Origin of the sequence: Affinundibacterium baiyunense, assembly GCF_018139645.1 — a bacterium.
Classification (GTDB): Bacteria; Pseudomonadota; Gammaproteobacteria; order Burkholderiales; family Burkholderiaceae_D; genus Undibacterium; species Undibacterium baiyunense.
Window position 1 is genome coordinate 57,672 of the sequence record NZ_JAGSPM010000006.1, and the last position, 115,343, is coordinate 173,014.

The window sequence follows — 115,343 nt, forward strand, 5'->3', positions numbered from 1 at the left end:
TGGTTGCACCGCGCTTTATTGCAGGCGTTATTGCTTTGCCGATTTTGACTTTAATTTTTAATGCGATGGGCATCATCGGCGGTTACTTAGTTGGCGTGTCGCTGATTGGTGTCGATAGCGGTTCCTTCTGGTCGCAGATGCAAGCTGGTGTCGATATCTGGGGGGATCTTGGTAACGGCATTATTAAGAGTATCGTGTTCGGATTTGCAGTCACTTTTGTCGCCTTGTATCAAGGTTACGAAGCGACGCCAACACCTGAAGGTGTGGCACGTGCGACTACGCGGACGGTAGTCATTTCTTCTTTGCTGGTACTGTGGTTGGATTTCTTGCTAACCGCATGGATGTTCCAATAAAGCGCATTCTGAGTTTGGCTTTGAGTTTGAATTTGAATTTATACAATCGCACTGATGGCGACAATGTCACGGTGGATTTTGGTAAGAGGTAAAAATAATGCAAAAAAAATCAATCGACTTTTGGGTAGGCATTTTCGTCCTGCTAGGTGCGGTATCTTTATTATTTTTGGCTTTGAAGGCGGGCAATATGAGCAGCCTGTCTTTCGAACAAACGTATGAGGTTACTACCAAGTTCGACAATATTGGTGGATTAAAACCAAACGCTGCCGTGAAGAGTGCAGGGGTTGTAGTCGGGCGTGTTAGCTCGATTAATTTTGACGACAAGACTTTTCAAGCAACAGTGACGCTAAAAATGGAAAAGCGTTATAGCTTTCCCAAAGACACTTCTGCAAAAATTTTAACGGCTGGCTTGTTAGGCGAACAGTATATTGGATTGGAAGCGGGTGGCGATGTGAAGAATTTAGCAGCAGGCGACAAAATTACGATGACGCAGTCAGCAGTAGTTTTGGAAAACTTGATTAGCCAGTTCTTGTTCAGCAAAGCCGCTGAAGGCAAGGAAGAACAAAAATGAGTTTCCAGTTTTTAAATCGTATACAACTAAGTAGTTTTGCTTTACGCGTGCTTATTTTGTGCGCAATTGGTTTAAGTATGACTGCTTGCTCAACGGTGACAAAAGTCAAATCGAAAGCATTGGTGACCTTAGAAAAAGTGAGCGAAACCACAGGTATCGGAAATAATCCGGATGATCCTTTGGAAGGCTTTAATCGCTCTATGTTTAATTTCAATGAGAGCCTAGATGCCTCTGTTTTGAAACCAACTGCGCAAGCATACCAATCCGTTACGCCTGATTTTGTGCAAACAGGGATTGGCAACTTCTTTAGTAATATTGGCGACGTTTGGACCGCGGTAAATAATGTTTTGCAAGGTAATATCGGTGACGGCGTGAATGATATTTTACGTTTTGGCGTCAACACGACCTTTGGATTGGCAGGCTTGATTGATATTGCAAGTGCAGCGGGTATGCCTAAACATCGTGCTGACTTTGGGCAAACGTTAGGCGTGTGGGGTGTTCCTTCTGGGCCGTTTGTGATGTTGCCTGTGTTAGGTGCATCAACCTTGCGAGATACGATAGCGACGCCAATTGACTTCAAAGGCGATATTTTGTATTCGAAAACATCAACCGCAGTGAAAAATTCGACTTCGGTATTGAAAGTGATCGACAAGCGCGCTGCCGCTTTAGATGCAGTTAGTTTGATTGAAGAGGCTGCTCTTGATAAGTATGTATTCATTCGCGGTGCTTACTTGCAAAGAAGAGAGAGTCAAATTAGTGCAGGTAAAAAAGAAGAGCAGGAATAAGCCGAGATTAATCAACTTGGTGAACTTGCTGAATCTGCATTAATTGTTTAAAGGTGTAAGGGGAGATTGGAAAAGCGTCAACCAAATGTCCGTAGCCGTAGTTAAGGTAAAAGTAAGGTAAAAGTAAGGTTCAAGTAAGGCTAAAGTAAAGTCAAAGCAACCTCAAACTGCAGTCTATGGATTTATTCCACAAGTAATCTCACAAATCAGGAAAATATGATGAAGAAAATTAGTCGTTTTTTAGTTAGTCTTTTTATCGGTGTTAGTTTGATCGGTGCTGTCCAAGCGCAAGAAGCACCGGATGTTTTGATTAAACGCTTGAGTACCGAGATCATCGATGCAGCGAAGACCGATAAAGATATTCAGTCTGGTAATCGTCAACGTATTAATGATCTGGTCGAAACTAAAGTTTTGCCACATATTAATTTCGAACGGATGACATCGTTAGCCGTGAGCAAAAGCTGGCGTACCGCTACGCCAGAGCAACAGAAACAATTGGTGACGGAATTTCGCACTTTGTTGATTCACACCTATTCAGGTGCGATTACACAAATTCGTGATCAACGTGTTGAATTTAAGCCTTTCCGCAGTGCTCCAGATGATACTGAAGTGGAAGTGAAAAGCTTGGTGATTCAAACACGTGGCGAGCCTTTGCAATTGAGCTACCGTTTGGAAAAAACAGCGTCTGGCTGGAAAATTTTTGACATCAATGTTTTAGGTGCATGGTTGGTCGAAACCTACAAAGGTAGCTTCTCAGCAGAAGTGAACAAGAGTGGTGTCGATGGTTTGATCAAAACTTTGATCGAGAAAAACAAGAAGTTGGCAGCAGCGCCTGCTAAGAAATAATTATTTATTTAACGTCGGAGTCCAGCATGGTCTTGCAAGATCAAGAATTAAGTTTGCGTAACGCAGTATCCGTGTCAGAGGCGGGTTTGCAAGCGATTCATGCTGGCTCAAATCAAATCGATATGTCGCCATTGAAGGCGGTAGATTCGAGCGCGGTTGCAGTAATGCTTGCGTGGCAACGCCAGGCGCAATCCTCCAATCAACAATTGCAATTTGTTGGTGTCCCTGCAAGCTTGATGAGCTTAATTTCTCTTTATGGTTTGACTGAGTTCTTTGACTTGGTCGAGGCCACTTCATTTGAGCGACATTGATCCTCATATCTTTTATACCGATTGTCTATACAAGTGCTGCAATAAAGCGCAACCCATAATCGGACAAAATCCCCTATAATCTCGTGTTTTCACGGCAATTGTCGTGAACTTGTTAGATATTTTCTTGAGCTGCTTGAACAGTAAAATCGGATGAAGCATCCATGTTTTGACTGCTTGAGAGTTCGTAATCAATGCGCTGAAGCGCGAATGCCACATGGCTGCCATACAAATTAGTAATGTACAAAAATCCTATCAGTCTGCAGGCAAAAAGCTACAGGCTCTAGGTGGTGTTTCACTTGCGATTGAAGAAGGCGAGTTTTTTGGTTTACTTGGTCCAAATGGCGCAGGTAAGACAACCTTAATTTCGATTATTGCCGGTTTGAATCGTGCTGACTCTGGCCAAGTTTTGGTGCAAGGACATGATGTCGTGCGCGACTACCGTGCTGCGCGCAGCAAGCTCGGTGTGGTGCCGCAAGAATTGGTGTTTGATCCATTCTTCACGGTGCGTGAAACCCTGCGTTTGCAATCTGGTTATTTCGGCATTAAAAATAATGATGCGTGGATCGACGAGGTCATGGAAAACCTTGATCTAACGAATAAAGCCGATGCAAATATGCGGGCTTTATCGGGTGGTATGAAGCGCCGTGTTTTAGTCGCACAAGCATTGGTGCATAAACCACCAGTGATTATTTTGGACGAGCCGACTGCGGGTGTGGATGTGGAGTTGCGTCAAACTTTGTGGAAGTTCATTTCGCGCCTAAATCGTGAAGGACATACCATTGTTTTGACTACGCACTATTTGGAAGAAGCACAAGCTTTGTGTAATCGGGTCGCAATGTTGAAAGCCGGTAAAGTTGTCGCTCTCGATACCATGTCTGCGCTGATTAAGCGTATTTCCGGTTCACAAATGAAAGTGCAACTGGCGCAAAGCGCATTGTCAGCACCCTTGCCATCTTCATTGCACAATCTGATTATCCCTGCAGATACGCAAGCCGAGGCGAATAGCTTTGCTTTACGGATTACGAATTACGCTGAGGTTGAGCCGATATTGGCGAATCTGCGTCAAGCGGGTTGCGTGATTGAGGATCTGCAATTGCAACAAGCCGATCTGGAAGATGTGTTCTTACAAATTATGGGTGGAGGAAATCCGCAATGATAGGCTTCCGCACCTTATTGTATAAAGAAGTTTTGCGCTTCTGGAAAGTCGCAACGCAGACCATCACCGCACCGATTATGACGGCGATGATGTATCTGTTGATTTTCGGTCAGGCGCTCGAAGGCCACGTCAAAGTGCATGGCGTCACTTACATGGCATTTTTGATTCCAGGATTGGTGATGATGAGCGTTTTGCAGAACGCGTTTGCGAATGCATCTTCATCGTTGATTCAATCCAAAATTACCGGTAATTTGGTATTTATCATGTTGCCACCGTTGTCGCATTGGGAAATGTTTTTTGCCTATGTGTTGGCGGCGGTCGTGCGCGGACTTGCCGTTGGTTTAGGTGTGTTTGTAGTGACCGCATGGTTTGCACACTTGAGTTTTAGTGCGCCTTTATGGATCGCCTTATTTGCTTTGATGAGTGCCTTCGTGCTCGGTACGATGGGATTAATCGTTGGTATTTGGGCAGAGAAATTCGATCAGCTCGCTGGTTTTCAGAATTTTGTAATCGTGCCAGCAACTTTTTTGTCGGGCGTGTTTTATTCGATCAATTCACTGCCGCCGATTTGGCAAACCATTTCGCATTTCAATCCCTTCTTCTATATGATTGATGGCTTCCGTTATGGCTTTACTGGCCAGTCAGATGTCGATCCTGTACGTAGTCTTGTGATTGTGACGATTTTCTTGTTGGCATTGACGGCGGTTGCGATGCAGATGCTGCGTAGTGGTTATAAACTACGCCACTAATTAGAAGATGAAATAAGCTTGTTTCGCACTTAAGAATTCATTTTAAAAAATATTTTAGAAAGACCTATCGTGTTTCCTACACCAGAACAAATTAAAAATTACATCGCTGCCGGTTTGGAATGTACACATCTTGAAGTGAAAGGTGACGGTCAGCACTTCACTGCGGTGATCGTTTCTCCTGCGTTTGCTGGTAAGCGATTGATTCAACGTCATCAAATTGTGTATGCGGCTTTGGGCGATCGCATGCGTGAAGAAATTCATGCTTTGTCGATGAAAACTTTAACTCCGGAAGAATTTCAATAAGCATGGATAAGTTACTGATCACAGGCGGCAATCGCCTGAATGGCGATGTCATTATTTCTGGCGCTAAGAATGCGGCTTTGCCGATTTTGTGTGCTGGGTTGTTGAGTGCTGGAGATGTGGTTTTGCACAATGTGCCGCATTTGCAAGACGTTGCTACGATGTTGAAATTACTCAAGCAAATGGGTTTGCGCGTCACTGAAGAAAACGGTGTCGTCACCTTAAATGGCGCAGCGATTGATAAGTTAGAAGCGCCTTACGATATGGTGAAAACCATGCGCGCGTCAATCTTGGTGCTAGGCCCCTTGTTGGCACGATTTGGCGAGGCGAAAGTCTCTTTGCCAGGTGGTTGCGCAATTGGCTCTCGTCCAGTTGATCAGCACATCAAAGGCTTGCAAGCGATGGGCGCGGAGATCACGATTGAGGCTGGTTATATCCACGCTAAAGCGAAACGCTTGCGCGGTGCGCGTATCGTCACCGATATGATCACCGTCACGGGTACAGAAAACCTGTTGATGGCAGCGACTTTAGCTGACGGCGAAACTGTTTTAGAAAACGCAGCGCGTGAGCCTGAGGTAACTGATCTTGCCAATTTGTTAGTGGCGATGGGCGCTAAGATTTCTGGCATAGGCACAGATCGTTTGGTGATTCAGGGTGTTGATGCCTTACACAGCGCAACGCATACCGTGATTGCAGACCGCATCGAAACCGCCACTTTTTTGTGTGCGGTCGCTGCGACAGGCGGCGATTTGACGGTGAAAAATACGCGCAGCGACATTCTGGACGTGGCATTAGATAAATTGCGTGAAGCTGGCGTGATCATTACTACTGGCACTGATTGGATACGCGCGCAAATGAGTGGTCGTCCGAAAGCCGTGAGTTTCCGTACTACTGAATATCCAGGCTTTCCAACCGATATGCAAGCGCAATTTATGGCGCTCGACTGTTTGGCGAACGGCACTGCACGCGTCACCGAAACAATTTTTGAAAATCGTTTTATGCATGTGCAAGAAATGAATCGCCTCGGTGCCCATATTGAAATCGATGGCCATACAGCAATTGTAAATGGTGTAGAAAAACTGGTGGGTGCGCCAGTAATGGCAACCGACTTGCGCGCTTCCGCATCATTGGTCATTGCAGGTTTGGCGGCACAAGGTGAGACTTTGATCGATCGCATTTATCACCTTGATCGTGGCTACGACCGAATGGAAGTAAAGTTGTCTGCGGTGGGTGCCCAAATTCAACGTGTGAAGTAAGCAAGTTCAAATAAGTTCGAGTGAATACAAATAAGTGAAGCAATCGATATGAGTTCTCAGCAACTAACTTTGGCCTTGTCCAAAGGGCGCATTTTTGAAGAAACCTTACCGCTGTTGGAAGCGGCGGGTATCCACGTGACTGAAGATCCCGAAAAATCGCGTAAGTTGATTTTGGCGACCAACGATCCTGATGTGCGCGTGATTATTGTGCGCGCTTCTGATGTGCCAACTTATGTGCAATACGGCGCGGCAGATTTTGGCGTGGCAGGTAAAGATGTGTTATTCGAGCATGGTGGTGCGGGCTTGTATCAACCTATTGATTTAGGCATCGCAAAATGCCGCATGTCAGTCGCAGTGTCGGTAGGCTTTGATTATGCGAACGCGGTGCGTCAAGGCGCGCGTCTACGTGTCGCAACCAAATACACAGAAACGGCGCGTCAGCATTTCGCTAGCAAAGGTGTGCATATTGATTTGATTAAGTTGTATGGCTCGATGGAATTAGCGCCGCTAGTTGGTTTGTCCGATGTAATCGTCGATTTGGTCAGTACGGGCAATACCTTGCGCGCGAATAATTTGGTCGAAGTCGAGGAGATCATGGATATCTCTTCACGCTTAGTCGTGAATCAAGCGGCGTTAAAATTGAAACGCGAACGCTTACAGCCAATCTTGCAAGCGTTCGAACGCGCGTCGGAGGGCAAGTAATGAGCTTCACAACAGCACTGACTCACTTAGATTCTACGCAGTCAGGTTTCGCGCAAACCTTACGCCAATTGCTAGCATTTGAAGCGAGTGAAGATGCCGCAATTGATCAGAGTGTAGTGCAGATTTTGCAGGCAGTTAAAACGCGCGGTGATGCCGCGGTGCTTGAGTATACTCAGCGTTTTGATCGTTTGTCTGCCGTCAGTTCTATGCACTCTTTGGAAATTCCACAAGCTGATTTGCATGCGGCGTTGGCGAGTATTTCTAATGAACGTCGTATTGCATTAGAGGCAGCAGCGCAGCGTGTGCGCGCCTACCACGAAGTGCAAAAGCGTGAATGTGGTTCGGCAGGATTTTCCTATACTGAAGCAGACGGCACGGTGCTAGGACAAAAAGTCACGCCTTTAGATCGCGTCGGCATTTACGTGCCGGGCGGTAAAGCGGCATATCCATCTTCTGTATTGATGAACGCGATTCCAGCAAAGGTCGCTGGTGTGCGTGAAATTATTATGGTGGTGCCAACGCCTGATGGCGTGCGTAATCCTATGGTATTAGCTGCTGCTGCCATCGCGGGTGTTGATCGCGTGTTCACCATCGGTGGCGCGCAGGCAGTCGCCGCTTTGGCGTATGGCACCGAAAGCATTCCGCAAGTTGATAAAATTGTGGGACCAGGTAATGCCTATGTCGCGAACGCTAAGCGTCGTGTATTTGGCACAGTGGGTATTGACATGATTGCCGGGCCTTCTGAGATTTTAGTTTTATGCGATGGCACCACCGATCCCGATTGGGTTGCGATGGATTTGTTCTCGCAAGCGGAACATGATGAACTCGCGCAATCGATTCTGTTATGCCCAGATGCGGCGTACATTGATGCAGTACATGCCAGCATTGATAAGTTGATTGAAACAATGCCACGCGCGGAGATTATTCGAACTTCATTGAGAGATCGTGGCGCTTTGATCAAAGTGCGTGACATGCAAGAAGCGTGTGATATCGCGAATGAGATCGCGGCAGAGCATTTAGAAATTTCGGCAGAAAACCCACAGCAATGGGCGGATCAAATTCGTCATGCCGGTGCGATGTTCCTTGGACGTTTTTCTTCCGAATCATTGGGTGATTATTGCGCTGGGCCGAATCATGTTTTGCCGACTTCACGTACCGCGCGTTTCTCTTCGCCTTTAGGTGTGTATGATTTCCAGAAGCGTTCATCGATGATACAAGTCAGTGAGCAGGGCGCACAAACCTTGGGTAAGATCGCAGCTGAACTCGCGTATGGTGAAGGATTGCCGGCGCATGCGCGTAGTGCTGAATTGCGTTTGAAATAGAAAAAGCAATGACAGTCAAAATCTATAACCGCAGAGGCGCAGAGTACGCGGAGGAAAGCATGACTAATATCTCTGCGTTCTTTGCGCCTCTGCGGCTAGGTTTTTCTATTCGTTCAATCATATGAACAGCTTCCTCAATCAAATTTTTAACGAAGATGCCATCACCGGTTTGCATCGCATACCCGATGGCAGTATCGATTTGATTTTGACCGATCCGCCTTATGGTTTGGGTAAGGATTACGGCAATGATTCTGATAAACAGGAAGCAGCTGATTACTTAGCATGGACTGAGCGTTGGATAGACGCCGCTTTGCCAAAACTCAAGCCAACTGGCTCGCTGTACATCTTTTTGACTTGGCGCTATTCGCCAGAAATTTTCGTGATGCTCAAGCAACGCATGACGATGATCAATGAAATTATTTGGGATAGACGCGTCCCGTCTATGGGCGGGAGCACACGTAGCTTTTCTTCAGTGCATGACACGATAGGTTTATTCGTGAAATCGAAAAATTATTATTTCGATTTAGATGCTGTGCGCATTCCCTATGATGCGGCGACCAAAAAAGCCCGTTCGCGCTCTATCTTTGTTGGTGCCAAGTGGTTGGAACTCGGTTACAACCCAAAAGATTTGTGGAGTGTGTCACGTCTGCACAAAGAAGATGTGGAACGTGTTGAACACCCAACCCAAAAACCTTTAGAAATTATTCAACGTATGGTGCTAGCATCTTGTCCAGAGAATGGCGTGGTACTTGATCCGTTTATGGGCAGTGGCACCACTGCGATCGCGGCACGACGTTGTGGTCGACAATTTGTCGGCTTTGAACTCAATCCAGATTACTGCGCCATCATTGAGGCGCGTCTACAATCGGCAGAGGCAGAATTACAAGTTCTGAATAATCAACCGACCGAACCAGTGCGGGCTAAACCTGTGCTTGCTAAAGTAAGTAAACGAATCAGTAAAGCGAAAACGGTGGTTACCAAGGCAAAAGCTGAACGTACGAAATCAACAGTTCGAAAAAAGAGTGCAGCGTCACTTGAAACTTGATTCTTAAGAATTATTCATTGAATTTAAAACGAGCAACAGTCTCATGTCTATAGTAGAGAATATTATTCGCGCTGATGTGCGCGCTTTGTCGGCGTATCACGTGCCGGACGCAACGGGTCTTTTGAAACTCGATGCGATGGAAAATCCATACACCTTGACGCCAGCTTTGCAGCAAGCATTGGCGAAACGTTTATCAGAAACAGCCTTAAATCGTTATCCTGTGCCGAATTATTTGGCCATGAAAGAGGCGTTGAAAACCAACTTCGGTGTGCCTGATGGTTATGACTTGGTGTTGGGTAATGGTTCCGATGAATTGATCGCGATGATCAGTATTGCTTGTGCCAAACCGGGCGCGAAAGTATTGGCGCCAATGCCGGGATTTGTGATGTATGCGATGTCTGCACAATTTGCGGGCATGGAGTTTGTTGGCGTACCGCTGAACGCAGATTTCACACTCGACAAAGCGGCGATGTTGGCAGCGATTGCTGAGCATCGTCCGGCGATCACGTATTTGGCCTATCCGAATAATCCAACTGGTACTTTGTTTGATGTCGCTGATATGGAAGAAATTATTTCGGCAGTGGGTGATAGCGGTGTGGTGATTGTCGATGAGGCATACCAACCATTTGCGCAAACAAGTTTTATGTCGCGTTTGCCAGAATTTTCGAATCTGGTTGTGATGCGCACGGTATCCAAATTAGGCTTGGCAGGAATACGCCTAGGATACATGTCGGCGTCTGCCGCTTTACTGCAAGAATTTGATAAAGTTCGCCCACCTTATAACGTAAATGTGTTGACCGAAGCGGCGATACTTTGCTTGCTAGAACACGCCGATGTGTTTGAGCAGCAAGCGGCACAATTGCGCGCGCAACGCAGTCAGTTGTCTAGTCAACTTACCAGCTTGCCAGGCGTGGAAGTATTTCCCTCTGCGGCAAACTTTTTGCTAATTCGCCTGTCAAATCCCGAGAAAAGTGAGACATATGGCAATGAAGTCTTCACAAAATTGTTGGAACAAAAAATTTTGGTGAAAAATGTGGGTAAAATGCATGCACTTTTGCAGAACTGTTTGCGCATCACCGTCAGTACGCCAGAAGAAAACGCCCAATTTCTAAATGCGTTTAGACTGGCTTTGGTATAAGTTTTTTTTGAAATTTTTATTAAAATTTTTCTGTCGAATTTCACTCAACAACATAATAGCTAACCAGCTAACCACAATTAGCTAATCTCATCATGCAACGTACAGCGCAAGTTACACGCAATACCAATGAAACCAAGATTCGCGTCGCGATTAATCTCGATGGTACAGGCAAACAATCTTTAAAGACGGGTGTGCCGTTTTTGGATCATATGCTCGATCAAATTGCACGTCATGGATTGATCGATTTAGATATCGAAGCCGATGGTGATTTGCATATTGATGCGCATCACACGGTGGAAGATGTTGGTATCACTTTGGGACAAGCATTTGCACAAGCGATCGGTGATAAAAAAGGCATACGTCGCTATGGTCATGCCTATGTGCCACTCGATGAAGCTTTGTCACGTGTCGTGATTGATTTTTCTGGACGTCCTGGTCTTGAATATCATGTGGATTTCAAACGAGCGATGATCGGTTCATTTGATGTTGACTTGACCCATGAATTTTTCCAAGGCTTTGTGAATCATGCTTTGGTCTCTCTACATATTGATAATCTGCGTGGTGAAAATGCACATCATCAATGTGAAACCATTTTCAAAGCCTTTGGTCGTGCGCTGCGTATGGCAGCCGAGTTAGATGAACGCGCCTTGGGCACCATTCCATCCACAAAAGGTAGTCTATAAAAAAGCGATAGCGATGGCATAAAGCTTGCATGTTTATGCTATTCGCGAATACTTCACTATGCCTACTCCCTCATTGTTATGAATAAGATAGTTGTCGTTGATTACGGCATGGGTAATGTGCGCTCTGTTGCGCAAGCATTGCGCGCGGTTGCCCCTGAAGCCGAGGTACTAATTTCAGGTTCGATTGCGGATATTCAATCGGCTGATCGTTTGGTCTTGCCAGGTCAAGGTGCGATGCCCGATTGCATGCGTAGTTTGCAAGAATCCGGTGTGCAAGAGGCCTTGCTACAAGCAGCACGAGTAAAGCCTCTATTTGGCGTTTGTGTTGGTGAACAGATGTTGTTTGACATCAGCGCAGAAGGTAATACGCCATGCTTAGGCTTACTGCCAGGTAAGGTTGTACGCTTTGATTTAAGCGGACAATTGCAAGAAGATGGTTCCCGTTATAAAGTGCCACAAATGGGATGGAATCGCGTGCATCAAACGCAAGCGCATCCGCTTTGGAATGGCATTGCTGACGATAGTTACTTTTACTTCGTGCATAGTTATTTTGTGCAAGCTGAAGATGAGCAAGATGTGGTTGGCACCACTGAATATGGTCAAGTATTTACTTCGGCCGTTGCACGAGAAAATATTTTTGCGACACAGTTTCATCCAGAGAAAAGTGCGGCTGCTGGATTGCAACTATATAAAAATTTTGTACACTGGAATCCTTAATAAAAGGATAGAAGTGATTCAAATGATTGATGTTTCTATCGTTTGATTGTTGGTCTTTGTTGTTTAATACGTTTTCGTTCGATTCTATTTTTACATATTATATAAACTCATCATGCTGCTCATTCCTGCTATCGACCTGAAAGATGGTCACTGCGTACGTCTTAAACAAGGCGATATGGATCAAGCCACAGTATTTTCCGAAGAACCTGCTGATATGGCACGTCACTGGCTAGAGCAAGGCGCACGTCGTTTACATCTGGTGGATTTAAACGGCGCCTTCGCTGGAAAACCAAAAAATGAGGCGGCGATCAAGGCAATTATCAAAACCGTGCGTGAATATGCAGAAGAAACAGAAACCGAAGAAGTGCCGGTGCAGTTAGGTGGAGGCATTCGCGACCTTGATACCATCGAGCGTTATTTAAACGCCGGTATTTCTTACATCATTATCGGCACCGCGGCGGTGAAGAGTCCAGGGTTTTTGGCGGATGCATGCAGTGCTTTTCCAGGTCAAATTATTGTCGGTATTGACGCCAAAGACGGCAAAGTAGCGACTGATGGCTGGAGCAAAATGTCGGGTCATGACGTGATTGATTTGGCGAAAAAATTTGAAGGCTATGGCGTCGAAGCGATTATCTATACCGACATCGGCCGCGATGGCATGATGGGTGGCGTGAATATTGAAGCTACCGTGAAGTTGGCACAGGCAGTTTCGATTCCGGTTATCGCATCTGGCGGTGTGCATGTGCTTGCCGATGTTGAAGCCTTGTGCGAGGTTCAAGACGAAGGTATCGAAGGTGTGATCTGTGGCCGTTCCATTTATGAAGGCACCTTAGATTTGGCCAGCGCACAAGATCGTGCTGATGAACTCAGTGGTGATTTGATTTACGAAGAAGACGAAGAATGACTTTAGCCAAAAGGATTATTCCTTGTCTGGATGTGAACGCTGGACGAGTGGTAAAAGGCGTCAATTTTCTCGAATTGCGTGACGCAGGTGATCCTGTGGAGGTGGCGCGTCGTTACGACTTACAAGGTGCTGACGAAATTACCTTTTTGGATATCACCGCATCTTCGGACGACCGAGATTTAATCTTGCCTGTGATTGAAGCCGTTGCGTCCCAAGTATTTATTCCTTTGACTGTCGGTGGTGGCGTTAGAACAGTCGCTGATGTACGTCGACTACTCAATGCTGGTGCGGATAAAGTTGGAATGAACACTTCAGCCGTGACAAATCCGCAGTTAGTTGCGGACGCGGCGCATAAATATGGCTCTCAATGTATCGTGGTTGCGATCGATGCGAAAGCGACCGCGCCTGGTCGGTGGGAAGTGTATACCCACGGCGGGCGCAATGCGACTGGCCTCGATGCTGTTGAATGGGCTCGCAAGATGGCTGCCTTAGGTGCAGGTGAGATTTTATTAACGAGTATGGATAAAGATGGCACGCGTTCTGGCTTTGACCTCGCTTTAACCAGAGCAGTCTCGGATGCGATTGACATTCCAGTGATTGCCTCGGGTGGTGTTGGCGGCTTACAAGACCTAACCGATGGTATTAAACTTGGTGGCGCAGATGCCGTTTTGGCAGCAAGTATTTTTCATTTTGGACAGCACACAGTGCAGGAAGCAAAACAATTTATGGCAGCACAACATATACCAATGAGGTTAGCATGAGTTTTCGTTGGTTAAATAAAGTGAAATGGGATGAAGTTGGTCTCGTCCCCGTCATTGCGCAAGAAGTTGGTAGCAATGATGTGGTGATGTTCGCTTGGATGAATCGTGAAGCTTTGAGCCGCACCGTTGAAACCGGCGAGGCAGTTTATTGGAGCCGTTCACGTAAAAAACTCTGGCACAAAGGCGAAGAGTCTGGTCACGTTCAAAAGGTGAAAGAAATCCGCCTTGATTGCGACGAGGATGTGATTCTTCTAAAGATTGAGCAAGTCGAAGGAATCGCATGTCATACCGGACGACATTCTTGTTTCTTCCAAAAATTTGAGGGAAATGTTGATGCAGGTGAATGGGTCACAGTCGATCCTGTGTTAAAAGACCCTGAGGCAATTTATAAATAATTGCGCTACTAATCGATATGTCTTTGCTGCTTATTTAGTCATGCTAATAAGCAAGTAAATAAATAACTAAGTAAATTTCGTTACGCAATGACTCAAGAATCTATATTGCATCAACTCGCCGCAGTGATTGAAAGCCGTAAAGCGGTCAATGGCGGCAATCCAGATACCTCATATGTCGCTAAGTTGTTCCATAAAGGCGATGATGCGATATTGAAGAAAATAGGTGAAGAGGCGACCGAAACGGTGATGGCGGCAAAAGATGCGCGCGTTTCTGGCGATACATCGGATTTATTGTATGAGTGCGCGGACCTCTGGTTTCATTCGCTTGTCATGTTAGCCCAGTATAATTTGCATCCGCAACAAGTACTGGATGAGTTGGCACGGCGTGAAGGGATTTCTGGAATCGAAGAGAAAGCTGCTCGTCCCCAAAATTGATAGGCTTCAATTTTGGTTTTTTGTAACAATCTTTGAGTGGACAGTATGGATAACTGCATTTTTTGTAAAATCGTTGAGAAGCAAATTCCTGCAACTATTTTGTATGAAGATGATGATTTAATGGCATTTAATGACATAAATCCTGCAGCACCTGTCCATTTCTTGATTATTCCCAAGAAGCATTTGTCAAGTTTGGCCGATGCGAGTGCCGAAGATGCAGTATTGTTAGGTAAAATGTTGGAATTGGCTCCTAAGCTAGCAGCCCAACAAGCTTGTGCATATATTGAGCATGCAGATGGATCAAAGTCGGGTGGTTTTAAAACGGTGATCAACACCGGACCGAACGGCGGTCAAGTTGTTTATCATTTACACATGCATGTGATTGGTGGCGCGAAGTTAGCGTGATTTACGGTATTTTAATTGATTGATTTTTGGCTCCGGCCTTGAAGGAAGCATGATGGGTTCATTTAGTATTTGGCATTGGCTAATCGTATTGGTTGTAGTCGTTTTAGTATTTGGCACTAAAAAACTCGGCAACGTTGGTAGTGATTTGGGTAAAGCCGTTAAAGGTTTTAAAGATGGTGTGAAAGGTGAAGATGAGAAATCACCAAAAGCCGATGAACAAAAAACGATCGATGTCGATGCAAAGGATAAATCTACACACTAATCTTCGGATGGTGTTAGAGCAGATTTATGATAGATCTCGGATTGACCAAGCTCGCCTTGATTGGGGCTGTAGCTTTGATAGTAATTGGCCCCAAAGAATTGCCTAAAGTGGCGCGCATGGCGGGTACCTTATTTGGTCGTGCGCAACGCTATATCAGTCAGGTCAAATCCGAAGTGAGTCGTGAAATCGAAATGGAAGAGTTGCGCAAAATGCAGAAAGAAGTTGAATCTGCGGCGCAAAATTTCGAGCAAGATATTCATAAGGAATTTTCTGAAGCCCAGCAAGAGTTGAATGAATTAGTGCAGCCATCTGCAAATTCTATTTACGCTGGTGATGATACTTATGCGTCTCCCTCAGATGAAGCGATGATTGAAAAGGCGAAGAATTTTCGTCGCCGAAAAGTCGCTAAGACTTCTAACATTCCTCACTGGTATAAGAGCCGACATGGCCATCGTAGTCAGGTCATTTCGGGTGCGGCGCGGATGGCAAAGCATCGTGTCAATCGCAGCCCTTCATCGAGTTTTTTCTAAATGCTCTCAATTAATTATTTAAGGGCATGTCATGAGTGATAATAATTTCTTAGGTATGCAAGATACCTTTATATCGCATCTGGTCGAATTAAGAGATCGATTAGTGAAGGCGTGTGCGGGTGTCGCCATTATTTGTGCAGCCTTGTTTGCTTGGCCGGGCCCTTCAGCGATTTATGATTTTCTGGCGCAGCCGATGATCGCAGCCTTACCAGCAGGTTCGAAGATGATCGCGACCGGCGTGATTTCGCCATTCTTGGTGCCGATGAAAGTGACTTTGTTATTGGCATTCTTGCTTGCTTTGCCTTGGGTGTTGTATCAAGCTTGGGCCTTTATCGCACCGGGCTTATACGCGCATGAAAAGCGTTTAATCGCACCATTGGTGATTTCTTCATCCGTGTTGTTTGCTGCTGGGGTGGCGTTTTGCTATTTCTTTGTTTTTGGTCGCGTATTTAAGTTTATTGCCGAATTTGCGCCGACCTCGATTACCGTTTCTCCCGATATCGAAAACTATCTCGATTTCATTATGTCGATGTGTTTGGCCTTTGGCTTGACCTTCGAAGTGCCGATCGTGGTGATCGTTTTGGTACGCACAGGGCTTCTGACAGTAGAGAAACTAAAAGCGATACGCTCGTATGTGATTGTCGGTGCATTTATCATTGCAGCAATCGTGACACCACCAGACGTTGTTAGCCAACTGGCGTTGGCAATTCCTATGTGGATGCTGTTTGAATTAGGCTTATTTGTTGCGCCGATTTTTGTGAAAGCGACGCAAGCACCCGAATCTTCATCTGATAGTTAAGTTGCACTAGCTAAATTTTGCAGCCCTTAACCAAGTGACTAGTGGGAGTGCTGTTTTAAATCCGCTTAATAATTTTTTGTGTACGTCTTCGTACAGCATGCCCTCTAAAGGAATTTCGGTCCATACCATCATGCTCTTGAGTTTTAGATACTCGATTAAAGCATGCTCAGGATCGAAACCTTTAGGTGGTCGTATCAATTTCCCTTCTTCTTGCAACTCACCAAAGCAGTCTTTCATCGCTTTATTTTTGATCAGTTTTTTGAATCCAGTCTCATCTTCGAGGATATGTTGACGAATATTCTTTAAGCGATCTGACGGTGGCATATATTCGCCTACTGCAAACAACAAACGATTGTCTTGGCTGATCTGAAAATAGTAGGCGGGACCGCCACCTTCACTGGGTTTCTTGCGACCACTCGGTAAAATCGACGCGGAGAAATAAGTTTTATACGGTGATTTATCTTTGCCAAAGCGCACATCGCGATTGATCCGAAATAGGGCTTTCTTAGGATCACATTGCGCGATCGCGGGATCGAATTTGCTTAGCTCTTGGATTAGTCGTGTCACCATTTGTAAAAATTCCGCACGCAAAATATCGTAGCGCGGTTTATTCATAACAAACCAAGCACGGTTGTTATTCTCTGATAATTCAAACAGAAATCGACTGAGTTCGGCGACGTGCATGGTGATTAATCTTCCGGTTTAAATGGTGGACGTTTGCCGACCACGATATCTAATTGCATTTCGTTTGATTGTCGTACCAGCGTCAACTTGGCTTTAGAATTTGGCTTAAGTTGTGCGATTTGATTCATCATTTCACGACTATTGGAGAACGCTTTGCCGTCAATCGCAATACAAATATCACCAGGTTTAACGCCAGCTTGGTCTGCCGGGCCACCTCGCACCACTGCGGCAACAATAGAGCCTTTGGTTTGTTTGATGTTGAAGCTCTCCGCCATCTCTTCTGTAATATCTTCAGGGCTAATGCCGAGATAGCCACGAACAACTTGACCATCTGTAATGATCGCTTCCATCACCATTTTGATGGTTGAAACTGGAATAGCAAAACCGATTCCTAACGAACCACCGTTTTGTGAGTAAATCGCGGAATTGATGCCGAGTAAATTGCCGTTCGCATCCACCAAAGCACCGCCTGAGTTACCGGGATTGACCGCCGCATCAGTTTGAATAAAATTTTCATAGGTGTTGATGCCAACGCTATTGCGGCCAAGTGCAGAAATAATTCCCATCGTAACCGTTTGACCAACGCCAAATGGATTGCCGATTGCGAGGACCACATCGCCAACGTTTGCTTCTTCTGAATGACCAAGCGTGATAGTTGGCAAATCCTTTAAGTCAATCTGCAAAACCGCTAGATCGGTGTCTGGATCAGTGCCAATCACTTTAGCAGTAGCTTGTCGGCCATCCGCTAAGGCAACTTCGATCGCGCCTGCACCTTGGATGACATGATTATTCGTCAGAATATGACCTTGTGGACTCATGATGACGCCAGAACCGCTACTCGATGGGCGTTCCGCTTTAGGTTTGGCTTGCTCGCCAAAAAAGCGTTTGAAAAACGGATCATTCAAAAGAGGATTGTTATTACCTGAGCTACGTGTCGCACTGATATTCACCACCGAAGGCATCGCGCGCTTAGCTGCAAGATGATAGGTGCCAGGTGCATTGTTCTTATTGCTTGGTGCTTCTTTTAGTGTGGCCGACGAAGTCAAACTCACATTCTTATTAATTACCAAGCCTTGCTGCACCCAATTGGGCTTTAAGCTGGTTACAATAAACCACAGTGCCAAGCCGACAGTAACGGTTTGCGCAAATAACAGCCATAAACGACGCATCATGAGGAGTATATGTTAGGAAAATCAATCGATAGGAATATGCTGACGCAATTTTTGGCGAACGAATTGCAAGTCGCACGTTTTCGTGATTATTGCCCAAATGGGCTTCAGGTGGAAGGGCGAAAAGAAATTAAGAAGATCATTACTGGTGTCACAGCTTGTCAGGCGCTCTTAGACGAAGCGGTTCGGCTTGAAGCGGATGCCATTTTGGTGCATCACGGATATTTTTGGAAAGGCGAGGATATGCGTGTAGTAGGACAGAAATATCAGCGTCTCAAAACCTTAATAGAACACGAAATGTCACTGTTTGCCTATCATCTTCCTTTAGATTCGCATCCTAGTTTAGGCAATAATGCACAATTGGCGCAGCTTTTTGGGTTTGAAGTGACGGGGCGATTTGGTGAGGATGATATAGCTTGGCTTGGAAAATCAATGGATGCTGGGATTTCTCAAGTTGGACAATTGGCAGCGCATATTTCTTCGAAATTAGGACGCGAAGCCTTAGTGATCGGTGATGCAGAACAAGCGGTGGGTACGATTGCTTGGTGCTCGGGTGCTGCACAGAATATGCTGGCCGTGGCGATCGACGCAGGTGCAAACGTTTATATTAGCGGTGAAATTTCTGAATCGACCGTGCATTTGGCCAGAGAGGCTGGTGTTAGCTATTTGGCTTGTGGTCATCACGCCAGCGAGCGTTATGGTGTTCAAGCCTTAGGGGAGATGATCGCGCGGGAATTTGGCATTCAACATCAGTTTGTTGACATCGCTAATCCAGTTTAATTGTGAAAATGCCACCAAGATTGGTGGCATTTTTTGAGAACCTCATTCTGTAAATTATTTTTTCAATGCATCGCGAATTTCGCGCAACAACATCACATCTTCAGGCGTTGGTGGTGGTGCTGCAGGTGCTGCTGCGGCATCAGCTGCATCTTTCTTTTTCATTAGATTTACCAAGCGTACCATTTGGAAAATAATAAACGCTAAGATAATGAAATTTAAAGATATCGTTAAGAAATTACCATAAGCGAGCACCGCACCTGCTTTTTTTGCCTCAGCTAAAGTTAGATCCGCCGCTTGGCCATTTAATGGTAAGTAGTAATTAGCGAAATCTAAGCCGCCAAAAATTTTTCCCACAACCGGCATTACGATGTCGCCAACTAATGAATCGACAATCTTACCGAATGCGGCACCAATAATAACGCCCACAGCTAAGTCAATCACATTACCTTGTGCCGCAAAGCTCTTAAATTCTTGCATCATGCCCATAAAAATTCCCCTAACTAGTTTTAGATTTATCTAATTCAAATGTGAAGTATTTGCTCTAAGAATATGGCAAAACAGCAATATGATAATCCGCAAAAGCGCTTTCGACTTGAATAATATTGTCAATTCTTGTGAATCGCGCATCGTTTTGTTGTAATTCTCCGTTCATGCCGCCACGGTTCGCTTATTTTTTCATAGAAAATTTGTAGCATGTGGGTCATTTAGGTGCAAAAACAAGCTAAATCGGTCTGTAAAGCATCTTTTTCTTTAATTCACCTTCCGGCTCCTTTATAATTTAAGGTTGTAAGAAGTGGGGTTGTGCTTCGTCAAGTTTGATTTTTGATAGATTGGGGTTTGTATGAGTATCGAAAAGCAGGTCGATCCAAGTCGTCGCGGCTTACTCGTTGCTACCTGTGTTGCAGGTGGAGCAGTGGGTGTCAGTACGGCGGTGTCACTAGTGAGTACTTTTCAGCCATCCGAGCGCGCAAAAGCGGCGGGTGCACCGGTTGAAGTGGATATCTCCACATTAAAACCAGGTGAAATGACGACAACAGAATGGCGTGGTAAGCCAGTGTGGATTTTAAAGCGCACGCCAGAGATGATGGAAAGTCTCAAAAAAACAGAGGCAAAAGTAGCAGATCCAAAGTCTGAAAAGCCTTATACGATGGATATGCCAGCGTATTGCGACAAACAAACACGTTCTCGTAAAGAACATAGTGATATTTTGGTGACAGTTGGTATTTGCTCCCATTTGGGTTGCTCACCAATCTCCAAATTCACGCCAGGCGCACAGCCATCGTTGCCAGATGATTGGGATGGTGGATTTATCTGCCCATGTCACGGTTCTACATTTGATTTGGCTGGTCGCGTTTATAAAAACAAACCTGCACCGCAAAATCTAGACGTGCCACCGCATATGTTTTTATCAGATACCAAAATCATCATCGGTAAAGATGAGAAAGGCGAGGCTTAATCATGGCATTTGTTGAGAAAAAACTTCCTGACGATGCGCCTATCGCAGCGAAAGCATTAAATTGGGTTGACTCTCGTTTTCCACTGACTAAATTGTGGAACGATCAATGGGGTCAATACTACGCGCCAAAAAACTTTAACTTCTGGTACATCTTCGGCTCCTTAGCGATGCTGGTTTTGGTTATTCAGATTGTGACTGGTATTTTCTTGGTGATGCATTACAAACCAGATGCGAATTTAGCCTTTGCTTCTGTTGAGTACATCATGCGTGAAGTTCCATCAGGTTGGTTGGTGCGATACATGCACTCCACTGGTGCTTCTGCGTTCTTCATCATTGTGTATTTGCACATGACTCGCGCTTTATTGTACGGTTCATACCGCAAACCACGTGAGTTGATTTGGTTGTTTGGTTTCGCTATTTTCTTGTGCTTGATGGCCGAAGCGTTCTTCGGTTACCTCTTGCCTTGGGGACAAATGTCGTACTGGGGTGCACAGGTTATCGTGAACTTGTTTGGTGCGATTCCTTTCATCGGCCCAGATTTGTCATTGTGGATTCGTGGTGATTACGTTGTTTCTGATGCGACATTAAATCGCTTCTTTGCATTCCACGTTATCGCTATTCCATTGGTATTGTTAGGCTTGGTAGTCGCGCATTTGATCGCTTTGCATGAAGTTGGTTCTAACAACCCAGACGGTATTGAAATCAAAGAAAACTTAGATGCAGATGGTCATCCAGTTGATGGCGTGCCTTCTCATCCTTACTACACTTTCCATGATATTTTTGGTGTGACTGTGTTCTTGACGATCTTTACAGCAGTGGTGTTCTTTGCTCCAGAAATGGGCGGATACTTCTTGGAATACAATAACTTTATTCCAGCTGACTCATTAAAAACGCCTCCACATATTGCACCAACATGGTACTTCACACCGTTCTACTCCATCTTGCGTGCAACTACTTCTGAGTTCTTGTATGTGATTCAAGCTGGTGTTGCTGCTTATGTTGCGTTGATTTGGTTGAAGTCTTCTTTGGGCTTTATGACTAAGGCCGCAATTGCAGTGATCGCATTGTTGGCAATTATCGGCATGATGCCTTTCGGTCTAGATGCAAAATTCTGGGGCGTTGTATTGTTTGGCGGTTCTGTTGTGATCTTGGCGTTCTTGCCTTGGTTAGATGTATCTCCAGTGAAGTCAATTCGTTATCGTCCTGATTGGCATAAATACGTGTACATCGTGTTTGGTATCGCATTTATCGTGCTGGGTTACCTTGGTGTACAAGCGCCATCCCCAATGGGTGAGCGTGTGTCACAAGTTTGCGCGCTGATCTACTTTGGTTTCTTCTTGTTGATGCCTTGGTGGAGCGGTATGGGTACATTTAAGATTGTGCCAAAACGCGTAACTTTTGCTGCGCATTGATCAGATTAAGCGAGGAAAAATTAGCATGAAATTACTTAAAAAACTGATCTTAAGCTTGGCATTTGCTCCAGCCTTAGCGCTGGCTAGCGGTGGAAGCTTCCCATTGGATCGCGCTCCAGAACGTACGAACGACTTATCTGCATTGCAAAATGGTGCGAAATTGTTTGTGAACTACTGCTTGAATTGCCACTCTGCTGTATCCATGCGTTACAACCGTTTGCGCGATATTGGTTTGTCGGATGATCAAATCAAGAGCAATTTATTATTCACCGGAGAAAAAATTGGTGAATTGATGAAAACAAGCTTGAGCGCAAAAGATGCGAAAGAATGGTTCGGCGCTGTTCCGCCAGATTTGTCAGTTATCGCTCGCGCTAAAGCATCTGGCGCTGGTACTGGCGCAGACTGGTTGTACACCTATTTACGTACTTACTACAAAGACGAAAGTCGTCCAACTGGTTGGAATAATATGTTGTTCCCAAATGTTGGTATGCCACATGCATTGTGGGAGTTGCAAGGTGTACGCGGTGCTAAATTCGAAGAAGTTAAAGATGCACATGATCCATCCAAAATGGAACACAAGTTTGTCGGCTTCGAGACTTTAACGCCAGGAAAAATGACTGCAGTCGAGTACGACAATGCTGTCGGTGACTTGGTTGCTTACTTGCAGTGGATGGGTGAACCAGCACAAAATGATCGTAAGCGTTTAGGCGTTTGGGTTGTTTTGTTTATGGCCTTGCTCGCAACATTGGCATGGCGTTTGAATGCCTCTTACTGGAAAGAAGTGAAGTAAATTAGTCGTCCGCTGAGAGATTCAGCGGATGTGTCATCCCAGGGTGAGGTCCGCTTTTTGCGCCTCGCCCTAATCGTTTTTAAGGAACTATAAAAATGATGGTTCTCTACTCAGGTACAACCTGCCCATTTTCTCAACGTTGCCGTTTAGTCTTGTTTGAAAAAGGCATGGATTTTGAAATCCGTGACGTTGATTTGTTCAACAAACCAGAAGATATCTCAACCATGAATCCTTACGGCCAAGTGCCGATTTTGGTAGAGCGTGAATTGGTATTGTACGAATCGAATATCATTAATGAGTATATCGACGAGCGTTTTCCTCACCCACAATTGATGCCCGCTGATCCATTGCAACGCGCTCGTGCGCGTTTGATGCTGTTTAATTTTGAAAAAGAATTATTCGTGCATGTGCATACTCTGGAAAATGAGAAAAACAATGCTTCTTCTAAAGTGTTGGATAAAGCGCGGGCAGAGATTCGTGATCGCTTGACACAGTTGGCGCCTTTGTTTGTGAAAAATAAATACATGTTGGGTGAAGAGTTCTCCATGTTAGACGTTGCGGTTGCACCGTTGTTGTGGCGTCTTGATCACTATGGCATCGACTTGTCCAAAACAGCGGCACCATTGTTGAAATATGCAGAGCGCATTTTCTCGCGTCCTGCTTACATTGAAGCTTTGACACCGTCTGAAAAAGTAATGCGTCGTTAATGAATTAGACGACTAAGTGAGGCAAGTTCACACTTAGTCGTTTTTTTCATGATTCTCAAGAAGGTATTTCAAGTCCATGTCAGAAATTTCTACAAAGCCTTATTTGTTACGTGCTATTTACGAATGGTGCACGGATAACGGGTTTACACCGTATTTGTCAGTAAAAGTGAGTGGTGCTGTACAAGTTCCGATGGAATTTGTGCGTAAAGGTGAAATTGTTTTGAATATCGCTTTTTCTGCTACAAGCGGTTTAAAAATGGATAATGACGCCATTAGCTTTAAAGCCAGATTTGGTGGCGTATCACGAGATATTTATATTCCTGTGCGAAATGTGCAGGCGATTTTTTCGAGTGAGAATGGACAAGGAATGGTTTTTGATACGGTTGAAGACGAGCTGATGTCCGAACCACCACCATCGGAGCCAAGTCGACCAAGTATTGGTTTGGCATCGGTGAATGCAAGGGAAGAAAAGCCCTTGATTGAAGTGGAAAAAGCGGAAGAAATAAAAGAATCAAAAGAAACACAAAAAAAATCAGAAAAACCTTCCCTAAAAGTCATAAAGTAGTCTATAATCTTGTTCTTCGAGATTCGTTGCAAAACAAAAGTGATGCAATAAAGATTGAAACGATTTCCGCCGGCTTAGCTCACTTGGTAGAGCAGTTGACTTGTAATCATCAGGTAGCCAGTTCGATTCCGGCAGCCGGCACCAGTAGTACTAAGGGCTCACAGAAATGTGAGCCCTTTTTTATTGTGCATTTTCACCGCACAATCGATTCGACTCAGCATTGTTTCGGCATTTCCTCCTTACATAGTTGATTCTAGATTTTAGAATTTCGCATCTTCATCAAGGTTTCGTCCCCTTTCCAGTCAGGCTCAGTAAAGTTGTTTTGTTGGGTGCTTTCGCAGAGTTGTGCTACAAGGCAATACTGCTTTATGCCATAATGGTTTTCGGATTGACCTTTCTTGTTTCAGTCTTATTTTTATTGGCTGAATTGATTCTATATGCGACTGTCGCCAACCAAATTTTGGAAGTCTTGCTGCTTGGGCGCGCTATATTTGCTTGCCCATAGCGTCGCTGCTTCAACTATTGATATCAAGGCCTATACAGAAGAATGGCCGCCGTATAATTTTTTGAATGGAAAACAAGTTACAGGAATTTCCACAGATATCTTACGTGCTGCCTGCAATAACGCGCATCTTCAGTGTGAATTTCAACTTGTGCCGTGGACGCGAGCCTATAAGACGGTACAAGAAACAAAAAACACCATTATCTATACGATTGCACGTATTCCCACGCGTGAAGCACAATTTGTATGGATAGGGCCACTTTTTCCTCGAACGACATGGATTTACGCGCGCGCTGAAGTCGCCGATAAAATTCACCATATGAAAGACTTGGAGAAATTTAGAGTCGGAGTGATTCGTGCCGAAGCTTCCTTAACCGATTTGACGGAGGCCGGTGTCCCATCATCTGCGATACGTATCTTTAATTCAAACACAGATGAAATGCGTATGTTAAAAGCAGGTCAGATTGATGTTGTCGTCAATACAGAAATTGGTATGGCAGTCAATCAACAGCAGTTTGATATTGGCGCCGATAAGTTGGTAAAGCTGATGAAGCTTTATGATGCTGGTTCCTTGTATTTTGGTATGAATATCAACTCAGATCCGATTTTGATTGAGAAACTACAAAATGCAGTAGACAAATTGCGTCGCGATGGCAAAATTCAATTGATTGTGCAGCAGTACACCAAAGCACATTGAGTTAGATTTGCCTTAGCTGTACTAGCTCATACTGATATCGCGTGCGTCTGTACGTCTCTTAGATTATAAGTTTCTATGTTTTATACTCTAGCCGTTTTGTTGTTGTTCCAATGTGTCGGAGAGCTCATTGCCTTGGGATTGGCGTTGAGTATTCCAGGCTCGGTGATCGGTATGGTGCTGTTGTTCTTTGCTTTACTTGTCTCCCCGCGATTGATGGAAAAAGTGGAGGAATCCAGTCACCATATCCTCAAGCATATGTCGCTGTTTTTTATTCCAGCTGGCGTCGGCATTATGGTCTCTGCAGCGGGTGTTATGCAGCACTGGCTGGCCGTTGTGATTGCCATTATCTCCAGCACTTTATTGACCTTAGCTATCACTGCTATCAGTATGCGATGGTTGATGAATTCGATGCCACCAGCTACAGATGAAGTGATGGCAGATAAACCATCAACGCCATCCAGTTTGGATCAATGATATGCGGTCGGCTTTCGATTTCATAACGGTTTGGCATTATCTAGCGCACTCTCCTATACTCGCTATTTGTTTGACGCTATCTGCCTATTTGTTGGCTACATGGATATCTTCTAAGTTCAATTTTTCGCCACTCGCTAACCCTGTCGTGATGGCGGTCGCGATGATTATTCTCGTTTTAAGCACGGTTGGCATTTCATATGAAACGTATTTCGCTTCAGCGCAAGTGATTCATTTGATGCTTGGGCCAGTGACTGTGGCGTTGGCTATCCCGCTGGCACGTCAATTACCAAAATTACGGCGTCGATTTTTGCCCTTAACGATAGGTTTATTGTGCGGATCGATCACTGCAATCATTTCCGCGGTTTTTATTATTATTTGGATGGGTGGTTCGAAAGAGTTAGCTCTATCAATTGGTCCTAAGTCGGCGACAACGCCAATCGCGATGAGCATTGCCGATAAGATTGGTGGCATTCCCTCCATTGCTGCTGCCATCGTCATTTTAACAGGCGCATTTGGAGCGCTAGTCGCACGGTATTTGTTCAATTGGATGCGGATTAGTTCGCCAGAGATTCGTGGCTTTGCATTGGGTTTAGCCGCGCACGGAATTGGTACTGCACGTGCTTTTCAGGTGAGCCGAGAAATTGGTACTTTCGCCGGTTTAGGAATGGGTTTGAATGGTGTTTTGACTGCCTTACTGGCACCGACCTTGGTGCCAGTGATTGTGAACTATTTTTTTAAATAGTGTCGATGTCGACATACATAGGAGATCTTTGGTAGATCTCACTTTGTATTTGACTTCGCTCTATTTAAGTATTCAGTAGCAAGGGCGTAAAACCCGCTTCACGAATCGCTACTTCAAGCGCTGCGTCTGATTGTGTGGAATTAATCGTAACCAAGTGTGCGGCGAGATCTACCGTGATGCTGGCTTGCGCATCGACTTCTTGAATCGCTTTGCTGATGCTCGCTTCACAATGCTTGCATGTCATATCTTCTACTTGAAACCGTGGCATGAAAATTCTCCTAAAAAGCTTTTGAATGAAATGATTGTAGTGGTTCTGACTGCGCTTTGCTTGCGCTCGCTCATGAAGTCTCAATTTTTCCTTGACCTTACCATAATGGGAAGCTATATCCTGATCGTATGTCAGAAATCTGCTGCTCCATAATTCGTTGATCAGCAGCTTCATGATGACCACCAAAGCGGTGGTTTAATCAGAGAGAAATTGTATGGAAAATAAAATCAGTTTGCAGATTGAAGGAATGACCTGCTCGTCTTGTGTACGAAGAGTTGAAAAAGCTTTGCTCGCTACGGAAGGAGTGGCAGAAGCCACGGTGAATCTGGCAACGGAAAAAGCCAGCATCGCGCTAAAGTCGGGCGCTAGCTTACAGCATGTGCTTGCGAGTGTTGAAAAAGCTGGCTATCACGTGCGTACTAAAACTTGGACTTTGCAGGTCGAAGAGATGACCTGTGCCTCATGTGTTGGTCGGGTTGAGAAGGCATTCCTAGCGGTGCCGGGCGTGCTCAATGCCAGCGTGAATCTGGCGACTGAAAAAGCGCAAATCACCACGCTTGCAGACTTGGAATTGCTAAGCCTATTGGCTGCCGCAAAAAAAGCGGGTTACCCAGCGCAGTTAGTCGATGATCAACAGACTAGGCCGTCCCAGCAGCAAGCCGGACTCAGTCAAGCTTGGTTGGTAATGATCGCGATGGCTTTGAGTTTGCCTTTAATGGCTCCGATGCTTCTGGCGATTATTGGAATTCAATGGGCGATTCCAGCTTGGGTGCAATTTGCACTCGCAACACCTGTGCAGTTTTGGCTTGGCGCGCGATTTTATAAAGCGGGATGGAAGGCGCTCATCGCTGGCAGCGGTAATATGGATTTGCTTGTGGCAATCGGCACCAGCTCGGCCTATGGTTTATCCGTGTATTTAATGTTTTGGCAGACCGATCACATCGCACATGGTATGCAACACTTGTATTTTGAATCGTCTGCGGTGGTCATTAGTTTGGTATTGCTTGGTAAGTGGATGGAAGCGAAAGCCAAACATCAAACATTAGAAGCCTTGCGTGCATTGGAATCTTTGCGCGCCACGACAGCCTTAGTTCGTCGCGATGGACTAGAGGTAGAAGTGCCTGTATCGGAAGTGCGGGTTGGCGATATTGTGGTGATTCGCCCTGGCGATCGTGTACCTGTTGATGGTGAGATTGTGGAAGGAATTAGCCATCTCGATGAATCACTGTTGACGGGTGAAAGCCTGCCTGTTAGCAAGCATGTTGGAGATGTGGTAATCGGTGGTTCAGTGAACGCGGATGGTCTTTTATTGGTGATTGCGCGCGGTGTTGGTGGTGCTACGATGCTTTCGCAAATCATCAAGTTGGTAGAAGATGCGCAAGCTGTAAAAGCGCCGATACAGGCTTTAGTCGATCGAATCAGTGCGGTTTTTGTACCTATTGTATTGGGGATTTCCTTGCTTACTTTATTGCTGTGGGCTTGGATAATGGGAGATTGGCAGGCTGCTTTATTGAATGCAGTTGCGGTGCAGGTGATTGCATGCCCATGTGCTTTGGGCTTGGCAACACCGACGGCAATTATGGTTGGTACTGGTGTCGCTGCTAAATTTGGGATTCTGATTAAAGATGCGCAGGCTTTAGAAATCACGCACAGCTTAACCGCAATCGCATTTGATAAAACGGGCACCTTGACCGAAGGTAAGCCACATCTTACTGCTACGCTTAGTCGTACCCACAGCGAACAGCAGTTATTGGAGTGGGCGGCAGCAGTGCAGCAATATAGTGATCATCCACTTGCGCACGCGGTTTTGCAAAGAGCGCAGCAACTTGGTTTGAATCTGCACGCAGTAGCTGCTGCGAAGGCATCACCAGGTCGAGGAGTGCAGGCGCAATTGAATGAGCTTACATTGTATTTAGGCAATCTGCGGTGGATGCAGGAATTGGGTGTCGATGTTAGTGAGTACGAACTAGTGGCGCAAGAACAGCAGCAATTGGGGCGCACCGTGTCGTATCTGGCGGTCTCAGCGAATGCGGGTTTGCAGTTGATTGGTGTTTTGAGCTTTGGTGATCAAGTGAAGGCGAGTGCAGCCCATGCGGTGAGACGTTTGCATGCATTGGGCGTACAATCGATTATGTTGAGCGGTGATAACTATGGCAGTGCAAATGCAGTTGCTGCAGTCGTTGGTATTAATGATGTCCGAGCGGAAGTTCTGCCAGCGGATAAAGCGAATATCGTGCGTGAGTTACAGCGATCTGGATTGCGCGTCGGTATGGTCGGTGATGGAATTAATGATGCACCCGCATTAGCGGCCGCAGATGTGGGAATTGCGATGTCGACTGGTACCGATGTCGCGATGCATACGGCGGGAATTACCTTAATGCGCGGTGACCCCTTGCTGCTCGCTGATGCAATTTCAATCTCGCAAAGAACCTATCGCAAAATTCGTCAAAATCTTGGATGGGCGTTTATTTACAATATCGTTGGCATACCTTTAGCTGCCTTTGGCTTCTTGAATCCTATGTTGGCCGGAGCGGCGATGGCGCTTTCTAGTGTCAGTGTCGTGTCAAATGCTTTGCTATTACGTAATTGGAAACCGACGCGTACGCTGGAAGAAAAATAATGGCGATGATGAACATTGGTCAGGTAGCAAAAGCTTCTGGGGTGAGCGCAAAGATGATTCGATATTATGAGAGCGTAGGCTTGATAGCGACTGCTGATCGTACTGAGGCAGGCTATCGGCAATATTCGGAAAATGATTTACACATACTAGGATTTATTCGGCGCGCTCGGGATCTGGGATTTTCTCTAGAACGTATTCAAACCTTGCTTGGGCTATGGCAAGACCGCAGTCGACAGAGTGCAGAAGTAAAAAAGCTAGCTGGATCTTACATCGCTGAGCTTGATGCACAAATTGAGAAGATGATGTTGATACGTCAGCAATTGGCGGATTTGGCACAGGCTTGCCATGGCGATACCCGTCCTGATTGTCCTATCCTTGACCAGTTGTCCGATCAGACTGGCAAGGATAAAACGGATTGTAAGAACACACTCAGTTAGCAACTAAGTTAGCCACCAAAATAGAAATGTCTTGGTATTTTAGTGGCTAACTAATTTCAGTCGAATTAGGCTTTAGGATTAATTCTAACCAAGGTTGATTTGCCGAATAAACTTTCGATTAAATCTACTGCCAAGATCGCCGTTTGATTACGTAAATCTAAAGCAGGATTGAGTTCGACTACATCTAAAGAGCCGAGCAAACCAGTATCAGCAATCATTTCCATGCACAGTTGGGCTTCGCGATATGTTGGGCCGCCAAGCACCGCGGTTCCAACACCGGGCGCAATATCTGGATCGAGACAGTCAAGATCAAAACTCACATGGATATGCGTGTTTTCATCAACCCCTTCTAAGGCTTTTAACATCACAGCGCGCATCCCATGTTCATCGATATAGCGCATATCAAACACGGGAATACCCATGTCGTGAATAAATTGACGCTCGCCATCATCGACGCTACGGATGCCTATTTGACGAATCTCATCCGCTTGCATCGCTGGTGTGTAACCACCATAAGCAATTAATTGCTCAGGTCCATGACCCATTAGACATGCAACGGGCATGCCGTGGATATTACCGGTTGGACTAATTGTTGATAAGTTGCTGTCCGCATGTGCATCAAACCACAATACGCGCAATTTTTTACCATGCTCTTTACAATGTTTTGCCACCGCACTGATAGAACCAATCGCTAAGCAGTGATCGCCACCTAACATCATCGGCATGTGGCCAGCTTGCAAAGCATTGCTTACTTCGTTATAAACTGCTTGGTTCCAATCGATTGCTTCATTCAAATGGCGCAATCCATTCACTGGCGCTTGCCAAGGATTGGCCGGACCATGCAGATTGCCATGATCGATCACAGCCAAGTCTCTGGCTTCTAATGCTTGCACTAAGCCTGCAACACGCAGGGCATCAGGCCCCATGCCTGCACCTTTTACACTCGCGCCTACATCCGTAGGTGCGCCTATGAGTGAGATGGTTTTCATTATTGAGCATTCACTTTCAAAAGAGCTGATTGGAGTATGTGGTGCAGTTTGTGCACTAGCAGTTTGCACACAAGCACATCATGTTGGTCGTCGCCAAACACGATTCATTGATGGCGTTGATTAGGTTGAATTATAGAGCGAAATAGAAAATTTTTGATTTCGTAATTGTTGTATATAATCGATTGATGAGAAATTAAATTCCTGATGTGACATTAAATCGTAATTTAATTCCTCTTTTGTCATTCGAAGTGGAATTTTTGAACTTATTGAGGCCTACATGGATAACTACGATTTAAGTATATTGCGCCACTTGCAGGAAGATGGTCGTATTAGTAACTTGCAGTTGGCTGAAAAGATTCACCTATCGCCGCCACAGACTTTACGCCGTGTGCGTGCTTTAGAAGAGAGTAAAGTGATTCGCGCTTACACTGCTCAAGTCGCGCCAGAGGCGATTGGACTGGGGGTGATGGCTTTCGTGAGTTTATCGCTAGATCGAGAGCAATACCGTAATGTGCGAGAAATTGAAGGCAATTTACGCGCTTTTCCCGATATTATTGAATGCCATACGATTTCGGGGGATTTCGATTATTTATTAAAAGTGGTTGCCAGTGATTTGAAGAGTTTGTCGCAGTTTTTGACAGATAAATTGATGCAGGTTCAGGGGGTTGGCAACTTACGCTCGATGATCTGCATGGAAGAGATTAAGCCAGTTAGTGCCTTACCGATTCGCTAGAGTTATTGATACTTCGATGGCGGTTGCTGTAATTCTGCGACTTCTGCAACGAATTACAAATAAATTCTGACGTAGACGATTGCCTGCGGGTAAAATGCCAATTTTGTACGAAACTCCGGCAATGCTTGGTCGCTCATTGGTAATGACCAATTAAAATTTGCGGTGGTTTTTTTAAAAACTCCTTGATAGGTGAATCCTCATGTTAAAGAAAAATATTCTGGCTGCGGCCTTTGTTTTAGGTAGTGCATTAGTCAGTGCTCATGCAGCAGCACAGGTTTCTTATTTTGGTGGTTCTGTTGGTCGCGCAAAGTGGAATTTTGACTGCGCTGGCTCAACAAGTTGCCACACTGCGGCTGCTAGCTGGAAGTTGTATGGCGGCTATGAGTTTTCACCAAATTTTGGTGTGGAAGGTAGCTATATTTACTTAAACGAAGTGGGTGCTAGTGATTCTGCATTGAAAGCGACTTTCAATGGTCGTGGTGCTGATTTGGCAGCAATTGTTAAGACCACACCAATGAATAATTTTGTTGGTTTTGCTAAGTTGGGCGTAGCGTTTATGAAAGGTGAAATTGTGGCGAGTACGCGTGATTTCGCTGCATCGGAAACACATTACTCGGGTCAGCCTTTGATCTCATTAGGCGCTTTGTATTACGTCGATAAAAAAGTGGCGATTCGTGCTGAAGTTGATCACCGTCGCGTAAAAGTTGCTGGCTTTACCCAGACAACTTCTGGTGTGACTAACTTCTCTATCGGTGTGCAATCAGAGTTCTAATCTCTGATTTCACAGGCGCTCACAATAGATAGCTTTCGTGATGTACGAATCGTACAGTGCAGTTGAAGAGAGCAGCTAAAGAGAATCGCTAGAAGCAAAAAAGCAGCCTAAGCAGGCTGCTTTTTTTTTGCGCAGATTAGTCCAAAATAGACTTGGAATTGATGTGGGTGGTAAGACTATTTTTGCGATTTGGATTGACCAAAATCATAAATTTGGTGAACCAAAAACACATCTGGTAAGACCAATTGTTGTTTTTTGGACGCTAGATTGATAAATATTTTACCGCCGATATGTCTGTAAAAAATAAAAATATATCTATTTATTTATGGAAATAAAAAATATTTTGGAAGAATTTGCATGCAACTTAACTTGATTTAAATGATTTTGGCGATAAAAATACCAATAGAGAAAATTTGAAAAATTCTTTCAATGGATGCATTTTAATTAAATTTACTATTTTTGCATCGTTAAAAGTTCTCGCGTTGGGCTGATAAATACTTTTAGAATCGAATCAAAGTTAAAAAAATCGAAATGTAATCGTTTTTTGTTGCCGTGTTGGTGCGTCTGATCAGCGCCCAGTGAAACTAAGGGAAACAAAAAGCCAGATATTTTTTAACTTCTGCTTTATAAAAACTATTCGAGACCAAAAGGACAAACATCATGCGTAACAGAAACTTTAGGAAAGAATTCGGACGATTTGCCTTGACGACGTCGGTCATGGCGATGGCGATCAGCGGTGCTTACGCGCAAGAAAGTAAGCCAAAAGTGGATGAACAACCATCGGTAGTGGTGGTGACGGGCTTACGGGCCTCATTAGAAAGTGCCTTAAATAAAAAGCGCGATGATAATGGCATCGTCGATGTGGTGAAGTCAGAAGATATGGGTAAGTTTCCGGATACAAACTTGGCCGAGTCTTTGCAACGTATTCCAGGTGTCGTGATTGATCGCGATGCCGGTGAAGGACGCAGCGTCACGGTACGTGGTTTGGGACAAGATTTCACACGTGTGCGTATCAATGGTATCGAAGGTTTGGCGACAACTGGTGGTACCGACAGTTCAGGTGGTGCAAACCGCTCGCGTGGATTTGACTTCAACGTCTTTCCATCGGAATTATTTAATTCCTTAACCGTTCGTAAAAGTGCTTCTGCTGATGTTGATGAAGGTTCTTTGGGCGCGACCGTAGATTTGCAAACCATGCGTCCGTTTGATTTGCGTGGTTTCAATGCAAGTGTGATGGCGAAAGGGCGCTACAATGATTTGTCACAGAAAACTGATCCGCGTGTTGGCTTCTTAGTGTCGAATACGTTTGCGAACAATACTTTCGGTGCGTTGTTGTCCGGTGCGTTTTCTAAGCGCCGAGTTTTCGAAGAAGGTTTTAGTACAGTGCGTTGGGATAATGGTCCATCCTCTGGTGGTTGGTGCGCACCGATGGGTGTGACTCCAGCAAATCCAACAACGTCCACCGCAACGACTTGCGGACCTGCGGCGCAAGGCGTGTCACGATTACCTGGAACAGCGGAAAATATTGCCGCCTATAATTTAGCAAGTTCTGCAGATAATTTTGTGCCACGATTACCGCGCTATGGCCGTTTGACCCATGATCAAGATCGCCTCGGTTTAACCGCTTCTTTACAATACAAACCACAACGCGGTACGGTGTTTTCATTTGATATGCTGTATTCAAAACTCGAAGCAACACGTCAAGAAGATTTCTTGGAGGCGATTTCATTTAGCCGTTCTGCCAGCCAAGGTGGTAAGCCACAAACCAGCGTGGTTAAAACGGAATATGCGCCAAATGGTGCACTGCTGTACGGCATGTATAACGGTGTCGATGTGCGTGCTGAATCGCGCTTCGATGAGTTATCCACCACATTCACACAGCCTACACTCACTTTGGATCATCAATTCAGTGACACTTTCCGCATGAATGCAAGAATTGGTCGTGCTACTTCCAAGTTCGCGAATCCTGTGCAAACCACCACCACTTTAGATGCGATCAATGTTAATGGTTACGCTTTAGATTTCCGTGGTGATGATCGTGCGCCGGTGATTACCTATCCTTTTGATGTTACCTCCGCGACTGGACCAATGACTTTGGCTAGCGTGCCACAAGTGACGTCCGGTACACAGGCAGGAACTGTGCCAAACACAACTACGAGTGAAATCCGTATTCGTCCACAAGGCGCGAATAACCGTAATGATGTTGTGCATGTCGATTTCTCTTGGGATGCGATTGAAGATAAATTGACTTTGCGTGCCGGCGCAGATGTGAAGAAATACAATTTTGATTCTTATGAGTCGCGACGTGTGAATCAAAACGACACGATTTTTGCACCGAATGCGGGAACAAATATCGCTAGCTTAACGACACAATTGACAGGTTTTGGTCGTGGTCAAAATTTGCCAGCGGGTACCCCAACTTCGTGGTTGATCCCTGACCTCAACGCAATCGCAAAAGCATATGATATTTACTGTAATTGTTTGAAGAGTGGACCTGCAGGTGGCCCTGGTGATTTCACCTTGTCTTCGATCACGAATGGTAATGCGCGTGGTAATAATCGTGCCGTCGAAGAAAATGACAAGAGTGTTTTCTTGATGGGTGATTTTAACAATACCGTAGCAGGATATCGTGTACGTGGTAACTTCGGTGCGCGCTATGTGCAAACTGAGCAGATCGCAACTGGTTATCAAGCTGCTGGTGGTGGTACCCCAGTTACTGTACGTAACACCTACAATGATTTCTTACCATCTGCGAATATCGCGATTAATGTGAGCCGTGATTTTATCGCGCGTTTCGCTGCTGCTAAAGTGATGGCACGCCCACAGTTGGGTAACCTAAATCCAGGTGGCACGATCTCGACCACAGGCACCTTATCGGTGACCAGTGGTAATCCATTATTGCAGCCATTCCGTGCTGATACTTTTGATTCCAATTTTGAGTGGTATTTCGGTAAAAATGCTTTCTTAGGTTTGGGTTTATTTCAGAAGAATATCAATACCTATATTCAAAGTATTCGTACCAACGTAGCATACAAAGACACAGGTTTGCCGATGTCTTTATTGCCAGCGAACTTTACTGGTGAAGAGGTGTTTCAAGTTACGGCACCGATTAATACCAAGGGCGGTAAGTTGAGTGGCTTTGAGTTGAATTATCAGCAGCCATTTACCTTCTTGCCAGCTTGGGGTAAAAACTTTGGTACTTTGTTGAACTACACCTATGTGAAATCGAAGATTGAATATGTGGTTTCACCAACCAGTAGCGCAACTATTACCGATGATTTGTTGAATCTCTCTCCTAAATCTTGGAATGCCACTTTGTACTACGATGATGGTTCATTCAGTGCCCGCGTCTCTGCTTCTAAACGTTCTTCGTTTGTGACTCGTGTTCCAGGTCAAAATAATAATGACGTCGAAGGTAAAAATAGCACGGTCAACGTTGATCTCTCAGTCACATACAAGATCAACAATCAATGGGAAATCAGCTTTGAAGGTTCTAACTTGACCAACCAAGCAAATGATCAATTCATTAGCCGCTTGCGCGATAGCGTCGTGGTGAACAATGTGACAGGACGTGAATATTTACTTGGTGTTCGTTATAAATTCTAAAATTTCATCCTCCCTAGGACGAAAGCGATGTTCGGTTTGATTGATCATCGTGTGCAGTAGACGATAGCGCAGCTTAACAAGACTCCCCCGTTAAGTTGCGCTATTTTTTTTGGTAAGAAAAGCGGCGGCGCTGGTTGTTAGCAGCATCGCTGAAAATTGATGGAATGCGAATGATGATGCGTCAAATGGTTGGCATTTTTTTTAATCGACAAGGACTTGGTTTGCGACTTGATCGGTTTATTTTTCTGGCGCTACTCGCCATCCTCATTAATTTGTTCATTGTAGTAATTGGCAAGGCAAATGAAACGGATGTATTGTATAAAAACTATGCGTTTCCAAATGGGTTTGCCTGGCTCGATGAAGTAAAAGGAGGGCAAGGCGGCAAGATTATTCGTGTGACGAATTTACGCAAAGAAGGCACAGGTTCCTTACGCGCAGCGCTAGAAACCAAGGGGGCGAGAACCATTGTCTTCGAAGTTGCTGGTGTGATCGATTTAGAGCGCAGCGTATTGCAAGTCAATGAAGGTTTCGTGACGATTGCGGGGCAAACTGCGCCCTCGCCAGGGATTACCTTGATTCGCGGTGGAATCAATATTCGCGCTTCGCATGTGATTATTCAGCATCTTCGTATCCGCACCGGTGCCGACGGGCAGACCAAAGCAAGTGGCTGGGAAGTTGATGGTCTGAATATCTCCGCGGCGCACCATGTAATTATTGATCACTGTAGTATGAGTTGGGCCATCGATGAAAACATGTCGGTATCTGGTCCTCGGTTTAAAGGGAATACACCAGAGGAATGGCGTAATGCAACCAGTCATCACATTTTGTTTTCAAATAATCTTGCAGCAGAAGGTTTAGCTGAATCGACACACGCAAAGGGAGAACATTCAAAAGGAAGCTTAGTTCATGACAATGTGACGAATGTGATTTTTTATCGCAATATTTGGGCACATAACGTAGAACGTAATCCTCTGTTAAAAGGCGGCGCCAGCGCGACCATTGCGAATAACTTGATTTACAACCCAAGGTCAAAAGCGATTCATTACAACTTGATGGCATTGGAATGGGGCGATCATCCATATCAAACAGGTAAGCTGAATGTGGTTGCGAATGTGTTGCGAGGTGGAATGTCAACCAAGAAAGCTTTGCCATTGATGATGTTGGGTGGGGATGGTGATCTCGCTTACTTTGCGAAAGATAATATCGCGGTCGATCAGTTTGGTAATCAACTCCCGCTATTCGGGCGCTATGGTGAGACGCGAGCCCAGCTACTTTTGCAATCAACGCCTATCGATTGGCCGCAAGGACTTAAGGTGCTCGATGCAAGAATGGTCGAGTCAGAATTGCTACGTTATGCAGGTGCGCGTCCTTGGGATAGAGATAAGGATGACACGCGCGTGATTTATTACATCGCAGAAGGGCGCGGCACTATCATCAATGATGAGCGTGAGGTCAGTACTTATCCTCAGCAGAAAGAGACCCAATTACGTTTTTCTGAAGAAGATTGGGATACACGGAAATGGTTGCCTAGATTGAATCGCAAGTGAAGACAACGCGACGATAGATTTGGGGGGGAACTTAGACCACGCTTCCATTCTGCGGCTAGTGACGGTGCATTTTTCGGCTTGAGTTTTTTTAACTGGTTAAATAAAATAGAATTTAATAAAGTAATATATTTGTGTAATTAGTGTTTATTTTGAATACATAAGGTAATTCCCTCGGCTCTGATGGGGGGGGCTTACCAAGGTTTAATCTACTCGACGGTCAGTTTGAAACTTTAGTCTCAATCAAAATAAGGGAAAGTTCAATACAGAAGGAAGGTGACTCATGGAACGTTTTGTCAGCATTTCAGTGAGATATTCCGAAAATCAGCGCAGCAAAGAGAGTGTAAGGTGGTTGACGGCATTTGATGGAGGATCGTGCCATGTTTGTCTGAGTGTACCGCCGAAATATTCGGCATCAAATGAAGATTGGGCTGTAGGAGGATTACTGTGTACTAGAGGCTTTGAGGCGCCCAAGTAATAAACCACTGGCTTTGTCGGAGGAAATTTAATTTATTCAACTTCAACAAAAAAACTTTCCCCTCAGTGACGTAAAAATGTGACTTGACGAGAGTGCTTCAATGAACGAGCTGGCAGGTAATCGTTTTACTAAATTGGCAGTCCGAAGCTGCAACACGCTCTAGCTGCCGTTTACCTAAATTGTTTCAATGTTCCAATCGGGGGCGATCATTACTTGACCAGATTTTGGTATTTTGAAAATCGTAGTGTGGCGAAGACAAGCTCGATAAGAAGGCAAAACATTTCTCTTGAATAGCGCATGTTACCCAGAAAATGTTTTTTTGTGTTGGTGAGTGGATTGTTTCGCCGAATTTTTCTAAAACTAGATAGTACGATTCATATATACGTTAATCATGTGAGACTGCGATGCGATACATAAAATTTTTCAGAACTTCATGGTTATTAACGGTTTTTCTTTTGATGTCTAATTTAGCCTTTGCCGAATTTACCTATTTGGTTAGCATGGAGGGTAAAAAAGGAGAGCGTGTTGCCTATTATGTTGGATCTAACGTGCTTTCTAGAACGCCTGTCAATATGAAGGATTTGTTTGCATCGACATACGTTAGTCAAATTACCATGTACATTGTCTATGAAGCTGAGCCACAGCCAGAATGGTCAATCATGCGTTTACAATTCGTGTGTCATCATAAGAAAGACCATCTGGGTAAAGTCTTTGCTAATGTTCCTAATGCGACTGACCCTGTGCAAGTACGAGTGGCCGATAGTAGTGTAAATTTTATTCGTCGAACACTTAACGGTGAGCCGATTCCTGAAACAGAGTTTTCTTCAATTGGCAGTCATGTAATGTTGCAAACGCAAAAAGTTGCGTGTCTGGAGCATGAACAAAATCAAGTTTCTAAAGCAGTGGTGAATGCTATTAAGAACAATCATTTTAATAAAGAAGACTTTAATCAGAAACTCAAGTTGCTTGGCTTTCAAGCACCAATTCATGTGGTTGATGTTGATGCTACAGCGCCCGCACTTACTACGTTTACATGGAAGGTGTTATGGGAGGGTAGCGTTAAGCCAGTTAGCCCAGCAGATCGAGTGCTGACAAAAGCAGAGATTGATGAAAGAGCAAAGCAATTAGGTTCAATTAGCGAAAAGATGAATACTTTGAAGTCGCGAATTGAAGAGGAATACTTGCCTGAAATTGAAAAAAAACATATCGACGATGCATTTGCCAAATATGCTTTAAAAGTCCGTGGTTCAAGAGAGTTAAGTAATACAGAATCTTCTGCCATCATGATTTGGCAAGGTCAAACTGAAGAACTACTTATTAAGCGAATGGGAGCAGGTTTGTTTAGCGAAGCTGAGCAATTGCGTTTTAGGCGATACAGTCAAAGTTTTGATAACCGTGCTTTTTTGCAAAATAGATCAACAGGACAAGTGATTGAGAGTGGTGTTTTGAGAAGTTGCGATGTGGATTTTGTTTTAGCTAAGGATAAAAAACACACTTTCAGGGTGGCAGATGTTCGTATCAGTAGCTCGACAAGTGATATTCGTGCCGGTGGTAATGCGTGTCAAGATTTAATTAAGACTCCACAAAATGCTTCTGCTAAGTAAGCAAGTATTCAAAATGTAGACAATCAAAGGAAGAAAAAGGAGAGGAAATTAAAATGTACAAAAAAATTTCACCACAAATTTTGTTGTTGGCTGCAATAAACTTATGTCTACCAAATGCAAGTTCTGCTGCATGGGCAAATCCACAAGAAGCTAATGTAGGGCTGCCAAATATATTGTTTGGAGCATCTGGAGCACCAACAAGCAAGATGAAGTACAAAGGAATGTATGATATGCCAGTGCCTTCGATGCCAGGCTTGTCTGATCCAGAGTTAATTTATGAGGAGCGTGATGACAGTGTTTGGGTGTTATATGACGGGAAGAAGGTTGAAATAGGACCGCGCTGCATGGCAGCATATGTGGAGCTTGATTCGGGAGGCATGTTCTATAACTGGGGAATAGGAAAGGATGCTATGTCCAGTATAGTGTACAGGGGAGGCAGCATTCCTGAAAATAAAGGAGAGATGAAAAAGGTCGAGGTTACCATGCGTGTGAATGGTGAAACGGGAAAGTTTCCATTTTTCCATATAGGAAACGCATTGATCATACCTGTAAAAATGGAGGCAACTTTAAAAGCTGTCGAAGATAAAAGTAAAGTAGAACTTCTTTTAGATGGCAAATCGGTATTAACTTTAAATTTTGAGGGTACTCTTAAGGCTAAAGCTGCGCTCTATAAATGTATGGGAGTACGAGAAACTTTAAAGAATAGGGCAAATTATATGTGTGATGAGTCCATAAGAGCCTGCAAATAGGGGGTAAGGACAAATAAATCTACGACGTCCCAACAGGGTAACTCGCATCACGGATCAACCAGGCATCGTCGCCTACAATTACGACACACCCAACCTCAACAACCTGATCCCCTTCAACAACAGAGCAAAAGGGGCGAGGAAGCATCTCATGTCCCGAGAGCTCAATACCTGATTATGCTAAAAACATACATTTTCTATACATTTCAAATAAATATTTCTGAAGTCTCAAAAGTATGTTGACATGTATAGTACAAATTCTTTTTTACTATTTTATGGGTGGGTGATGTCTACTAAGCTTTCAAGGTATGTCTTATTTTTTTTCTCATTGGCAATGCTATTGTCAACGTGTAACAGCTTCGCAATGAAAACAAGCGTGTCGTTAGATGGAAATGTTGAGACCAAAACGCAATCTGCAGATGTGCACGCCCAAATTGATGCCATTGTCGAGCAGCGAATCAAAGAGGGAGGGATGGTCGGAGTTGGTGGCGCCATTATCGTGAACAAGAAAGTAGTCTGGATGAAGGGATATGGCTTCGCCGACAAGGAACACGCGAGAGCATTCACTCCCGATACAATTATGAACATCGGATCGATCAGCAAGACTTTCACTGGTGTAGCGCTGATGCGAGCGGTACAAGAGGGAAAAGTCTCTCTTGATGAAAACATCAATTCTTATCTGCCTTTCAAAGTTATTAATCCCCATCATCCGAGCGAGCCCATTACGTTAAGGCAACTGGCTACCCACACCTCGGGAATCACAGATAGACAGTCGGCCTACGAACGCGTGTATCACTTCGGAGGCGACTCTCCGGAAGCCCTTGGCGATTTCTTGCAGAACTACTTCGCGCGCAACGGCAAATACTATTCGAACGACAACTTCCTAAAGGCCAAACCGGGGACGTCCCGCGAATACTCGAACATTGGAGCTGCGCTGGCTGGCTACATCGTCGAGGTTGTTGTCGGCGAGAAGCTCAATACCTATACCAAGCGTCACATCTTTGCCCCTCTGCGAATGAAAAACTCTGGCTGGTTCTTATCTGAAATATCGCCTGCGAAGCACGCACGACTGTACGTCTCGCAAGGCCTCCGCATTCCTATTCCACAGTACGGGATAACGACATATCCAGAAGGTGGAGTCCGCACCTCAGTGTCCGACCTCGCCAAGTTCTTTATCGCGTTGCTAAATGATGGCAAATATGAAGGGACGCGAATGCTTGAGCAGAAGTCAGTCGACGAGATGCTCAGGTTCCAATACACCAGTGCAAATAAGCCTGATAATGTCAACATACAAGGGGAAGACTCGGTCAATTCTGGAATTTTCTGGGCCACGAAGCACGACACCACTAGGATCGGACATAACGGATCCGATCCCGGAGTGAGAACAATCATGCTGGCGGATCCAAACAAGGAAATCGGCGTGATCCTGTTTACAAACACTTCTATGCATGATGAAGAATCTGGACACTACTACAATATCTTCGAGACACTTTGGAAGCATGCAGTGCAAATGAAGATTCAAGCAGATAAAGCAGCCAAACAGTAATGTTTAGGTAGCAACGGGGGCTGTTTCAATGTCCCAGTGATGAGCTCGCGGTATTGTGGGGAGTGCAGTTAAGTGTCTCAATATGGCCGTTGCGCGGCTGGGGCAGGCGCTACACTCCCTATTTTTCCATTATCCAATTGCAACAAGCATGGAGTCACCCATAAGTCCCCCGGTAGTCGAGTAGTCGAACCAAATACACGCGAACTACCGCGATAAAAAATTCTCTATAACGCCATCACAAATGCAACTCAAAATGCCTTTAAGCCTTTTGCTTTGTCTTGCTGTTGCGTGAATCGCACCAGTCACCAATGTGGTTCTGGAGAAAAATGCTGTCGCTGTTTTCGCCTGAGTAGCGCCGCTACTCCATAAGCATCACAGTACCCCTTTGCGTCCAATTTGAAGAACAGAATCGTTCAGCTATGCTAGCGACTACATTGGCATGATTTACCTGGGAAAAATTTCGCACGTCTCTGTGCCATCATCTCAGGAGTCACTAGCACGGTCGCCCATGCCGGCGGCCCACCAATTCTGGTGTATTTGATGGCGAGGAACTTGGCAAAGCAAACTTTTGTAGCCACCACCGCGGTATTTTTTACAGTGCTTAATACGGGTAAATTATTGCCCTATGCCGCGTTGGGATTTTTCACGCTAGATAGTTGGAAGATTGCCGCAAGTTTGGCGATTTTTGCCCCCACGGGTGTATGGCTGGGTTTGTATGTATTGAAGATCATTCCAGAGCGCTATTTCTATTCGCTGGCAACTAGCTTATTGGGTATTTCAGGAATCAAGTTACTCTACGATGCGCTTCAATTGTGAGGCATATTTTGCGAGTCATTGTTTGAACAATGACTCGCATGATTTAGATCTAAATTAGTTTCAATTTAGCACCAATCCAGCTTAGGTCGAGATCGTTTCTGAATAAGATTTTCCATTGATTGTGATGTTGCGCAATTGCAGATTCTGCACATGATGTAAGAACCACGGTGCTTTATCATTGCGCACTGTGCCAAAGTCGCAATTGCTGATGCTGACATTTTGTATCGGGAAAATCGCTTGTTTCGTTTTGCCGTTATAGCTGGAAGCGACCGGTCCTAGCAACACAAATGCTTGATAACTCGAGTAATTTCCTCCGCCGATATTGACCGTGCCAACTTTAATATCAGAGACGTGGATGTCTGAAATCACTGGTGGACGAATACGCACGCTGTCATCCGCTGGCGCGTAATCACAATCAATAGTGATAACCGCGCCTGCTGTTGACGGAACCGACTGCGGTGCTATCAATGAATCTGGCAAAGGTTTATAAAACGCGGGCATGGTTTTGACGCCATTCGGAATACTCACATCGCGTACATAGAAGTGACGTAGAAAACCGCCGCGATTCATATTGGTCTTCATTCGGATTGCTGTATTTAAAGGATCATGATCCCAATTCATATTGCGGAAATCCAAATGTTGCGCATAGATATACTCGATACCTGCCGCCATCTCACTACCTAAAGTGACTGCACCGTGACCACTATTCATTACGCAGTGTTGCACGACAATGTTACGCGTTGGACCAAATTGCGTGTCGCGGTTTTTACCAGATTTGATGGCGATACAATCATCACCAGTGTTAAAGGTGCAGTTTTCGATCAAAACAGTGTCGCAAGATTCGGGATCAAAACCATCACTGTTGGGTCCCATGCTATCCATATTAACTTTGTTGATATGCACTTTGCGGCACTTGACAGGATGATGCAACCAGAACGGTGCGGCTTGTATTTTATAGCCTTGTAATAGCACGTTATGACAGCCGATCAATTCAATCATGCTCGGACGTAAATAATGTCCAATACCAAATATTCTGCGCGCGGTTGGAATGCCGAGTTCGGACAATACCGGTAGAAAGCGTGAATCAGTGCGCCATTTATCGCCTATGCCTTGCACCAATTTTTTAGCATCTTCGTTTAAATTCGGTGCGAGCTGATCTAAATTTTCTGGGTTATTTGCATTTACATTTACTTCTGAAAATTGAATCGGCTTTTTAGGATTCTTGCGACCTTTCCAATCCCACCAATTGCCTGAACCATCTTCAAATGGCGTACCGCCTTGGCCATCGAAAATACTGCTCCAATCTTCGCCTGTAATCGCAATATTTTTTTCGTTGTAGGCATAGATCATCGGCGAGTAATTGAGGCAATCATTGCCTTGCCAACGAGAGACCACGAGCTTGCCGTTTTTACCGCAATCGATATCGCCATATTTGGCGTAGTCAGCGGGATTAGCACTAAAGAAGACGTGTGCATTCGCAGCTAGATGTAGATGAACGTTTGAGCGCAAACGTATTGGCCCTGCACAGTACCAATTCCCTGCTGGGATCACAACGCGCCCACCGCCGGCTTTATTGCAGGCGATGATTGCTTGGTTAATCGCTTGATAGCAATCGGCTGAGCCAGTCTGAGGCGTTGGAATAATGCCCTCGATTGCACCTTCGGTATCTGATGCAACTTGGCCGTTGATATTTTGCAGTTCGCACGTCTTTGCGCCAAATTGTGTAATCAGAAAATCGCGTTTGGCAAATTTAATCGGCTTAGTAAACTGCGCAATAATTTGTTCCGCATGTTTCCACGGATTGTGTTTTACTGGATTGCTCGTCGCTTGGCTCAGGGTAGGGAATGTCGATAAGCCGAATAGGCTAGCAGCGCTAGAGTAGCGCAGTAATGAACGACGCTGTTGGTTGATTATTTGATGGGTTGGCATGATGTGCTCGATGATTTAGGTCGAAAATTGATATACGTGTTTAGATAATCAAATTGAAATCTGATTAGTATTAAGGCGTTTGATTGCCGATCGAACTTAAACTTACTTTGACCGGATCACGATAGCGCGCCGCCATTTTGTTTATGTAATCCAACCAAGCTTCTTGTGTTTTTACATCGCCCCAGCGTTCCCAAATCGCACCTGCGTAGTAAGTCATTTTTTGACCGCTGGTGACAGGTTTCAAGATCAGATGATTGAGACTATCTTCGCTATAAGCATCCGCACCTGGAAGAATAATTGCGGTGCCAATCGCACCGTTGCCCGATTGTTCTATCCATTGTGATAAAGAAGATGATGCAAAATCTTTTTCGACGTGAATCTTGGCTTGTTGACCTTTGTCGGATGGTGTTTTGTTGAGACCAACAGCGGCAACAAGTTGAGGATTGGCAGTTGATGTATTGAATTGGAAGGTACTCTCAATTTTGTCGAGATAATGGCCGGCATCAATCGTGAAGCGTTTGGTTTCAGTAACGGCAACGCCTGCCGCATCCCAGCTTGGGTAGCTCAGTTCAAAGATGGTGCGGATTGGACCATTCGCGAGTATTTTCCACTGTGAATAATTGATACTGGTATGTAATTGTTTGCCGTCCCAAATGCCAGTTCCACCGCATCCGCGAGAGCGACCGACGTTATACATATCGAGACCTTCGCCTTCGTCCTTATGATAATGATCATGTCCTTTGTTATACCAGCGATCGACAATCGGATAGGGCACGCGCTTAAACCAAATATCGATACCGCTGGTGACTAATACTTCCTTGGTCACGCCAGCAGGTGCGGGCGCTGCTAATGCAGGGCCATAGGTGCGGTGCGCAATCTTATCGGTTTCCCAAGCAAAGTCATCGAGCCGCTCTGGTATCTGTCTTGCGAAGGTTTTTGTCTCAAATACTGGCGCGACTGTATCGATTTTCTCTATCGTAAAGCTTGCTTGTTTTTCACCTGCCGCAAAGTGATGTTGGAAGATCAGTTCACCATAAGCGATACCAATTCCCTGCGGGTCTTTGGCTTGTGGCGCAATATTGGTGACCTGATGTGGCAATACTTTGCCGTGTTGATCTTTGATTGCAATTTTCTGTATCAACGCACCTGGCAAATATTGATTTACTTGCGTCCATGGAATCGTAATGGTTTCTGAAGGACGCGCTTCGGCTAGCTGATGAGTTACCGTTACTTTGAATTTATCTTGAGCTAAACCAATTGCTGGCATAAGGCTCAATCCCAGCGCGACTGCTTTGAGCTTGAATCGCAAGTTGCGCTGACCGGGTTGCGTCATCTTGTGGTTGTTAAATTGAAGCATGTCTCATTCCTATCACTGAATTGTTTAGGTTTAGGCAGTACTGGTATCGTTTGGATTCTGCGCTTGCTCTTTACATTAGTGATGCTCGCGATAATCGGTTTTTGCGGCACCCGTCGGCACGTAGTGATAAGTTCTGACCTTATGTTCAATGTTAAACGCTGGATTCTTTAGCATTTGTATGACTTCGGCTCCAGCCATCAACATCGGTCCATAGCCATGCAAAGCTTCGACGCTGGTCGGACGATTGTAGTAATACGCGTGATCGCTAGCGAAGGTGGTGCCCACACAGATTCCTTCAATCTCGCCTTTGTCAGTGATACGTGTTGATAAGCCTATCCAACCTGCTTGCGCGATAGAGCCCCAAGTACTTGGACTAATCCAACCTTGATTGACCGCATGCGCAATCGCATACACAAACATTGCGCTCGCTGAAGTTTCGAGATAGGAATCATTGCGGTCTAGCATTTGATGCCATAAACCTTTGCCAGATTGAAGCTCGGCAATTCCCTTCAAGCTGGCACGTAATTGATTCAATACTTTCGGATAACCAGGATGATTTTTCGGTAATACGTCGAGCAGATCTGACATCGCCAATACTGCCCAGCCATTCGCACGCGCCCAGTAGAAGCGTGGTGCATCGGGATTGTTCTCATTCCAACCATGTGTGTATAAACCGCGTTGCGCATTAAACATATACGCGGACATTTGCAGCACATTGTTTACCGCATCGTCGAAGTAGGCATTGTCACCAGTGAGTCGACCTAGTTCGGCAAGTGCCGGAATGCTCATATACATATCATCTGCCCATAAGGAAACCGCCTGTGGACGTTTGCGCGCGAGTGTGCCATCTGCTAAACGGAACTGCTGTTTTGATACCCAGTTACCGCAGATGTCGATCATGTGTTTCAAATCTGGCCCAACTTTGGCCAAGCGTGCGCGAATCAGTGCGGCACACATCGAGCCACTATCGTCTAGCGAACGCGGGTCTAGAAAACGAGAAAAACTATTTGCGCGTTCCAAGTGGAATTGCGCTTCTTGCGCCTTGAAATAAGGCATGGTGTCAACGAAGAAGCGGAAATGACGCTCGGTCATATCGGTGAAGCTTTTGTCATCCGTTGCGGCGCGTGCTTTCAGTAAGCCAGAATGCACCACACCCATCTCATACACCATGATGCCGTAGTCACCTTTGCTAGGTTCAAAGATCGCTTCTTTAATTGGCTTTTTAAAATCGCTAATCGGTGCGCCGGTCGATTTATTAATTACTCGTGTTGGCGTAGTTGATTCGAGATAGTTCCGAATTTTATGTAAGGAATCGGTAATTTCTTTAATCACCGGTTTTTTATACGGGATCGGATAAGTTCCTTCACCCTTGTCTGCCAAATTAGGATTATCTGGGTTTCTATATTGCTTATCGGCCAATGCAATATCGCTCAACAAGCACGAGCAAAGTAAGGAGCAGAGCAAGGTAGTCTGAAGTTTCATAGCGGTCTCTTTATGATTTTGAGTTGATCGTGATCGAATACTTTAATTGCAATAGCTTAAATTTGGTCAGACCATTTTAATGTGGTAAGACCAAATATGCAATGTGGACTAGCCGAATGTCGTATTTTTATTAGAAAATAATGATAACTAAGGATATGACTTTATTACATTCACATCCTTACACATCAAGTTTGTGCAGCGTTTAGTGAGACGAGTTATCTTATTTATGTCAATTCACGTCAACATGGGTAGACATAAAATTATATAAAGCTACATAAGCAAACGACCAGCTAGTAGCTGGTCGTTTGTTGAGCGAAGTCTATGATGAATACGCGAAAATTTATCCGCGTGAAAAAGTCCGGCTGACTCGGTCGAGATGGGCGCGCATCGCCTGTTTTGCGCCATTAGCATCATGCGCTGCGATCGCTTCTAAGATCGCACGATGATCAAGCAGTGTTTGTTTGCGTAACTCTTCTGTTTGAAAATGTTCTTTTAACTTATGCCACAAGCTACCACGTTGATTCCATAAATATTCGATCACCCCAACTAAAGCACTATTGCCGGTGGCACGTGCAATCGCCAGATGGAAGTTGCGATCTGCCATTTCATTTTCATTGCGATTGTCGTGATGACGTTCCATCTCTAACACCGCTTTGAGGATGGCATCAATCGCAGAATCGGTCGCATTCTTTGCCGCGATGGCAGCAACTTCAGATTCAATTAAGCGACGTGCTGACAACACTTCAAACGGGCCAGGACCACCTTCCGGTACATCTTTATCTACTTTCGCTTGCTCGCTGACATAGACGCCAGAGCCGCCGCGTACTTCGACAATCCCACCTAGTTCTAAGGCAATTAAAGCTTCTCGCAATGAGGCACGACTGACATTGAGCTTGCTAGCTAAATCGCGTTCAGAAGGAAGGCGCTCTCCAGCCGCGATATTTTCGTCCTTGATCAGTTGTTGGATGCGGTTAGAGACAACGCGATATAAGCGTGGTTCTGGCGCGATATTTTCTAATGCAGCAGCAACTTTTTTCATTGAGTTTCGGTGTGGTGAAGAACGTGAAGAAATGGGTGATAAATGAAGTCAAGCAGACAAGGTTTATTCTAAATTGGTCTGTCCAATGCCGCAAGCGGTGAATGTATTGATTGCATTGTATAAGCCTGAGCGGCTGTTGTTATTGCACATGCTATCAAGTTCTAAGGTAAAAGATAAATTTAATTAATAAACGCAACTTCTAGTGTCGTGGAATCAATATAATCAGCTCGTCAAATTCATTAGCTTTTTTTGCTTTATCTAGACGAATGCATCGATAGCTCAAACCTAAATACACAGAACTGAGAATTAAGTGTGATGTCTAAAGACGTGTAAGTCTGAAGCAACGAATAATGCTATATAACTTTTCTTTTTCTCGAAATATGCGATCTTTACTTTTTTTTGCACCGATTCCGGCTGTGTTGATGAGTATCGTCTTGATGCAGTTTGTCGGTGTTAGCAGATTTGTGTGGATACAACAAGTCGTAGTCAGTGTGTTCGCTCTGGGTCTTGCCTACGCAATGTCAAGACGAAACTTTGTTGCGGTGTCGACGAAATGGCACATCTATCTAGTTCTATTTTTGGGTCTGCTACTTTTTTTACCACCAGTACTCGGATCAAGTCCCGATCCGCAACGGTGGTTAGTGCTGGGAGGCTTTCGTCTCTACATTGCTGCTTGCGTTTTACCCTTACTCGTTTTACTTCTAGAAAATCTGATTCATCAAAGAAATACGCAAGCTCAAATTTGGATATTTTTCTATCCGGTCATTGCTGCGGCTTTGGCTTGGCAACCTGATGCGTCGCAAAGTTTGGCTGTCGCATTGATTGGACTTATATCGATTATGCGCACGGATAATAGGACGGTGATAAAACTGATGTGCATCATTACCTTGTTAGTGGCAAGTATTTTGTCGTCTGCGCAGCCGGATCCTCTAAAACCCGTGTCGTATGTAGAAGGCGTGATTCAGTTAGGCGCGACTATGCATTTGAGTATTGCTGCAATATTGTTGTTGGTGCTGGCAATTATCCCCATCTCTTTAATTTGGATTGGACGACGACATCAACACACCACATTCTATTTGCCTGCCTTGTACTATCTTGTGATCGATATTTGTGCATTTTTACAACTTACCCCTATGCCATTATTGGGCTTTGGTGCAGGACCGATACTTGGTTATGCTTTGATGGCGTATGCATGTAGTAGACAAATTCAACAACGGTGAATCTATTGATTCTCGCTTGGCGCTAACAGGCTTAGTTTTGGCAACGAATATAGGTAGCGGCGTCCATTATTTAGTTCTAACTATTTTGTTTTCAATAAGGCTTGTTGTATCAGCGTCAGATTGCGTGCCTAAGTCTCTATAAAAATCCTCTGTTCAAAATGAATCGTGCACAATGGAAACTCGATGCCGACGATTAAATTATGGAGATGCACTTGAAACCAACTAAGCAACTTATTCGATCAAGCTTGAAATTCAATTTACGATCAATCGGAGTCGCCGTGGCGATAATGGGGGCGTTTGCACAATCTGCAAACGCGGCGGATAGTGAACTCAAAACGGCGATTGCAAAAAATTATCAATCGCAGTTGAAGCCCTTATTTGAGTACTTTCACCAAAATCCTGAGCTTTCGTTTATGGAAACCAATACGGCGGCACGTCTGGCAAAGGAATTGCGCGCAGCGGGTTTTGAGGTTACCGAAGGGGTTGGAAAGACGGGTGTGGTCGCGATCTTGAAAAATGGTCCGGGTCCCTTAGTCATGCTTCGTGCGGACATGGACGGTCTGCCTTTAGAAGAAAAATCGGGTTTGCCGTATGCATCGAAAGTACAGCAAAAAGATCCAGATGGAAAATTGCAGCATGTGATGCACGCTTGTGGTCATGATGTGCATATCACTAGTTTAGTTGGTACCGCAGTACAAATGGCTGCACGTAAGCAACAGTGGTCAGGCACCTTGATGTTGATAGGCCAGCCAGCAGAAGAGCGGGTTGGTGGTGCAGCTGCGATGATGAAAGATCAAATTTGGAAACGTTTTGGGAAACCTAAATATGCTTTAGCGTTCCATGTTGATTCTGGCTCAGAAGCTGGCAAGATCGTCGCTGAAGAAGGCTCGCCTTATTCTGGCGTAGATACGGTGGAGATAACGGTACACGGTATTGGTACACATGGTGCCTATCCGCATTTGGGCAAAGACCCGGTTGTCATCGGTTCGCAAATTGTTTTAGCTTTACAGACGATAGTCACACGTGAAGTGGCGCCGCGTGAACCAGCAGTGATCACTGTTGGATCCTTCCATTCAGGTACGAAGTCCAACATTATTTCAGACCAAGCGAAGTTGCAATTAAGTGTGCGCAGCGAAAGTAAAGAAACTCGCGCTCTATTATTGTCCGCAATTAAACGTGTCGCTCTCAATACAGCGCGCGCAGCAGGTCTACCAGAAAATTTATTGCCCGAAGTGGTCGAAGTCGATACGCCAACACCTCCAACTCTGAACGATATTCCACTGACGCAGCATTTGAAAAAAGTTTGGACAGAGAAGCTAGGCAAAGACGCGTTCGCAACACCGAAAATGCGTGACGGCATGGGCGCAGAAGACTTTCCTTTCTTCGTGAGTGAGCCGTATATCCCTAGCGTGTATTTTTCAATCGGTGGCACGCCAAAAGAAGATTTTGAAAGAGAAAGCAAAGGCGGCCCAGCCGTGCCAGGTCATCACAGTCCTTTGTTTAAAATCACACCTGAACCAGCAGTACGGGCAGGGGTTGAGGCGAGTGTGATTGCTTTGTTGGATTTGTTGAAGAAGTAATTGGACTGATTTTTATGTAACTTCATAAGGCGGTTTAGATACCGCCTTTGGTTTTTCTAGAAGCTATGGTCAAAGCTTAGTTTGAGTTGCCGGTAATAGCGATTACTTGAATATTGAGACACTTCGCTTTCGGGATTGAACCATTGCATTAGATTATGAAATCTGCGATTCAGTAAGTTATCGATGGCTAAACGAAGTTTTGTTTTTGGCGTAAATTTCCATAAGCCATAAATATCCAATTCAATTGAACTCGGAGACGAGGAACGCTGATTCTCAGCGAGTAAATAGGGCTGTGATTGGCGATAGCGCCAATTTCCACCAAGACTTAGCGGCAAATTAGTCGAGTTGTAGTCGAGGTTTAGGCTTGCGTTCATTGGTGTTGATGTTAATTTGTTGTCAGGCGCAGGTAAATAAGACACGCTCGACCAATTTTTGGAAATGTTAAAACTGAGATTGATATCGGGACTCTCCACCCAAAACCGCTTGAGCGGAAATTGAGTATTTAAATCGACACGTTTGCTGACTCCATTGCCAGCGTTTACAACTTGCCGCCACCAAAAATCATTGATGAATTTTGTTTCCATACGATGTAGATCGGAGATGCGACGTACGATGAATTTAGCGCTGTAGGTGAGTTCCTTCGTATCATTATGTTCGTAACTTGCTTCGAGTGACCAAGCGAGTTCAGGCTTTAACATGGGGTTGCCGTGTATGCTCGGATTCTGTTCTGAGTTATTTGGGAGTACGAACTTAGGATGAATTAAGAAAAAATTTCCTGGTGCTTTGAATGTGCGAGAGACACCAAATCGAAGACGGTCTGTATTTTCTGAATTTAACTGCCAAAGTGTTTGCAAGATCGGACTCCAGACACTAGATATATTTCTAGCAGAGAGTTGCGCAGTGCCTTCACTAGAAACCGCGACGGATTCCCAACGTAGGCCTAAATAAGCAGAAGATTCTTTGCGAAATCTCCATTCATCTTGAACGAAAGCTGCGTAATTGTTGACGACTGAATGTGTATTTTGATGCGGCTCTCTGTCAACTATAAGTACCGGTGGGGGGAAGGGGCCAGTTAATTCTTGGTGGCGCTGTTGACGGTTATTGATGCTAGAGAGATTGATGCCACCAACCAAGTCGTGCTCTTCAACGGTGAGGACGCTTAGTTTGAGTGATGTATTGATTCTGTTTTCAAGCTCTTGTGAATGCACTTGACGATCAAATAGTAAGCGATTCTGTTGATCAAAATTACTATCTTGATCTCGGAATTGATTCCGTTTACCAGATAATCCCACACTAAGGTCGATCTTGGTTACCTCGCCGAGCTTATCTAAAACTTTGAGAGTGGTGCCGCCATTTATGTCATGTAGCTTATTCGATCGGTGGATGCGAGGATAGGGAACTGGACTACCTTTCTGAAAGAAATATTCTTGCTCAGCAGTATTTTGTCCTTCACTGGTTTGAACATAGCTTGTTAGTTTGAGATTCAGTCCGTCAGGTTTTTTATATTGAATTACCGGACTCACATAAAAGCTCTTTACTGGAAATTCAGAATTGTCGGCAGTAGAGTATGCGCGTATGAGTTCGTTTCTTCGATTATATTCATAGCTCTGCATCTCCCCCTTTGAGTATGAAACATACTTTCTAGCAGATGTGGTCAATGAGTATGACCATTCGTCCCATTTGTCCGAACTGGTCCATGTTACATAGGGCGATGTTTTTAATTCGTGAGTTACGCCAAAGTTGATGTTTTGTTGCTTAGTCTGCGGAATTTTTTTCAAAACGATATTAATCGTCCCCGCTATTCCTTGACTGCTAAATTCCGCACTTCCTAAACGATAGATTTCCACACGCTCTATACTTTGCATGGGGATGTCATTGATATTGATGCCGCGTGGTGGCTCATTATCAACAAGGATTTGTGTATAGCCGCTGTTTAATCCAGGCAATTGCATTACACCTTTGATGACGATGACACCGGGCACGCGTTTCATTGCTTCGGTGATGTTGGTGTCTCCGTAACGTGCCAGATCGGCATTGCTAACGATGTTTTTTGCAGCGGCATCACGACTTAGATTTTCGATTTCACTTTTTGCTTTGACTTCAACCGCTTGTATCTTTTCTTGACTACTCTCTTGCTTAACGTTGGTGGAAGCAGCTTGTGTTTGTGCTTGAATGGGGGAGCATAGGCAAGCTGTTGCTAGCAGTGAGGCCTGCAACAGGGTTGAGGTTTTGAAGGGCATGAGAGGGAATGAAAATTAATGATTAAATATTTTCATCGTGTTTAGATTAATTGTCAATTTTATGCGCTTATTTATGCACTGATAATTGTGTGCTGTATTTGTCGGGAGTTTTTCTCAGGTATGTTCCAAAGAAGCTTAGCGCGAAATGCGCATCTCGGAACAATTCATCAACGTGAGGACGCATATTGAGTTCGCCGACGATTAAGGTAGACGTTGTTGAAATTATGAGCGGTATGAACAGATGTATTTAATGATATTAAGTGCTCCGTACTATTAGTCTGCTCGATCGCTTTGTTTATCTAGAATTGGTGTTCAAGGGCGAGAGACACTTTACGATATTCCGGTGAATGCCATCGGCTCAGTGTGCGTAAGCCAGCAAATCGCTGCTCACTGAAATTGTTAGACTGGCGTTTCAATAAATTATCTATCGATGTACGCAGTAGAGTTTTCTGATCGAACTTCCACACTGCGTAGAGATCAAGCGCAAGTGGCGTTGGATTGTATATGCGTTGTGTGTTACTCGTTTGTTGCCAGCGACTATCGCTATATCTGACGTTATATCCTAAAGTGAGAGGTAGATCCTTTGCGCGATAATCCATACTTAATTTCGTGTTGAATGTATTTGGACTGAGGATGTTGGCTGGCCCAGGTAAATTGGAGACGCTAGACCAATGTTTGTTTAGGTCAAAACTGATATCGATGTTCGGTGAGTCCTTTATCCATCTTTTGAGTGGAAATTGCAGATCAAATTCTATGCTCTTGCTGATCGCTTTTCCCGCATTGACTAGAGAGTACCACCATAGGTTCCCGTCATAGCTAATAACTTCTTGATGCAAGTCCGTGATGTGACGTACTTTTCCGCGAATTGTGTAGTTCAGTTCGTCTTTGCCATTGTGCTCGAAAGCCGCATCTAAAGACCAAGCTGATTCTGGGCGTAAGCTCGGGCTACCACGACGATTTGGGTCGATCATCGAATTGTTGAGTGAATTGTAGATCGGTGATGCAAGCTGAAACTCCGAAGGTGCCTTAAAGTGTCTGGATAAGCCTAGACGCACGCGATCTGTATTTTCAGGATTGAGTTGCCATAGCGTTTGCATTATCGGGCTCAGAACACTTGATTGGTGCTTTATTTTGGCGTGAGCCGTGCTTTCACTTTGTAACTCAATTGCCTCCCATCGCAAACCGAAGTAGGCAGATGATTGTTTGCGAAACCTCCATTCATCTTGAATGAAGAAAGCGAGATTATTGATCGCTACTGCCGTGGTTTGAAGGCTGTTTTCAGTGGATGTAGGTAAGTGATTTACTTGCTGCTCATTTTTTCTGCTGTTGTCTATCGATCTTGAAAGAGTCCAGCCGCCAACGATATCGTGTTCTTCATCGCCAGCCACGGTAATTTTTCCAGAGTGATTGAAAGCGCGGGTTTTGCGATGAATATATAAGTCTCGATCAAGTGATGCACGATCATCAGGATTCTTCGCGGTATCGGAGTATTTGATCATATTGGTGATCAAGGTGAGACCTGCACTTATGTCGAATTTGAGCTTATTTGTTGTGCTTAACAATCTTAGATTGGTGCTGCCAAAATTGCTGTCGCTGCGATAGTTTTGCGTGTTTTTCCCTACCGGTAAAGTTGAACCAATTAAAAATAAATTGCTCGTGTCCTGAGTGAATTTTGCACGATTGGCATTCAATGAAGAGGAAGAAGTGAGAGTAGTTCCGGCCTCATTCGTGTATTGGATCCGAGGGTTGATACGAAAACTGTGGGCGGTCAAGTCGCGTAAATCCTGCTGAGTGAATTTTCTTATCAGTTGATTTTTCTCATCAAAAAATTCATTGATGTAGGCTGTTGAAGCACTACTTAAGCCACCACTATCTCTGGCACTGAGGGATAAAGAGTAAGATAGTTTATCTTGCTTATCGGATACCAACCATTCGACTGCACCAGTGTTTCGATAGCTATTGGCGAAGTTGACTTTTAATTGATTGCGCTGATTGCTAGGAATACGTTTGAGTACGATATTGATCGTTCCTGCGATGGCTTGACTGCTAAATTGCGCGTTGCCAGCGCGATAGATTTCAACACGTTCGATTAACGTCATCGGTAAATCGTTAATGGATACCCCGCGCGGTGGTTCGCCATCAATTAAAATCTGCGTGTATCCCGCATTCATGCCTGGCAACTGTAATTGATCTTTGACGACAAGTACGCCAGAGACGCGCTTCATCGCGTCGTTGATATTGGTATCGCCATAGCGCATGAGTTCTTCATTGCTTATTACAGTCTTGGCAGCAGTATCACCCCTCGCATTTTCTATTTCACTCTTCGCTTTAATTTCAATTTGTTGCGATTTGGTTTGGCTTTGCTGTGTGCTTGATGGTGCTGCGGTCGATGGCGTGACTTCTTGTGGCAGTGCATAAGCGCTTGCTAGCAGTAACATCGTAAGAGAGATTACGCGAATGCGCTTTCGATGTTGTTGAAGTGGTGCACTTGGCATGAAGTAAATAAGCAATTAGATTTATTTTTGCAATCTTGGATTCTGTTGCTTAAGTGCTCAATAGTCAATCAGACTAAGATAGAAATTCTGTGCAAATTATTGGTTGATTTGTTGAAGGCTTATTTAGTATTGCCTGCAATCTCGTCCAGAATTTCATTCCCTAGATGCGTCACATCTCCCCAGTCGATGAGTGAGAGTTCACCGTTTTCGAAAGAAAAGCGATTGATGCTCGCGTTGTAAATGGTAATGGTTCGTTCGGCATTCAGTGGCAGCTTCATGGCAGCGCGATAGGCGCATTCGAGTACGCCGCCGTGGGCAACGATGGCGATTTTCTTGCCTTGATATTGGTTCGCATAGTGCGATATTGCATCGATGGTTCGGTGCTGAAATTCTCGTATGCTCTCACCGACGTTGTTGGGATCGTCTTGTTTGGCGGGAAAATGAAAATCAGGATCGCGCGCGCGCCATTGCGCGTACTCATCTGGATAAAGTTCCGGTAGCTCGCTGTATAGCTTTCCTTCAAAATCACCAAAGCAGCGTTCGCGCAATGCTGCATCGATTTTGGTTGGTATGCCTTGCAAGCGGGCGATCTCGCCAGCCGTTTGCATCGCGCGTTGTAGATCGCTAGAAATGATGGCGGCCAGCGTTTCATGCTGCAATCCTGCAGCAAGTGCTTTGGCTTGACGTCGCCCCTCCGCATTGAGTGGAATATCTAAGTGACCTTGTAATTTGCGCACGGCGTTCCATGCTGTTTCGCCGTGACGAATTAATAAAATTTCTGTGCGCACTTATTTTTCTAGTTTATGTATCTGCTTTGGCTTTAGTTTGTAACCAAAAGGTTACGGGGCCGTCATTGGTCAGGGTGACTTTCATATCTGCACCAAATTGGCCTGTTTCGACGTATGCATGTCGTTGTTTTGCCAACGCGACAAAGTGATCAAATAATTGTTTGCCGAGTGCAGGTGGAGCTGCTGGAGTGAATGAAGGGCGCGTACCAGATTGCGTATCGGCGGCAAGGGTAAATTGTGGCACTAGGAGCAAGCCACCTTGTACATCAGTCACGCTGCGGTTCATTTTGCCAGCATCGTCTGAGAACACGCGATAGCTGAGCAATCGCGTCAGTAATTGCTCAGCATCTTTCTCGGTGTCATTGCGTTCGGCGCAAACTAGCACCATCAATCCAGCGTCGATCGCGCCTATGGTGGCGCCATCGACGACGACTTGGGCATGTGTGACGCGTTGCAGTAAAGCGATCATGCTGTCAGTGTGACTTTCGCAAATTTACGTTTACCGACTTGCAGCACAACCGTACCCGCCTGTACTTGTAATTGCTTGTCGCTGATCACTGCGCCATCGATACGCACACCACCTTGATCAACCATGCGCATTGCTTCTGAAGTGGAAGCACACAAATTGGCTTGTTTCAGCAATTGTGCAATCCCGATTGGTGCGCCGCTTAAACTAACTTCAGCGATGTCGTCAGGGATGCCGCCTTTTGATCGATTCACAAAATCTGCCAACGCATCTTCCGCCGCTTGTTTGTTATGGAAGCGCGTGACGATTTCTTGTGCAATAGCGACTTTGATGTCGCGTGGATTTTGACCTTCTGCGACAGATTTTTTGTATTGCGCGATTTGTTCTAAGGAGCAGAACGACAGTAAATCGTAGTAGCGCCACATCATTTCGTCAGAAATACTCATGACTTTGGCGAACATCGTATTGGCTGGTTCGGTAATCGCGATGTAGTTGTTTTTCGATTTGGACATTTTTTCCACGCCATCTAAACCTTCTAGTAATGGCATCGTCAAAATACATTGTTGCTCTTGCCCATAGTCTTTTTGTAGTTCACGACCGACCAACAGATTGAATTTCTGATCTGTTCCGCCTAATTCCAAATCCGCATGCAGGGCAACAGAATCATAGCCTTGCATCAATGGATACAAGAATTCGTGCACAGAAATTGGCGTACCTGCTTTAAAGCGTTTGGTGAAGTCATCGCGCTCCATCATGCGCGCCACGGTGTATTTAGACGAAAGCTGGATCAAACCACGTGAACCGAGTGGATCGCACCATTCGGAGTTGTAGCGAATTTCAGTTTTGCTTGGGTCTAATACCAAGGATGCTTGCTTAAAATAGGTTTGTGCATTTTCCTCGATTTGTTCACGCGTCAATGGTGGGCGAGTTGCATTGCGGCCAGATGGATCACCAATCATTGAAGTGAAGTCACCAATCAAGAAAATGACGGTATGTCCTAAATCTTGCAATTGGCGCATCTTATTCAAGACTACGGTGTGACCTAGGTGCAAATCAGGTGCTGTAGGATCAAGTCCTAATTTGATTCGTAGTGGTTTGCCGGTTTTTTCGCTACGCGCTAATTTTTGTGCAAATTCGGATTCAATTAATAGTTCATCGACACCGCGTTTGGTAACCGCTAACGCGTGTTGCACTGCATCAGAAAGCGGCAGAAGAGTCGTAGCGCTGGGCGCTTTATCATTGGATTGTGGCAAGGTCATGATGGTATTTACTAATTAATTAAATAGAATTCGAGATGAATCAAAGTATGTCAAAAAGTTTTGTAACAAGACTAGCGAAAAAAGTCGCTCGCTCGCATAATCGTTAGCTTGCATTATTCGCCATTTGCTTTACAATCGGGCGACTAATTTTCGCCCCCATTTTCAATAATAAATTAATAAAAATAAAAGAAGTGGGTTTGCAAACAAGCTATTTGGTGCCAGATTTCATGATCTGACAGCGAAATATCAATTTTAACTTATTGCATGCGTTTATCCGATAAATTCCGTCAATTAGCTGCAACTACGCAAGTTAAAGTCAAATCCCTGATTGAAGTCAGCATTGCGAATGCACGTGGTATGCGTGCGTCGCGTGTGATTCCTTTTACAGGCTTGTTCTTTGCCGTATGTGCAGTGGGTGCGGTCGGTGTTGCTCCATTGGCACCAGACGCTTCCAATCTTCCCGTCAAGACGGTGACGCAAGACTTGGTGTTGCCATCTTTAGATGAGCAAATTTCTAAAATCGTGTTGCAGCAACAGCACTATGTCAAAGAAGAAAAAATCCAACGTGGCGACACCTTGGCTTCTTTGTTGCAGCGCCTAGGTGTTGATGATGTCAATGCAGCGAATTTTTTAAAGACCGATCCGGTTGCGCGTGGCGTGTTGCAAGCACGTGCGGGCAAATCGATTCGCGTAAAGACCACCGATGAAGGTACCTTAGAGTGGTTGCGCGTGGGGTTGGATGGCAACGATAACGCTGCTAAGACTTTGCTCGTATCTCGACGTGATCAAAATGGATTTCAAGCTGCTGAAGTGAATGAACAACTTGAACGTCGTATTGAAATGCGCTCAGGTGATATTCAATCTTCCTTGTTCGTTGCAACGGATAAGGCATTGATTCCAGCAGCGATTGCTGATCAAATTGTGAAGATGTTTGAAACAAGTATCGACTTCCGTCGTCTGCAACGTGGAGATTATTTCAACGTTGTGTACGAAACCTTCTGGCTCAATGGCGAATTAGTGAAGACCGGACGTTTGTTGTCTGGTGAATTTAAAAATTCAGGTAAATTGTCGCAAGCAGTTTGGTTTGATGAAGGTGCTGGTGAAGGTGGTTACTATAGCTTTGATGGCAAATCATTGAAAAAAGCATTCTTAAAATCGCCACTCGAATTCTCTCGGGTATCTTCCGGTTTTTCTATGCGTGTGCATCCAATCTCAGGTAAGTGGAAACGTCATACTGGCATCGATTTCGCTGCTGCAACTGGAACACCAATCCGCGCATCGGCGGATGGCACCATCGAACACGCTGGACCACAAGGTGGTTATGGCAATATGGTGATCATTAAGCATTGGAATGGCTACAGCACTGCTTATGCACACATGAGTCGTTTTGCACCGGGCGCTCGCAAAGGCACGCGAGTCACACAAGGTCAAGTAATTGGTTATGTTGGCTCTACCGGCTGGTCAACTGGACCGCATTTGCATTATGAGTTCCGCGTTAACAATGAGCCGCGTGATCCAAATACCATTAGCGTGCAAAGTGCAGCGGCATTGGCGGCGCACGAGTTGCCAAAATTTAGAGCTGTTGCTGCCGAAATGGCACACCGCTTTGATTTATTGCGACCAGAAAGAAATTCTGCAACTTTGGTCGCGGCACGTTAAGTTATAACTTGCATGTCAACGAAGCCGAACCTAGTTCGGCTTTTTTGTTGTGAACATCTAATTTGAGCGAATGCTTATGCAAGAAAAATCGAGTTGCTATATTGGCCTCATGTCGGGAACGAGCTTGGATGGTGTTGATGGCGTGTTGGTCTCGTTTTCAGAAGACCAGGGCGCAACTTTGCATTTGCATGCCAGTGCGCATGTGCCGTTTTCTATCGAGTTGAAGCGGCAGGCGATGCAATTGCAGCAGGCTGGCGAAAATGAGATTGAACGCGAAGCTTTATTAGCAAATCAATTGGTAAGGATTTACGCTGACTGTGTACACGCGTTATGTCGCCAGTGCCCAGAAGTGTTCGTGCAAGCGATTGGTGTGCATGGGCAAACTATTCGGCATCGACCTGATTTGGGATTTACTAGACAAACGAATAATCCCGCACTGTTAGCGGAGTTGACTGGAATTGATGTCATCGCTGATTTTCGTAGTCGCGACATCGCGGCGGGTGGGCAGGGCGCGCCCTTGGTTCCGGCATTTCATCGCGCGATGTTTGCCAAAGAGGGCGAGTGCCGTGTGGTATTAAACATCGGTGGCATTAGTAATATCAGCGCACTGCATGCAGATGGCCGCACTATAGGATTTGATACTGGCCCAGGTAATCTGTTAATGGATGCTTGGATACATCAACATCATGGACTTGCTTACGATGTCGATGGTGCGTGGGCTGCTCAAGGACAAACGCATGACGCTTTGCTTGCGAGTTTGTGTGATGAAGATTTCTTTAAGATGCCACCACCAAAAAGCACCGGAAGAGATCTTTTCCATTCGTCTTGGCTGCAAGCCAAGTTGGCGCAGTTTGCCACATTAAGCCCAGTCGATGTGCAAGCCAGTTTGTGTAGTTTCACTGCTGCGACGATCAGCGATGCGATTGCGCAATTCGCGCCAGACTGTCAGGCAGTCTATGTGTGTGGCGGTGGTGCTTATAATCAAACTCTGATGCAACAACTTGCCGATCGCATGCCATGCAGACAGATTGACACCACCGATAGTTTGGGGATTGCTGCGAATCATGTAGAGGCAATTGCGTTTGCTTGGCTCGCACAACGATTTGTGCAAAGAAAGACGGCTAACTTGAGCGAAGTAACCGCAGCACGTGGCGCACGAATTCTCGGCGCTTTATATCCAGCTTAATTTTATTAAGAGACGATGAATCAGAATATGACAAGCAAGTTCCTTTATATCGCCGACCCGATGTGCTCTTGGTGCTATGGATTTAGTTTGGAGTTGCAAAAATTTTTAGCCGATATGCCAGACGCTGAATTAGATATTGTGCTGGGTGGCTTACGCGCATATAACACGCAAAAAATGGATGCAGACCAGCGCGATATGATTTTGTCGCATTGGGAAAAAGTACAGCAAGTGAGCGGATTACCGTTTGATATGACAGGCTTGAATAAGCCCAATTTTATCTACGATACAGAACCCGCATGTCGTGCCGTCGTCGCTGCGAAAATGCTGACGCAAGATATGCCAACAAAAATCAATTTCGCTGTGTTTCAAGCAATTCAGCATGCCTTTTATGCTGAGGGAAAGAATGTTACTCAAGAAACTCTGTTAGCAGAGATCGCGGTCGAAGCGCTCAACCGATTCGAGCAAGCGGAAGTTTTTGATTACGATAGTTTCTTAGAGACGCTCTCTTCAGCAGAGTGTAAAGATGAAACACGACTGCATTTTCAACAAATTCAACAATGGGGCGTGCGTGGCTTTCCAGTTCTATTGCTCGTTAGAGAAGATGGCTTGCACATGCTCAGTTCTGGCTACGCAAAGGCTGAAGTGATTTCTAAAAATTTCAAAGAAGTTTTACAGGGTCTAAGCTAGATTGATTAAAAAATATGCAGAAAAATATTAAACAAAATAAAACTTGTCTGATGTATAATATTGCTTCATATTTTTTGAAAACTATATCTAGAAAGATCGGAAATTCTCTAATGAAAAAGACAGCTTTATTCACTTCTTTATTCGCCGTATTTGCTCTGTCCGGCTGCGCATCTATTTTGAATGACAAGACACAAGCAATTAATGTTTCTGCATCAAATGGCAAAGAAATCAGCGGCACGATTGATGGTGCGACATTTAAAGCACCAGGAATTGTGAATGTCACACGCGAAAACAAAAATAAGATGGTATTGGTTTCAACCGAAGGTTGTGCAAAAGAAACTTCAGTAGAGAAATCTGTTGATCCAAAGTTCTTTATTAACATTCTCAGCGGCGGTGCGTTCGGCTCTACAACAGACTATTCCACAGAAAAAATGTGGCGTTATTCAGAGAACGTTGTTGTTTCATGCAAATAATTCGCGTTCCCGTTAGCAAAAAAAGCGGCTCTCTAGCCGCTTTTTTTTCATTACGTTTTCTAATTTCCTTTTGTTTGGGATGCTGGTGTAGTCAAGCTCTTCCTGCCGTAGCGCAGCATCAGTCACAAGAAAACTTGTACAAATATTTGGAACTCGCGCAGCAAAAGAATTTGGCGAGACATCCTGTGTGGTCAGGCCTGCTGCACGTAAGCAATGGTCGACCCAATATTCATAGCCGTCAATTTTTATTAACAGCAGATTCCTTTTCCTTGGTTGCAGAATTAAATGCAACGCTAAAAATACTCTACAGTGGCGAGGTGAATCAGCAATGTCGTTTCCCAGCGCGTTATTTGTGGTTGCGTCAGCAGCTCGATCTACCCGAACTGTCATTGCAAGATTGTACGGAGTTTCAAGAGTTTAAAACGCGTGCGCCAGCAACAGAAATTAGTCTTGCATTTGCTTCTGAAAATTTGGCTCAGCCTTCGAGTATGATGGGGCATATCTTTTTGAAGTTGCGTGGACTTGATTCGAATGGTAATCCTCTTGAACATGCGATCTCATTTTTTACTGACGCAGGCGGGATCAATATCCCCAGGTTGTTTTATGAAAGCATGGTCGTTGGTAAAACTGGTTACTTCAGTTTATCTCCATATCAAGAGAAGATCGCACTCTATTTGGGCGAAGAGCAACGTAGTATTTGGGAATATTCTCTAAAATTGAGCGATTTTCAAAAGGAATTGATACAGGCGCATTTAATTGAATTGCGTCAGACCGATTTGGTTTACTTTTTTCAGAAATATAACTGTGCCACAGTCATTGATTTTGTACTGTCATTGGCCGCAACTGAGTCATTAAACAATACCGGATTTTGGTTAACGCCCAAAGACGTGGTGAAACGTGCTGAAAAATTAAATCTAATTGAACAAAGCCGCTTGATTTCACCCAATCGATGGTTGATTCGGGCATTACGTGAGCAACTACCTTCTGATCAAAGTAAGGCAATTCAAGAAGATATTGATGCCCTGCGCCTGCCCGAGGTAACTCAGTTGGAACCGAATCAAGCCTTCCTGCAGTTGCAATTGGCGAAAGCTTATCTTGCTTATCAAACAGAGACCGCAACGCCTCAAGACAAGCGAGTTGGAGTGCAAAGCAATTCACTCAAGTCAAAGATTTCACACGAATTGCAGGAGAAATATCCAAGTCACGTTCTGCAAGTACTGGAACAGAAAAATCCGATAGAGTCACCTCAAGACTCGCAGATCGCGATTGGCTTAACGCGACGTAATGAGCAAAATTACTTGCGTATGAGTTTAACTCCAGCTTCGCACCAGCTTGATGATGATAATCGTCAGTATTTTAGCGAAACTGAGTTACTGTTGTTTGATGTGTCGATACTTAAAGATCTTCGCAGCAGACAAATACTGCTCGATCAGTTCACCGTTTATTCTGCAAAATCATTGATTCCTTATGATGCAATGAGTGGAGGTATTTCTGGAACGTTTCGCATAGGGGTTGCACCTCAATATGACGCACAATTGCGTTCTCATAAAGCAGCATTTATCGAAGGTGGGCTTGGTATAACGCATCGTGCAGGTCATGATTTGGATAGTTTTGCACTTCTTGGACTTGGTGTGCGTTGGCAATCAGGGCGGGCACAATTGTATACTCAGCCAGAAATAGGCTTTATATTGCGTGAAGTATTTGATATGAAATCACGGATTTCTGTCGTAATGAAATCGGATCTGGCTGGGAATGGGCAATCTCATATGCATTTTCGTTTTGTTCAGTCTAAATATTTCAAATCTAAAGACGTTTCTTTACACTTGAGCATTGATCGTATTCGTTCCCGTGAAAAAACACTGTCGCAATTTGAATTTAGCTTAAAAAAGATGTTCTAGTTGTTGCGCTTGTTCCTAATAAAATCGAAGATAATGAGCGAGCTATCAACTTGCTTTAACTTAAACAATCTAATCCTATGCCTTCATTAACTTCCCGATTGCAAATTGCGCCGCAGGGGCCGGAATTTTCTCGTATTGTTTTAGGCTTGTGGCGTTTATCTGCTTGGCAAATGACGCCTGTCGAGCGCGTCGCTTTTCTACATGCTGCTTTAGATCTTGGCATTACGACGATAGACCAAGCCGATATTTATGGCGACTATACAAGCGAACTTTTGCTGGGCGAAGCATTTGCTTTGGAACCGCAATTGCGGCAGCAGTTTCAGATTGTGACGAAATGCGGGATTCAATTTCCTTCACCGCAGAGGCCGCATCAACGTGCGCATATTTATAATACGACTGCTGCACATATTATCGCCTCGGCAGAGAATTCTTTGCGTAGCATGCGCCTCGAGAAAATTGACTTGCTCTTGATTCATCGTCCTGATCCATTGATGGATGCGGATGAAATCGCAGATGCATTTTCGCAATTGAAGCAAGCGGGCAAAGTCAGTCATTTTGGGGTCTCCAATTTTTCCCCGGCACAGTTTGAATTACTTGCATCGCGTTTTCCTCTCGTTACTAATCAAGTGGAATGCTCTTTGCTGCATCACGCGCCTATCTATGATGGAACCTTTGATCAGTGCCAACGACTTCGTATGTCGCCGATGATTTGGTCAGCGCTCGCTGGTGGACGATTGTTTAGCGAGCAAAGCGAGCAAACGCAAAAACTACAAGCGCAGTTGGATCGTATTGCCAGTGAATTGGGCGTTACTGCTGCATGTGTTGCAATCGCATGGATTTTACAATTACCTTCTCGCCCTATGGTATTAACCGGCTCTAGCCGAGTAAAAGTATTGGCGGAAGCGGTGCAGGCCTTGAATTGTTCTTTGAGTCGTGAACAGTGGTTTGACTTGTGGCGAGCCGCTACCGGGACAGAATTGCCTTAAAAATTAGTGTGGGCTTTCGATCTGAATTATTAAAAAATACTTTTCAGCAAGAATAAAACAGCGTATAAAAGAAAACTCGCTGGCTACGATTTTGTCATCGTGATTATTTAATGTGGATGCAATGTTGACGCGAATCGCATCGAAGAGAGATAAATCGGTGACGCTTGTTCGATGCAACTGGTATGGCAGTTAAGTCTATATCTATGGGGCAATAATTGAAGATTGTTCGTCCGTATTTACGTCGCTTTTTGCGCGCTCAACGTCTGCCCGCAAGAGATCTCCAATTTTGGCGAGATCAAATGCTTAACGCCATTCTCTCCGTTGCATTGGTGCTAGGAACGCTGACGGCTATTCCTAGTGTTCTCATGGCGATCCGCGATTCGCTCTATTCCATCGTTTTGATTGATGTGTTGGCAATTAGCTGGTTATTTGTTTTATGGCGAGGTCATTTCCTTAGTTTTAGCGCCAAGAGCTGGAATTTTTTATTCATCGTTTATGGTGTTGGAGTCTTTTTTCTATTTAAAGTTGGCCCGGTCAGTCAGATATATCTAATGGCGGTACCTGTTCTAACCGCACTGCTGCTAGGTTTGCGCTCCGCTGTTTTTGTCTTGGTTCTAAATGCGGTAACGTTGATTTCAGTCGGGTACGCATTTGATATCGATTTGCAGTTTGATCGTTACCACGACCAGCCATTTTTACGCTGGATTATCATCACGCTCAATTTCACCTTTATTAGCTCGGTGATCACGGTTTCATGTGCGGTTTTATTGCGCCGCCTTGAAGAATCATTACGTAAGCAATTGCAAATTAGTTTGTCTTTGCAAGAAGAGCAAAATTCGTTGAAGAAGGCGAACGAAGAATTGCGATTGATTTCAGCGGCGGTCGAAAATTTGAACGATATGGTGATGATTACGGACAATAATTTGCAAGAAGATGGTCCGCATTTGGTGTTTGTGAATAAGGCTTTCGAGCGTAGCACTGGTTATAGTCGCGCAGAGGCGATTGGGCGTAATTTAGAAATGTTGTACGGCCCCAATTCAGACATTCACGAAGTACATCGAATTCGTTCGGCAATGAGCACGCGTCACGCGATTCGTTCAGAAATCATTAGCTATACAAAATCGCAAGAAGAATTTTGGTTGGAGGTTGATATTCGTCCGATCAATGATCAGCAGGGGAAGTGCACACATTATGTTGCGATTGAACGGGATATTACAGATCGGAAAAAGGCTGAGTTAGATATCTATCGGTTGGCATTTTTTGATGTGTTAACTGGTCTTCCGAATCGGCGCTTACTACGCGATCGCATGGGAGTGCAACTCGCCAATGCGCAACGAACTGGTAACTACAGCGCGGTCTTGTTTATCGATTTGGATCACTTTAAAACGATCAACGATGCGCGCGGGCACGCAACTGGTGATTTGCTGTTAGTCGAAGTGGCAAGTCGATTAAATCAATTATTGCGAGAAGTCGATACGGTGGCGCGTATCGGTGGTGATGAGTTTGTTGTGTTGGTTGATAGTCTTGATCCGCATATTGAAGTAGCTGGGAAACTGGCATTAACCATTGCGGAAAAAATTCGCCATGCGCTTTCTCAAGATTTCATCTTGAATGGACAAGTATATAGTTCAAGTTGCAGTATCGGTGTTAGCTTGATGCCTAAAGCAGTACAGAAAGCAGATGATCTATTGCGAGAGTCAGATACCGCGATGTATCGAGCTAAATCTGCTGGTCGCAATCAAATTGCCTTCTTTGAAGGAAATATGCAAATCGAGGTCGAACAACGTTTGACACTTGAACGCGATCTGGCAAAAGCCTTGGAGCAAAATGAATTGCAGATGGTGATGCAAGCTCAGGTCAATAAAGACGCGCAAGCAGTTGGCGCAGAGTTATTAATGCGCTGGAATAGTAAGACACGCGGCATGGTTTCACCAGCCTTATTTATCCCTTTGGCGGAAGAGTCGGGCTTGATTGTCAAAATTGGTGATTGGGTTTTGTCGGAAGCTTGCACCATATTGAAACGGTTGCACGCAAACGGCTTTCAATTTCCGCTATCGATCAATGTCAGCCCTAAGCAATTTCGGCAAAAGGATTTTGTCGAAAAAGTACGTTCAATTTTAGAGCAGCATCAGGTCAGTGGTGAATATTTAATATTTGAGGTGACCGAAGGATTGTTCATTGATAATTTGCCCGAAACTATCTCACGTATGAATATTCTGGCGGATTTAGGGATACGTTTTTCGATTGATGATTTTGGTACTGGTTATTCGAGTTTGAATTACTTAAAACGTTTGCCTTTGTATGAATTGAAGATCGATAAAAGTTTTGTGCAAGATGTCCCTGGTGATGCGAACGGTATGGCGATCGTTGTCTCAATCTTATCGATGGCAAAACAATTCGGCTTAAAAGTGGTTGCTGAAGGCGTCGAAACGATCGAACAAGCAAATTACTTGATCGAGAATGATTGTGATTCTATGCAAGGTTTCCTGTACTCACGACCAACCGCGCCCGATGTTTGGATTGCGAATCAAGTACCGTCTGCAGCATAAGTGAAATTACCAATGGCTATCGTGGACACTTAGCAGAAGTGAACCGTCGCTGAAGAACGCAAGTATAATTCGAGCTCAATTAGCTGGTGGCTGGTATTACTTGTTATTTATTCGCGCTTAAGAGATTTATGATGATCGCATCTTCAACCAATCAAAACAAACAAGCTGGGTCGTTTAAACTTGGTATCGTTGTTGGCGTAGTCTTATTGCTTGTTTCCATATTTGCCTACCAATCATTTAATAGCAAGCAGGCTGCACCTAAGTTAGATTTCACCAACATTCAAGGTAAAACACTGACCCAGCAGTCCTTGCAAGGCAAAGTGTACATGGTCAACTTCTGGGCAACTTCGTGTGCTACCTGCATTAAAGAAATGCCACAGATGATCGCTAGTTATGAAAAATACCGTTCACAAGGGCTAGAGTTTTTTGCAGTAGCGATGAGCTATGATCCGCCAAACTACGTTTTAAATTTCACCGAAACCAGAAAGTTGCCATTTCAAGTTGTACTCGATCATCAAGGCAAAATTGCTCAGGCTTATGGTGACGTCAAATTAACACCAACAACCTTTGTGATTGATAAGCAAGGAAATATTGTTAAGCGATATGTAGGTGAACCTTCATTTGACGAATTAAATCAATTACTTGCAAAAGAACTCGCGAAGTCTTGATTTGATTTCGGCTCGTTGATTTGATTTATCTTTGTTTTTTCTCGTGATAATGGATCAACAAATCACAAGAAAGTCTATTGAAAAGCTCCTCTAAATTGAAAAAAATTGTTCGTCCAAACCCACAGTTTGGCGCAGTTTTGCTAATTATTTAGGCAGCTTTTCAGGTAGAATAGCGCTTCCTCGAAATTCCTCCGATTCTCCCAAGGTTCTACATCGTGCACATTGGCTCCTATCAGCTGAAGAATAATATTTTTGTCGCGCCCATGGCGGGTGTGACGGATAGGCCATTTCGTCAATTGTGCAAAGACTTGGGTGCAGGCTATGCCGTATCAGAAATGGCGGCATCAAATCCTAAATTGTGGGAAACCGAGAAGTCCACGCGCCGAACCAATCACGAAGGTGAGATGGAACCCAAAGCAGTGCAGATCGCAGGAGCTGATCCCAAGATGCTGGCGGAATGCGCCAAATACAATGTCGATAAAGGCGCGCAAATTATCGATATCAATATGGGCTGCCCAGTCAAAAAAGTCTGTAATGCTTGGTGTGGTTCGGCTTTGCTACAAGATGAAAAACTGGTCGGTGAGATTTTGGATGCGGTAGTTGCGGCGGTAGATGTGCCAGTGACTTTGAAGTTTCGCACCGGTTGGGATAGAGCGAATAAAAATGCTTTGCAAATTGCGCGTATTGCCGAATCGGCCGGGATTGCGATGTTGACTTTGCACGGACGCACACGTGCCGATGGCTACAAGGGTGATGCGGAATACGAGACCATTGCCGCGGTGAAGGCGCAAGCACGTATCCCAGTAGTGGCGAATGGTGATATTACGACACCTGAAAAAGCTAAGTACGTGTTGGAAGTCACTGGTGCCGATGCCATCATGATCGGTCGCGCGGCGCAAGGACGGCCATGGATTTTTAGAGAAATCGATCATTACTTAAAGACGGGCACGTATTTACCCGCGCCTTTGGTATCGGAAGTCAAGGCTTTGTTAGACCGTCATTTGCGCGAGCACTATGCGTTTTATGGCGAGTTTATGGGCGTGCGTACCGCGCGCAAACACATAGGTTGGTATGTGGAAGATTTGGTGGATGGCGAAGCCTTTCGCCAGCAAATGAATAAGTTGGAAACTTGTGAGGAACAATTGGCGGCGGTCAACATGTTTTTTGATAGTCGACCGACAGAACGGTTACAATACCGCCCCTCCGAGATAAATACGAACGATGAATTAGCGCAGGCCTTAGCTGCTTAAGCTTTTCTCTTTGTTTTTGTTGTGACGATTTTGGTGGAAGTTTTATTTAGTTTAACCCTTGAATTCACGACGGTTTTATCGTCAGTCGAATTCATTAATAAGAAGAAAATTCAGTATGAGTAAAGAAAGCATTCAAGAAGCAGTTCACAAAAATCTGGAAAAATATTTCCGTGATTTGGGAGAACAACCTGCTTCGAATATTTACGATATGGTGGTGTTGGCGGTTGAAAAACCGATGTTGGAAATGGTCATGACACGTACCGATAGCAATCAATCTCAGGCTGCAGACATGCTCGGTATTAATCGTAATACTTTGCGTAAAAAATTGCAGCAACACGGTCTTCTTTAATTTTATTTCAATCTCTATAATCTCTTTGTCATGATCAAACAAGCTCTCCTGTCCGTATCGGACAAAACTGGTGTTCTCGAATTTGCCCGTGAACTTAATGCCATGGGCATCAAACTATTGTCCACAGGCGGTACAGCAAAACTCTTGGCTGACAACGGTTTGCCAGTGACTGAAGTCGCTGATTACACAGGTTTTCCAGAGATGCTCGATGGTCGTGTCAAGACTTTGCATCCGAAAGTACATGGCGGCATTTTGGCGCGTCGTGATTTTCCTGAACACCAAGCGGCCTTAGAAAAACACGGTATTCCAACGATAGATATGGTGGTCGTCAATCTCTATCCATTCCAAGCTACTGTGGCGAAAGCAGAATGCTCTTTGGAAGACGCGATTGAAAACATTGATATCGGCGGCCCAACCATGTTGCGCTCATCTGCGAAAAATCATAAAGACGTAGTCGTGATTTGTGATCCTAGTGATTACGTAACTGTCTTAGCTGAAATGAAGGCGGGTAATAATATGGTGTCGTATGACACCAAGTTTATGCTCTCGAAAAAAGTATTTGCGCACACTGCACAATACGATGGCGCGATCACTAATTATTTGACCAGTTTGGGTGAAGATAAAGCGCACACAACACGCAGTGCGTATCCACAAACTTTGAATATGCATTTCGAAAAAGTGCAAGAAATGCGCTACGGTGAAAACCCACATCAATCTGCTTCTTTCTACCGTGATCTGGCGCCAGTCGCAGGTGCATTGGCGAACTATGTGCAATTGCAAGGCAAGGAACTGTCTTACAACAACATCGCTGATGCGGATGCAGCATGGGAATGCGTCAAGTCTTTCGACACAGGCGCGTGCGTGATCGTCAAGCATGCGAATCCATGTGGCGTAGCAATCGGCGCTACTGCGTTGGAAGCCTATAGCAAAGCACTGCAAACCGATCCAACTTCCGCGTTTGGTGGCATCATCGCGTTTAACACAGTATGTGATGGCGCAGCAGCAGAAGCAGTTGCAAAACAATTCGTCGAAGTCTTGATTGCCCCTTCATTCACAGCGGAAGCAAAACAAATTTTCGCCGCGAAACAAAACGTACGTTTGCTCGAAATTCCATTGGGCGCAGGCGTGAATCAATACGACGTCAAACGCGTTGGCGGTGGCTTGTTAGTGCAAGCGCCAGATGCGAAAAATGTCTTGCCAGCCGATGTACGCGTCGTCAGCAAATTGCAACCGACACCGCAACAAATGGCCGACATGATGTTCGCATGGCGCGTCGCAAAATATGTCAAATCGAATGCGATTGTGTTCTGCGGTAACGGCATGACTTTGGGTGTGGGCGCAGGTCAAATGAGTCGTATCGATTCCGCTCGTATCGCGTCGATCAAAGCACAAAATGCGGGTTTAACGCTGCAAGGTTCCGCAGTTGCTTCTGACGCCTTCTTCCCGTTCCGTGATGGTCTCGATGTCGTCGTCGATGCAGGCGCAACTTGCGTGATTCATCCAGGTGGTTCTATGCGCGATCAAGAAGTGATCGATGCTGCGGATGAGCGTGGTGTGGTGATGTTGTATACGGGCGTGCGTCACTTCCGTCATTAAAAGAATGCGCCCATAATCAAATTCTCGGGCGCATTTCAGCGATGCAAATACTCGCAATACCGACGTATTGCTGTGTTTTGCGCCTTGAACTGCATCCCGATAATTTAATTCTAGGCGCATCCTTTGCACTAAGACTCGTTCAAAAAAATTCCAATGAAAATCCTAGGCATAGACCCCGGCTTACGCACCACAGGTTTTGGTGTCATCTATAAGCAGGGTAGTAAGCTCACCTACATCGCCTCAGGTACCATTAAAACAGTCGAAGGCACTTTGCCAGAGCGTTTGAAAACCATCCTCTCTGGCGTTACCGAAATCATTCAAACCTACCAACCCGATTGCGCCGCAATTGAAAAGGTGTTCGTTAACGTCAATCCTCAATCTACGCTTTTACTTGGTCAAGCGCGTGGCGCTGCGATCTGTGCTTTGGTGCAAGCTGAACTTCTAGTCGCTGAGTACACTGCGCTACAAGTGAAGCAAGGTGTTGTTGGTCACGGTAAAGCTAAAAAAGAACAAGTGCAAGATATGGTGCAGCGTTTGTTGTCTTTATCTGGAGCGCCCAGTAGTGACGCTGCTGATGCATTGGGTGTGGCGATTTGCCATGCGCATAGTGGGGATACTTTGAAGACGCTTGGTGCTATTGCACCTGAGTTGGCTAAGAAGGGTTTGCGGGTTCGGGCGGGGAGGTTGATTGGGTGACTTTTGAAATGCCGATTTCTGTTCTGTAGCCACTGAATTTGATTGAAAATGAAATAAAGACGTGAACGTTTCATCGCATCTAAATATACGTGGTAATTAGTTTGTGGTTCATTTTGTAGTTCGCGGGTTGGGTGTGGCCCGACGGCCACTTACTTTCTTTGCTTCGCCAAAGAAAGTAAGCAAAGAAAGGCGACCACGCTGCCACTGCCCTTCGGGTTCCCAATTGTGCAAGACAAAAAATGGGAAATCTTCGAAACTCGCTTCGCTCAAACAACGAAGCTTTCTTTATCCATTTTCTGTCTTGCACAATTGGCAGTGTCAGAAGTGGATGAAGATCAAAAACAAAATCAAAAGCAAGATCAAAAGCAAGATCAAAAGCAAGATCAAAAGCAACGACTTATTATAGCCAGTAGAACAATATGCGTTCATCGAGACTAGTTGTTGGTGTTGCCGTTGTTTTTGACTTTGCTTTTGACCTACCCCCGTTCGAGACGATGTAATTTGTGCGTCACAGAAAATGGATAAGAAAGTGTTGTTGTTTGAGCCAAAGGCGAGTTTCAACACTTTCCCATTTTTTTTGTGATGCACAAATTATGCTGAAGCGAAGCGTAAGCACCCCGCAGGGGCGAGTCTACGGTCGCCTTTTTTGGATTACCTTTTTTGGCCAAGCAAAAAAGGTAATTGGCTGTCGGGCCACACCCGACCAGCAAACGTTCAGTTGAGCTAATCAGTGGTAAGAGTTGAAATCAACAATTCAACAACTCAACAAAAACATCACCACCACAAGACTTCAAGAATAGTTTACTATCACTGCTTATTTATACAGTACGAAAGCCCAGCATGATAGGTCGCATTGCCGGAATCCTGATCGAAAAGAATCCACCACAAATCTTGGTTGATTGCCAAGGTGTTGGCTATGAAATCGACGTCCCCATGAGCACGTTCTACAATTTGCCAGCAATCGGCGAGAAGGTAGCTTTGCTGACACATTTGGCGATTCGCGAAGATGCGCATGTGTTGTTTGGTTTTGGTACTGCCGAAGAGCGCTCAACTTTCAAACAGTTAATCAAAATAAGTGGCGTCGGTGCACGCACCGCTTTATCCATTTTGTCGGGAATGTCGGTGGCCGATTTGTCGCAGGCAATTACTTTGCAAGAAGCAGGGCGCTTAACGCGAGTCCCGGGGATAGGTAAAAAGACCGCAGAGCGTTTGTTGTTAGAGCTTAAAGGTAAGCTGGGCGCTGATTTGGGTGCGGCCGGTGTGGCTGCCGCTGCGGGCGATCATAGCTCGGATATTTTGAATGCCTTATTGGCGCTTGGTTATTCTGATAAAGAAGCCTTGGCCGCATTGAAATTGGTGCCAGCAGGATCAGGTGTTTCGGATGGCATCAAGGCCGCTTTGAAAGCTTTGTCGAAGAGCTAAATACAAGTAGAACCATATGAGCATACAAACTGACAATCTCACCTCGCAACTTGTTGATACGCGCATTATCGCGGCAACGCCGTCCTCTCCCAATGAAGAGGCGATTGAGCGCGCTTTGCGCCCTAAGCAACTTGATGAATATGTAGGTCAAGAAAAAATCCGCGATCAGCTAGAGATTTTTATCGGTGCTGCGCGTCAGCGAAAAGAAGCACTCGATCATACTTTGTTATTCGGTCCACCTGGTTTGGGGAAGACCACCTTGGCACATATTATTGCGCGCGAGATGGGAGTGAATTTGCGTCAAACATCGGGTCCCGTGTTGGAGCGCGCGGGTGATTTGGCAGCTTTGTTGACGAACTTAGAAGCGAATGATGTGCTGTTCATTGACGAAATCCATCGCTTGTCGCCTGTAGTGGAAGAAATTTTATATCCTGCTTTAGAAGACTACCAAATTGACATTATGATCGGTGAAGGGCCTGCAGCGCGTTCAGTCAAACTTGATTTGCAACCTTTTACTTTGGTGGGTGCGACTACGCGCGCTGGGATGTTAACCAATCCTTTGCGAGATCGCTTTGGGATCGTGGCACGTTTGGAGTTTTATACTTCGGAAGAGTTAAGCCGCATCGTGACCCGTTCTGCGTCCTTACTTGAAGTACCGATCAAAGATGATGGTGCATTTGAAATTGCCAAGCGTGCGCGCGGTACACCGCGGATTGCCAATCGCTTGTTACGTCGCGTGCGCGATTATGCGCAAGTCAAAGGCAATGGCGAAATTACCAAAGCCATGGCGGATGCTGCTCTAAAAATGCTGGATGTCGACGCAGTTGGTTTTGATTTGATGGACAGAAAATTACTGGAAGCGATCTTGTTCAAGTTTGGTGGTGGCCCAGTCGGTTTAGACAATGTCGCAGCAGCCATCGGCGAAGAGCGCGATACGATCGAGGATGTACTAGAGCCGTATCTGATTCAACAAGGTTACTTGCAACGCACACCACGCGGGCGTATCGCGACTGCCAGTGCCTATGAGCATTTTGGTTTGACTGCGCCGCGCACGAATCCGAATGGCGACTTGTGGGGAGCTTAGTGAGGGGGCAGATTTTCTCTACACAGTGCCAGTTTACCCATGGGTAGTTATTCTATGCTATTAAATTTTATTGCAGATAGGGGGAGTATACAGATTGAATTAGCATTGAAAGCAATAAGGGTATCTGTGTGTTTGTTGTGAATTTGTGGATTGAAATTTTCCAATTCACACACTTGTTGCTCTGAATTGATATCCCAAATATTCGTACCCGCATCCGTCACTACATACAAGTTTCTGCCATTCGAAAATAGGTAATTGCATTTGTTTTTGTTTGCAAAGGGTATGCTTTTTTCGATTGTAGTCTGCGAGTTACTAAGTCCATAAATCGCTACTCCAGAATCTTGTCTCATTTCCATTTCCTCGTCTTTGTCCCAAGTGGGTATTCCCCACATTGCGATTCGTTGATCATCGATCCAACATGCAGGAAGGTTCCAATTGTCACCAAGCGGAAAATCGATGATTGAGTTGCCGTCTTCGCTTTCCCAAGGATAGGTAGTTAGCCACTGCTTGATTGACCAAGTTCGTGGCACTGATAATGGATGCCAGACCCAACCATCGTCGAATAGTTGATTGTTGTTAGGGCTGGGGATTATCTTCCCATGAAAGTAGTCGAGATAATGTTCCGGTCTTTTTTCTTGAGAGCCATAAGGCGCTATCAATCGATTTGTAATGATTTCCCCGCTGGCTGGATCAGTCACATCAAGTCGATTCCAATCCGTTCGATGGATAAATAAATTTCGTCCTTCGAAATGAATAAAGCATGCACTGAAAGGCACGGTCTCTTCGTAGTAGTTGCCACCATTGAGATGCGTGATTATCCTCCCGCAACTTGTTTCTATCAGCAATCCAATCTGGCCGTGGTCAATAACAACTGCCGCACATTTACCGTCAAAGGATGAGCACAGTCTAAATTTTGAAATGCCAAAATGTTCATGGTCATTTGAATGATCTATTTCTGGCAAGACGATTTCGCATAATTTTGTCTGTACACCAGTATCCAAGTTTAGCCCATATAACTCACCTAGTATTGTCAAGACAAGCAAATCGCCATAGTCCGCTTGAACTGCATTGGCATCCGCGATGGGCGCGTAGTCCCATTTGATTTTTTGGGGAGTATCAAGTTTTTGCTGATCTTTTGAGTTCATCATTTTTATTAATTTATTTTTTTAATTTATGCATTCTTGGGATTGTAAGTCGAGCCATAAAATTAATGCTAGTGCGAAGAGAATCAATTTGCTAGAAGTGTATGTTCATCTCGCAGTCATTTATGTATGTATTGACATGAATACATTGTATTAATTTCGATACGATCTATCTTCTTATTATTATTCATATATAGAACAAGGGTCTCTAGAGGAATATCTTTTTTCTTGTATTTATTTCGATACAGTCTATTCTGTTAAAATTGTCGCGTGTATTGCTAAGTCCTTGATTTCGCAGCTTGTGTAGCGATTGAAAAACTTGGCATGGCAATTGCTATTTCACTGCAGTTAATGATTTTTTGAGGTTGCTATGCTGCAAAGTATGCTGCAAGAAGCAGGACGCGCTGGGGCGTTACTGACGATCGATTTGCGTGCGCTTCGTGCGAATTACCGTTATTTGCAAGGGCGCTTGGGGAAGGCTGCCTGCGGTGCTGCGGTGAAAGCGGATGCTTATGGTTTGGGTGCGATTCCTGTCTCTAAAGCTTTGGTGGATGAAGGTTGTCGACATTTGTTTGTCGCGCAACTGGAAGAAGCGATCAGTTTGCGCGCGCACATTCCGCACGACGTGGCGATTTATGTCATGCACGGCTCGCCGGTGGGTTACGAAGCGGAGTTCATCGAATATGCTTGCACGCCCGTTTTAAATAGCCTCGACCAAATCGCTGCATGGCGCAAGCTTGCGCAGGAACGCCAAGAAAATTTGCCAGCGGTGATTCAAATTGATACCGGCATGGCGCGCATGGGTTTGTCGCAAGCGGAACTCATCACTTGGCTGAACGATTTTAGTATTACTGATGGGATTGACGTGCATTACGCCATGAGTCATTTAGCCTGCGCAGAAGATCAACTTGATCCTATGAATCAAATGCAGTTGAAGGGCTTTCAACATTTGTTGGCACAACTGCGGCAGCATTATCTCGGCTTGAAAGCGAGTTTTTCGAATTCCTCTGGCATCTTCTTGGGAACGGATTTTCATTTCGATTTGGCGCGTCCGGGCGCCGCTTTGTACGGTGTAGCACCCGTTGCAGGACAGGCTAGCCCTATGCATTCGGTAGTGCAGTTGCAAGGTCGAATTATTCAAACACGCGAAATTCCTATGGGCGCGAGTGTCGGTTACAGTAAAACATGGCGTGCTACGCAACCTTCTAAGATCGCAACAGTATCTGTTGGTTACGCCGATGGTTGGCTGCGGAGTTTAAGCAATTGCGGTGTTGCGCATATCGCTGGCGTGGAAGTGCCTATGGTGGGGAATGTGTCGATGGATACGATCACCTTGAACGTGAGTCATGTCGATCCACAACTTCTATATCCGGGCGCTTTAGTGGATTTGATTTGTCCAAATAACACGGTGGATCAGGTTGCGAAACGCGCCGGCACCATCGGTTATGAAATCTTAACCAGCTTAGGCCCGCGCTACCAACGTCACTACATCGACGCTTGATCCCATTACCGAATTCACGAAAATAATTGATACAGGAATATACACATGAAAATAGTCATCTTGGGAGCAGGCGTTATCGGTACCTCCACCGCGTATTATCTCGCCAAAGCGGGCCACGAAGTGACCGTGATTGAGCGTCAGAGCGGTGCGGCCTTGGAAACGAGTTTTGCGAATGCGGGTGAAGTCTCACCCGGTTATTCCGCACCATGGGCCGGTCCTGGTGTGCCGATGAAGGCGATCAAATGGCTGATGATGGAACATAGTCCATTGGCGATTCGTCCGAGCACAGATCCTGCGATGTGGCGCTGGGTGTTTCAGATGTTGATGAACTGCACGACCAAGCGTTATGAGATCAATAAAGGCCGTATGTTGCGCATGGCGCAGTACAGCCGCGATGTCTTGCAACAATTGCGTGAAGATACCGGCATTTCTTACGATGAACGTACACAAGGAACTTTGCAGCTATTCCGCAATCAACAGCAACTCGATGGTTCACAAGCCGATATCGATATCCTGAAACGCTATGGCGTGCCGTACGAATCCTTGAGTGGCGATGAATGCTTGCGCGTTGAGCCTGCATTAAAAAATGTGCGTGAAAAATTTGTCGGTGCTTTGCGTTTGCCGGGTGATGAAACCGGTGACTGCTTCAAATTCACGCAGAATTTGGCGAAGTTGGCAGAAGGTTTGGGCGTTAAATTTGAGTATGGCGTCAGCATAGAACGCATCATTGCTGAGGGTGATCAAATCAAGAGTGTGCAAACCTCCAAAGGCCAATTTACTGCGGATAAATTTGTATTGGCATTGGGTAGCTACTCGCCAATTTTGTTGCGCGAATTAGGTATTAAGATTCCGGTGTATCCGATCAAGGGTTATTCGATCACAGTGCCAATTACTGATGCTGCGGGCGCGCCAGAATCGACGGTCATGGATGAAACTTACAAGGTTGCGATCACGCGCTTAGGCGATCGTATTCGCGTTGGCGGTACGGCTGAAATCACAGGCTACGATTTGCGTTTGCGCGAATCGCGTCGCAAGACTTTGGTGTATTCAGTCACAGATCTATTTCCGCATGGTGGCGATGTTAGCAAAGCCGAATTCTGGACGGGTTTGCGTCCGATGACGCCGGATGGCACTCCAATTGTAGGCCCAACGCCTTATCGCAATTTATTCCTGAATACCGGTCACGGTACTTTGGGATGGACCATGTCTTGTGGTTCAGGCCAATTCCTTGCGGATTTAATTTCCGGCAAAAAGCCAGCAATCTCAACCGAGGGCTTGTACATGGATCGCTATGGCAGCATGAATCGCCCAATTGCGATTTAAGATGAAATTCAAAATCCCTCATTGTCTTGGCATTGGGGGATTTAGTTTTTTAATGAAAACTGTAACAAGAAAGTCTAAACATGCGCGTCAATATTCCCTTTGAAGATCGAGTCGGTATCGCTCACGAGATTCTCGCGGTATTGGCGCGTCAGGGTTTGAATGTGCAAGCGGTGGAGGTCGATCCGCCGAATATTTATATTGACATTCCCGAGTTAAAGCAAAGCATGCTCGCCAGCTTACAAGCTGATTGCGATCAGGTCGCGGGTGTCGGAACGATAGAAGTTGTTGATATTTTGCCGGGTATGCGTCGCAGTCTCAATCTCGATACTATTATGGCGGTGATGGAAGACCCAGTGCTGGCGATTGATGCTTTAGGTCGTATCGTGATCGCCAATGCCGCCGCAGCGGAAGTGGCGCGCTGTACGGAAAAAGAGCTCTGCCAAAAATCCTTATATCAAGTGCTGCAAGATAGCACGATCCAACACGAATTAATTGCCAACGAATTTTGTGCGCCGACACGCGAAGTCTTGTTGAACGGTGAACCTTTTATGATGGACGTCACGCCCGTGTTTGAGCCATTATCAGCAGGCACAGCAAGCGATGGCAAGGCCGTTGGTGCGCTCCTGACACTGACCGCACCGAAACGCATAGGTGAGCGTTTGCATGCGATTTCACGCGCCGAGATTGGTGGTTTTGAAGCGATCATCGGTGACTCTGAACAAATTCGGGTATTGAAAAAACGCGCAGCGCGGGTTGCTGTAGTGGATGCGCCTTTGTTGATCACGGGCGAAACGGGAACGGGTAAAGAGTTACTGGCGCAAGCGTGTCATGGGGTGAGCGCGCGCAGCAACGCACCGTTTCTCGAATTGAACTGTGCCGCCTTGCCTGAGAGTCTCGCCGAGAGTGAATTGTTTGGTTATATGGCGGGCGCTTTTACCGGCGCGAATCGCGGCGGTAAGCCAGGCTTATTTGAAATGGCCGATGGTGGCACGGTCTTTCTGGATGAAGTTGGTGAGATGTCGCTGTATTTGCAAGCGAAGTTGCTGCGCTTTTTAAACGATGGGAAATTCCGTCGTATTGGCGGTGACAAAGAAATTCAAGTCGATGTACGCATCATCAGCGCTACCCATAGAAATCTACGCAAGATGGTGCAAGAAGGTAGTTTCCGTGAAGATTTGTTTTATCGTTTGAATGTTCTGCATTTGGAAATGCCACCATTGCGTGAACGCGCTGATGATATTTTGTTATTGGCGCGACACTTCATTGAACGCGCTTGTACGCAAGCACAAAAGCCGGTCTCGCGTCTCAATCAAGCAGCGACGACCGCGATGCTGAATAATCGCTGGCCGGGCAATGTAAGACAGTTGCAGAATGTAGTTTTTCGCGCGATTACGATGTCTGACCAACGTGTTTTGGATGCTGCCGATTTGGATTGGGCGGAAGATTCTATGCAGGCAGATACGGTTGTTTTTGAAGAAGCCGAAACCTGGGAGGCTTCCGTCAATCAATTTGAATCAGCTTTGCTCAGTAAGCTTTATCAAGAATTTCCATCTAGCCGAAAATTAGCCGCTAGATTAGACACCTCTCATTCCATGATCGCAGCCAAATTGCGTAAGCACGGGATTCCTAAGAAGTAATCGCCACCTTGTGTTTGTATGTTTTAATTGAGACTGCCGAGATCGGGAGCATCAGGATGATTAGGATCTTCTGGTAAATTCACTGCGGGGATCGTGTATTTTTCCTCGGCCCACGCACCGAGATCAATTTGCTTGCAGCGATCGGAACAAAACGGGCGATAGGTGTTCGCCGGTTCCCAAGTGACTTTAGCCCCACAAGTGGGGCAAGATACAACAGTTGCCATAGCTAGGATATTTGGTAATTAGAAATTGCAGAGAGTGAGATCAAACGGAACGTCACCTTCGAATGGCTTCGGTTTCATATCGCCATCTTGCGACATGATACGTATCCACAGCATGTATTTATTCGCTGAAATTTCAGGAATCGCGCCCATGCCTTGATCGATGGAGACGCGTAACAATTGATACACCTTACCCTGCAACATTTGTTGGTAACTGCCTGCTTGTGCAATTACTTTGGTGGTGCCGCCAGATTCACGCAATAAACGCAGTACGACATTAATTGCATCGAACAAGGGCGCGATCGGAGCGAACCAAGCTGAAATATCGGCATAGCGCTTCTCTGCTGGCAGTTTTTTCCAAGCGTGATAACTCGGCAAATCAAATTCACAAGCACCACCAGGAATGATGGTGCGGCCGCGTATGCTCATCAACCATTCATTATCTCGAATATGTTGACCTGTTTTTCCGGTCGACCCCATTAAAGTAGCGCTAGCTCTTTCAACATCATTGATGACTTGATCGAGCATATCCGCTTGTACATTGGGATTGGATTTAAAGCCAATTAGGGTATTTTTCTGTCTATCTAATTCTTGCAGAAGATCGGATTTTAAGTCAGCACGGCCTGCCACTTCGAGCATCTCAAATATGGTGGCAATCGCGACGTGATGTTGCAGCGGATCGGACTGGTGCAAGAAAAACGAAAACTTTTCGTACAGGTCTTCTAACCGCAATAACGTGCGAATACGCTCGTTGAAAGGGTATTCGTAAACAATCAAAATAAATTCCCTGTAAATATGGTGCTCATGTGGTGCGCAATTAGTTTCACGTGATTCTGAACCAAGCTGACGAAAATTACAAACATTGCGTGCGTTTGTTTAGCCTAGTTCACAAAATTTTAGGTATTTTTGATGCAGTTGCTCTACTTGCTGTTTCAATGAACTGAAATTCTGTTCTGAATTAATCACATCATCCGCATGTTGCAAGCGTTGTTCTCTTGTTGCTTGTGCTCGCATGATAGCCAAAACTTGTTCACGATTAAAGTGATTGCGTTGCATTACACGAGAAATTTGCGTCTCTTCTTGGCAATCGACAACAGCGATTTTCGTTACTCTTTGCGCCCAAGTGCCAGATTCAATCAGCAGGGGAACAACAAACATTACATATGAACCTTGTACTTGACGCGCAGCTTCTTCGCAAGCAGTACGAATTTGAGGATGGAGGATGTGCTCTAAGCGTTGCTTTGCCGCTGGATTGTCAAATACAAATTCACGCATTTTTTGCCGATTCATGGCGCCATCTTCGCTAATAAAATCGTCGCCAAACTCTTTTTGAATCGCAGGTATGGCCTCACCACCAGGCAGTGTCAAGTTGTGTGCAATGATGTCTGTGTCTATGATGCTGACACCCAACTCTGCAAAAAAATTGGCGACTGTCGTCTTGCCGCTACCGATTCCACCAGTTAAGCCTACGCTGAAGAAATCAACATTGTTAGATGCGATTAACGAGGTCGTTGACATCTCAATAGAACAAACCTAAATATTGGCTATTGATATTTTGTCCCCATAGCAAGGCGATTAGCCCAGCAATCGCAAGATAAGGGCCAAATGGAATAGGTTTGCCTTTACCCAGTCTGCCTAAAACCATCATGGAGATACCAATCACAGCACCAACCGCGGAAGACAGTAAGATGATTAAAGGTAGCATGCTCCAGCCCATCCAAGCGCCAAGCGCCGCTAGTAATTTGAAATCACCATAACCCATGCCTTCTTTACCCGTGAGGAGTTTAAATGCCCAGTACACTGACCATAGAGATAAATAACCCGCAACTGCGCCAATGACGGCAGTCTCAAGTGAAGTAAATGTACCGTGCAAGTTTAGTAGTAATCCTAGCCAAACTAGCGGCAAAGTGAGGTCGTCAGGAAGAAGTTGAGTATCGGCATCAATAAAAGTCATCGCGATTAAAAACCAGACAAATACCACAGCACCTAAGCCAGCAATACCACTGCCAAAATGCCAGATCATAAAGCCGCTAAGTATTCCCGTAATCGCTTCCACGATCGGGTAGCGTACAGATATTGGCGCTTTGCAGCCGCGACATTTACCGCCTATGACTAAATAGCTGATGACCGGGATGTTTTCCAAGGCCGTGATTTGGTGTTGGCAATGCGGACAGGCTGATCGTGGAACAATTAAGTTGTAACGAGAAGTGTGTACCGGTTCTTTACCTGACTCCGTAGCGACGTAGTTATCGGATTCTCTCTGCATCATAATCGGTAAACGATGAATGACAACATTGAGGAAGCTGCCGATGAGAAGCCCCAAAATTCCAAATAAGATTGTTGCTAGCAGATTTTCTGGTGCGACAAATAAAACTAAATCTTGCATTAGACCACCGAACCAAGTTTAAAGATTGGTAAATACATGGCAACAACCAAGCCACCGATGATGACACCCAGAATAGCCATAATCATTGGTTCCATTAGGGCGGATAAGTTAGCGACTGCCTCATCAACTTCTTCTTCATAAAAATCGGCTACTTTGCCCAACATTCCATCTAAAGCACCTGATTCTTCACCAATTGCAACCATTTGTGTCACCATGCTAGGGAACACGCCAGCATTTTGCATTGCGACTGTCAAACTAGTACCAGTTGTCACCTCAGTTTGAATTTTAATTGTGGCGTCGAGATAAACCGCGTTACCAGATGCGCCACCCACAGAATCTAAAGCCTCGACTAAAGGCACACCTGCAGCAAACATCGTTGCTAATGTGCGCGTCCAGCGTGCTATCGTTGCTTTACGAATCACTGCTCCAAAAATTGGTGCTTGAAGCAACATTCTGTCCATAAAGCGTTGCATTTCCAATGAGCGCTTCCAAGACTGAAAGAAAAAATAGAGTGCCCCGAAAATGCCGCCAAAAATCAGATACCAATTAGCTACAACAAAATCAGAAATAGCCATAACTAACAGAGTGGGACCGGGTAAATCTGCTCCAAAGCTTTTAAATACTTCTTTAAATGCTGGCACGACCCAAATCATAATGACGGCAGTCACAATAAATGCAATCGAAAGAATCGCGATAGGATAAGTGAGTGCAGATTTAATCTTAGCTTTAATTGCTAATGTTTTTTCTTTGTAAACCGCTAGGCGCGTTAATAAATCTTCCAAAATACCCGCTTGTTCACCAGCCCCGACCAAATTACAAAATAAGGGATCAAAATAAAGCGGGTACTTGCGGAAAGCTTGATTTAAGCTAGTACCAGTTTCGATATCTGCGCGAATATCAAGCAATAACTTGGAGACAGAAGGGTTGGCATGGCCTTTGCCCACAATATCAAATGATTGAAGCAAAGGGACGCCAGCCTTCATCATCGTTGCCAATTGACGAGTGAACAAAGTGATGTCCTTGTCAGTGATTTTTTGACCTGAGCTATAACTTTTCTTTTTGACTTTGGTCACCATCACGCCTTGACGACGTAGCGTGGCGCTAACAATTGCTTCGCCGCCTGCGCGCAATTCACCTTTGACGGTTTTACCTTGCTTGTCTTTACCTTCCCAAGAATAGAGATTCTCTTTGACTTGCGAAGATTTGCCGCCTTTACTTGCTGATGTTGCCATCTCGGATTCCTTGTATTTTTATTCGTTGGTGCAGCCAAGAACTTCTTCTAAGCTGGTAAGCCCTTGACGCACTTTTTGTAAGCCTGAGCGGCGTAGACCTTTGACCCCTTCCGCCTCAGATTGCTGGCGAATCTCGAGGCTGGTGCCATTTGCTAGAATGATTTTTTCAATTGCTTCAGTAATTGGCATAATTTGATAAATACCAACCCGTCCTTTGTATCCAGAGCCGCTGCATCGCTCGCAGCCGACTGGCCCATAGGGTTTCCAAGTGCCGTCTAATTCTTCTTCAAGAAAGCCAGCTGCCAATAGAACTTCATCCAAAATTTCCACAGGTTTTTTGCAAGTGCATAAACGCCGCGTCAAGCGTTGAGCCGTGATCAGAATGACCGACGATGCGATATTGAAAGGCGCCACACCCATATTCATTAACCGCGTTAATGTCGATGGTGCGTCATTGGTATGGAGTGTAGAGAAAACCATGTGACCAGTTTGTGCTGCTTTAATAGCAATATCCGCTGTTTCTAAGTCACGAATCTCACCCACCATGATAATGTCAGGATCTTGGCGCAAGAAGGACTTGAGTGCGACTGGGAAGGTTAATCCTGCTTTGTCATTAATATTGACTTGGTTGACACCTGGTAAATTAATCTCTGCTGGATCTTCTGCGGTAGAAATATTGATCCCCGGTTTGTTGATCACATTTAAACACGTGTATAGCGATACCGTTTTACCTGAGCCAGTTGGGCCCGTGACGAGCACCATGCCGTATGGGCGTTGAATTGCGTCTAATAAAATCTCTTTTTGATCTGGATCGTAGCCGAGCGCATCAATACCCATTTGCGCCTGCGACCCATCCAAGATACGCATTACGATTTTTTCGCCGAATAGCGTTGGTAGTGTGCTCACACGAAAATCAATCGCTTTACTCGCTGATAGAACGAGCTTCATACGACCATCTTGAGGGACGCGTTTTTCAGAGATGTCTAGCTTCGAGATGACTTTAATACGAGAGACTAATTTATCTTTGATTGCTAAAGGAGGTTGTGCAATTTCGCGTAATTCCCCGTCAACGCGGAAGCGAATTCTGTAGAACTTTTCAAACGGTTCAAAATGTAGATCAGACGCCCCCATATTGATCGCGTCAACCAACATCTTTTGCAAAAATTTAACGACTGGAGCGTCATCAATTTCAGCTGCTTGGGTGTCTACTACGCCGGAGTTGAGATCTTCTTCTTTAAATTCGATGTCGTAGTCGTCGCCAGCTAAATCAGAAATCGATTGTTCTGATGTTTTGCTGATTTTATCAATCAGTTTTTGTAGCAAGTCATGCTGAACGATCACAATATCGACGCTGAGACCAGTTTGGAACTTTATTTGATCGATGGCGACCGTATTGGTTGGATCGGAAATGCCGATGGAAACTTTGTTTCCTTTTTTAGATAAAGGGATGACGCGTTGAGATTGCATCATCTTTGCGTCAATGATCTTTTCTGGCAACATCGACTCATCGAATACACTTAAGTCCAGCTGCGGGTAGCCAAAAGTTTCAGAACAAAAAGTCGCTAAATCGCGCGCGTTGATGGCGCCATTTTGTAGCAATCCATCCAAAAAATGGGATTTCTCAATTTGTACCTTTTTCTGTATCGCATCAAGTTGCGCAGCGGTAAGCAAATTTGCTTGTGCTAAAGCACGCGCTAAGCCCGAGGCAGGCTGAATCGAAGCCGAATTTGGTGGGACAGCTGACATAATTTTTTATAAGGAAAGAAGAGGTATCAAAGCTTGCTTTGTGATAATGCAACTAAGTAAGACTTTTGTAAACAGGGATATTGCTTCACGTGCATATGTTTACCCAGTAATTGTTGAGGGATTTAGCATCAATTAGCTTACTTTTGTCGTGAACTTACTTCAATCTGCCAGAGATGCGTCCGGCTGTGCTATTGAGTACATGATATTAAATTGGGTCTACGAACACCTTGCAGTGTCGTATAAACACGATACAGCGAGATAGAACTTGATGATCTCCAACAGCGCTTCATTAATGCCAAAAGCTGGCTGCAGAAGAAATGCACGCGCCGTCTTTATGCTCGGCGCGTGACAATTTTGGTGCGGCTTGGTATGCAGAAATCCAAGGTTGCCGAAAGTAGTGTCGCCTAGTGATTGCGATTCACTGCAAGACTGGCGAGGTCGAGTAAAGCCTGTTTAAAAGGTGTATCGGGTAAATCTTGCACCGCTAGTGCAGCTTGTTCTGCCGCCTTATCTGCTTGCGTTTTGGTGTAGGCCAAGGCTCCAGATTGTGTAATCGCGTGCAATATGGCATCGAATTTTGATTCATCGCCTTCTTCTATACATGCTTTCACTAATGCACGTTCTTCTGCGCTGCCATTTTTCATCAGAAAGATCAAAGGTAAGGTTGGCTTACCTTCGCGTAAGTCATCACCTACATTTTTCCCGATTTCTTCCGCTTTACCAGAATAGTCTAAAACATCGTCAATAAGTTGGAAGGCGGTACCTAGTGAACGTCCATATTCGCCAGCTGCCGAAATTTGCGTTGGACTTGCTCCACTAATCAACGCGCCGATTTCCGCAGCGGCTTCGAATAGCTTTGCTGTTTTGCAGCGAATCACCTCTAAATAGCGCTCTTCGGTGACATCTGGATCATGCATGTTCAGTAATTGCAAAACTTCACCCTCGGCAATTACATTTGTCGCATCTGCCAAAATTTGCATAATTTGCATGCTGTTGATAGACACCATCATTTGAAACGCGCGTGAGTATAGGAAATCGCCTACCAAGACAGAAGCAGCATTGCCAAATAAGGCGTTTGCAGTTTGTCGTCCACGTCGCATTGACGATTCGTCAACTACATCATCATGCAATAGGGTTGCGGTGTGAATGAATTCGACAATTGCAGCTAAATCGTAGTGGTACTTGCCTTGGTAGCCATAAGCATTTGCCATCAGTAGGACCAACACGGGGCGTATGCGCTTGCCGCCCGCATTAATAATGTATTCAGAAATTTGACTAACAAGCGCTACATCGGAATGCAACTGTTGGCGTATGACCAAGTTCACTGCATCCATTTCAGGAGCGATTAGTTGATTAATAGAGTTTTGGTTGGGCGTGGCAGACAAGGGCGTATCCTGCAATAGCAAAGTTAAAATGTGGCGTGATTATACGATGTCAGAGGAGGGCTGCACAAAAACTCAGAAAAACCAGCAGAGTTTTACTCACCTGAAATCAGCATTTTTCATAGAATCTTGTCACACATCAAAGACTTTCATTCTAGTAAATCAGCGATCTATGGGATTACTTGATCAAGTTAAGCTAAGTCAAAACCCTAATTGTTTCCTTTGGGAATTAAGTGAACTATCCGTCTTGTTGATTTTTGATTGTAGTGTTTCGATTGAATGAAAGAAGATGAGATTTATGCATTGTCGCTGGATAGTTTTGTACTTGGTCGGACTGACTTTTTTATTTCTGAGTGCGCAAGCACACGCGCAAAAACCGCAAGTTGTTGGCTGGATTCCAGTCTACGGCGTAGAAAAATCTATGCAAGCCTTGCAAGAAAATCCCCATATAGCGAAAGGACTCACACGTATAGGACTGCAGTTTTGGAATCCATCTCCAGACGGCAAAAGTGTAGTGTTGGCACCCGTCGACAAAAGTGGGCGACGTCTGATGCCAGCGGATGTGAAGAGAGTTATTGCATGGGCTAAGCGGCATCAAATACAAGTTTTATTAACCGTATATAACAATTCGCAGGTATTGAATCATTGGGATTGGTCTCTTGCACAGCGTGCATTTCGTGATCACCCCAATGAATTTATTGCTTCTTTGATTGCCGTGATGAACGAATACAGCTTAGATGGTGTGGATTTGGACTTGGAAGGAGAGGGTGATTTTGAAGGCGATCGGGCTTCTTATGCGAAGTTTGTGCGTAGTTTAAGTGCAGCTTTAAAGAAACAGCAGAAATTATTGACGATAGATAGTTTCCATAGTCCTTGTGCGAACGCACCGAATATGGCGTGGTGGGGGGATTGGTTGGGCTATGTTGATGCAATTCATAGTATGGGCTATCAAGATCTTTATGAAGGTAGTACCGCAAGTTTTCGACCCGAAGGTAAAACCGTGTGTGAAAATGGTGCCGCAATCTTTCGATACAGTTGGCAATTGGCATATGGTCAGCGTTTGGGATATCGCGCTGATCAAATCGTAATGGGCTTTCCAACTTGGCTAGCGAAGTGGGGTGAGGGTGGCTTGGGTGCAACGATTAGCGCGCATTTACGCGAGGTTGAAGTGCTGGGAGCCGGTGTCGCATTGTGGGATTTGCAATTAAGTGCAGCGGAATGGCGAACCCCGCAATCTTGGGCGCAATTGCAAAGGCTAAGATCTCACAAGTCTAGAGTTAGATAAATAGTTACAAACCGTAAGACACAGATGCTGAAATCTCGCTCTAACTTAAGCTTAGTATAGTCTTGCTGCTGAAAATTTACGCAAAAGTCTTTGACCGACGTCGGCAAGCTATGTATAATCCGCAGTTCCCTTGATTTTTTGTTGGCGATGTCAAAAAAGAGTTTCAGGGAATTCCTATTATTTATTTGATGAGGTTTCACATGTACGCGGTCATAAAAACCGGTGGCAAACAATATAAAGTTGTCGCTGGTGAAAAACTTAAAGTAGAACAGATACCTGCAGACATTGGCTCCGAAATCACCATTGATCAAGTACTCGCTATGGGTGCTGGAGAAACAATTAAGTTTGGTACTCCATTGGTCGCAGGTGCTACGGTGCTGGCTAAGGTAATCGACCACGGTCGTCACGACAAAGTTCGCATTTTCAAAATGCGTCGTCGTAAGCATTACCAAAAGCGCCAAGGTCATCGCCAAAATTACACTGAACTGCAAATCGTTTCTATCAACGGTTAATTTTAACTGTTCATTAACGTAAGCAATTTCACTAGATTTCAAGGAGCTATTAAATGGCACATAAAAAAGGCGGCGGCACCACGCGCAACGGCCGTGACTCAGAGTCAAAACGCTTAGGCGTTAAAGTTTACGGCGGCCAAGCTATCAATGCTGGCGGTATCATTGTTCGTCAACGCGGTACAAAAGTACACGCAGGTGAAGGCGTTGGTATGGGTAAAGATCACACTTTGTACGCTTTGGTAACAGGCAAAGTACAATTTGTAATCAAAGGCGCATTGAAGCGTCAAACAGTAACAGTTGTTGCTGCTTAATTTAAGCTGACAACTTGCTGTAAGCGCAAGCTTAAAAAAAGGCTCTGCCATAGGTAGAGCCTTTTTAGTTTTCAGAATAGGTACGGGAGATAAGTTGATCCCTACTCAGTTAAATGATGGTATGAATCATCGATGCTGGTAGTAATTGCTACTAGCTTATTTTGTCTTAGAACATTGTCTATTGCTGCGAGCGAAATAAAGCCGCACAATAAATTGTTCAGACTCTCAATTCGTAATTGCCCAGTGTTCGGTGTGAAGCGCGTCTGTTTAATGTAGATGCCACCAAAAGAAAGACTGGGATTCAAGGCTGAAAAGCCCTTTCGTTTAGGCGGCAAAACATGAAATTTATTGACGAAGCAAGAATCGAAGTCATTGCAGGTGATGGCGGCAACGGTGTTGCCTCTTTCTGCCGTGAAAAGTTCCGTCCATTTGGCGGCCCCGATGGTGGTGACGGTGGCAAAGGTGGCAGTATTTATGCCGTTGGCGACCGTAACATCAACACACTAGTTGACTTCCGCTACTCCAAATTACACAAAGCCAAAGATGGTGAAAACGGTCGTGGCGCAGATTGCTACGGCAAAGGTGCAGACGATATTCGTTTGCGTATGCCAGTTGGTACCTTGATTGTTGATCGCAATACCGATGAAGTCATCGCCGATATTACCGAACACGGCCAAGAAGTTTTGTTGGCGCGTGGTGGTGAAGGTGGCTGGGGCAATATCCATTTTAAATCCTCGACGAATCGCGCACCGCGTCAGCGTAGCGATGGTAAAGAAGGTGAACGTCGCGAACTCAAACTTGAATTGAAAGTCTTGGCCGATGTGGGTTTATTGGGTTTGCCGAATGCGGGTAAATCAACTTTCATTACGGCAGTGTCGAATGCACGCCCGAAAATCGCCGATTATCCATTTACCACTTTGCACCCTAACTTAGGTATGGTTCGCGTTAGTCACGAAAAGAGTTTCGTGATAGCGGATATCCCAGGTTTGATCGAAGGTGCAGCGGATGGTGTTGGTCTCGGCGTACAATTCTTGAAGCACTTGCAACGTACTGGTTTGCTGTTGCATATCGTCGATTTGGCTCCGTTTGATGAAGGTGCAGATCCGGTCAAAGATGCGAAAGCCTTGATCAAGGAATTGCAAAAATACGATGAAACACTGGCAGACAAACCACGTTGGTTAGTGTTGAATAAACTTGATGTGTTGAGTGAAGAAGAACGTAAAAAACGTGTTAAGGATTTCGTCAAGCGTTTCGGTTGGAAAGGCCCTGTGTTCGAAATCTCTGCTTTGAGTCATGAAGGTTGCCAAGCATTGATCAATGACATCTACGTGCATTTGGAAGAAAAACGCACGGCCGAGCAGCGCTCGCAAGAAACCCAAATGAAAGAAGAAGCGCAGGGAATTTTGTCGATCGATCCAGATGATCCACGCTTTAAAGTGATTGATTAATCTCTGATTAATCGTACTTAATTTGATATAAAAAGAGCCGACTTGTTCGGCTCTTTTTGTTTTTAGTTTGACGATAAGTGTGTTTGTGTGCTTCGTTCGGAATAAAATTCCGCAAATTAAAATAAATCAGAATAATGTATAATTAAAGTCATTAAATTCCGAATGAAAATTAATTTATTATTCTCATGCAATCTCAAATTCAAAACGCCAAGCGTATCATCATTAAAGTCGGTTCATCTCTAGTCACGAATGAAGGTCGCGGTCTCGACCGGGTCGCGATTGCCAATTGGGCGCAACAGATTGCTGCTTTGCGCGATCTTGGTAAAGAGGTCGTTCTAGTTAGTTCGGGGGCGATTGCTGAGGGGCGTCAACGTTTGGGTTTTGAGACGCGACCTACCGGCGTGCATGAGTTACAGGCTTGTGCTGCTGTAGGTCAGATGGGGCTGGCACAGATTTATGAGACGAGCTTTCGTGCGCATGGCTTAGGAACGGCACAAATCTTATTGACCCATGCAGATTTAGCAGATCGTGAGCGTTATCTAAATGCACGTTCGACCCTCACAACCTTGTTGGGATTGGGGATTGTTCCTGTGATTAATGAGAATGACACCGTGGTCACGGATGAGATCAAATTCGGTGATAACGATACTCTCGCTGCATTGGTGGCGAATTTAGTCGAGGCGGATGCCCTCATTATTTTGACCGATCAACGTGGGCTTTATACAGCTGATCCGCGCAAAAATCCTGATGCCGAATTTGTTCATCAGGCGAGGGCTGGTGATGCGGCTCTGGAATTGATGGCAGGTGGTGCTGGAAGCCAAGTTGGTACTGGCGGTATGCTGACAAAAATTATTGCAGCAAAGCGTGCTGCACGTTCTGGTGCACATACGGTAATTGCGTGGGGGCGAGAGCAAAACGTGTTGGTGCGCTTAGCCAAAGGCGAAGCAATAGGCACGGAATTACGATCCGATATGGCACCATTAGCCGCGCGCAAACAATGGATGATGGATCACTTGCAAACTTCAGGACAATTCATATTGGATGCAGGTGCGGTGCTTAAATTGCGTGATGAAGGCAAGTCTTTATTGGCGATTGGTGTCTGTGAGGTACGAGGTGAGTTTGGACGTGGTGCAGTGGTCAGTTGCATTGATGAGCAAGGTCGTGTAATTGCAAAAGGCCTGACTAATTACACTAGTGGTGACGCGCGCAGAATTATGCGCCGAGCTTCGGCTGACATCGAAAGTATTTTGGGATTTGTTGAAGAACCTGAGTTGATTCACCGCGACAATCTTGTCGTCATGTAGGCCATTGCTAGGTCATTTGAGACTGTTACGTGATTTCCACAAATGTGTTTGACGTGAATTGTGTGAGTCAGACCGATCACACACAATTCACGCTTTAGCTTATTTGCCTTAATCGGTGACTATGCGATTGCCGCGCGGTCACTACGGTATTTATTTTTTCAAGCATTCCGACATAAACTTTTTGCGTTCATCGCCTTTCATACCTTTTGCATCGGCGTTACAGGTTTTCATTTTATCTTGTTGCGTCGTGAGTTTTTTCTCTTCTACGACAGGCTTTGCGGACAAGCATTCTTTCATAAAAGCTTTGCGTTCATCGCCTTTTTTTCCTGTGGCATCTTTGTTGCAAGTCACCATCTTGGATTGTTGAGCTGTCACGGCTTGCGGCGCAGCATGGGTGAACGCGATTGGGCTCAAGAGAGCGATAGCGCAAAGTAGTTTTTTCATGTAAGGCTCCAATAACTAGAAGAATCGATTGATCAAGTTGGCTTTAAAAATAGTAAGACTAAGTTGTGACAACTAAATGACAATAGCGGACTGAGATACGAAAGGCAATTCGCTTTACTTTATTTTACGTTTGGTGATTTGTCTGTCTTTAAGCGAACATAAATTGCATCTACTTCTTGTTGATAGCTGGAGGAATTACGTATGCTTTTGATGGCATTCCAAATCGCATCAAATCGTTTTGCATCTTTTTGATAACGATGTCGACTAATCGCTAAATAAAGTGGTAGAGACGTGTAAGTAAGCGGATGAATTTGTAGAAGTTTATTGAACTGTAAATCTTGTTGCACGAGAGATTGGGCTTCGACCCCAGGCAAAATGGCGACTTCTGATTCACCTGCTGCCAATAAGCGTAGTCCTTCATGCACGGTGCGAACCTCTCTGATTTTATAGCCCTGCTTGCTCAGTATATTGCCGATTAAATAGCCGCGTTGAACAAGTATGGGGGTATTCACGTGACGGAGGTTTTTGCCATCCCATGTGACGGCAGTATCTCGTCGCAGAAAAATGCGTGTTTGATCAACATGTAGTGCGCTATCAACATCGATTTTGCCTTCAGGTGAACGCGGATACACGCTAAATTGTTGGCGTTCTTCAGAAAACGCAGCGCCAAAGTAACCATCGAGCACACCGTTACTAACTTCTTCCTGACAACGCTTCCACGGTTTTGCAATAAATTCGAAACGTTCCCCCAATCTTTCTTCTACACGTTTTAATAGTTCTATAGTCAAGCCACTACCATCTGGTTTAGTCCAAGGGAATTGCAATTCATCTTCAAAGCAAAACTTTAGATGCGTTTGCGCGCCTGACGATGCGTAAACAAAGTTTGAAAGCATCAGTACTAAGCTTAATGGTAGAAACTGATAGTGGATCTTCATGTCTTATTTGTCATGAATGAGGTTTCTCGAACTTACTTGCAAACGATGTTCGCACAGACACGGAGACTATGCAACGATAGGTGTTTGCGATGTTGTGATTTGTTTTTTTGAGCTGTCAAAATAATATGTTCGCATTGCCTTACTTCTTTACAACAGTTCGCGCTTGTTAGTAGCTTTGTGTTTGGAAGTCATGTAGATTCAGAGAAAATCACGGTTAAAAAATGCGAATGCAATCTTTATCGTGCTTATTGAATGAATCATTCCTGACGATGCTGATATGAATCATTGGAATACATTTGCTTTTTGTCTTCATAGTTGGCGCGAATTTGTTGCGTTCTTAGGATTGGTTGTCGTTTGTACGTTTCCAGCAGATGCGACAAAATCTCAGGCAGCAAAGTCAGTGACCTATGCTTGGGCTGCGTCGATGGCGGAGGATGAGCGCGGTCAATATCCAATTTCTTTACTAAAGCTCGCCTTATCGAAATCTGGTGTGGCATATGCAGCCAAGCCGAGCAAACATGATATGCCGCAATGGCGTACATTGCGCCACGTACAAATGGGTAAAGAGCTTGATGTGGTTTGGACCTTCACCTCTCCAGAGCGTGAGCGCGATTTGTTACCGATCCGCATTCCAATTGATCGCGGCTTATTGGGCTGGCGCTTACTTCTAGTGAATAGATCCGATTTAGATTATTTTGCACGACTAGAAAGTGCTGATCAGCTAAAAGCTTTACGCTCTGGGCAAGGGCATGATTGGCCTGATTTTCCGATTTTGCAAGCAAATGGATTTAACGTGACACCGAGCTCAAGTTATCAAGGGTTATTCGCCATGCTTGAGCGTGGTCGCATTCGTTACTTCCCAAGATCGGTCACAGAAATTCAAGCAGAGGTCGATGCTCATAAAAAGCAAGCATTCGCTATTGCCCCTCGGTGGGTCATTTATTATCCAGCTCCCTTGTATTTTTTTGTGAAAAAAGACAATCACGCTCTGGCACAAGCGATTGAACGAGGGCTGACTATCGCCATGAAAGATGGAAGTATGCGGCAGTTATTTGTACGGCATTTTGGGAACATGATTAAACAAGCACAGTTGGATAAGCGTGAAGTGATCACGATAAGAAATCCGCAATTGTCAGAGCAAACGCCGCTATTAAAAACTGAACTGTGGTTCTCACCGGTACTGGGATTTTAAATGGCAAATTCAGACTCTCTTCATCCAACATCCCACCGCCAACGCAAGTATCTAGGACATAAAATTGTGGTGGCGGTGCTGCTGTACACGCTGATTGTCGCCAGTCTTGTCACGGCAGTGCAAATCTATCGTGCCTATCAATCGGCCTTGGGTAATTTGGAGCAACGATTTACAGAAATCGAAAATAGTTATTTACCCAGTTTAGCGGCAGGCTTGTGGTCCGTAGACATGCCGAGAATCGATACCTTGTTAGACGGTATTGCCAAAATTCCTGATGTCGGTCGTCTGCGTTTGCGTGGCGAACTGAATGATGCATGGGAACGGCAACATCCAGAGCATCAGCAAATTCTGTTGGAACGAGATTTTAAAATCATCTATCGCGAAGGTGAAGATGCGTATGAGATTGGGGTTCTGCATGTCGAATTAATGGCAAAAGATATCCACGCGAGAATGTGGGAAACCGCGCAAAGCATCGCGATTACGACATCGGTTAGTTTGTTGATGTCTGCCTTGTTTGTTTTGTTTATTTTTCGACGTTGGATAGGGCGACACTTAGAAAAAACAGCAAGCTATGTGCAGCAACTTGAGTTAAATAATCTAGAACAGGAACTATTTTTAGATCGCCCCAATAGCGAGGAACATGATGAACTCGATTTGGTTGTCTACGCGATTAACTCTATGCGATCGAGAATTTATGATGATATGCGTAAGCGCGACATTTTAGATACTGAACTTGCACTATACCGCGAACAATTGGAGCAACTGGTAGCGGAGCGCACTGCCGATTTGCAATTGAAAACTAAATTGCTGGAACGAAAATCAGAAGAATTAGTTTTGCAAAATCGTGAGCTTGATGCCTATGCCCATACCGTTGCGCATGATCTGAAACAACCTGTCACCAATTTAATGGGCGCGTCTAATTTGCTGAACGCTGACAATCTAGAATTGTCAGCAGAGAAAAATCGTATGTTATTGATGAGTATTCAGCAATCCTCCATCAAGATGCACACGATAATTGATTCGCTACTACTGTTGGCGAGAGTTAGAAAAGATGAAAATCTGATTCTAGAGAAAATAAGTTTAGAGCATACCGCACGCGAAGCTTGTCAACGCATGTCTGCACTTGCTATCGAAAAAGGGGCACAAATTCGGTTTTCGGGACATTGGCCACGTGTTGTGGCAAATGAACAGTGGACCGAAGAGGTTTGGGTAAATTATCTCTCGAACGCAATTAAGTATGGTGGTGTTCGACCACAAATTGAGATTGGTGTCACTGATTTGGCGAATGGCTTTGTAAAGTGTTGGGTGAAAGATTCGGGTGCTGGATTAAGCCTCGAGCAACAAGAGCAATTGTTTAAAACCTTCGTTCAATTTGGACATAGTTCCGCGGATGGACATGGACTAGGCCTGTCTATCGTGCAGCGTATTGTGTACAAACTGGGTGGTGAAGTTGGCTATGATGCCGCTCTGCCTAGCGGTAGCGTCTTTTGGTTTACTTTGAGGTCTGCTTAGATTTGTTTTTTATCGAAACTAGGACTTAGTTTGATAAATGAATTTGCAAAAGTTAACGATTTCGGTGTAGCTGCGAGATACTTTGTTGATTAATATTTTCCCGTGTGGAAATGTTTTTATTTGCGATTAAAATTTAAATTCAGACAAGATGGATATTGAGTCCATCAGATTTACCTTCAAATCCATTGTCTAATCAGGAGGAATGTATGTTGCGGAATTTGACAATTAAAGCCAAGCTAATCATTAGTTTAGTGATACTAAGCTTGGTTGCTTTGCTGATTGGTTTTGAGGGATTTGTTGCACTGAATCGTAATAACAGCTCGATTAAAACGATCTATGATGATCGTTTGATCGCCTTAAGTCAGTTAGATAGTGTAATTCGTTTGATTCAACGTAATCAGATCGCTATTTCACGTGCAGCGGTTGAATCGCCAGAACAAATTAAACTTACTTTAACCGAGGTAGAGGACAATCGAAATCGAGCTAACAAAGTATGGGCTGAATATATGGCGACCTTTTTGACGCCAGAAGAAAAAGCGATGGCACAAGATTTTGAACGTAAGCGAGAAGCGTTTTTAACACAAGTGTTGGAGCCTGCAGTGGCGGCTCTAAAAAATGGTGATAACGAAACAGTGAAACAAATTGTCACTGGTAAGCTTGGTGAGGTATTTCTTCCTGTACGAGAAGTCATGAACAACTTGATTCAATTACAGGCTGAAGTTGCAAAAGCGGAGTATGAGAAATCTCAGAAGGCATTCGAAAATTTCAAGTTGGTAACCATAATTAGTCTTGTACTCGCACTCGCTATTGCGATCGGTATGGGAATCTGGCTCATGAATAGCATTGTTAAACCAATTCGTGAAGCCGTCATGGTCGCAGAAACGGTCGCTGCTGGAGATCTAACTAGGAATATTGATGATAGCTCTAACGATGAGTTGGGTAGCTTATTACAAGCTTTAAAAAAGATGAGTGATAGCTTGAGTGTCATTGTGAGTCAGGTGCGCGCCGGAACCGAGACTATCGCCTCAGCCTCAAGTGAAATAGCGGCGGGTAATCTTGAATTGTCTTCGCGTACTGAGCAACAAGCTAGCTCACTCGAAGAAACTGCAGCGTCAATGGAGGAAATAACTTCCACTGTGAAGCAAAATGCGGATAACGCTAAGCAAGCAAATGTACTGACAGGCTCTGCTTCTGAAGTCGCGGAGCGTGGCGGTCGCGTGGTTTCTCAGGTAGTGACGACAATGAGTTCGATTAATGAATCGTCCAAGAAAATTGTCGATATTATTAGTGTCATTGATGGCATTGCTTTCCAAACCAATATTTTGGCATTGAATGCCGCAGTAGAAGCAGCACGAGCTGGTGAACAGGGACGAGGCTTTGCCGTAGTCGCTTCGGAAGTACGTAGTCTGGCACAACGTAGCGCAGCGGCGGCGAAAGAAATTAAAGAGCTAATTAATAATTCGGTTGAAAAAGTCGAGGCTGGTTCTTCATTAGTTCATCAGGCTGGCGATACCATGAATGAAGTGGTCGAAAGTGTGAAGCGCGTCAGTGATATTGTTGCAGAAATCACCGCAGCCAGTTCAGAGCAATCGACCGGTATCGATCAAGTCAATCAGGCAGTCATACAGATGGATACAGTGACGCAGCAAAATGCCTCACTCGTCGAAGAGGCGGCGGCAGCGGCAGAAGCGCTACAAAATCAAGCTAGCAAATTGGCAGACTTAGTCAGCATATTTAAAGTCAACTCAAGTAATGCATATCAAAATACTAGCCAATTCGGCGGCCAATTGCGTTTGCGTGCTTGATCGGGCTTATTGAGAATTTGATTCAGACATAGGTGGTGAACCAGCTTATTTGATTGCTGCTGGATAGCTACTAACTAGTATTTAATCGCGCCCATATTCCTTACTATGGGCGCATATTTTTGAAGACGAGTAAGCGATTGTTTGCTGGCATCTCGATATCTTGCTGCAAGCTGAATTGGGTTTGTTTTGCCAGTTCTTGCATATCTGCGATATCTCTAATTCCGCGATGGGCTGCTTGCAATTTTAAGGCCGCATCAAATTCGCGATTGCTTTCACTGGTGAATTGACCCGCGTAATTGAAGGGGCCATAGATAATAAAGAGTCCACCTTCACTAAGAATCTTACTCGCCCCTGTAAACATGCACTGCACTTCGTGCCAGTGCATGATATGACAGGTATTCGCGGTGAATACCGCATCGGCAATTTGCGCTGGCCAACTCTTGCTTCCAACGTCTAGCGAGATTGGTGCAAGAACTCTGTCATTAGCCGCGTCATTTATCCACGCTTGAATGCTAGCGTGGTTCTCTTCGCGATCGCTGGTTTGCCAAACTAGATGTGGTAAGTGATGGCTAAAATAAACCGCATGCTGACCTGTTCCGCTACCAATTTCTAATACCTTGTTGGCTTGATCTAAATAAGTTTTAAGTTGTGAAAGAATGGGCTCTTGGTTTCTTTCACAAGCTGGAGAAAATAGTTTAATGGCTTGCATAGCTGAGTAGAGAAATGTGCAGTGATGTTGAAATGCGTTTTTTTAATTGAATTAGTCTAATGAGCAAGTTAGTTTAGTCGCACTAAAATCGTGCAAAGTATCTTGGATAAACCACTTTGGGCAGGATGGCAAAATCAGTTACGCATTATGTTGTATCTAGGTGGACTTAAATTGACTTCGGTTTTTCTTGGTGTCATGATGAATTGAGCTTGTTTTGCTAGCCGCCCCACTTCTTCGTTTGCACTTTGTGTTAATTTTCCGTTCGGAGGTTTCCAATGCAGCACACTATACCCAAAAAATCGATACTCGCGCTTACCATTACTTCATTATTTGGAGCTGCGTTTGGATATTCATCATCGGCGCATGCACAAGCGACAGCCGCTCAAGTTCAAGATGAAAAGCCAACCTCGGTGATTGTGACTGGTACCCGTATGCAAAATCGTTCTGCGACCAATACTTCTGCGCCAGTCGATGTGATCTCTGCTGAATCCCTGCAAAATTTAGGTGTGAGTGAAATCAATCAAGCTTTGTCAGTTGCCTTGCCTTCGCTTAATTTTCCGCGACCTGGTTTAACCGATGGCACTGATACGATACGTCCGGCGACTTTACGTGGCTTGGGGCCAGATCAAACCTTGGTGTTGGTAAACTCAAAACGTCGTCATGCATCTTCCTTAGTCAATGTAAATGGTACGGTGGGACGTGGCACTGCTGCTGTGGATTTGAATACGATACCGAGCGCTATCGTGAAGAACATCGAAGTATTGCGTGATGGTGCATCGGCGCAATACGGATCCGATGCGTTATCGGGTGTCATTAACTTGCGTTTGCGTGAGAATCGCGACGGTGGTGAAGTCACAGCCAGTTATGGACAGCGAATAACCGAATATGATTTTATCCCCGGCACCACGCCAACCGGTGCGACATGGAGTGCTCCAGGTACGACGCGTAGTCGTAATGATGGAAACACGGCGACTATGAGTATTTGGAAAGGCTTGTCATTTGGAGAAACTGGCTATGTGACAGTCGCAGCAGAATTAAAAGATCAAAAATATACAGACCGTGGTGGTTGGGATTTCCGTCAACAATATCCCTTAGTGAACGGCGCATTTGATCCGCGTGAAAAAGACGCTAATCGATTTAATGCTTGGTATGGTGAACCTGAGTTGAAGCAATCTACCGTGTTTGTCAACGCTGGACAGATGTTGGAAGGCGGTGCCAAGTTGTATGCATGGTCAAGTTATCAAAGACGCGATGCGTTATCTGCGGGATTCTTCCGCCGTGCTTTGCAAGATCAAAATATCATCTCTGTTTACCCTAACGGATTCTTGCCCAAGATTGCACCGCAAGTCGATGACTTTAGTGCGACTGCTGGCATCAGTTGGACCGCGGGATTATGGGACATGGATGCGTCATTAGGTTATGGCAAAAACAAGATGCAGTTTACGATCAAAGATACGATCAACCGATCGATTGGTCCAACTAGTAAAAAGCAATTCGAGGCCGGCGGTTTTTCTTATGATCAGTTAGTGTTCAATTTATCTGCGGTCAGAAGTTTTAGCTTGCCAGAATTTTCTTCGCCTATCAGTTTTGCAACTGGATTTGAGGCGCGTAGAGAAGGCTATAGCTTATTTGCTGGTGAGCCAGATTCATATCGTTTCGGTGGCGAGAAGTTGGCTAATGGCAGTCCAACAGCACCGGGCGCACAGGTTTTTCCAGGTTTCACGCCAGCAAATGCCTCCGATAATAATCGTAGCGCGGTTGGAGCATATATTGATGTCGAAACCAACTTAAGCAAAGAGTGGCAAGCGTCGGCTGCGATTCGTGCAGAGCATTATTCTGATTTTGGAAATAATGTGACGGGTAAGATTGCAACTCGCTACGACTTTAGCAAAGAATTTGGTTTGCGCGGTTCGATACAAAATGGCTTCCGTGCACCATCGCCGCAACAACAGTTTTTCACTTCAACGGCAACCAATTTTATTAACGGTGTGCCGTTTGAAATCACTACCTTCAAGCCTAGCGATCCGGCGGCGATTGCTCTCGGTGCAAAACCATTGGATGCGGAAAAATCATTCAATCAATCTTTAGGTGCTGTGTTTAGTTTTGGAAAATTAGGTGTCACGATTGATGCCTATCGCATTGAAATTAGTAATCGCATCGTCTTGTCAGAGAACTTAACCGCTGCCAATGTGCGTAATTATTTGACTGCACAAGGCTTTATTGGCATCGGTGGTGGACGCTTCTTTATCAATGGTGTGGACACGAAAACAAAGGGTTTAGATATTGTGTCGAATTGGCCGATGATGACCGAATCGTCCGGCCGTTTTGATTTTACTCTGGCAGGTAATTTTACAAAAACCGAAGTAACCAAAGTGCCAAAGACAGCGCAGTTATCAGCATTGACGCCTTCTCCAGTTTTGTTTGATCGTGTGAATGTCTTGATCTTTGAGCGCGGACAACCGCGCAATAAAATCAATGCGAGCGTCGATTGGAAATTAGCTGATTATGCCGCGACTTTCCGCGCAACTCGTTATGGTGAAGTGTTAGATCCAGGCACCACCGCTGCCTTGGATCAAGTCTTGTCAGCAAAAACATTGGTTGACGTAGAATTTCGCTATAACTTTACTAAACGATTGAAATTAGCACTTGGTGCAGATAATGTGTTTGACACCTATAGCGATCCACGTATGCCAGCTTTGAATACAGCGGGTGCCACTTCATTCTCTAACTTCTCTCCATTTGGACGTTCGGGGCGCTTTGTGTATGCGCGTTTGAGCTATAGCTTGTAACTTTTTAACTGGAAAGTGTGTTAGCTAGGCTCAGTAATTTGAACAATAAAAAAACGCTTATCGATGAAGATTGATAAGCGTTTTTTTATAAGCACTTGTAATGATTTTTTGTTGGTTTTTATCGTTGAAATTGATAAGTTTCAGACCAAACTAATTTGCCTTCACGTACTTTACGAATTTCTGCTCGCATACTGTTCGTAGTGAGTTTGGTGTAGGTAAGCGTTGTGCCAATTTCGCCGCCAATACCTTCGCAACGTAATTCTGTGGTATCGGCGTGGATCACCTTTAATCGTAAAGGCTCATCCTTGCCGCGTGTGGCTTTCTCTATTGCTGGGCCGAAGAACCGTAAGTGTACTATCCAGTCCTGGTCTTGTTTTTCAATAAAAAGCAGTTCCACCGCTTTGCTTTTATCCGCCTCTGTTGTGCGGGAAATGCCCATCAATGATTGGCCTTGCAATGCCCAATGTTCGTCGATAATTTGTTTTTCTGTGATGGCAGTCCAGCTGCCAAGCATCCAAGTTAAGTCTTGGATTTCTACTCTAGTTTGAGGTTCGCTAACTGAGTTGATTGCTTGTGGTGTAGTCTGAGCCATGCTGAAGATAGGCAGCAGGCTTAAGTGTATTGCGAGGATGCTAGTGCGCCAGTGTTTTTTCATGTGATATCTCCATCAGGGTTTGATACAAGTAAAAACGCTGACACACTTTTTTATTTGTTTCGGGTGCGCCAATTTATTCGTGTATATTCGTGTAACTAGCTGCGCAAAATATGCATAGGTGCAGATAAAATCTGATCGCCACTTTTTGCAAAATACCACATGATTGCCACCAGCGCAGCAACGGTCACGAAGTACCAAATGCTGGAAAAGATTTGCCCATAACGATCTAAAGGTAAGAGGTGGCTTTGATGCCGTAATTTCCACTCCATCGCAATTTCTATCGTGCCTATCAACATAAAGAACGCCAAGAAACTTAAGCCTAAAGTGTAGCTACCAAAAATACCGATGACCGAGCCAAGTACTAAGGCCACTAAACCAAATTTACCATTCACCGAGAAGCCTATGCTTTTTAGAATATGTCCACCGTCTAAGGGCAAGATTGGTAGTAGATTAATTAGATTAATCAGCGCATTAAAATTGGCTAAGCCAGCAAAGAAAATATTCCCAGTGATCCAATACACCAGCATCAACAACAATGACAATAGCAAGCCGAACACGGGTCCCATAATTGAGATCGTCACATCTTGCCAACGTGTATTAATTTTATCGTCGGATAATGCCAAGCCACCTAAAAACGGAATGATATAAATACCTTTAGTTTTCATGCCGAAGTACTTCATCGCACGAATGTGGCCATATTCATGCACCATCCAACAGGCGATTAAAGCGATCGCGAATTGAAATGAAAACAGCCAAGAATAAGCGGCCAAACTTGCTCCCGCCAATAAAACCTTAATGATCTTTGCACTTTTGAGTAACTTGAAGCCGAGCGAAAGTATTCCAAGCAAGCTCATTTTTTGTGGCGTGCTTACTGGTACAGCAGGTACTTGGCGTTCAATATCGCGTGTGGTTCTTTTCCCTTCGGTGATCAGCTCACTATTGATCAGCAGGCGATAGTCGATAGAGAAAGGTTGCCAATGCAGATCGCTTTCTAGTCGAATCAGGAAAGTCTGTTCTAGTGCGGTTTGTGCGGACTCGGTGTTTTCTGTGGCGCCATTCGCTGGTGTTGGCGTCACGCGAATTTCGAATTCATGCGCCGATAAGCCTTCGTTGTCAGCACTGGCATTTTTTTGTGAGACTAAATTATTGTCCCAGAATAATTGCTGCCAGCCAGCTAAGGAGCCTTCTAGTCTGAGTGCCTTGCCCAAACAATCAATATTGAGTAGTTCCAATTTGCATCCATCTTAAATTCAATCAATAAACGCGAATTCTATTAGAAAATGCTGATACTTTCTGGATTTTCTTTGGCATTTAAGTTGAAGCTCAACGGACGCTAGCTCGTTGCGGGAGACTTGTGATTTGCTGCGTTGATCTGAGCAAAGATGATTTTATTCATCTTTGCTCGATTCAAGATAACGAGGGATTTCAGAATTGTTGCGCGCTCATTGCTACCATGATTTCTTGATGCCCTTGGGCTATTCCGTTGGCAGGAATACTTTGTCCTGCAGGATCAGTTACCTCTGACAAGCGTGCCAATAAAGTCTCATCCACATTCTCATCACGTCCCAAATAAACGCCTTTGGTTAAGCTGATATGTGCCGCCTCAAAACTGCCTGCGCCCGCGCACAAGATGGTGCGATTAGGTGCATCATGTGCTGCGAGTACCAACATCGCTGGCACCACATCGCTAGCTTGAATTGCGTTTAACATTGCTTCTGGATACAGGCCATTGGTCATGCGGGTCGCTGCGGTTGGTGCTAAGGCATTGACGCGGATGTCGTGTTTAGCACCTTCAATCGACAGTGTTTGCATCAGGCCAACTAAGCCTAATTTTGCTGCACTGTAATTCGATTGACCGAAATTACCGTACAGACCAGAGGATGAGGTCGTCATCATAATACGGCCATAGTTTTGTGCCGTCATGATAGGCCAAACCGCTTTGCAGCAATTCACACTGCCCATCAGATGCACTTCGATCACGAGACGGAAATCATCGAGTTCCATTTTGCCAAACGATTTGTCGCGCAAGATGCCGGCGTTATTGATCAAGATGTCGATGCGCCCCCATTTGTCCATGGTCTCTTGCACCATCGTTTGGATTGCCGCGAAGTCAGTGACAGATGCGCTGTTGGCAATCGCTTCACCGCCAGCTGCGATAATTTCATCGACTACGGCTTGCGCCGCGCTTGCTGAACCGCCAGTTCCATCACGCGCACCGCCAAGATCATTCACGACGACTTTCGCACCGCGTTTGGCTAATGCCAAAGCATGTTCACGACCAAGGCCACCACCAGCACCCGTGACTATCGCAACGCGACCTGAAAAATCTAAGCTCATGCAGACTCCTGTTTGATTAAATGCGGTTTGTTAAGTGAAATAAATTTTGCTATGTCGTCATGCGCAATTCTTTCCTTTGTTTTGTTACGGTACAAGGCGAGAGAATTGTTGGGAAACTTTGTTCAAGGTGCTTAATTTGCCGACGACAGAAGCGATACGATAACTGAAATTGCCTTAGTTGATACTGCAAATTTCCTGAGGATTTCGTCTAGCTGATCTGCATCAACCTTTAAACCCGCAAAAATTCTTCCCTATGCCCCATCCAGCGTTGCAAATGTGCCTCGACTGTCGGCATATCATTGGCTAATAATTGGACCGCTAGATTGCGGGCTTTTTCGACGAGATATTGGTCTTTTTCTAAATTCGCAAAACGCAATAATGCTTCGCCAGATTGTCGCGCACCGAGAAATTCGCCCGGACCGCGCAATTCCAAATCTTTACGTGCAATTTCAAAGCCATCAGTACTTTCGCGCATGGTCAACAATCTTTGTTTGGCAGTATGGCCAAGTGGGCCTTGATATAGCAAAAGACAAACACTGGCAGCCGCGCCACGTCCCACTCGCCCGCGTAATTGATGCAATTGGGATAGCCCGAAACGCTCTGCATGCTCGATCACCATTAAGCTTGCGTTCGGCACATCGACGCCGACTTCGATCACGGTGGTCGCGACCAACACTTGCACTTCATTACGGGTGAAGGCATCCATCACGATTTGCTTTTCGGCGGGCTTGAGTTTGCCGTGCACTAAACCGACACGGCAGTCGGGCAAGGCAGCGCTCAGCATCGCATGGGTATCAGTCGCCGTTTGTAGTTGTAGCGCTTCGGATTCTTCTATCAGCGGACAAACCCAATACACTTGTTTGCCTTCTTGCGCGGCGGCGTGAACGCGTTCTATCACTTCCTCACGACGATTTTGATCGACCACGCGCGTGACGATAGGCGTGCGTCCCAGTGGTAATTCATCAATCACTGACACTTCGAGATCGGCGTAGTAGGTCATCGCCAGCGTGCGCGGAATGGGCGTGGCTGACATCATCAATTGATGGGGGGTTTTACCCGCTTCGGCTTTATTACGGAGCGTCAGCCTTTGCGCTACACCGAAGCGATGTTGCTCATCGACGATGACTAAACCGAGTTTGGCAAATTGCACGGTGTCTTGAATCAGCGCATGGGTGCCGATTACCAATTGCGCTTCGCCAGATGTGATCAGGGCGTTTGCTTGCTCTTTTTCTTTCTTTTTTAAACTACCTGTCAGCCATGCGGTTTTGATCCCCAAGGGTTCTAACCAACCCGCCACTTTGCGGAAATGTTGTTCCGCTAAGATCTCGGTCGGTGCCATTAAAGCGGCTTGATAGCCACTATCAATCGCTTGTGTGGCGGCGAGTGCAGCCACGATGGTTTTGCCGCTGCCGACATCACCTTGCAATAATCTTTGCATAGGAAAAGCTTGTTTCAGATCAGCGCGAATTTCTTCCAGCACGCGCTCTTGCGCGCCAGTAAGTTTGAAGGGTAAGGTCGCTAAAAAAGCCTGAGTCAACGCGCCGACGATGGGCAATGCAGTCGCGCCTTGCGATCTGCGCGAGGCTTGTGCGCGCTTGAGTGAGAGTTGTTGTGCTAACAGCTCGTCAAATTTCATACGCTCCCAAGCCGGATGTTCGTGTTCCAGTAGTGCATATTGATCGACATCGGCTGGCGGGTTGTGCAGTAACCTCACTGCGGATTCAAAATCTTGCAATCCGAGTTGTTGCAGTAAAGTAGGGGAAAGCGTGTCGTACCATTGCACTTTGTTGAGCGCACTGGTGATGGCTTTGCGCAGCATGGTTTGCGAAACACCATCGCCAGCGTGATAAACAGGTGTCAGCGCGGTTGGTAGTGCAGCGCCTTCATTCACCATCTTATAAGTCGGATGTACCATCTCCGCACCAAAGAAGCCATGTCTTAATTCGCCGCGCGCCCGCACCCGCATCCCGACTGCCATTTGCTTAATTTGACTGCCGTAAAAATTCAAAAAACGTAACACCACTTGCCCAGTATTGTCGCTAATCGTGACGACTAATTGACGGCGCGGGCGATATTGGATATCACATTCCGTCACTTCGCCCTCGACTTGTACAGAACTACCACCCCGAAAACCGGCATCACGCATAGAGACAATTTCCGTCTCATCTTCGTAACGCATCGGTAGATGCAAGACGAAATCCATGTCAGAACGCAGACCTAGCCTGGCAAATTTCTCTTCCAAGCGCACAGGTTTGGCTGGTGCAGTTTTTTTCTTGCTGGCAGGCTGAATAGGTGCGCTTGCTGACATAGGGTAAAATGGCGGGTTGGTCTGAAACGAAATGGTGTTGATTCTACTGGTTTTTTATACAGTAATGGGAATTTTTCGTAGAGCAGGTGCAGTTCCCTCTCCCGCAAGCGGGAGAGGGCTAGGATGAGGGTGGTTCAGAAACTGCATGGCGTCTAGTTGCACATAATGTAGAGATTCTGAGAGCGCATTCTTACAATTTGGCGTGACGCGTTCTCAATTGCCCTCATCCCCGACCCTTCTCCCGCTTGCGGGAGAAGGGAGTTTAAACGACGATTTGCGACAATTTGTATTTGGTCGAAGTGTAGGCGCGCTGTGGATGAACTCATGCGGCATACGCTGCGGACAAGAAGTAGTTTTTATTTTGGTGTAATTATGTACTCACTCAGTGATTTTGATTTTGAACTCCCTCCCGAGCTGATTGCGCAAACGGCTTTGCTGGATCGTACTGCGTCGCGCCTGTTGCACGTGAGTGATACAGGCATTGTGGATCGTCAATTTGCCGATATCGTGGAGCAACTCGATGCGGGCGATTTATTGGTATTTAACGATACCCGCGTTTTGAAAGCGCGTTTTTTTGGTGCGAAAGAAACCGGCGGCAAAGTGGAGATGTTGGTCGAACGCGTAATTAAGAACACCGCAGATGAACATATCGTACACGTCCAATTACGCGCCTCAAAATCGCCGCTGGCTGGCAGCAAGATTCGTTTGGCAGACGCCTTCGACGTGACAGTCGGCGAACGCGCCGGAGAATTTTTTACCCTACATTTTCCAGGTGATGTGTTTGAGCTCATCGAGAAATATGGTCGTCTGCCACTGCCGCCGTATATCAATCACGAAGCCGATGATTTTGATGAACATCGCTATCAAACTGTGTACTCACGCGTGCCGGGCGCAGTCGCTGCACCGACTGCGGGCTTGCATTTTGATGAAGCACTTTTAGAAAAATGTAAAGCCAAAGGCATACAGCTCGCCTTCGTCACTTTGCATGTAGGCGCTGGCACTTTCCAACCTGTGCGTACCGAAGACCTAAGTAAACACGACATGCATAGCGAGTGGTACACGGTACCTGAAGAGACAGTCGCGGCAGTGCGTGCGACTAAAGCAGCAGGCAAAAACGTGATCTGCGTTGGCACTACAAGTATGCGAGCGATAGAATCGGCTTCACAAACTGGTGAATTGGTCGCAGGCAGTGGCGATACGCGTCTCTTCATTACGCCAGGATATTTCTTCAAAACAGTAGATCGTTTGATTACGAATTTCCACTTACCAAAATCAACATTAATGATGCTAGTCTCAGCATTTGCAGGTTACGATGCGATACGTGAAGCCTACGCGCATGCGATCGCGCAGAAGTATCGTTTCTTTAGTTATGGTGATGCGATGTTATTAACGAATCGCTCAGGTGCACACCAATAAATCCAATCTCAGGGCGCATTACGGCGTCGCCAATGCGCGCAATACCGACGTATTGCTGTACTTGGCGCCTTGTACTGCATCCCTGATATTGAATTTCTAGATGTGCACGGTGTAATAAAGCGGAGGACAGAAAATAATTAAGAAACTCTGCGATCTCTGCGCCTCTGTGGTTAAGCTTTTAATTTTTTAGTCCCAACTTTTTATCTAGGTCGGTAAACCCTATGCTCGAATTTCAATTAATCAAAAAAGACAAAACCACTGCCGCGCGTCGTGGTCGCGTTACCGTCAATCATGGCGTGATCGAAACGCCGATTTTTATGCCAGTGGGAACGTATGGTTCGGTGAAGGCGATGTCGCCGCTCGAACTCAAAGAAATCGACGCGCACATCATTTTGGGCAATACCTTCCATTTGTGGTTGCGTCCAGGCTTAGACGTTGTGAATAAATTTGGCGGCTTGCACGATTTCATGGGCTGGGATAAACCTATTCTGACCGACTCTGGTGGCTTCCAAGTATTCTCGCTCGGCGCCATGCGTAAGATTACCGAAGAAGGTGTGAAGTTCGCTTCCCCTATTAGTGGTGAGCGCTTGTTCTTGTCACCGGAAATTTCCATGCAAATTCAGCGAGCATTGAATTCCGACATCGTGATGCAATTCGATGAATGCACTCCGTATGAAATCGATGGACGTCCAGCGACGAGTGAAGAAGCGGGCAAATCCATGCGCATGTCTTTGCGTTGGGCGCAACGTTCAATGAATGAATTTAAAGGCGGCGAAAATCCGAATGCCTTGTTCGGTATCGTGCAAGGCGGCATGTTCGAGAACTTGCGTGATGAGTCTTTGGCGGCTTTGAATGAAATGGGTTTCGATGGCATGGCAATCGGCGGCTTGTCCGTCGGTGAACCAAAAGAAGACATGCTGCGCATTCTCTCGCACGTCGGTCCTAAATTACCAGAAAACAAACCGCACTATTTAATGGGTGTCGGCACACCAGAAGACTTAGTTGCGGGTGTGGCAAACGGTATCGATATGTTTGACTGCGTGATGCCAACTCGCAATGCGCGTAACGGCTGGATCTTTACCCGCTTTGGTGATGTCAAAATCAAGAACGCACGTTACAAAGAAGACAAAGCGCCATTAGACGAAACCTGCACCTGCTATGCCTGCAAAAACTTCTCCCGCGCTTACTTGCATCATTTACACCGCACTGGCGAAATCCTCGGCGCACGTTTAAATACTATCCACAATTTGCACTATTACCTCGAACTCATGCGCCAGATTCGTTTGTCTTTGGATGAAGACCGCTTCCCTGAGTTCGTGGCGCAATTCAAAGCGGATCGAGCGCGTGGGGTGTAGTTAGGCTCAAAACTTTATAAGTTCATACTGAAAATATCAGCCAACATCGGATTCTTGAGGCAAATTGTTATCAATTTGCCTTCAAGAATCGTTTGCACAACAAGTTTTCGCTTTGCTGGAATGAATTGGCAGAATCTAGCGAAGCAAGTGCTAGAATGTTGCGCTTTGTTGCTAGGCATGAAAAATGCTGAACATTTTGGCAAAAATATTGTAGGGCTTTAAATCTTCAACATTGCCCCAAGATGCGTGCAAGTCTCTGATTTGTTTTAAAAAATTTATTCAATGGAGTTTTATCGTGTTTATTTCTAATGCTTACGCTCAAGCTGCTGGTGCAGCGCCAGAATCTTCTTTGATGAGCTTTTTGCCTATCATTTTGATGTTCGTGGTGTTGTACTTTGTCATGATCCGCCCGCAAATGAAGCGTCAAAAAGAACAAAAAGCTATGTTGGATGCTTTGGCGAAGGGTGATGAAGTGATTACAGCTGGTGGTATCGCTGGCAAAGTAACGAAAGTTGCGGATGCATTTGTTTCCGTAGAAATTAGTAATGGCGTTGAAATGCAAGTTCAAAAAAGCGCAGTGACGACATTGTTACCAAAAGGCACGCTGAAATAAATCAGCGATCTTCGCAACAGGGGCAAAACGCATCGCTTTGCCCCTGATTTATTTTAGTTTCTGAGTTTTACGTAGTTTGTGTAGTTCTTTTTCTTGAATCCGCTATGAATCGTTATCCTCTCTGGAAGTACATCGTCATTTTGATCTCCTTGGTCTTTGGCGCTTTGTATGCTGCACCGAATTTCTTCGGTGATTCCCCTGCCGTGCAAATTAATAGTGCTAAAGCGACTATCAAAGTCGACGAAAGTATGATTACCCGAGTTGAACAGGTGTTGAAAGAAGCGGGTATCAGTTCAACTGGTTACTCCTTTGATTACAACGGAATTCAAGGTTCGATTCGCGCGCGTTTCGCAACGACCGATGCGCAGTTCAAAGCGAAAGCTGCATTGGAAAAAGGTTTGAATGTAGATCCTAGTGATCCTGTGTATACCGTAGCATTGAATCTGCTACCGAATACGCCAGAATGGATGCAGAAGTTACACGCTTTCCCTATGTACTTAGGTTTGGACTTGCGCGGTGGCGTGCATTTCTTGATGAAAGTCGATACTTCAGCCGTACTGAATAATCGTTTGAATAGTTTGCAGTCTAGTTTGCGTAGTACGCTGAAAGACAAAGAAATTCGTCACGCTGGTATTTCACGCGATGCCTCATCGGTGACGGTAAAGTTCCGTGATGCAGAAACGCGTGCTAAGGCACGTGACATTATTGCGCGTCAAATGAACGATGTGAATATGCTCGATAGTGTGGTGACGGCTGACAATAGCGACATCGCTATCAAAGTGACGATCAAGCCAGATGCATTGACTAATTTAATGAATGAAGGCGTGAAGCAAAATATTTCTGCCTTGTCGAAACGTGTAAATGAAATTGGTGTAGCAGAACCGATTATTCAGCAACAAGGCGCAGATCGTATCGTGGTGCAATTGCCTGGTGTGCAAGACGTTGCGCGTGCCAAATCAATTATTGGTCGTACTGCGACTTTAGAAGTGCGCTTGGTTGATGAAAGCGTGATCGGTCTTGTTGATGAAAATACGGCAGTGCCATTTGGTTCCGAGATGTTTAAAGTTGGCCGTGGTGGTCCAGCGATTCTGTACAAAGAGCCGATTGTTACCGGTGATGCGATTACTGGCGCACAAGCGAGCTTTGATGAAAATCAGCAACCAGCAGTTAGTATCGATTTGAATTCTGAAGGCGGTCGTCGTATGACTGAGGCAACTCGCCCCAATGTTGGTAAACGCATGGCCTTTGTTTTGTTTGAAAAAGGTAAAGGCGAGTTGTTACAAGTGGCGACGATTCAGGATGTACTTGGCAGCAAATTCCGCACTACTGGCATGCGCTCAACCAATGAGGCAAATGAGTTAGCTTTGTTATTGCGCTCAGGTGCATTAGCGGCGCCGATGGAAGTGATTGAAGAACGTACGATCGGTGCGCAATTGGGTGCAGAAAATATCACTAAAGGTATTCATTCCACGATGTATGGTTTTGCCGCGATCGCCGTGTTTATGATTGTGTACTACATGGTATTCGGATTCTTTAGTGTGTTCGCATTGGGCGTCAATTTATTATTATTGGTCGGTATTTTGTCGGTGATGCAAGCGACCTTGACTTTGCCAGGTATGGCGGCGATTGCCTTGGCACTCGGTATGGCGATTGACGCTAACGTATTGATTAATGAGCGGATTCGAGAAGAACTACGTGCGGGCAATTCGCCACAGCATGCGATCTTGCAAGGTTTTGATCGTGCTTGGGCAACGATTCTTGATTCGAACGTGACTACCTTGATTGCTGGTTTGGCTTTATTGTTATTTGGTTCAGGCCCAATTAAAGCGTTTGCGATTGTGCATTGCTTAGGTATTTTGACTTCGATTTTCTCCGCGGTATTTGTGATGCGCGGTGTAGTGAATCTTTGGTATGGCCGTAAGAAGAAATTGACTTCGATTTCAATTGGTCAAATTTGGAAGCCTACTGAGTAATTTCAATTTGAAAAAAATTGCATACACAGTACTTAGTCAATTAAGAAAAAGATTTAGGAATTTATCATGGAATTATTCCGTATTAAACGCGACATACCTTTCATGCGCCATGCGCTGATTTTTAATGTCATCTCAGCAGTTACTTTTGTTGCCGCAGTATTTTTCTTGCTAACCCGTGGTTTGCATTTATCCGTTGAGTTCACCGGCGGTACCTCAATGGAGGTGAGCTATAGTCAAGCTGCTGATACGACAAAAATTAGTGAGACGATTAAAGCACTTGGTTTGAGTGAAGTTGTAGTGCAAACTTTTGGTAAGGCACAAGATGTGGTGATACGTATGCCATTACCAAAAGTTGCCGAAGGCGCAGCCAAGCCGACCGAAAAAGAACTGAATGCGATGATTACTGCGCAAAACGAGCGCGTCTTAAATGCACTGAAAGTTGATCATCCAGATGTCAAACTGCAAAGAACCGCCTTGGTTGGCGCACAAGTTGGGGATGAATTGGCACATGATGGTGTGATGGCATTGTTGTTTGTGATCGTCGGCGTGATGGCGTATTTGGCAATTCGCTTTGAGTGGAAATACTCGGTGTCAGCGATTATCGCGAACTTGCATGACGTGGTGATTATTCTTGGTTTCTTCGCCTTCTTCCAGTGGGAGTTCGACCTTGCTGTATTGGCAGCGGTGTTGGCGGTGTTGGGTTATTCCGTCAACGAATCCGTAGTTATTTTCGATCGTATTCGTGAAAACTTCTTGAAGATGCGTAAAGCAACGGTAACAGAAGTGATCGATAACGCGATTACCAGCACGATTTCTCGTACCATCATCACGCACGGTTCTACGCAGATGATGGTGTTGTCGATGTTGCTTTTTGGTGGCCCAACTTTGGCGGGCTTTGCCAAAGCGTTGACGATTGGTATTTGCTTTGGTATTTACTCATCCGTTTTCGTCGCTGCGGCAATCGCGATGTGGTTAGGTGTTAAACGCGAAGACTTGATCAAGCCAGTGAAAGAAAAAGACGAGACTGATGGCGCAGTTGTGTAAATTGCCGAATTAGCATGTAGATCTTTAAATTGATCGCGTCGTTTTGGTAACAAAACGTATAAAAGAACAAAGCCAGCCTTAGTGCTGGCTTTTTCTTTGTTAAGATTCTGTACATCAAACAATCTCCGTATTTCGTTTGCAGAAAACTTGCTCAGTTTGTCTTGAATTAGTGTGTTGTCTGAACCGAAATAATTTGCACCCAATTTACAATGCGTTACAGAACTTTCTCTGTATCAATTGTCTAAGGTGCTTCGATCTGAAAATCAAATCAACATGAAAAACGCAAAAATCTCGGTACTCGCTTTGTCCGTAGCTGTCGCCGCTGGCGGCTATTGGATGTGGAAGAAGGATGGATCTGGAAGCACAGAAATTGTGGCCGGACAGACGATAGGCGGCAAGGCAGATAAAAATCGCCCGGTAATTGTGAACACCGTGTTAGCGCAGAAACGCGACTATGAAGTGAAATTAAAAGCTAACGGTGTCGTTTCATCTTTGAACATTGTTGATGTGCGTCCGCAGATTTCCAGCGTGATAGAGAAGGTCCACATTAAAGAAGGGCAATTCGTGCGCGCTGGTGATATTTTATTCACCCTAGATAACCGCACTGATACGGTTAATTTGACAAAAGCACAGGCGCAGTTAGATAAAGAACTTGCGAGTTTGTCGGAGAATCAACGGCAACTGGCACGCAGCAAAGAATTGTTTGCGCAAAAATTCCAGTCACAAAGCGTGGTTGATGCTGCGCAAACTAGCGTCAACGCCCAGCAAGCGGTGGTTGATGCAGCCAAAGCAGCAGTTGCTGCTGCCAAAGTCAGTTTGGGTTATAGCCGTATTGTTGCACCAGTAAGTGGACGTACCGGTTTGATCAACGTGTTCCCAGGTTCTTTGGTGCAACCAAGTACTTCAGGCGCGTCCTTGGTCACTATTACTCAAATGGACCCAGTCGCTATTACTTTCCCACTGCCTCAACGCAATCTCTCAGACGCTTTGGATAGTTTGAAGCGTGGTGACAGTGTTGCGATGGCGAGTCTTCCAGATAGCAACTTAAGCTTCAAAGGCAAGTTGCAGTTTATTGATAACGTGGTTGATCCAGTCTCTGGCACTGTGAAAGTGAAAGCGGTGTTCGATAACAAAGAGATGAAGCTGTGGCCGGGCGCTTATGCGAATATTGATTTGAGTGTGTTAACGCTCAAAGATGTGATCGTTGTACCACGCGATGCTTTGGTGATCGGTGTAAATGCGGTGACAGTTTTTGTTGCGGATAAAGATGGCAAGGCAGCACAGAAGCCAGTGAAAGTGCAGTATAGCTATGGCAATGACGCGATCGTGACCGGCTTGGAAGAAGGTGCGAAGGTAGTGCTTGAGGGTAAACAAAACTTACGTCCAGGCGTGCCGATTAAGGATCGAGCTGATGCGATTGGTGGAAATGGCAGTAATGGTGAGGCAGATAAGTCGGATAAATCCGATAAATCCGAAGCGAAAAAATCTGCTTCGAATCCGTCTGCTTCTGCAGGGGCAACTGCTCCAAGTCCAGCCTCAGCAGCATCAGCAGCATCAGCGGCAGCTTCCGCAGCGAGTGCATCATGAACTTATCGGAGTTATTTATTCGTCGTCCGGTGATGACGATATTGCTGAATATCTCGGTGGTGATCGCAGGTATTTTGGCGTATCGCATGATACCGATTGCTGCTCTACCTAGTTATAACACGCCAGTTATTAGCGTTGGTGCTGGTTTGCCAGGTGCAAGTCCAGAGACGATGGCTACCTCAGTTGCGTTGCCGTTAGAAAAACAATTCTCGACTATTCCGGGTCTTGCCACAATTAGTTCAAGCAGTACGCTAGGTTCCACTTCCTTGACTTTGGAATTTGATCCTAGTCGCAATGTTGATGATGCAGCGGTCGACGT

Annotated in this window: 107 protein-coding genes and 1 tRNA gene (2 of these 108 cut by a window edge); 79 read left to right on the top strand and 29 right to left on the bottom strand. The window is 45.1% G+C overall.

The window, feature by feature from the left end; translation table 11 throughout:
- From mlaE to tatC, 23 genes are all read left to right on the top strand, one after another.
- Positions 1–353, top strand: the 3' end of a protein-coding gene (mlaE, locus tag KDM92_RS10950) for a lipid asymmetry maintenance ABC transporter permease subunit MlaE (RefSeq protein WP_438947466.1). The gene continues 424 nt to the left of window position 1, outside the view; 353 of the gene's 777 nt are visible here — the last part of the coding sequence; its start codon lies off the left edge, out of view; its stop codon occupies positions 351–353.
- Positions 354–450: 97 nt separating this feature from the next.
- Positions 451–924 (top strand): outer membrane lipid asymmetry maintenance protein MlaD, encoded by a 474-nt coding sequence (gene mlaD, locus KDM92_RS10955; RefSeq protein ID WP_212684403.1) that lies wholly within the window; start codon positions 451–453, stop codon positions 922–924.
- Complete coding sequence (locus tag KDM92_RS10960; RefSeq protein WP_230408299.1) at positions 921–1,709, top strand: MlaA family lipoprotein; 789 nt, start codon at positions 921–923, stop codon at positions 1,707–1,709. Before mlaD ends, KDM92_RS10960 begins: the two co-directional genes overlap by 4 nt.
- Before the next feature lie 219 nt (positions 1,710–1,928).
- Positions 1,929–2,555 carry an MlaC/ttg2D family ABC transporter substrate-binding protein gene (locus KDM92_RS10965; protein WP_189346368.1) on the top strand — a complete coding sequence of 209 codons (627 nt, stop codon included), beginning with the start codon at positions 1,929–1,931 and terminating at the stop codon, positions 2,553–2,555.
- 26 nt (positions 2,556–2,581) lie between these two features.
- Entirely contained in the window at positions 2,582–2,866 is a 285-nt protein-coding gene (locus KDM92_RS10970; RefSeq protein WP_212684405.1) for an STAS domain-containing protein, read from the top strand.
- Positions 2,867–3,080: 214 nt separating this feature from the next.
- Positions 3,081–4,022, top strand: a complete 942-nt coding sequence (locus tag KDM92_RS10975) for an ABC transporter ATP-binding protein (protein WP_212684407.1) — start codon at positions 3,081–3,083, stop codon at positions 4,020–4,022.
- A complete protein-coding gene (locus tag KDM92_RS10980; protein ID WP_212675948.1) occupies positions 4,019–4,771 on the top strand; it encodes an ABC transporter permease in 753 nt (250 codons plus the stop codon). The genes KDM92_RS10975 and KDM92_RS10980 overlap by 4 nt, the downstream gene beginning before the upstream one ends.
- A 69-nt stretch (positions 4,772–4,840) precedes the next feature.
- Complete coding sequence (locus KDM92_RS10985; RefSeq protein WP_212684409.1) at positions 4,841–5,074, top strand: BolA family protein; 234 nt, start codon at positions 4,841–4,843, stop codon at positions 5,072–5,074.
- A 2-nt stretch (positions 5,075–5,076) separates the two neighbouring features.
- Positions 5,077–6,327 (top strand): UDP-N-acetylglucosamine 1-carboxyvinyltransferase, encoded by a 1,251-nt coding sequence (gene murA / locus KDM92_RS10990; RefSeq protein WP_212684411.1) that lies wholly within the window; start codon positions 5,077–5,079, stop codon positions 6,325–6,327.
- A gap of 48 nt (positions 6,328–6,375) precedes the next feature.
- On the top strand, positions 6,376–7,029 hold the full coding sequence (gene hisG, locus KDM92_RS10995; RefSeq protein ID WP_189346219.1) for an ATP phosphoribosyltransferase: 654 nt from the start codon (positions 6,376–6,378) through the stop codon (positions 7,027–7,029).
- Complete coding sequence (gene hisD / locus KDM92_RS11000) at positions 7,029–8,351, top strand: histidinol dehydrogenase (RefSeq protein WP_212684413.1); 1,323 nt, start codon at positions 7,029–7,031, stop codon at positions 8,349–8,351. The genes hisG and hisD overlap by 1 nt, the downstream gene beginning before the upstream one ends.
- Positions 8,352–8,472: 121 nt before the next feature.
- Entirely contained in the window at positions 8,473–9,396 is a 924-nt protein-coding gene (locus KDM92_RS11005) for a DNA-methyltransferase (RefSeq protein WP_212684414.1), read from the top strand.
- Between the two features lie 43 nt (positions 9,397–9,439).
- The gene (gene hisC / locus KDM92_RS11010) at positions 9,440–10,534 is read left to right on the top strand and encodes a histidinol-phosphate transaminase (protein WP_212684416.1); all 1,095 of its coding nucleotides are present in this window, start codon (positions 9,440–9,442) and stop codon (positions 10,532–10,534) included.
- Positions 10,535–10,626: 92 nt separating this feature from the next.
- Positions 10,627–11,217, top strand: coding sequence for an imidazoleglycerol-phosphate dehydratase HisB (gene hisB / locus KDM92_RS11015; protein ID WP_189346215.1), 591 nt, complete (start codon positions 10,627–10,629; stop codon positions 11,215–11,217).
- A gap of 78 nt (positions 11,218–11,295) precedes the next feature.
- Entirely contained in the window at positions 11,296–11,934 is a 639-nt protein-coding gene (gene hisH / locus KDM92_RS11020) for an imidazole glycerol phosphate synthase subunit HisH (RefSeq protein ID WP_212684418.1), read from the top strand.
- 112 nt (positions 11,935–12,046) lie between these two features.
- Entirely contained in the window at positions 12,047–12,838 is a 792-nt protein-coding gene (gene hisA / locus KDM92_RS11025) for a 1-(5-phosphoribosyl)-5-[(5-phosphoribosylamino)methylideneamino]imidazole-4-carboxamide isomerase (protein ID WP_189346213.1), read from the top strand.
- On the top strand, positions 12,835–13,599 hold the full coding sequence (hisF, locus tag KDM92_RS11030) for an imidazole glycerol phosphate synthase subunit HisF (RefSeq protein ID WP_212684420.1): 765 nt from the start codon (positions 12,835–12,837) through the stop codon (positions 13,597–13,599). Before hisA ends, hisF begins: the two co-directional genes overlap by 4 nt.
- Positions 13,596–13,994, top strand: a complete 399-nt coding sequence (gene hisI, locus KDM92_RS11035; RefSeq protein WP_189346211.1) for a phosphoribosyl-AMP cyclohydrolase — start codon at positions 13,596–13,598, stop codon at positions 13,992–13,994. The genes hisF and hisI overlap by 4 nt, the downstream gene beginning before the upstream one ends.
- Before the next feature lie 87 nt (positions 13,995–14,081).
- Positions 14,082–14,429, top strand: a complete 348-nt coding sequence (locus tag KDM92_RS11040; protein WP_212684422.1) for a phosphoribosyl-ATP diphosphatase — start codon at positions 14,082–14,084, stop codon at positions 14,427–14,429.
- 45 nt (positions 14,430–14,474) lie between these two features.
- Positions 14,475–14,834 (top strand): histidine triad nucleotide-binding protein, encoded by a 360-nt coding sequence (locus KDM92_RS11045; RefSeq protein ID WP_212684424.1) that lies wholly within the window; start codon positions 14,475–14,477, stop codon positions 14,832–14,834.
- Between the two features lie 52 nt (positions 14,835–14,886).
- Positions 14,887–15,096, top strand: coding sequence for a Sec-independent protein translocase subunit TatA (gene tatA, locus KDM92_RS11050; RefSeq protein WP_212684426.1), 210 nt, complete (start codon positions 14,887–14,889; stop codon positions 15,094–15,096).
- A gap of 26 nt (positions 15,097–15,122) precedes the next feature.
- Positions 15,123–15,626, top strand: coding sequence for a Sec-independent protein translocase protein TatB (gene tatB, locus KDM92_RS11055; protein WP_212684428.1), 504 nt, complete (start codon positions 15,123–15,125; stop codon positions 15,624–15,626).
- Between the two features lie 31 nt (positions 15,627–15,657).
- A complete protein-coding gene (gene tatC, locus KDM92_RS11060) occupies positions 15,658–16,425 on the top strand; it encodes a twin-arginine translocase subunit TatC (protein WP_230408300.1) in 768 nt (255 codons plus the stop codon).
- 6 nt (positions 16,426–16,431) lie between these two features.
- Here tatC and KDM92_RS11065 read toward each other — a convergent pair whose 3' ends face one another.
- Positions 16,432–17,109: a DUF2461 domain-containing protein gene (locus KDM92_RS11065; protein ID WP_212684430.1), complete on the bottom strand. Its 678-nt coding sequence runs from the start codon at positions 17,107–17,109 to the stop codon at positions 16,432–16,434.
- A gap of 5 nt (positions 17,110–17,114) precedes the next feature.
- Positions 17,115–18,281 (bottom strand): S1C family serine protease, encoded by a 1,167-nt coding sequence (locus tag KDM92_RS11070; RefSeq protein WP_212684431.1) that lies wholly within the window; start codon positions 18,279–18,281, stop codon positions 17,115–17,117.
- A gap of 36 nt (positions 18,282–18,317) precedes the next feature.
- Between KDM92_RS11070 and KDM92_RS11075 the strand changes: the two genes are divergently transcribed.
- Positions 18,318–19,058 carry a Nif3-like dinuclear metal center hexameric protein gene (locus tag KDM92_RS11075; RefSeq protein WP_230408301.1) on the top strand — a complete coding sequence of 247 codons (741 nt, stop codon included), beginning with the start codon at positions 18,318–18,320 and terminating at the stop codon, positions 19,056–19,058.
- Between the two features lie 54 nt (positions 19,059–19,112).
- On the opposite strand, the gene mscL is transcribed toward KDM92_RS11075, so the two are convergent.
- Positions 19,113–19,544, bottom strand: coding sequence for a large conductance mechanosensitive channel protein MscL (gene mscL, locus KDM92_RS11080; RefSeq protein ID WP_189346203.1), 432 nt, complete (start codon positions 19,542–19,544; stop codon positions 19,113–19,115).
- A gap of 355 nt (positions 19,545–19,899) precedes the next feature.
- Between mscL and petA the strand changes: the two genes are divergently transcribed.
- The 9 genes from petA (at position 19,900) to KDM92_RS11125 (ending at position 26,403) form a co-directional block, all read left to right on the top strand.
- Positions 19,900–20,514 carry a ubiquinol-cytochrome c reductase iron-sulfur subunit gene (gene petA, locus KDM92_RS11085; protein WP_189346202.1) on the top strand — a complete coding sequence of 205 codons (615 nt, stop codon included), beginning with the start codon at positions 19,900–19,902 and terminating at the stop codon, positions 20,512–20,514.
- Positions 20,514–21,926, top strand: a complete 1,413-nt coding sequence (locus KDM92_RS11090) for a cytochrome b (protein WP_212684677.1) — start codon at positions 20,514–20,516, stop codon at positions 21,924–21,926. Before petA ends, KDM92_RS11090 begins: the two co-directional genes overlap by 1 nt.
- Before the next feature lie 25 nt (positions 21,927–21,951).
- Complete coding sequence (locus tag KDM92_RS11095; RefSeq protein ID WP_212684435.1) at positions 21,952–22,716, top strand: cytochrome c1; 765 nt, start codon at positions 21,952–21,954, stop codon at positions 22,714–22,716.
- Between the two features lie 95 nt (positions 22,717–22,811).
- Entirely contained in the window at positions 22,812–23,423 is a 612-nt protein-coding gene (locus tag KDM92_RS11100; RefSeq protein ID WP_186891052.1) for a glutathione S-transferase N-terminal domain-containing protein, read from the top strand.
- A 76-nt stretch (positions 23,424–23,499) separates the two neighbouring features.
- Positions 23,500–23,988 (top strand): ClpXP protease specificity-enhancing factor, encoded by a 489-nt coding sequence (locus KDM92_RS11105; RefSeq protein ID WP_212684437.1) that lies wholly within the window; start codon positions 23,500–23,502, stop codon positions 23,986–23,988.
- A 68-nt stretch (positions 23,989–24,056) separates the two neighbouring features.
- Positions 24,057–24,132, top strand: a tRNA-Thr gene (locus tag KDM92_RS11110).
- Positions 24,133–24,425: 293 nt separating this feature from the next.
- A complete protein-coding gene (locus KDM92_RS11115) occupies positions 24,426–25,187 on the top strand; it encodes a substrate-binding periplasmic protein (protein WP_212684439.1) in 762 nt (253 codons plus the stop codon).
- A 75-nt stretch (positions 25,188–25,262) separates the two neighbouring features.
- On the top strand, positions 25,263–25,661 hold the full coding sequence (locus tag KDM92_RS11120) for a CidA/LrgA family protein (RefSeq protein ID WP_212684441.1): 399 nt from the start codon (positions 25,263–25,265) through the stop codon (positions 25,659–25,661).
- A 1-nt stretch (position 25,662) separates the two neighbouring features.
- The gene (locus KDM92_RS11125; RefSeq protein WP_212684443.1) at positions 25,663–26,403 is read left to right on the top strand and encodes an LrgB family protein; all 741 of its coding nucleotides are present in this window, start codon (positions 25,663–25,665) and stop codon (positions 26,401–26,403) included.
- A 64-nt stretch (positions 26,404–26,467) separates the two neighbouring features.
- Here the strand turns inward: KDM92_RS11125 and KDM92_RS11130 are convergent, their stop codons facing one another.
- Positions 26,468–26,671, bottom strand: coding sequence for a heavy-metal-associated domain-containing protein (locus tag KDM92_RS11130; RefSeq protein WP_212684445.1), 204 nt, complete (start codon positions 26,669–26,671; stop codon positions 26,468–26,470).
- 214 nt (positions 26,672–26,885) lie between these two features.
- Between KDM92_RS11130 and KDM92_RS11135 the strand changes: the two genes are divergently transcribed.
- Positions 26,886–29,291: a heavy metal translocating P-type ATPase gene (locus KDM92_RS11135; RefSeq protein WP_212684447.1), complete on the top strand. Its 2,406-nt coding sequence runs from the start codon at positions 26,886–26,888 to the stop codon at positions 29,289–29,291.
- 8 nt (positions 29,292–29,299) lie between these two features.
- The gene (gene cueR / locus KDM92_RS11140; protein WP_212684678.1) at positions 29,300–29,728 is read left to right on the top strand and encodes a Cu(I)-responsive transcriptional regulator; all 429 of its coding nucleotides are present in this window, start codon (positions 29,300–29,302) and stop codon (positions 29,726–29,728) included.
- Positions 29,729–29,793: 65 nt separating this feature from the next.
- Here the strand turns inward: cueR and rocF are convergent, their stop codons facing one another.
- Positions 29,794–30,717 (bottom strand): arginase, encoded by a 924-nt coding sequence (gene rocF, locus KDM92_RS11145; protein WP_212684449.1) that lies wholly within the window; start codon positions 30,715–30,717, stop codon positions 29,794–29,796.
- A 277-nt stretch (positions 30,718–30,994) separates the two neighbouring features.
- Here rocF and KDM92_RS11150 point away from each other — a divergent pair, with 277 nt between their 5' ends.
- The 8 genes from KDM92_RS11150 to KDM92_RS11185 all read left to right on the top strand — a co-directional run bounded on the left by KDM92_RS11150 (position 30,995) and on the right by KDM92_RS11185 (position 42,562).
- The gene (locus KDM92_RS11150) at positions 30,995–31,450 is read left to right on the top strand and encodes an Lrp/AsnC family transcriptional regulator (protein ID WP_189346193.1); all 456 of its coding nucleotides are present in this window, start codon (positions 30,995–30,997) and stop codon (positions 31,448–31,450) included.
- A gap of 199 nt (positions 31,451–31,649) precedes the next feature.
- Positions 31,650–32,222: an outer membrane beta-barrel protein gene (locus tag KDM92_RS11155; protein WP_212684451.1), complete on the top strand. Its 573-nt coding sequence runs from the start codon at positions 31,650–31,652 to the stop codon at positions 32,220–32,222.
- A gap of 660 nt (positions 32,223–32,882) precedes the next feature.
- Positions 32,883–35,828, top strand: a complete 2,946-nt coding sequence (locus tag KDM92_RS11160; protein ID WP_212684453.1) for a TonB-dependent receptor — start codon at positions 32,883–32,885, stop codon at positions 35,826–35,828.
- Between the two features lie 170 nt (positions 35,829–35,998).
- A complete protein-coding gene (locus KDM92_RS11165) occupies positions 35,999–37,375 on the top strand; it encodes a pectate lyase family protein (protein ID WP_212684455.1) in 1,377 nt (458 codons plus the stop codon).
- A gap of 879 nt (positions 37,376–38,254) precedes the next feature.
- Positions 38,255–39,454 carry a hypothetical protein gene (locus KDM92_RS11170; protein WP_212684457.1) on the top strand — a complete coding sequence of 400 codons (1,200 nt, stop codon included), beginning with the start codon at positions 38,255–38,257 and terminating at the stop codon, positions 39,452–39,454.
- A 53-nt stretch (positions 39,455–39,507) separates the two neighbouring features.
- Entirely contained in the window at positions 39,508–40,203 is a 696-nt protein-coding gene (locus KDM92_RS11175; RefSeq protein WP_212684459.1) for a hypothetical protein, read from the top strand.
- Between the two features lie 361 nt (positions 40,204–40,564).
- Positions 40,565–41,746 (top strand): serine hydrolase domain-containing protein, encoded by a 1,182-nt coding sequence (locus KDM92_RS11180; protein WP_212684461.1) that lies wholly within the window; start codon positions 40,565–40,567, stop codon positions 41,744–41,746.
- Positions 41,747–42,226: 480 nt separating this feature from the next.
- Complete coding sequence (locus KDM92_RS11185; protein ID WP_329603155.1) at positions 42,227–42,562, top strand: sulfite exporter TauE/SafE family protein; 336 nt, start codon at positions 42,227–42,229, stop codon at positions 42,560–42,562.
- An 81-nt stretch (positions 42,563–42,643) separates the two neighbouring features.
- Here KDM92_RS11185 and KDM92_RS11190 read toward each other — a convergent pair whose 3' ends face one another.
- The 4 genes from KDM92_RS11190 to KDM92_RS11205 all read right to left on the bottom strand — a co-directional run bounded on the left by KDM92_RS11190 (position 42,644) and on the right by KDM92_RS11205 (position 48,369).
- Positions 42,644–44,491, bottom strand: coding sequence for a glycoside hydrolase family 28 protein (locus tag KDM92_RS11190; protein WP_212684463.1), 1,848 nt, complete (start codon positions 44,489–44,491; stop codon positions 42,644–42,646).
- A gap of 70 nt (positions 44,492–44,561) precedes the next feature.
- The gene (locus tag KDM92_RS11195) at positions 44,562–45,848 is read right to left on the bottom strand and encodes a DUF4861 family protein (RefSeq protein WP_230408303.1); all 1,287 of its coding nucleotides are present in this window, start codon (positions 45,846–45,848) and stop codon (positions 44,562–44,564) included.
- A 75-nt stretch (positions 45,849–45,923) separates the two neighbouring features.
- The gene (locus tag KDM92_RS11200; RefSeq protein WP_212684465.1) at positions 45,924–47,330 is read right to left on the bottom strand and encodes a glycoside hydrolase family 88/105 protein; all 1,407 of its coding nucleotides are present in this window, start codon (positions 47,328–47,330) and stop codon (positions 45,924–45,926) included.
- Positions 47,331–47,670: 340 nt separating this feature from the next.
- A complete protein-coding gene (locus tag KDM92_RS11205; RefSeq protein WP_212684467.1) occupies positions 47,671–48,369 on the bottom strand; it encodes a FadR/GntR family transcriptional regulator in 699 nt (232 codons plus the stop codon).
- 380 nt (positions 48,370–48,749) lie between these two features.
- Here KDM92_RS11205 and KDM92_RS11210 point away from each other — a divergent pair, with 380 nt between their 5' ends.
- Both KDM92_RS11210 and KDM92_RS11215 read left to right on the top strand, forming a co-directional pair.
- A complete protein-coding gene (locus KDM92_RS11210; protein ID WP_212684469.1) occupies positions 48,750–49,589 on the top strand; it encodes a hypothetical protein in 840 nt (279 codons plus the stop codon).
- A gap of 212 nt (positions 49,590–49,801) precedes the next feature.
- Positions 49,802–51,169 carry an amidohydrolase gene (locus KDM92_RS11215; RefSeq protein WP_230408304.1) on the top strand — a complete coding sequence of 456 codons (1,368 nt, stop codon included), beginning with the start codon at positions 49,802–49,804 and terminating at the stop codon, positions 51,167–51,169.
- Positions 51,170–51,225: 56 nt separating this feature from the next.
- Here KDM92_RS11215 and KDM92_RS11220 read toward each other — a convergent pair whose 3' ends face one another.
- From KDM92_RS11220 to tyrS, 5 genes are all read right to left on the bottom strand, one after another.
- Positions 51,226–53,409: a TonB-dependent receptor plug domain-containing protein gene (locus tag KDM92_RS11220; RefSeq protein ID WP_212684471.1), complete on the bottom strand. Its 2,184-nt coding sequence runs from the start codon at positions 53,407–53,409 to the stop codon at positions 51,226–51,228.
- 299 nt (positions 53,410–53,708) lie between these two features.
- Positions 53,709–55,847, bottom strand: a complete 2,139-nt coding sequence (locus KDM92_RS11225; RefSeq protein ID WP_212684473.1) for a TonB-dependent receptor plug domain-containing protein — start codon at positions 55,845–55,847, stop codon at positions 53,709–53,711.
- Between the two features lie 176 nt (positions 55,848–56,023).
- Positions 56,024–56,692: a histidine phosphatase family protein gene (locus KDM92_RS11230; protein ID WP_212684475.1), complete on the bottom strand. Its 669-nt coding sequence runs from the start codon at positions 56,690–56,692 to the stop codon at positions 56,024–56,026.
- 13 nt (positions 56,693–56,705) lie between these two features.
- Positions 56,706–57,161 (bottom strand): D-aminoacyl-tRNA deacylase, encoded by a 456-nt coding sequence (gene dtd, locus KDM92_RS11235; RefSeq protein WP_212684477.1) that lies wholly within the window; start codon positions 57,159–57,161, stop codon positions 56,706–56,708.
- Complete coding sequence (tyrS, locus tag KDM92_RS11240) at positions 57,158–58,417, bottom strand: tyrosine--tRNA ligase (RefSeq protein WP_212684479.1); 1,260 nt, start codon at positions 58,415–58,417, stop codon at positions 57,158–57,160. The genes dtd and tyrS overlap by 4 nt, the downstream gene beginning before the upstream one ends.
- A 264-nt stretch (positions 58,418–58,681) precedes the next feature.
- On the opposite strand from tyrS, the gene KDM92_RS11245 reads away from it, so the two are divergent.
- The 15 genes from KDM92_RS11245 (at position 58,682) to ruvB (ending at position 74,920) form a co-directional block, all read left to right on the top strand.
- On the top strand, positions 58,682–60,076 hold the full coding sequence (locus KDM92_RS11245; protein ID WP_212684481.1) for a M23 family metallopeptidase: 1,395 nt from the start codon (positions 58,682–58,684) through the stop codon (positions 60,074–60,076).
- A gap of 76 nt (positions 60,077–60,152) precedes the next feature.
- Positions 60,153–61,262, top strand: coding sequence for an anhydro-N-acetylmuramic acid kinase (locus KDM92_RS11250; RefSeq protein WP_212684482.1), 1,110 nt, complete (start codon positions 60,153–60,155; stop codon positions 61,260–61,262).
- A gap of 15 nt (positions 61,263–61,277) precedes the next feature.
- On the top strand, positions 61,278–61,949 hold the full coding sequence (locus KDM92_RS11255) for a DsbA family protein (RefSeq protein WP_230408305.1): 672 nt from the start codon (positions 61,278–61,280) through the stop codon (positions 61,947–61,949).
- Between the two features lie 110 nt (positions 61,950–62,059).
- Entirely contained in the window at positions 62,060–62,422 is a 363-nt protein-coding gene (locus tag KDM92_RS11260) for a hypothetical protein (protein ID WP_212684483.1), read from the top strand.
- 134 nt (positions 62,423–62,556) lie between these two features.
- Entirely contained in the window at positions 62,557–64,320 is a 1,764-nt protein-coding gene (locus tag KDM92_RS11265; protein ID WP_212684484.1) for a lipoprotein N-acyltransferase Lnb domain-containing protein, read from the top strand.
- 77 nt (positions 64,321–64,397) lie between these two features.
- The gene (locus KDM92_RS11270) at positions 64,398–65,306 is read left to right on the top strand and encodes an aldo/keto reductase (RefSeq protein ID WP_212684485.1); all 909 of its coding nucleotides are present in this window, start codon (positions 64,398–64,400) and stop codon (positions 65,304–65,306) included.
- 248 nt (positions 65,307–65,554) lie between these two features.
- Complete coding sequence (locus KDM92_RS11275; protein ID WP_329603156.1) at positions 65,555–67,855, top strand: EAL domain-containing protein; 2,301 nt, start codon at positions 65,555–65,557, stop codon at positions 67,853–67,855.
- A gap of 131 nt (positions 67,856–67,986) precedes the next feature.
- Positions 67,987–68,523 (top strand): TlpA family protein disulfide reductase, encoded by a 537-nt coding sequence (locus KDM92_RS11280; protein WP_212684683.1) that lies wholly within the window; start codon positions 67,987–67,989, stop codon positions 68,521–68,523.
- Between the two features lie 215 nt (positions 68,524–68,738).
- Entirely contained in the window at positions 68,739–69,773 is a 1,035-nt protein-coding gene (gene dusB / locus KDM92_RS11285; protein WP_212684487.1) for a tRNA dihydrouridine synthase DusB, read from the top strand.
- 115 nt (positions 69,774–69,888) lie between these two features.
- Positions 69,889–70,122 carry a helix-turn-helix domain-containing protein gene (locus KDM92_RS11290; RefSeq protein ID WP_186892113.1) on the top strand — a complete coding sequence of 78 codons (234 nt, stop codon included), beginning with the start codon at positions 69,889–69,891 and terminating at the stop codon, positions 70,120–70,122.
- Between the two features lie 30 nt (positions 70,123–70,152).
- On the top strand, positions 70,153–71,718 hold the full coding sequence (gene purH, locus KDM92_RS11295; protein WP_212684489.1) for a bifunctional phosphoribosylaminoimidazolecarboxamide formyltransferase/IMP cyclohydrolase: 1,566 nt from the start codon (positions 70,153–70,155) through the stop codon (positions 71,716–71,718).
- A 153-nt stretch (positions 71,719–71,871) separates the two neighbouring features.
- Positions 71,872–72,414 carry a crossover junction endodeoxyribonuclease RuvC gene (ruvC, locus tag KDM92_RS11300; protein ID WP_212684490.1) on the top strand — a complete coding sequence of 181 codons (543 nt, stop codon included), beginning with the start codon at positions 71,872–71,874 and terminating at the stop codon, positions 72,412–72,414.
- A 225-nt stretch (positions 72,415–72,639) separates the two neighbouring features.
- Positions 72,640–72,852, top strand: a complete 213-nt coding sequence (locus KDM92_RS11305) for a hypothetical protein (RefSeq protein ID WP_212684492.1) — start codon at positions 72,640–72,642, stop codon at positions 72,850–72,852.
- Between the two features lie 402 nt (positions 72,853–73,254).
- Complete coding sequence (gene ruvA, locus KDM92_RS11310) at positions 73,255–73,836, top strand: Holliday junction branch migration protein RuvA (RefSeq protein WP_212684494.1); 582 nt, start codon at positions 73,255–73,257, stop codon at positions 73,834–73,836.
- A 16-nt stretch (positions 73,837–73,852) separates the two neighbouring features.
- Positions 73,853–74,920, top strand: coding sequence for a Holliday junction branch migration DNA helicase RuvB (ruvB, locus tag KDM92_RS11315; protein ID WP_212684496.1), 1,068 nt, complete (start codon positions 73,853–73,855; stop codon positions 74,918–74,920).
- Between the two features lie 47 nt (positions 74,921–74,967).
- Here the strand turns inward: ruvB and KDM92_RS11320 are convergent, their stop codons facing one another.
- A complete protein-coding gene (locus tag KDM92_RS11320; RefSeq protein WP_212684498.1) occupies positions 74,968–76,068 on the bottom strand; it encodes a hypothetical protein in 1,101 nt (366 codons plus the stop codon).
- Positions 76,069–76,432: 364 nt separating this feature from the next.
- Between KDM92_RS11320 and alr the strand changes: the two genes are divergently transcribed.
- From alr to KDM92_RS11335, 3 genes are all read left to right on the top strand, one after another.
- A complete protein-coding gene (gene alr / locus KDM92_RS11325) occupies positions 76,433–77,563 on the top strand; it encodes an alanine racemase (protein WP_230408306.1) in 1,131 nt (376 codons plus the stop codon).
- A 45-nt stretch (positions 77,564–77,608) separates the two neighbouring features.
- Positions 77,609–78,886 (top strand): D-amino acid dehydrogenase, encoded by a 1,278-nt coding sequence (locus tag KDM92_RS11330; protein ID WP_212684500.1) that lies wholly within the window; start codon positions 77,609–77,611, stop codon positions 78,884–78,886.
- Positions 78,887–78,966: 80 nt separating this feature from the next.
- On the top strand, positions 78,967–80,523 hold the full coding sequence (locus tag KDM92_RS11335; protein ID WP_212684502.1) for a sigma-54-dependent transcriptional regulator: 1,557 nt from the start codon (positions 78,967–78,969) through the stop codon (positions 80,521–80,523).
- A gap of 23 nt (positions 80,524–80,546) precedes the next feature.
- On the opposite strand, the gene KDM92_RS11340 is transcribed toward KDM92_RS11335, so the two are convergent.
- From KDM92_RS11340 to ispB, 7 genes are all read right to left on the bottom strand, one after another.
- A complete protein-coding gene (locus tag KDM92_RS11340) occupies positions 80,547–80,747 on the bottom strand; it encodes a DNA gyrase inhibitor YacG (protein ID WP_212684504.1) in 201 nt (66 codons plus the stop codon).
- A gap of 18 nt (positions 80,748–80,765) precedes the next feature.
- Positions 80,766–81,521, bottom strand: coding sequence for a cell division protein ZapD (gene zapD, locus KDM92_RS11345; protein WP_212684506.1), 756 nt, complete (start codon positions 81,519–81,521; stop codon positions 80,766–80,768).
- Between the two features lie 99 nt (positions 81,522–81,620).
- Positions 81,621–82,262, bottom strand: coding sequence for a dephospho-CoA kinase (gene coaE / locus KDM92_RS11350; protein WP_212684507.1), 642 nt, complete (start codon positions 82,260–82,262; stop codon positions 81,621–81,623).
- 1 nt (position 82,263) lies between these two features.
- Positions 82,264–83,130 carry a prepilin peptidase gene (locus tag KDM92_RS11355; RefSeq protein ID WP_212684508.1) on the bottom strand — a complete coding sequence of 289 codons (867 nt, stop codon included), beginning with the start codon at positions 83,128–83,130 and terminating at the stop codon, positions 82,264–82,266.
- The gene (locus KDM92_RS11360; protein ID WP_212684509.1) at positions 83,130–84,362 is read right to left on the bottom strand and encodes a type II secretion system F family protein; all 1,233 of its coding nucleotides are present in this window, start codon (positions 84,360–84,362) and stop codon (positions 83,130–83,132) included. Before KDM92_RS11360 ends, KDM92_RS11355 begins: the two co-directional genes overlap by 1 nt.
- 18 nt (positions 84,363–84,380) lie before the next feature.
- Positions 84,381–86,108: a type IV-A pilus assembly ATPase PilB gene (gene pilB / locus KDM92_RS11365; RefSeq protein ID WP_212684511.1), complete on the bottom strand. Its 1,728-nt coding sequence runs from the start codon at positions 86,106–86,108 to the stop codon at positions 84,381–84,383.
- A 404-nt stretch (positions 86,109–86,512) separates the two neighbouring features.
- Positions 86,513–87,493 carry an octaprenyl diphosphate synthase gene (ispB, locus tag KDM92_RS11370; protein WP_212684513.1) on the bottom strand — a complete coding sequence of 327 codons (981 nt, stop codon included), beginning with the start codon at positions 87,491–87,493 and terminating at the stop codon, positions 86,513–86,515.
- 286 nt (positions 87,494–87,779) lie between these two features.
- On the opposite strand from ispB, the gene KDM92_RS11375 reads away from it, so the two are divergent.
- The 5 genes from KDM92_RS11375 (at position 87,780) to proB (ending at position 92,350) form a co-directional block, all read left to right on the top strand.
- The gene (locus KDM92_RS11375) at positions 87,780–88,775 is read left to right on the top strand and encodes a glycosyl hydrolase family 18 protein (RefSeq protein WP_212684515.1); all 996 of its coding nucleotides are present in this window, start codon (positions 87,780–87,782) and stop codon (positions 88,773–88,775) included.
- A gap of 200 nt (positions 88,776–88,975) precedes the next feature.
- Positions 88,976–89,287 carry a 50S ribosomal protein L21 gene (rplU, locus tag KDM92_RS11380; RefSeq protein WP_189346156.1) on the top strand — a complete coding sequence of 104 codons (312 nt, stop codon included), beginning with the start codon at positions 88,976–88,978 and terminating at the stop codon, positions 89,285–89,287.
- Positions 89,288–89,340: 53 nt separating this feature from the next.
- The gene (rpmA, locus tag KDM92_RS11385; protein WP_189346155.1) at positions 89,341–89,598 is read left to right on the top strand and encodes a 50S ribosomal protein L27; all 258 of its coding nucleotides are present in this window, start codon (positions 89,341–89,343) and stop codon (positions 89,596–89,598) included.
- Positions 89,599–89,936: 338 nt separating this feature from the next.
- Positions 89,937–91,046, top strand: a complete 1,110-nt coding sequence (cgtA, locus tag KDM92_RS11390; protein ID WP_212684517.1) for an Obg family GTPase CgtA — start codon at positions 89,937–89,939, stop codon at positions 91,044–91,046.
- 185 nt (positions 91,047–91,231) lie between these two features.
- Entirely contained in the window at positions 91,232–92,350 is a 1,119-nt protein-coding gene (gene proB / locus KDM92_RS11395; protein WP_212684519.1) for a glutamate 5-kinase, read from the top strand.
- Positions 92,351–92,500: 150 nt separating this feature from the next.
- Here proB and KDM92_RS11400 read toward each other — a convergent pair whose 3' ends face one another.
- Both KDM92_RS11400 and KDM92_RS11405 read right to left on the bottom strand, forming a co-directional pair.
- The gene (locus KDM92_RS11400) at positions 92,501–92,794 is read right to left on the bottom strand and encodes a PsiF family protein (protein ID WP_212684521.1); all 294 of its coding nucleotides are present in this window, start codon (positions 92,792–92,794) and stop codon (positions 92,501–92,503) included.
- 119 nt (positions 92,795–92,913) lie between these two features.
- Positions 92,914–93,687 (bottom strand): substrate-binding periplasmic protein, encoded by a 774-nt coding sequence (locus KDM92_RS11405; protein WP_212684522.1) that lies wholly within the window; start codon positions 93,685–93,687, stop codon positions 92,914–92,916.
- Positions 93,688–94,006: 319 nt separating this feature from the next.
- On the opposite strand from KDM92_RS11405, the gene KDM92_RS11410 reads away from it, so the two are divergent.
- From KDM92_RS11410 to KDM92_RS18875, 3 genes are all read left to right on the top strand, one after another.
- Complete coding sequence (locus KDM92_RS11410; RefSeq protein WP_212684524.1) at positions 94,007–94,921, top strand: type 2 periplasmic-binding domain-containing protein; 915 nt, start codon at positions 94,007–94,009, stop codon at positions 94,919–94,921.
- Positions 94,922–96,433 carry a sensor histidine kinase gene (locus KDM92_RS11415; RefSeq protein ID WP_212684526.1) on the top strand — a complete coding sequence of 504 codons (1,512 nt, stop codon included), beginning with the start codon at positions 94,922–94,924 and terminating at the stop codon, positions 96,431–96,433.
- 206 nt (positions 96,434–96,639) lie between these two features.
- Positions 96,640–98,238, top strand: coding sequence for a methyl-accepting chemotaxis protein (locus tag KDM92_RS18875; protein WP_212684528.1), 1,599 nt, complete (start codon positions 96,640–96,642; stop codon positions 98,236–98,238).
- A gap of 103 nt (positions 98,239–98,341) precedes the next feature.
- On the opposite strand, the gene KDM92_RS11425 is transcribed toward KDM92_RS18875, so the two are convergent.
- The gene (locus KDM92_RS11425; protein ID WP_212684529.1) at positions 98,342–98,947 is read right to left on the bottom strand and encodes a DUF938 domain-containing protein; all 606 of its coding nucleotides are present in this window, start codon (positions 98,945–98,947) and stop codon (positions 98,342–98,344) included.
- Positions 98,948–99,222: 275 nt separating this feature from the next.
- On the opposite strand from KDM92_RS11425, the gene KDM92_RS11430 reads away from it, so the two are divergent.
- Positions 99,223–101,736, top strand: coding sequence for a TonB-dependent receptor plug domain-containing protein (locus KDM92_RS11430; RefSeq protein WP_212684531.1), 2,514 nt, complete (start codon positions 99,223–99,225; stop codon positions 101,734–101,736).
- Positions 101,737–101,854: 118 nt separating this feature from the next.
- Here KDM92_RS11430 and KDM92_RS11435 read toward each other — a convergent pair whose 3' ends face one another.
- The 4 genes from KDM92_RS11435 to recG form a co-directional block, all read right to left on the bottom strand.
- Positions 101,855–102,391, bottom strand: coding sequence for a DUF6265 family protein (locus tag KDM92_RS11435; RefSeq protein ID WP_212684533.1), 537 nt, complete (start codon positions 102,389–102,391; stop codon positions 101,855–101,857).
- A 95-nt stretch (positions 102,392–102,486) separates the two neighbouring features.
- On the bottom strand, positions 102,487–103,623 hold the full coding sequence (locus KDM92_RS11440; RefSeq protein WP_212684535.1) for a site-2 protease family protein: 1,137 nt from the start codon (positions 103,621–103,623) through the stop codon (positions 102,487–102,489).
- A gap of 193 nt (positions 103,624–103,816) precedes the next feature.
- Positions 103,817–104,728, bottom strand: coding sequence for an SDR family NAD(P)-dependent oxidoreductase (locus KDM92_RS11445; RefSeq protein WP_212684537.1), 912 nt, complete (start codon positions 104,726–104,728; stop codon positions 103,817–103,819).
- Between the two features lie 229 nt (positions 104,729–104,957).
- The gene (gene recG / locus KDM92_RS11450; RefSeq protein WP_212684539.1) at positions 104,958–107,036 is read right to left on the bottom strand and encodes an ATP-dependent DNA helicase RecG; all 2,079 of its coding nucleotides are present in this window, start codon (positions 107,034–107,036) and stop codon (positions 104,958–104,960) included.
- Positions 107,037–107,408: 372 nt separating this feature from the next.
- Between recG and queA the strand changes: the two genes are divergently transcribed.
- The 7 genes from queA to KDM92_RS11485 form a co-directional block, all read left to right on the top strand.
- Positions 107,409–108,452, top strand: coding sequence for a tRNA preQ1(34) S-adenosylmethionine ribosyltransferase-isomerase QueA (queA, locus tag KDM92_RS11455; protein ID WP_212684540.1), 1,044 nt, complete (start codon positions 107,409–107,411; stop codon positions 108,450–108,452).
- A gap of 221 nt (positions 108,453–108,673) precedes the next feature.
- Positions 108,674–109,807, top strand: coding sequence for a tRNA guanosine(34) transglycosylase Tgt (gene tgt, locus KDM92_RS11460; protein WP_189346140.1), 1,134 nt, complete (start codon positions 108,674–108,676; stop codon positions 109,805–109,807).
- A gap of 292 nt (positions 109,808–110,099) precedes the next feature.
- A complete protein-coding gene (gene yajC / locus KDM92_RS11465; protein WP_189346360.1) occupies positions 110,100–110,420 on the top strand; it encodes a preprotein translocase subunit YajC in 321 nt (106 codons plus the stop codon).
- A gap of 104 nt (positions 110,421–110,524) precedes the next feature.
- Positions 110,525–112,393 carry a protein translocase subunit SecD gene (gene secD, locus KDM92_RS11470; RefSeq protein ID WP_212684541.1) on the top strand — a complete coding sequence of 623 codons (1,869 nt, stop codon included), beginning with the start codon at positions 110,525–110,527 and terminating at the stop codon, positions 112,391–112,393.
- A gap of 66 nt (positions 112,394–112,459) precedes the next feature.
- Entirely contained in the window at positions 112,460–113,437 is a 978-nt protein-coding gene (gene secF, locus KDM92_RS11475; RefSeq protein WP_189346138.1) for a protein translocase subunit SecF, read from the top strand.
- Positions 113,438–113,710: 273 nt separating this feature from the next.
- Positions 113,711–115,024: an efflux RND transporter periplasmic adaptor subunit gene (locus tag KDM92_RS11480; protein WP_212684543.1), complete on the top strand. Its 1,314-nt coding sequence runs from the start codon at positions 113,711–113,713 to the stop codon at positions 115,022–115,024.
- Positions 115,021–115,343, top strand: partial view of an efflux RND transporter permease subunit gene (locus tag KDM92_RS11485; protein ID WP_212684545.1) — the 5' end (the start) only. Its footprint extends 2,764 nt past the window's final position; 323 of the gene's 3,087 nt are visible here — the first part of the coding sequence; the start codon lies at positions 115,021–115,023; the stop codon falls past the right edge of the window. Before KDM92_RS11480 ends, KDM92_RS11485 begins: the two co-directional genes overlap by 4 nt.

Bases quoted from the DNA above. Each gene is read 5' to 3' on its own strand.
- coaE (WP_212684507.1), bottom strand. From the start codon at position 82,262: ATGTCAACGACCTCGTTAATCGCATCTAACAATGTTGATTTCTTCAGC.
- KDM92_RS11180 (WP_212684461.1), top strand. From the start codon at position 40,565: ATGAAAACAAGCGTGTCGTTAGATGGAAATGTTGAGACCAAAACGCAA.
- KDM92_RS11255 (WP_230408305.1), top strand. From the start codon at position 61,278: ATGAATCAGAATATGACAAGCAAGTTCCTTTATATCGCCGACCCGATG.
- KDM92_RS11205 (WP_212684467.1), bottom strand. From the start codon at position 48,369: ATGAAAAAAGTTGCTGCTGCATTAGAAAATATCGCGCCAGAACCACGC.
- KDM92_RS11375 (WP_212684515.1), top strand. From the start codon at position 87,780: ATGAGATTTATGCATTGTCGCTGGATAGTTTTGTACTTGGTCGGACTG.
- KDM92_RS11125 (WP_212684443.1), top strand. From the start codon at position 25,663: ATGCGGTCGGCTTTCGATTTCATAACGGTTTGGCATTATCTAGCGCAC.
- rpmA (WP_189346155.1), top strand. From the start codon at position 89,341: ATGGCACATAAAAAAGGCGGCGGCACCACGCGCAACGGCCGTGACTCA.
- KDM92_RS11290 (WP_186892113.1), top strand. From the start codon at position 69,889: ATGAGTAAAGAAAGCATTCAAGAAGCAGTTCACAAAAATCTGGAAAAA.
- KDM92_RS11045 (WP_212684424.1), top strand. From the start codon at position 14,475: ATGGATAACTGCATTTTTTGTAAAATCGTTGAGAAGCAAATTCCTGCA.
- KDM92_RS11245 (WP_212684481.1), top strand. From the start codon at position 58,682: ATGCGTTTATCCGATAAATTCCGTCAATTAGCTGCAACTACGCAAGTT.
- KDM92_RS11105 (WP_212684437.1), top strand. From the start codon at position 23,500: ATGTCAGAAATTTCTACAAAGCCTTATTTGTTACGTGCTATTTACGAA.
- hisD (WP_212684413.1), top strand. From the start codon at position 7,029: ATGAGCTTCACAACAGCACTGACTCACTTAGATTCTACGCAGTCAGGT.
- KDM92_RS11065 (WP_212684430.1), bottom strand. From the start codon at position 17,109: ATGCACGTCGCCGAACTCAGTCGATTTCTGTTTGAATTATCAGAGAAT.
- KDM92_RS11330 (WP_212684500.1), top strand. From the start codon at position 77,609: ATGAAAATAGTCATCTTGGGAGCAGGCGTTATCGGTACCTCCACCGCG.
- rocF (WP_212684449.1), bottom strand. From the start codon at position 30,717: ATGAAAACCATCTCACTCATAGGCGCACCTACGGATGTAGGCGCGAGT.
- queA (WP_212684540.1), top strand. From the start codon at position 107,409: ATGTACTCACTCAGTGATTTTGATTTTGAACTCCCTCCCGAGCTGATT.
- KDM92_RS10975 (WP_212684407.1), top strand. From the start codon at position 3,081: ATGGCTGCCATACAAATTAGTAATGTACAAAAATCCTATCAGTCTGCA.
- proB (WP_212684519.1), top strand. From the start codon at position 91,232: ATGCAATCTCAAATTCAAAACGCCAAGCGTATCATCATTAAAGTCGGT.
- KDM92_RS11415 (WP_212684526.1), top strand. From the start codon at position 94,922: ATGGCAAATTCAGACTCTCTTCATCCAACATCCCACCGCCAACGCAAG.
- KDM92_RS11445 (WP_212684537.1), bottom strand. From the start codon at position 104,728: ATGAGCTTAGATTTTTCAGGTCGCGTTGCGATAGTCACGGGTGCTGGT.
- KDM92_RS11005 (WP_212684414.1), top strand. From the start codon at position 8,473: ATGAACAGCTTCCTCAATCAAATTTTTAACGAAGATGCCATCACCGGT.
- KDM92_RS11040 (WP_212684422.1), top strand. From the start codon at position 14,082: ATGACTCAAGAATCTATATTGCATCAACTCGCCGCAGTGATTGAAAGC.
- KDM92_RS11210 (WP_212684469.1), top strand. From the start codon at position 48,750: ATGCGATCTTTACTTTTTTTTGCACCGATTCCGGCTGTGTTGATGAGT.
- KDM92_RS11340 (WP_212684504.1), bottom strand. From the start codon at position 80,747: ATGGCAACTGTTGTATCTTGCCCCACTTGTGGGGCTAAAGTCACTTGG.
- KDM92_RS11270 (WP_212684485.1), top strand. From the start codon at position 64,398: ATGCCTTCATTAACTTCCCGATTGCAAATTGCGCCGCAGGGGCCGGAA.
- KDM92_RS11190 (WP_212684463.1), bottom strand. From the start codon at position 44,491: ATGCCAACCCATCAAATAATCAACCAACAGCGTCGTTCATTACTGCGC.
- KDM92_RS11430 (WP_212684531.1), top strand. From the start codon at position 99,223: ATGCAGCACACTATACCCAAAAAATCGATACTCGCGCTTACCATTACT.
- KDM92_RS11075 (WP_230408301.1), top strand. From the start codon at position 18,318: ATGCTGACGCAATTTTTGGCGAACGAATTGCAAGTCGCACGTTTTCGT.
- hisI (WP_189346211.1), top strand. From the start codon at position 13,596: ATGAGTTTTCGTTGGTTAAATAAAGTGAAATGGGATGAAGTTGGTCTC.
- KDM92_RS11355 (WP_212684508.1), bottom strand. From the start codon at position 83,130: ATGCAAGATTTAGTTTTATTTGTCGCACCAGAAAATCTGCTAGCAACA.
- KDM92_RS11165 (WP_212684455.1), top strand. From the start codon at position 35,999: ATGATGATGCGTCAAATGGTTGGCATTTTTTTTAATCGACAAGGACTT.
- KDM92_RS11480 (WP_212684543.1), top strand. From the start codon at position 113,711: ATGAAAAACGCAAAAATCTCGGTACTCGCTTTGTCCGTAGCTGTCGCC.
- hisF (WP_212684420.1), top strand. From the start codon at position 12,835: ATGACTTTAGCCAAAAGGATTATTCCTTGTCTGGATGTGAACGCTGGA.
- KDM92_RS11130 (WP_212684445.1), bottom strand. From the start codon at position 26,671: ATGCCACGGTTTCAAGTAGAAGATATGACATGCAAGCATTGTGAAGCG.
- KDM92_RS11200 (WP_212684465.1), bottom strand. From the start codon at position 47,330: ATGAAACTTCAGACTACCTTGCTCTGCTCCTTACTTTGCTCGTGCTTG.
- KDM92_RS11150 (WP_189346193.1), top strand. From the start codon at position 30,995: ATGGATAACTACGATTTAAGTATATTGCGCCACTTGCAGGAAGATGGT.
- KDM92_RS11410 (WP_212684524.1), top strand. From the start codon at position 94,007: ATGAATCATTGGAATACATTTGCTTTTTGTCTTCATAGTTGGCGCGAA.
- tatA (WP_212684426.1), top strand. From the start codon at position 14,887: ATGGGTTCATTTAGTATTTGGCATTGGCTAATCGTATTGGTTGTAGTC.
- dtd (WP_212684477.1), bottom strand. From the start codon at position 57,161: ATGATCGCTTTACTGCAACGCGTCACACATGCCCAAGTCGTCGTCGAT.
- KDM92_RS11135 (WP_212684447.1), top strand. From the start codon at position 26,886: ATGGAAAATAAAATCAGTTTGCAGATTGAAGGAATGACCTGCTCGTCT.
- KDM92_RS11260 (WP_212684483.1), top strand. From the start codon at position 62,060: ATGAAAAAGACAGCTTTATTCACTTCTTTATTCGCCGTATTTGCTCTG.
- KDM92_RS11115 (WP_212684439.1), top strand. From the start codon at position 24,426: ATGCGACTGTCGCCAACCAAATTTTGGAAGTCTTGCTGCTTGGGCGCG.
- hisH (WP_212684418.1), top strand. From the start codon at position 11,296: ATGAATAAGATAGTTGTCGTTGATTACGGCATGGGTAATGTGCGCTCT.
- KDM92_RS11100 (WP_186891052.1), top strand. From the start codon at position 22,812: ATGATGGTTCTCTACTCAGGTACAACCTGCCCATTTTCTCAACGTTGC.
- alr (WP_230408306.1), top strand. From the start codon at position 76,433: ATGCTGCAAAGTATGCTGCAAGAAGCAGGACGCGCTGGGGCGTTACTG.
- KDM92_RS11360 (WP_212684509.1), bottom strand. From the start codon at position 84,362: ATGGCAACATCAGCAAGTAAAGGCGGCAAATCTTCGCAAGTCAAAGAG.
- KDM92_RS11225 (WP_212684473.1), bottom strand. From the start codon at position 55,847: ATGTTACTGCTAGCAAGCGCTTATGCACTGCCACAAGAAGTCACGCCA.
- KDM92_RS11400 (WP_212684521.1), bottom strand. From the start codon at position 92,794: ATGAAAAAACTACTTTGCGCTATCGCTCTCTTGAGCCCAATCGCGTTC.
- KDM92_RS11195 (WP_230408303.1), bottom strand. From the start codon at position 45,848: ATGCTTCAATTTAACAACCACAAGATGACGCAACCCGGTCAGCGCAAC.
- ruvC (WP_212684490.1), top strand. From the start codon at position 71,872: ATGAAAATCCTAGGCATAGACCCCGGCTTACGCACCACAGGTTTTGGT.
- cgtA (WP_212684517.1), top strand. From the start codon at position 89,937: ATGAAATTTATTGACGAAGCAAGAATCGAAGTCATTGCAGGTGATGGC.
- KDM92_RS11175 (WP_212684459.1), top strand. From the start codon at position 39,508: ATGTACAAAAAAATTTCACCACAAATTTTGTTGTTGGCTGCAATAAAC.
- tgt (WP_189346140.1), top strand. From the start codon at position 108,674: ATGCTCGAATTTCAATTAATCAAAAAAGACAAAACCACTGCCGCGCGT.
- tyrS (WP_212684479.1), bottom strand. From the start codon at position 58,417: ATGACCTTGCCACAATCCAATGATAAAGCGCCCAGCGCTACGACTCTT.
- KDM92_RS11250 (WP_212684482.1), top strand. From the start codon at position 60,153: ATGCAAGAAAAATCGAGTTGCTATATTGGCCTCATGTCGGGAACGAGC.
- KDM92_RS11170 (WP_212684457.1), top strand. From the start codon at position 38,255: ATGCGATACATAAAATTTTTCAGAACTTCATGGTTATTAACGGTTTTT.
- pilB (WP_212684511.1), bottom strand. From the start codon at position 86,108: ATGTCAGCTGTCCCACCAAATTCGGCTTCGATTCAGCCTGCCTCGGGC.
- KDM92_RS11095 (WP_212684435.1), top strand. From the start codon at position 21,952: ATGAAATTACTTAAAAAACTGATCTTAAGCTTGGCATTTGCTCCAGCC.
- tatB (WP_212684428.1), top strand. From the start codon at position 15,123: ATGATAGATCTCGGATTGACCAAGCTCGCCTTGATTGGGGCTGTAGCT.
- KDM92_RS11155 (WP_212684451.1), top strand. From the start codon at position 31,650: ATGTTAAAGAAAAATATTCTGGCTGCGGCCTTTGTTTTAGGTAGTGCA.
- cueR (WP_212684678.1), top strand. From the start codon at position 29,300: ATGAACATTGGTCAGGTAGCAAAAGCTTCTGGGGTGAGCGCAAAGATG.
- KDM92_RS11120 (WP_212684441.1), top strand. From the start codon at position 25,263: ATGTTTTATACTCTAGCCGTTTTGTTGTTGTTCCAATGTGTCGGAGAG.
- secD (WP_212684541.1), top strand. From the start codon at position 110,525: ATGAATCGTTATCCTCTCTGGAAGTACATCGTCATTTTGATCTCCTTG.
- KDM92_RS11405 (WP_212684522.1), bottom strand. From the start codon at position 93,687: ATGCTTTCAAACTTTGTTTACGCATCGTCAGGCGCGCAAACGCATCTA.
- KDM92_RS11220 (WP_212684471.1), bottom strand. From the start codon at position 53,409: ATGCCCTTCAAAACCTCAACCCTGTTGCAGGCCTCACTGCTAGCAACA.
- hisG (WP_189346219.1), top strand. From the start codon at position 6,376: ATGAGTTCTCAGCAACTAACTTTGGCCTTGTCCAAAGGGCGCATTTTT.
- recG (WP_212684539.1), bottom strand. From the start codon at position 107,036: ATGTCAGCAAGCGCACCTATTCAGCCTGCCAGCAAGAAAAAAACTGCA.
- KDM92_RS10970 (WP_212684405.1), top strand. From the start codon at position 2,582: ATGGTCTTGCAAGATCAAGAATTAAGTTTGCGTAACGCAGTATCCGTG.
- ruvB (WP_212684496.1), top strand. From the start codon at position 73,853: ATGAGCATACAAACTGACAATCTCACCTCGCAACTTGTTGATACGCGC.
- KDM92_RS18875 (WP_212684528.1), top strand. From the start codon at position 96,640: ATGTTGCGGAATTTGACAATTAAAGCCAAGCTAATCATTAGTTTAGTG.
- KDM92_RS10960 (WP_230408299.1), top strand. From the start codon at position 921: ATGAGTTTCCAGTTTTTAAATCGTATACAACTAAGTAGTTTTGCTTTA.
- KDM92_RS11070 (WP_212684431.1), bottom strand. From the start codon at position 18,281: ATGATGCGTCGTTTATGGCTGTTATTTGCGCAAACCGTTACTGTCGGC.
- petA (WP_189346202.1), top strand. From the start codon at position 19,900: ATGAGTATCGAAAAGCAGGTCGATCCAAGTCGTCGCGGCTTACTCGTT.
- ruvA (WP_212684494.1), top strand. From the start codon at position 73,255: ATGATAGGTCGCATTGCCGGAATCCTGATCGAAAAGAATCCACCACAA.
- KDM92_RS11280 (WP_212684683.1), top strand. From the start codon at position 67,987: ATGATCGCATCTTCAACCAATCAAAACAAACAAGCTGGGTCGTTTAAA.
- secF (WP_189346138.1), top strand. From the start codon at position 112,460: ATGGAATTATTCCGTATTAAACGCGACATACCTTTCATGCGCCATGCG.
- hisB (WP_189346215.1), top strand. From the start codon at position 10,627: ATGCAACGTACAGCGCAAGTTACACGCAATACCAATGAAACCAAGATT.
- purH (WP_212684489.1), top strand. From the start codon at position 70,153: ATGATCAAACAAGCTCTCCTGTCCGTATCGGACAAAACTGGTGTTCTC.
- rplU (WP_189346156.1), top strand. From the start codon at position 88,976: ATGTACGCGGTCATAAAAACCGGTGGCAAACAATATAAAGTTGTCGCT.
- KDM92_RS11435 (WP_212684533.1), bottom strand. From the start codon at position 102,391: ATGAAAAAACACTGGCGCACTAGCATCCTCGCAATACACTTAAGCCTG.
- KDM92_RS11425 (WP_212684529.1), bottom strand. From the start codon at position 98,947: ATGCAAGCCATTAAACTATTTTCTCCAGCTTGTGAAAGAAACCAAGAG.
- hisC (WP_212684416.1), top strand. From the start codon at position 9,440: ATGTCTATAGTAGAGAATATTATTCGCGCTGATGTGCGCGCTTTGTCG.
- KDM92_RS10980 (WP_212675948.1), top strand. From the start codon at position 4,019: ATGATAGGCTTCCGCACCTTATTGTATAAAGAAGTTTTGCGCTTCTGG.
- hisA (WP_189346213.1), top strand. From the start codon at position 12,047: ATGCTGCTCATTCCTGCTATCGACCTGAAAGATGGTCACTGCGTACGT.
- murA (WP_212684411.1), top strand. From the start codon at position 5,077: ATGGATAAGTTACTGATCACAGGCGGCAATCGCCTGAATGGCGATGTC.
- KDM92_RS10965 (WP_189346368.1), top strand. From the start codon at position 1,929: ATGAAGAAAATTAGTCGTTTTTTAGTTAGTCTTTTTATCGGTGTTAGT.
- KDM92_RS11335 (WP_212684502.1), top strand. From the start codon at position 78,967: ATGCGCGTCAATATTCCCTTTGAAGATCGAGTCGGTATCGCTCACGAG.
- tatC (WP_230408300.1), top strand. From the start codon at position 15,658: ATGAGTGATAATAATTTCTTAGGTATGCAAGATACCTTTATATCGCAT.
- mscL (WP_189346203.1), bottom strand. From the start codon at position 19,544: ATGGGCATGATGCAAGAATTTAAGAGCTTTGCGGCACAAGGTAATGTG.
- KDM92_RS11320 (WP_212684498.1), bottom strand. From the start codon at position 76,068: ATGATGAACTCAAAAGATCAGCAAAAACTTGATACTCCCCAAAAAATC.
- mlaD (WP_212684403.1), top strand. From the start codon at position 451: ATGCAAAAAAAATCAATCGACTTTTGGGTAGGCATTTTCGTCCTGCTA.
- KDM92_RS11160 (WP_212684453.1), top strand. From the start codon at position 32,883: ATGCGTAACAGAAACTTTAGGAAAGAATTCGGACGATTTGCCTTGACG.